Annotated in this window: 84 protein-coding genes and 1 pseudogene; 55 read left to right on the top strand and 30 right to left on the bottom strand. The window is 61.0% G+C overall.

Features of this window, described 5'->3' with window-relative positions; translation table 11 throughout:
* Positions 1-160: 160 nt before the first annotated feature.
* Complete coding sequence (locus tag JKL48_RS14350) at positions 161-742, bottom strand: redoxin domain-containing protein (protein ID WP_201983619.1); 582 nt, start codon at positions 740-742, stop codon at positions 161-163.
* A 37-nt stretch (positions 743-779) separates the two neighbouring features.
* Positions 780-1,469, bottom strand: a complete 690-nt coding sequence (locus JKL48_RS14345) for a 4'-phosphopantetheinyl transferase family protein (protein ID WP_201983617.1) — start codon at positions 1,467-1,469, stop codon at positions 780-782.
* A 185-nt stretch (positions 1,470-1,654) separates the two neighbouring features.
* Between JKL48_RS14345 and JKL48_RS14340 the strand changes: the two genes are divergently transcribed.
* From JKL48_RS14340 to JKL48_RS14315, 6 genes are all read left to right on the top strand, one after another.
* The gene (locus tag JKL48_RS14340; RefSeq protein ID WP_201983616.1) at positions 1,655-2,581 is read left to right on the top strand and encodes a WD40 repeat domain-containing protein; all 927 of its coding nucleotides are present in this window, start codon (positions 1,655-1,657) and stop codon (positions 2,579-2,581) included.
* Positions 2,582-2,674: 93 nt separating this feature from the next.
* Positions 2,675-3,742 (top strand): DivIVA domain-containing protein, encoded by a 1,068-nt coding sequence (locus JKL48_RS14335; RefSeq protein WP_201983615.1) that lies wholly within the window; start codon positions 2,675-2,677, stop codon positions 3,740-3,742.
* Positions 3,743-4,062: 320 nt separating this feature from the next.
* A complete protein-coding gene (gene folB / locus JKL48_RS14330) occupies positions 4,063-4,431 on the top strand; it encodes a dihydroneopterin aldolase (protein ID WP_201983614.1) in 369 nt (122 codons plus the stop codon).
* Positions 4,432-4,710: 279 nt separating this feature from the next.
* Complete coding sequence (locus tag JKL48_RS14325) at positions 4,711-5,136, top strand: BlaI/MecI/CopY family transcriptional regulator (protein ID WP_201983613.1); 426 nt, start codon at positions 4,711-4,713, stop codon at positions 5,134-5,136.
* A complete protein-coding gene (locus JKL48_RS14320) occupies positions 5,123-8,029 on the top strand; it encodes a M56 family metallopeptidase (protein ID WP_201983612.1) in 2,907 nt (968 codons plus the stop codon). The genes JKL48_RS14325 and JKL48_RS14320 overlap by 14 nt, the downstream gene beginning before the upstream one ends.
* Positions 8,030-8,276: 247 nt before the next feature.
* A complete protein-coding gene (locus JKL48_RS14315; protein ID WP_201983610.1) occupies positions 8,277-10,874 on the top strand; it encodes a DUF5916 domain-containing protein in 2,598 nt (865 codons plus the stop codon).
* 43 nt (positions 10,875-10,917) lie between these two features.
* On the opposite strand, the gene JKL48_RS14310 is transcribed toward JKL48_RS14315, so the two are convergent.
* Positions 10,918-11,463, bottom strand: coding sequence for a DKNYY domain-containing protein (locus tag JKL48_RS14310; RefSeq protein WP_201983607.1), 546 nt, complete (start codon positions 11,461-11,463; stop codon positions 10,918-10,920).
* 223 nt (positions 11,464-11,686) lie between these two features.
* The gene (locus tag JKL48_RS14305) at positions 11,687-13,324 is read right to left on the bottom strand and encodes a S8 family peptidase (protein ID WP_201983606.1); all 1,638 of its coding nucleotides are present in this window, start codon (positions 13,322-13,324) and stop codon (positions 11,687-11,689) included.
* A 392-nt stretch (positions 13,325-13,716) separates the two neighbouring features.
* Here JKL48_RS14305 and JKL48_RS14300 point away from each other — a divergent pair, with 392 nt between their 5' ends.
* Positions 13,717-14,136, top strand: coding sequence for a hypothetical protein (locus JKL48_RS14300; RefSeq protein WP_201983605.1), 420 nt, complete (start codon positions 13,717-13,719; stop codon positions 14,134-14,136).
* Here the strand turns inward: JKL48_RS14300 and meaB are convergent.
* Positions 14,120-15,136, bottom strand: a complete 1,017-nt coding sequence (gene meaB / locus JKL48_RS14295) for a methylmalonyl Co-A mutase-associated GTPase MeaB (RefSeq protein WP_201983604.1) — start codon at positions 15,134-15,136, stop codon at positions 14,120-14,122. The two genes, JKL48_RS14300 and meaB, sit on opposite strands and share 17 nt — an antisense overlap.
* Before the next feature lie 209 nt (positions 15,137-15,345).
* Between meaB and JKL48_RS14290 the strand changes: the two genes are divergently transcribed.
* A complete protein-coding gene (locus JKL48_RS14290) occupies positions 15,346-16,773 on the top strand; it encodes a DUF5723 family protein (protein ID WP_201983603.1) in 1,428 nt (475 codons plus the stop codon).
* 178 nt (positions 16,774-16,951) lie between these two features.
* Here the strand turns inward: JKL48_RS14290 and JKL48_RS14285 are convergent, their stop codons facing one another.
* The 4 genes from JKL48_RS14285 to JKL48_RS14270 all read right to left on the bottom strand — a co-directional run bounded on the left by JKL48_RS14285 (position 16,952) and on the right by JKL48_RS14270 (position 21,064).
* The gene (locus JKL48_RS14285; protein WP_201983602.1) at positions 16,952-18,040 is read right to left on the bottom strand and encodes a WD40 repeat domain-containing protein; all 1,089 of its coding nucleotides are present in this window, start codon (positions 18,038-18,040) and stop codon (positions 16,952-16,954) included.
* Positions 18,041-18,184: 144 nt separating this feature from the next.
* Positions 18,185-19,441 (bottom strand): glycosyltransferase family 87 protein, encoded by a 1,257-nt coding sequence (locus tag JKL48_RS14280; RefSeq protein WP_201983601.1) that lies wholly within the window; start codon positions 19,439-19,441, stop codon positions 18,185-18,187.
* Positions 19,442-19,480: 39 nt separating this feature from the next.
* A complete protein-coding gene (locus JKL48_RS14275; protein WP_201983598.1) occupies positions 19,481-20,239 on the bottom strand; it encodes a L,D-transpeptidase family protein in 759 nt (252 codons plus the stop codon).
* Positions 20,240-20,272: 33 nt separating this feature from the next.
* A complete protein-coding gene (locus JKL48_RS14270; RefSeq protein WP_201983597.1) occupies positions 20,273-21,064 on the bottom strand; it encodes a L,D-transpeptidase family protein in 792 nt (263 codons plus the stop codon).
* A 254-nt stretch (positions 21,065-21,318) separates the two neighbouring features.
* Here JKL48_RS14270 and JKL48_RS14265 point away from each other — a divergent pair, with 254 nt between their 5' ends.
* Both JKL48_RS14265 and JKL48_RS14260 read left to right on the top strand, forming a co-directional pair.
* On the top strand, positions 21,319-23,790 hold the full coding sequence (locus JKL48_RS14265; protein WP_201983596.1) for a bifunctional YncE family protein/alkaline phosphatase family protein: 2,472 nt from the start codon (positions 21,319-21,321) through the stop codon (positions 23,788-23,790).
* 154 nt (positions 23,791-23,944) lie between these two features.
* Positions 23,945-24,610 (top strand): DUF2461 domain-containing protein, encoded by a 666-nt coding sequence (locus JKL48_RS14260; RefSeq protein WP_201983595.1) that lies wholly within the window; start codon positions 23,945-23,947, stop codon positions 24,608-24,610.
* A gap of 64 nt (positions 24,611-24,674) precedes the next feature.
* Here the strand turns inward: JKL48_RS14260 and JKL48_RS14255 are convergent, their stop codons facing one another.
* From JKL48_RS14255 to JKL48_RS14235, 5 genes are all read right to left on the bottom strand, one after another.
* Positions 24,675-25,175: a DUF6702 family protein gene (locus tag JKL48_RS14255; RefSeq protein WP_201983588.1), complete on the bottom strand. Its 501-nt coding sequence runs from the start codon at positions 25,173-25,175 to the stop codon at positions 24,675-24,677.
* Between the two features lie 163 nt (positions 25,176-25,338).
* Positions 25,339-26,685: an RIP metalloprotease RseP gene (gene rseP / locus JKL48_RS14250; RefSeq protein ID WP_236668806.1), complete on the bottom strand. Its 1,347-nt coding sequence runs from the start codon at positions 26,683-26,685 to the stop codon at positions 25,339-25,341.
* A 151-nt stretch (positions 26,686-26,836) separates the two neighbouring features.
* Positions 26,837-28,006: a 1-deoxy-D-xylulose-5-phosphate reductoisomerase gene (locus JKL48_RS14245; protein ID WP_394368857.1), complete on the bottom strand. Its 1,170-nt coding sequence runs from the start codon at positions 28,004-28,006 to the stop codon at positions 26,837-26,839.
* Between the two features lie 44 nt (positions 28,007-28,050).
* On the bottom strand, positions 28,051-28,773 hold the full coding sequence (locus JKL48_RS14240; protein WP_201983586.1) for a GAF domain-containing protein: 723 nt from the start codon (positions 28,771-28,773) through the stop codon (positions 28,051-28,053).
* Between the two features lie 79 nt (positions 28,774-28,852).
* A complete protein-coding gene (locus tag JKL48_RS14235) occupies positions 28,853-29,560 on the bottom strand; it encodes a GAF domain-containing protein (protein ID WP_201983584.1) in 708 nt (235 codons plus the stop codon).
* A 206-nt stretch (positions 29,561-29,766) separates the two neighbouring features.
* Between JKL48_RS14235 and JKL48_RS14230 the strand changes: the two genes are divergently transcribed.
* From JKL48_RS14230 to JKL48_RS14200, 7 genes and pseudogenes are all read left to right on the top strand, one after another.
* Complete coding sequence (locus tag JKL48_RS14230) at positions 29,767-30,933, top strand: geranylgeranyl reductase family protein (RefSeq protein WP_201983583.1); 1,167 nt, start codon at positions 29,767-29,769, stop codon at positions 30,931-30,933.
* A 134-nt stretch (positions 30,934-31,067) separates the two neighbouring features.
* Positions 31,068-32,075 (top strand): SMP-30/gluconolactonase/LRE family protein, encoded by a 1,008-nt coding sequence (locus tag JKL48_RS14225; RefSeq protein WP_201983582.1) that lies wholly within the window; start codon positions 31,068-31,070, stop codon positions 32,073-32,075.
* A gap of 155 nt (positions 32,076-32,230) precedes the next feature.
* A pseudogene (locus tag JKL48_RS14220) lies at positions 32,231-32,602 on the top strand (hypothetical protein); the annotation flags it as partial.
* A 103-nt stretch (positions 32,603-32,705) separates the two neighbouring features.
* On the top strand, positions 32,706-32,918 hold the full coding sequence (locus tag JKL48_RS14215) for a hypothetical protein (RefSeq protein WP_201983579.1): 213 nt from the start codon (positions 32,706-32,708) through the stop codon (positions 32,916-32,918).
* 164 nt (positions 32,919-33,082) lie between these two features.
* Positions 33,083-33,262 carry a hypothetical protein gene (locus tag JKL48_RS14210; RefSeq protein ID WP_201983577.1) on the top strand — a complete coding sequence of 60 codons (180 nt, stop codon included), beginning with the start codon at positions 33,083-33,085 and terminating at the stop codon, positions 33,260-33,262.
* Positions 33,263-33,266: 4 nt separating this feature from the next.
* Positions 33,267-33,488, top strand: coding sequence for a hypothetical protein (locus tag JKL48_RS14205; RefSeq protein WP_201983575.1), 222 nt, complete (start codon positions 33,267-33,269; stop codon positions 33,486-33,488).
* 60 nt (positions 33,489-33,548) lie between these two features.
* A complete protein-coding gene (locus JKL48_RS14200) occupies positions 33,549-34,370 on the top strand; it encodes a hypothetical protein (protein WP_201983574.1) in 822 nt (273 codons plus the stop codon).
* 63 nt (positions 34,371-34,433) lie between these two features.
* Here the strand turns inward: JKL48_RS14200 and JKL48_RS14195 are convergent, their stop codons facing one another.
* From JKL48_RS14195 to JKL48_RS14185, 3 genes are all read right to left on the bottom strand, one after another.
* Positions 34,434-35,903, bottom strand: a complete 1,470-nt coding sequence (locus tag JKL48_RS14195; protein WP_201983573.1) for a glutamate synthase subunit beta — start codon at positions 35,901-35,903, stop codon at positions 34,434-34,436.
* A gap of 153 nt (positions 35,904-36,056) precedes the next feature.
* A complete protein-coding gene (gene gltB / locus JKL48_RS14190) occupies positions 36,057-40,598 on the bottom strand; it encodes a glutamate synthase large subunit (protein WP_201983572.1) in 4,542 nt (1,513 codons plus the stop codon).
* Between the two features lie 341 nt (positions 40,599-40,939).
* Positions 40,940-42,451 carry a hypothetical protein gene (locus tag JKL48_RS14185; protein WP_201983571.1) on the bottom strand — a complete coding sequence of 504 codons (1,512 nt, stop codon included), beginning with the start codon at positions 42,449-42,451 and terminating at the stop codon, positions 40,940-40,942.
* Between the two features lie 441 nt (positions 42,452-42,892).
* Between JKL48_RS14185 and JKL48_RS14180 the strand changes: the two genes are divergently transcribed.
* The 22 genes from JKL48_RS14180 (at position 42,893) to ureG (ending at position 63,564) form a co-directional block, all read left to right on the top strand.
* Entirely contained in the window at positions 42,893-43,783 is an 891-nt protein-coding gene (locus JKL48_RS14180) for a branched-chain amino acid transaminase (protein ID WP_201983570.1), read from the top strand.
* A gap of 179 nt (positions 43,784-43,962) precedes the next feature.
* Positions 43,963-45,636, top strand: a complete 1,674-nt coding sequence (ilvD, locus tag JKL48_RS14175) for a dihydroxy-acid dehydratase (protein WP_201983568.1) — start codon at positions 43,963-43,965, stop codon at positions 45,634-45,636.
* 200 nt (positions 45,637-45,836) lie between these two features.
* On the top strand, positions 45,837-47,573 hold the full coding sequence (gene ilvB / locus JKL48_RS14170; RefSeq protein WP_201983566.1) for a biosynthetic-type acetolactate synthase large subunit: 1,737 nt from the start codon (positions 45,837-45,839) through the stop codon (positions 47,571-47,573).
* A gap of 146 nt (positions 47,574-47,719) precedes the next feature.
* Complete coding sequence (gene ilvN, locus JKL48_RS14165) at positions 47,720-48,310, top strand: acetolactate synthase small subunit (protein WP_201983565.1); 591 nt, start codon at positions 47,720-47,722, stop codon at positions 48,308-48,310.
* A 192-nt stretch (positions 48,311-48,502) separates the two neighbouring features.
* Entirely contained in the window at positions 48,503-49,564 is a 1,062-nt protein-coding gene (ilvC, locus tag JKL48_RS14160) for a ketol-acid reductoisomerase (RefSeq protein WP_201983562.1), read from the top strand.
* A 279-nt stretch (positions 49,565-49,843) separates the two neighbouring features.
* A complete protein-coding gene (gene ilvA / locus JKL48_RS14155) occupies positions 49,844-51,109 on the top strand; it encodes a threonine ammonia-lyase IlvA (RefSeq protein WP_201983561.1) in 1,266 nt (421 codons plus the stop codon).
* A gap of 323 nt (positions 51,110-51,432) precedes the next feature.
* Entirely contained in the window at positions 51,433-52,599 is a 1,167-nt protein-coding gene (locus JKL48_RS14150; protein ID WP_201983560.1) for a 2-isopropylmalate synthase, read from the top strand.
* A 170-nt stretch (positions 52,600-52,769) separates the two neighbouring features.
* The gene (leuC, locus tag JKL48_RS14145) at positions 52,770-54,164 is read left to right on the top strand and encodes a 3-isopropylmalate dehydratase large subunit (RefSeq protein WP_201983559.1); all 1,395 of its coding nucleotides are present in this window, start codon (positions 52,770-52,772) and stop codon (positions 54,162-54,164) included.
* Between the two features lie 206 nt (positions 54,165-54,370).
* Entirely contained in the window at positions 54,371-54,583 is a 213-nt protein-coding gene (locus JKL48_RS14140) for a hypothetical protein (protein WP_201983558.1), read from the top strand.
* Entirely contained in the window at positions 54,525-55,121 is a 597-nt protein-coding gene (leuD, locus tag JKL48_RS14135) for a 3-isopropylmalate dehydratase small subunit (RefSeq protein ID WP_201983556.1), read from the top strand. The genes JKL48_RS14140 and leuD overlap by 59 nt, the downstream gene beginning before the upstream one ends.
* The gene (gene leuB, locus JKL48_RS14130; RefSeq protein ID WP_201983554.1) at positions 55,109-56,230 is read left to right on the top strand and encodes a 3-isopropylmalate dehydrogenase; all 1,122 of its coding nucleotides are present in this window, start codon (positions 55,109-55,111) and stop codon (positions 56,228-56,230) included. Before leuD ends, leuB begins: the two co-directional genes overlap by 13 nt.
* Before the next feature lie 330 nt (positions 56,231-56,560).
* Positions 56,561-57,127 (top strand): urease accessory protein, encoded by a 567-nt coding sequence (locus JKL48_RS14125; protein ID WP_201983548.1) that lies wholly within the window; start codon positions 56,561-56,563, stop codon positions 57,125-57,127.
* 200 nt (positions 57,128-57,327) lie between these two features.
* Positions 57,328-58,068: an urease subunit beta gene (locus JKL48_RS14120; protein WP_201983546.1), complete on the top strand. Its 741-nt coding sequence runs from the start codon at positions 57,328-57,330 to the stop codon at positions 58,066-58,068.
* A 12-nt stretch (positions 58,069-58,080) separates the two neighbouring features.
* Positions 58,081-58,482: a hypothetical protein gene (locus JKL48_RS14115; protein WP_201983543.1), complete on the top strand. Its 402-nt coding sequence runs from the start codon at positions 58,081-58,083 to the stop codon at positions 58,480-58,482.
* A gap of 9 nt (positions 58,483-58,491) precedes the next feature.
* A complete protein-coding gene (locus tag JKL48_RS23770; protein ID WP_394368858.1) occupies positions 58,492-58,605 on the top strand; it encodes a hypothetical protein in 114 nt (37 codons plus the stop codon).
* Between the two features lie 3 nt (positions 58,606-58,608).
* Positions 58,609-58,809, top strand: a complete 201-nt coding sequence (locus JKL48_RS14105) for a type II toxin-antitoxin system HicA family toxin (protein ID WP_201983542.1) — start codon at positions 58,609-58,611, stop codon at positions 58,807-58,809.
* 141 nt (positions 58,810-58,950) lie between these two features.
* The gene (locus JKL48_RS14100) at positions 58,951-59,331 is read left to right on the top strand and encodes a helix-turn-helix domain-containing protein (protein ID WP_201983541.1); all 381 of its coding nucleotides are present in this window, start codon (positions 58,951-58,953) and stop codon (positions 59,329-59,331) included.
* A gap of 12 nt (positions 59,332-59,343) precedes the next feature.
* Positions 59,344-59,553, top strand: a complete 210-nt coding sequence (locus JKL48_RS14095; RefSeq protein ID WP_201983540.1) for an urease subunit beta — start codon at positions 59,344-59,346, stop codon at positions 59,551-59,553.
* 16 nt (positions 59,554-59,569) lie between these two features.
* Complete coding sequence (locus JKL48_RS14090; RefSeq protein WP_201983539.1) at positions 59,570-60,121, top strand: hypothetical protein; 552 nt, start codon at positions 59,570-59,572, stop codon at positions 60,119-60,121.
* A 1-nt stretch (position 60,122) separates the two neighbouring features.
* Positions 60,123-61,838: an urease subunit alpha gene (gene ureC / locus JKL48_RS14085; protein ID WP_201983538.1), complete on the top strand. Its 1,716-nt coding sequence runs from the start codon at positions 60,123-60,125 to the stop codon at positions 61,836-61,838.
* Positions 61,839-61,992: 154 nt separating this feature from the next.
* Positions 61,993-62,664, top strand: coding sequence for an urease accessory protein UreF (locus JKL48_RS14080; RefSeq protein ID WP_201983536.1), 672 nt, complete (start codon positions 61,993-61,995; stop codon positions 62,662-62,664).
* A gap of 147 nt (positions 62,665-62,811) precedes the next feature.
* Positions 62,812-63,564, top strand: a complete 753-nt coding sequence (ureG, locus tag JKL48_RS14075; RefSeq protein WP_201983533.1) for an urease accessory protein UreG — start codon at positions 62,812-62,814, stop codon at positions 63,562-63,564.
* A gap of 86 nt (positions 63,565-63,650) precedes the next feature.
* Here the strand turns inward: ureG and JKL48_RS14070 are convergent, their stop codons facing one another.
* Positions 63,651-64,397, bottom strand: a complete 747-nt coding sequence (locus tag JKL48_RS14070; RefSeq protein ID WP_201983531.1) for a LytR/AlgR family response regulator transcription factor — start codon at positions 64,395-64,397, stop codon at positions 63,651-63,653.
* A gap of 146 nt (positions 64,398-64,543) precedes the next feature.
* Complete coding sequence (locus JKL48_RS14065) at positions 64,544-65,566, bottom strand: sensor histidine kinase (RefSeq protein ID WP_201983529.1); 1,023 nt, start codon at positions 65,564-65,566, stop codon at positions 64,544-64,546.
* A 358-nt stretch (positions 65,567-65,924) separates the two neighbouring features.
* Between JKL48_RS14065 and JKL48_RS14060 the strand changes: the two genes are divergently transcribed.
* A complete protein-coding gene (locus JKL48_RS14060; protein ID WP_201983527.1) occupies positions 65,925-68,339 on the top strand; it encodes a TonB-dependent receptor in 2,415 nt (804 codons plus the stop codon).
* A 161-nt stretch (positions 68,340-68,500) separates the two neighbouring features.
* Here JKL48_RS14060 and JKL48_RS14055 read toward each other — a convergent pair whose 3' ends face one another.
* Positions 68,501-69,412, bottom strand: a complete 912-nt coding sequence (locus JKL48_RS14055) for an urease accessory protein UreD (protein ID WP_201983524.1) — start codon at positions 69,410-69,412, stop codon at positions 68,501-68,503.
* 108 nt (positions 69,413-69,520) lie between these two features.
* Between JKL48_RS14055 and JKL48_RS14050 the strand changes: the two genes are divergently transcribed.
* Positions 69,521-70,267: a J domain-containing protein gene (locus tag JKL48_RS14050; RefSeq protein WP_201983522.1), complete on the top strand. Its 747-nt coding sequence runs from the start codon at positions 69,521-69,523 to the stop codon at positions 70,265-70,267.
* Between the two features lie 266 nt (positions 70,268-70,533).
* Positions 70,534-71,037, top strand: a complete 504-nt coding sequence (locus JKL48_RS14045; protein ID WP_201983520.1) for an ankyrin repeat domain-containing protein — start codon at positions 70,534-70,536, stop codon at positions 71,035-71,037.
* A 135-nt stretch (positions 71,038-71,172) separates the two neighbouring features.
* On the opposite strand, the gene ygiD is transcribed toward JKL48_RS14045, so the two are convergent.
* Complete coding sequence (gene ygiD / locus JKL48_RS14040; RefSeq protein ID WP_201983518.1) at positions 71,173-72,060, bottom strand: 4,5-DOPA-extradiol-dioxygenase; 888 nt, start codon at positions 72,058-72,060, stop codon at positions 71,173-71,175.
* Positions 72,061-72,170: 110 nt separating this feature from the next.
* On the opposite strand from ygiD, the gene JKL48_RS14035 reads away from it, so the two are divergent.
* Complete coding sequence (locus tag JKL48_RS14035; RefSeq protein ID WP_201983517.1) at positions 72,171-72,773, top strand: Crp/Fnr family transcriptional regulator; 603 nt, start codon at positions 72,171-72,173, stop codon at positions 72,771-72,773.
* A 17-nt stretch (positions 72,774-72,790) separates the two neighbouring features.
* Here the strand turns inward: JKL48_RS14035 and JKL48_RS14030 are convergent, their stop codons facing one another.
* Entirely contained in the window at positions 72,791-73,582 is a 792-nt protein-coding gene (locus JKL48_RS14030) for an SDR family NAD(P)-dependent oxidoreductase (RefSeq protein WP_201983516.1), read from the bottom strand.
* Positions 73,583-74,159: 577 nt separating this feature from the next.
* Here JKL48_RS14030 and JKL48_RS14025 point away from each other — a divergent pair.
* Entirely contained in the window at positions 74,160-74,867 is a 708-nt protein-coding gene (locus tag JKL48_RS14025) for a TonB family protein (protein WP_201983515.1), read from the top strand.
* Between the two features lie 54 nt (positions 74,868-74,921).
* Here the strand turns inward: JKL48_RS14025 and JKL48_RS14020 are convergent, their stop codons facing one another.
* Entirely contained in the window at positions 74,922-75,239 is a 318-nt protein-coding gene (locus JKL48_RS14020) for a DUF1304 domain-containing protein (RefSeq protein ID WP_201983514.1), read from the bottom strand.
* A 161-nt stretch (positions 75,240-75,400) separates the two neighbouring features.
* Between JKL48_RS14020 and JKL48_RS14015 the strand changes: the two genes are divergently transcribed.
* Positions 75,401-77,044 carry a hypothetical protein gene (locus JKL48_RS14015; protein WP_201983513.1) on the top strand — a complete coding sequence of 548 codons (1,644 nt, stop codon included), beginning with the start codon at positions 75,401-75,403 and terminating at the stop codon, positions 77,042-77,044.
* Positions 77,045-77,161: 117 nt separating this feature from the next.
* Here the strand turns inward: JKL48_RS14015 and JKL48_RS14010 are convergent, their stop codons facing one another.
* The 4 genes from JKL48_RS14010 to JKL48_RS13995 form a co-directional block, all read right to left on the bottom strand.
* Positions 77,162-77,587, bottom strand: coding sequence for a hypothetical protein (locus JKL48_RS14010; RefSeq protein WP_201983512.1), 426 nt, complete (start codon positions 77,585-77,587; stop codon positions 77,162-77,164).
* On the bottom strand, positions 77,584-78,825 hold the full coding sequence (locus JKL48_RS14005) for an AAA family ATPase (RefSeq protein ID WP_201983511.1): 1,242 nt from the start codon (positions 78,823-78,825) through the stop codon (positions 77,584-77,586). The genes JKL48_RS14010 and JKL48_RS14005 overlap by 4 nt, the downstream gene beginning before the upstream one ends.
* A 21-nt stretch (positions 78,826-78,846) precedes the next feature.
* Entirely contained in the window at positions 78,847-81,084 is a 2,238-nt protein-coding gene (gene scpA, locus JKL48_RS14000) for a methylmalonyl-CoA mutase (protein WP_201983628.1), read from the bottom strand.
* Between the two features lie 111 nt (positions 81,085-81,195).
* Positions 81,196-82,977, bottom strand: a complete 1,782-nt coding sequence (locus JKL48_RS13995; RefSeq protein ID WP_201983510.1) for a methylmalonyl-CoA mutase family protein — start codon at positions 82,975-82,977, stop codon at positions 81,196-81,198.
* A gap of 215 nt (positions 82,978-83,192) precedes the next feature.
* Between JKL48_RS13995 and JKL48_RS13990 the strand changes: the two genes are divergently transcribed.
* From JKL48_RS13990 to JKL48_RS13970, 5 genes are all read left to right on the top strand, one after another.
* Entirely contained in the window at positions 83,193-84,416 is a 1,224-nt protein-coding gene (locus JKL48_RS13990; protein WP_201983509.1) for a hypothetical protein, read from the top strand.
* A gap of 146 nt (positions 84,417-84,562) precedes the next feature.
* Positions 84,563-85,333, top strand: a complete 771-nt coding sequence (locus JKL48_RS13985; protein WP_201983508.1) for a 5'-nucleotidase C-terminal domain-containing protein — start codon at positions 84,563-84,565, stop codon at positions 85,331-85,333.
* 114 nt (positions 85,334-85,447) lie between these two features.
* A complete protein-coding gene (locus tag JKL48_RS13980; protein WP_201983506.1) occupies positions 85,448-86,383 on the top strand; it encodes a bifunctional metallophosphatase/5'-nucleotidase in 936 nt (311 codons plus the stop codon).
* Between the two features lie 152 nt (positions 86,384-86,535).
* Positions 86,536-88,107, top strand: a complete 1,572-nt coding sequence (gene dnaA / locus JKL48_RS13975; RefSeq protein ID WP_201983505.1) for a chromosomal replication initiator protein DnaA — start codon at positions 86,536-86,538, stop codon at positions 88,105-88,107.
* A gap of 50 nt (positions 88,108-88,157) precedes the next feature.
* A complete protein-coding gene (locus JKL48_RS13970) occupies positions 88,158-88,634 on the top strand; it encodes a Uma2 family endonuclease (RefSeq protein ID WP_201983504.1) in 477 nt (158 codons plus the stop codon).
* Here JKL48_RS13970 and JKL48_RS13965 read toward each other — a convergent pair.
* Both JKL48_RS13965 and JKL48_RS13960 read right to left on the bottom strand, forming a co-directional pair.
* Positions 88,631-89,125, bottom strand: coding sequence for a hypothetical protein (locus JKL48_RS13965; protein ID WP_201983503.1), 495 nt, complete (start codon positions 89,123-89,125; stop codon positions 88,631-88,633). The two genes, JKL48_RS13970 and JKL48_RS13965, sit on opposite strands and share 4 nt — an antisense overlap.
* Before the next feature lie 169 nt (positions 89,126-89,294).
* Positions 89,295-89,723 (bottom strand): OsmC family peroxiredoxin, encoded by a 429-nt coding sequence (locus JKL48_RS13960; RefSeq protein WP_236668805.1) that lies wholly within the window; start codon positions 89,721-89,723, stop codon positions 89,295-89,297.
* A gap of 126 nt (positions 89,724-89,849) precedes the next feature.
* On the opposite strand from JKL48_RS13960, the gene JKL48_RS13955 reads away from it, so the two are divergent.
* From JKL48_RS13955 to JKL48_RS13945, 3 genes are read left to right on the top strand one after another with little or no spacing between them, the layout of a single operon-like run.
* The gene (locus tag JKL48_RS13955; protein ID WP_201983502.1) at positions 89,850-91,349 is read left to right on the top strand and encodes a GH3 family domain-containing protein; all 1,500 of its coding nucleotides are present in this window, start codon (positions 89,850-89,852) and stop codon (positions 91,347-91,349) included.
* Positions 91,350-91,374: 25 nt separating this feature from the next.
* Positions 91,375-91,806 carry a hypothetical protein gene (locus tag JKL48_RS13950; RefSeq protein WP_201983501.1) on the top strand — a complete coding sequence of 144 codons (432 nt, stop codon included), beginning with the start codon at positions 91,375-91,377 and terminating at the stop codon, positions 91,804-91,806.
* Positions 91,803-92,246 (top strand): GreA/GreB family elongation factor, encoded by a 444-nt coding sequence (locus JKL48_RS13945; protein WP_236668804.1) that lies wholly within the window; start codon positions 91,803-91,805, stop codon positions 92,244-92,246. The genes JKL48_RS13950 and JKL48_RS13945 overlap by 4 nt, the downstream gene beginning before the upstream one ends.
* Before the next feature lie 9 nt (positions 92,247-92,255).
* Here the strand turns inward: JKL48_RS13945 and JKL48_RS13940 are convergent, their stop codons facing one another.
* Positions 92,256-94,415 carry an OmpA family protein gene (locus JKL48_RS13940; protein ID WP_236668803.1) on the bottom strand — a complete coding sequence of 720 codons (2,160 nt, stop codon included), beginning with the start codon at positions 94,413-94,415 and terminating at the stop codon, positions 92,256-92,258.
* A 224-nt stretch (positions 94,416-94,639) separates the two neighbouring features.
* Here JKL48_RS13940 and lon point away from each other — a divergent pair, with 224 nt between their 5' ends.
* Both lon and porQ read left to right on the top strand, forming a co-directional pair.
* Positions 94,640-97,144 (top strand): endopeptidase La, encoded by a 2,505-nt coding sequence (gene lon, locus JKL48_RS13935; protein ID WP_201983498.1) that lies wholly within the window; start codon positions 94,640-94,642, stop codon positions 97,142-97,144.
* Positions 97,145-97,285: 141 nt separating this feature from the next.
* A complete protein-coding gene (gene porQ / locus JKL48_RS13930) occupies positions 97,286-98,347 on the top strand; it encodes a type IX secretion system protein PorQ (protein WP_201983497.1) in 1,062 nt (353 codons plus the stop codon).
* Positions 98,348-98,431: the final 84 nt, after the last annotated feature.

The following is a 98,431-nucleotide window of genomic DNA, read 5'->3' as shown; positions in this document are numbered from 1 at the left end:
GGGGAAGGGACCAAGCCAAACCCGGACGCCCCCGAAGGGCGCCCCCGAGGTTTCTCTCCGAGAAGGATACCCTCGCTAATCCACGGAAGCGGTAGAGATGCTTCGACGGCGCTCAGCAGGACGTTCTTTCGTGAATTGACTGTATTGGCGAATCAGGTAATTACCGCTTAATCAGGCAGCCAGCGGCTCGCTTGTCCTCTACGCCGGCGGGGCGGCCGGCCAGCACGTTATCAAGTACTTGCTTGAGGTAGTATTGCTGCACACTGCCGGCCACCTGTGGGTTGTCGTCGATAGCGCCGCGGTAGCGGATGGCGAAACCGCCCGATACCGGCTGCAATACCACGGCTTCGGCGGTTTTGCTTACGCCGAGCAAGTTGGCTACCTGCTGGCTGGCGTCGGTGAGGGTGGGCAGTTCGACTTCGCCGGGGGCGGCGGTGCCGGGAGCGTCGAGGTTAATGGGCACATTGATGAAGAGGAACTGCACGCCCCGGCTGCGGTAGCTGCTGCTGAGCGAGGCCAGCCGCTCCTGGTAGAGGCGCGAGAAGGCACAGGCGGGGTTCAGGAACACCACCACCACGGCCTTGTCGTTGGCGTAGCTTTTCAGGCTCACGTCGGCGTTGGCAGCGGTTTTGAGGGTGAAATCGGGAATGGTGGGCCCGGACTGGGCCCGGGCCACGCCCACGGCCAGCGTCACGGCCAGAAGTGCAACGGCGGCAAGGATGGAAATTCGGCGGAAGGACATGGCGAGGGGTTGATTAATCAAATGTAAGTGCCGACAGCTATGCGGGTGATTCGTGACAATACGTAAGCACGTAGCCCGGCGACGGTTTAGAATAGCAAATGCAGTGCCGCGTCTGCACGCCACCCAGCACCAACGTAGCCGGGATTTCGCCGGATTCCCGCGGCTCAAATTCGCCAAGCAAAAGCTGGGTCTTGAAAATGATGCCGCGCTGGGCCGCCAACTTGTATAATGTCTCTTTGGCGCTCCACAGCAGGCTGTAGTGGGCGCTGGCGTCGGGGGTGTCGGCCTGGCTGGCGGCCTGGGCGGCAGCCCACTCATTAGCGGCCAAAAACTTGCTGGCCAGTCGGTAGGCTTTGTCGCGAATTTCCTCTACGTCTACGCCCACGCGGCTATTTTGTGCCAGAATGGCTGCCACCCAAGTGCCGGAGTGCGACAGCGAAACGGTTAAGTCCGGGCTGGCGCCGGCCAGCAAGGGGCGGCCGGTGGCGTCGTTGTGCACCAGTATTGCAGATGAAGGACTTGGCTGCGTTTCAACTAAAAGACGATGAATCAGCACCCGGCCGCCCAGCCATTGCGCCTGTCGCTTGGCATCGGCCTTGGCAGGCATTAGCTGCTGATAGGCCTTAGGGTGGGGCAGCAACGGCCACAATTCGGCGGGCGTTTCGGTGAGGCGCCAGAGGCCCAGCACGGCGGTAGGGGAGAGGTGCTGCAGGGAGTGGAGGGGCATAATTGGAGCAGTCGTCGCGAGCAAAGAACGTCATGCGGAGCATAGCCGAAGCATCGCTGCCGCTTCGTTGTGAGACCAACTAATTAGTTTCTCCGTGGAGATGCTTCGGCTACGCTCCGCATGACGTTCTTTAATCGTTGCACTCCTTGCCTCCAAAGCCGCGAAGCTACCTTTGCGGCAACTGTATGTCTGAAATCTTCCGCCCGCCCGTTACCCGAATCGCCACCCTGGCCGGCCACCGCGACGCGGTGTACGCCCTCACCGGCGGCACGGGCAGCACCGTTTATTCAGGCAGCGCCGACGGCATGGTGGTGGGCTGGGACACCGCCGAGCCCACCCGCGACGGCGAGCTGCTGGCCCGCGTTCAAAACTCCGTGTACGCCCTGCGCCATCTGCCGGAGCTGAACTTGCTGGTGCTGGGGCACAATTTTCAGGGAATTCAGGCCATTGACTTAGCGCAGCGAAAACTGGCTTTTGCCACGGCTCTGCCGCCGGTGGCCATCTTCGAAATGGTGTTTTCGGCAAGCCGGCAGCGGCTCTACGTGGCCATGGGCGACGGCACCCTGGCCGTACTGGTCCTGCCCGATTTCCGGCTGGAGAAACTCCTGCGCCTCGCCGATAAAAGCCTGCGCTGCCTGGCCCTGCACGAGGACCGCGGCGAGTTGGCCGTGGGCAGCTCCGATACGTTCACGCGCATCCTGGATTTGGACACTTTGGAAACCAGGTTCACGCTGGGAGAAAGCACGAATTCGGTGTTTTCGGTGGTGTATTCGCCCGATGGGGCGCGCCTGCTCACGGCCGGCCGCGATGCGCAGATTCGGACCTGGGACGTGGCGGCCGGTTATGCATTAAGCGGCACCGTGCCGGCCCACATGTACACCATCAACCACTTGGCCTTTAGCCCCAGCGGGCAATATGTGGCCTCCTGTAGCCTCGATAAAAGCATTAAACTGTGGGACGCGGCCACGCTCACGCTTCTGCGCGTGCTGGACAGGGCGCGGTCGGCCGGGCACGGCACGTCGGTGAACCGGCTGGTTTGGCCGGGCACCGAAAACCGGCTAGTTTCGTGTAGCGACGACCGCAGCCTGGCCGTTTGGCAAGTAGAGGTGTAGTTGTCAGTTGTTCGTTGTCAGTTGTTAGGAATGAAATTTTCCTGCTGACGCGAAAAGACTGACAACTGACAACAAACAACCGACAACTAGAAAATGAAAATCACCGCCCTCGATATCCGCCAGAAAACGTTTGAAAAATCCTTTCGTGGGGTTGATAAAGACGAAGTCCAGGCATTTCTCACCACTATTTCGCAGCAGTGGGAACGGATGGGCGACGAAAACCGCGAGCTGCGCCTCAAGCTCGAACATGCCCAGCAGGACGTGCAGAAGATGCGCGAGGTAGAAAGCAGCCTCTACCGCACCCTAAAAACGGCCGAAGACACCGGCAACAACATCACCGAGCAAGCCCAGCGCGACGCCGACCTGCGCATCCGCGAAGCCCAGTTTCAGGCCGAAAGCATTATCAGCGAAGCGCGGCAGCGCGCCCGCGAAGTGGTGGACGGCGCCTACCAACAGGCCGAAAAAATCGTGGCCGACATGCAGCGGGAGGTAACCGGCCTGGGCCAGGAGTGCCAGCGCCTCGAGCAGCAGCTCGACGGCTTGGTGCGCGACCTGCATCACTTGGCTTCCGATGCCCTCGACAAAGTAGAAAAAGCCCGCAACCGGCCCAAGGGCAGTACGGCGGCCATCCTTTCCCGCGCTGCCCGCGTACAGGTAGAGCGGCCGAAAGAACCGGCCGCCGAACCCACCCCCGAGCCCATGCCCGCTATGCAAGTCACGTCCACCTCTGCTGTTTCGTCTGCCGCTGCCGTGGCGGCCGCCACTCTGGTTTCTTTCCATCAATCGGCCCGCGCCCAGTCGGAAATGGAGTTGGAGCGCGCCGCCGAAACCACCAGTTACAACCCCAAGCCGGGCCAGCAGCCCGACCCCGGTGCCCCGGCTCAAAACCCGCACCCCGAGATTGAGCGCCCCGGTGCGCCGGCCGAAAACCCCGGCATCTCGCCCGCGCCGCACATCGACCCGCCCGCGCCTTCGCAGGTGCCTGAGCCCAACCCGCCCTACGTGCAGCCGCCCACGCCCGACATCCAGCCCGTGGCGCCCAGCCATCCCGAGATTAATCAGCCGTCGCCCGTGACGCATCCCGGCCAGCCCGGTATGGCCGCTCAGGCGCCCGAGCCGTCCGTAGCCGTGGCAGAAAAGTCGTTTTTTGACGAAATCTAGACCACGGATTTATCGGATTCGACGGATTAGTCGGATTTTGTAGTCGAGTTCAACTGGAAAGCCCGTCTGAGAAGACGGGCTTTCTTTTTTGTGGTTGACCTTTGCGTTGCGCGGCGACCAGTGCTGCTGTTGCTCCGGGCTGCCCTTTAGTGTGCTGGAACGTCCTGCAGAGCGCAGCGCAGCATCTCGCTTGCTGTAACTAATCCTTTACGTGGCGATTGGTTTGCTGCCCCAAGCGAGATGCTGCGCTGCGCTCTGCGTGACGGCCACATTTGCTTGCTATTCTTCAACTTACACTTCACCATTCACCACCTCACCTCATGGGCCAAATCGCACTCGAAGGCATGGAGTTTTTCGCCTTCCACGGCTACTATGACGAAGAGCAGAAAATCGGCAACAAATACGGCGTCGACCTCTACATCGGCACCAACCTGCTGGCCGCCGGCGCTTCCGATAAGCTCCAGCAAACGGTGAATTACGAGGTGCTATACCGCCTCGTGGCCGAAGAAATGCGAGCCCCCGCACGACTGCTGGAACACGTAGCTCACCGCGTGCTCGACCGCATCATGGCCGAACTGCCGCACGTGCGAAAGGTGAAAATCAACGTGAGTAAGTTCAACCCGCCGCTGGGCGGCATCTGCCACCGCGCCCGCGTGACGCTGGTAAAGCGCCGGAAGCAGCCTAAGTAAAATCCCAACAAGACCAAGACGCCCATTTGCGCCTTTGCTGAAGGATGGCAGGTAAAATCTTAGCGGGCTCAGCGCTTCAAAAGGCCCGTCCCGCCAAGGGAGCGTGTAGAAATATTCGCCTTTCTTAATAAAATTATCTGGCTTTTAATCAGCGGATTAAAATACCGTGGGCGTGAATTACGAAATAATTCGTAGGCGAATCTTGCAACTACGAATATGTTCGTACCATCTTTGCTTCATCCTACGAAATAATTCGTAGTAACCTCACGTTTCCACGGCATGAGCAAAGCACCGCTCCCCAAACCTACGGATTCCGAACTGGAAATCCTGCACGTGCTCTGGCAGCACGGGCCTGCCACCGTGCGGGCCATCAACGACCACCTGAGCCAGCGCCGCCAGGCAGAGGTGGGCTACACCACCACACTCAAGATTTTGCAGCTGATGCTGGAGAAGGGCCTGGTGCGGCGCGACGATGCCGACCGCAGCCACGTGTACCGCGCCGCCGTGCGCGAGCAGGAAACCCAGGGCCTGCTCCTCGACAAGTTCGTGGACGCCACGTTCGGCGGTTCGGCCCTGAAGCTGGTGATGCAGGCCCTAGGCAGCCGCCAGACCTCGGCCGACGAGCTGGCCCAAATCCGGCGCCTGCTGAATGACATTGAAATCCAGAATTCCACCCCTAACGCCGAAGACGATGACCGCGCTTGAGAATTTCGTTTCGCCCGCCCTGACGCGGGCCTTGGGTTGGACGCTGTTGCACTCACTGTGGCAGGGCGCCCTGGTGGCCGCTGTGTTGGCAGGCGCCTTGCTGCTGCTGCGCCGCCAGCGGGCCGAGGTGCGCTACGTGGCTTCGGCCGGGGCGTTGGGCATGGTGGTGGCGCTGGCCGGCATCACGTTTGGGCTGTATTTCAATTCGACCGCTGGTGCTGGCAAAGCGCCATTGCTGAGCCCCGGTGCGGTTAAAATGGAGCAGGCACCGTTGCTAAAGCAAGCGGAAGCGCCGACGGCTCACGCTTCAGTTGTTGCGAAAGCGGCATTGGCTGTGACGGTGCCTCCGATTTTGACGCAAAAAAACGGTGCCACTGCGGCGCAATACCGGCCTGCTCCGGCGGCGCAAGCCGCTACGCCGAACTGGCTGGCCGTTGGCCTGCGGTATTTCGATAACCACCTGCCGCTGCTGGTAGTGGCGTGGCTGCTGGGCTTGCTGGCCATGAGCCTGCGCATGCTAGGCGGCCTGCTGTATGTGCAGCGGCTGCGGCGCTACCGCGTGCGGCCCCTGCCGGCTGCGTGGCAGAAGCGGCTGGCGGTGCTGGCGGCCCGCAGCGGCGTGCGCCGGCCGGTGGCGCTGCTGGAGTCGGCGCTGGTGCAGGTGCCGCTGGTGGTGGGCCACTGGCGCCCCGTGATTCTGCTGCCGCTGGGCACGGTGGCGGGCCTGTCGCCGGCATACCTGGAAGCCATTCTGGCCCATGAGCTGGCCCACGTGCTGCGCCGCGACTACCTCGTGAACCTGCTGCAAACCGTGGCCGAAGTGCTGTTTTTCTATCATCCGGCCGTGTGGTTTATGGCCAACTGCGTGCGTACTGAGCGCGAAAACTGCTGCGACGACACCGCCACGGCCCTCGTGGGCGGCGACCCGCTCCGGCTGGCCCGCGCCCTCACCGCCCTGGCCGAGTGGAGCCACAGCGCCGTAGTGCCCACCACGCCCCACCTGGCGCTGGCTGCCATGAGTGGGCGCGGTGCCCTGCTAAACCGCGTCCGCCGCCTGGTAACGCGCCGCCCCGCCGCCCCCACGCTGGCCGAGGGCATCATGGCCGGGGCGCTGGTGCTGGGCGGGCTGGGCCTGCTGGGCGGCAGCGTGGCCCTGGCGGGGCCGTTGGCGCAGCCTACCAATCCGAGCAAGCCTGCAGGTGCTGCTGGGCAAGCCCTGTCAGCCGTTCAGGACACGACCAAAAAAGCCCGTGCCGCCGTTGCGGCGACGGACTCCAGCATGAGTGGCGCGACGCTGCTGCCGGACGGCCGGGCGCGGGCCACGGTCAATGGAGTCAAGGTCGAATTTGACACGCTGATGAACCCGGACATGATGGGCCGCATTCGGCAGCATACCAACCCGATGGTTGCTGAGGAGGACGCTAGCCCGGATGATACGGTGCCCAATCAGGACCGGCCCCGTCCGAAGCGGCGGGAGCGCCGCGTCATCGTCAATGGCCGCGACATGGGCACGCAGCCCTTCCCTGGCCAGCCCGGCACGGTGGTGATTACGAAGGATAAAAAAGGCCGCTTGACCGACTTGGTGGTGAACGGCCAGCACGTGGACGCGGCCACCGAAACCGGCAAAGGCAAGCTCAAAATCAAGGATAAATCGGGCCGCGACGGCCGTGACCAGCAAGTCCGGATTATCGAAGTAATGCCGCCGAATGCGCCCGAGGCGCGCGCTTTCGTATTCCGCCAGGATGGTGGCGACCAAGTGTGGCTGAAGCGCGATGCCGAGCGGAATTTTACCTACAACGTGCCGGCGCTGACGCAGCGGCAGCTAGAGAAAGTGTATGCGGAGAAAGCGTTTTCCGAGCGTTTCAGCAAGAATTTCAACAAGAGTTTCAACGGAAATTTCGACCAGAATTTCAACCGCGATTTGCAGGTGCTGACCTTCGGCAAAGGTCCCGATTTGGACGCCCTGCGCGCCGCCGAGCGCGCCCTGCGCGAAGCCAGCAGCGTGAAAAACCTGAGCACCGAGCAACGCAAGCGCATCAGCAAAGAGCTGGAGGACGTGCGAACCCGCCTCCACAAGTCCGAAAGCCAGGCCCAGACCTCGCACAAGCTGCTGCTGAGCAGCGGCCTGGACGACGAGATGCGCGACCGCCAGCAGGAATTGCAGGACCGGCAGCGCGAGCTTCAGGAGCGCCGCGAGGAGCTGCGGGAGCGCATTCGCGAATCGCAGCAGCAACTGCAGGATTTGGAAATGGAGCGCGCCGACCGCGACCGGGAACGGGCCGACCGCAAGCGCGAGCAGGCCGACCGCGAGCGGGAACGGGCCGATAGCCGCCGTGAGCAGGACGGCGCACTGGTGAGCCAGCTGCTGAAAGACGGCCTGATTAAGGACAAGGACAACTTTCAGCTGAAGCTTACGGCCCGCAGCCTGACGGTGAACGGCAAGGAGCAGCCGGAAAAAGTGTTCCAGCAGTACCGGAAGCTGTACGAAAGCACCCACCCCGGCCGCAAAATGGGCCCCACCGGCTCGATGGTGATAACCCGCAACGGCGACAGCGGCAACAGCAATTTTGACCAGTCGGAAGGGCCCCGGCCGCCGCGGGCCCCGCGTCCGCCCAGAGCGCCCATGGCTGCGCCCCCCTTGCCGCCAATGGCTCCCATGGCCCCCATGGCGCCGCCCGCCCCGCCGCGCATCGACACCGAAGTCCTGCGCAACGAGCTTCGCAAAGACGGCCTGATTGGCGCCGATGACAAGGGCTTTCAGCTGCAGCTCAGCAACTCGGGGCTGGTGGTGAACGGTAAAAAGCAGTCGGACGAGCTGACGGCCAAATACCGCAAGCTCACCGGCCACGAGGACGACAAAAAATTCAACATCAGCATCTCGACCCAGGAGTAAGCGAGGCTGCACCCGCAGGCAAAAGCCGGCTCTCGGGAGGGGAGGGCCGGCTTTTTTGTGCCCGGAATATTTTTCGAAATGCGGTAACGAAACGGACTTTGGGCAGTATCCACAGCCGGAATTGCCCCCGACGCCGGACGGCCGGCATCTTTATTATTCGGTGAAATCACGCTGCCTCACGCAACGCTTAGGCCGTTACCGGCATCTCTTGGCCCTTTTGCAAGCTATTTCTTTTCGAGTGAACCTTATGCTTCGTTTTCTGCTCATTTGCTGGCTGGGGCTTCTTGCTGGTGTGGCGTGGGCGCAAAGCCCGGCCCCAACCGATGCCGCCAGGCCCGCCCCCAAACGCCAGCTCCAGGCCCTGCGCATCAGCGCCGCGCCCAAGCTCGACGGCGTGCTGGACGAAGCCGTGTGGCAGACCGCGCCCATCGCCACCAATTTCTACGAGCGGGAGCCCACGCCGGGCCGCATCGAAAAACACCCCACCGAAGTGCGCGTGCTCTACGACGACAACGCCATTTACGTGGGCGCCATCATGCACGACGTGGCCCAGGATTCCATTTTGCGGGAGCTGAGTGCGCGGGACAACATTGGCAATTCGGACTGGTTCGGGGTGTTTCTTGATACCTACAACGACCACCTCAACGGCTACGAATTCATCCTCACCTCGGGCGGCGTGCAGTGGGACGCCCGCCAGTCGCCGGCCAACGGCGAGGACAGCAACTGGAACGCCGTGTGGGACTCGCGCACCGCCCTGCGCGGCACCGACTGGGTGGCCGAAATACGCATTCCGTACTCGGCCATTCGGTTCAGCAACGCCCCGGAGCAGGTGTGGGGACTAAACTTTTGCCGCCAGCGGCGCAGCTCGCGCCAGAAGTTTTTCTGGAATGAGGTAAAGCCCCAGGTTTCGGGCTTCGTGAACCAGTGGGGCGAACTCACGGGCCTGCGCAACCTCAAGCCGCCGCTGCGCCTCTCGCTCACGCCCTACGTGTCGAGCTACGTGAACCACTACCCCTACAACGTGCCGGGCCGCCAAAACGTGAGCACCAGCTTCAACGGCGGGGCCGACGTGAAGTGGGGCATCAACGAAAGCTTTACGCTGGATGCCACGCTGGTGCCGGATTTTGGGCAGGTGCAGAGCGACAACCAGGTGCTCAACCTCTCGCCCTTTGAAGTGCAGTACAACGAAAACCGGGGCTTTTTCACCGAAGGCACCGAGCTGTTCAACAAGGGTGGCTTGTTCTATTCGCGCCGCGTGGGGGCCCAGCCGCTGGGCTTTGGGAGCGTGAGGGGGCAGCTGCGCCCCGGTGGGCGCCAGGCCGATGGCCAACGAAAAGCGGGCGAGTTTGTGGCAGAAAATCCCGGCATCACGCGGCTGCTGAACGCCACCAAAGTATCGGGGCGCACCAGCAAGGGGCTGGGCGTGGGCGTGTTCAATGCCATCAGCAACGACGTGTACGCCACCGTGCAGGACAGCACCACCGGGGCCCGCCGCGCGGTGCTGACGCAGCCGCTGAGCAACTACAACATTGTGGTGCTCGACCAGAGCCTGAAGAATAATTCCTATGTGTCGCTCATCAACACCAACGTGACGCGGGCCGGCAGCACCTACGACGCCAACGTGACCGGCGGCCTCTTCCGCTTCGCCAACAAGGCCAACTCCTACGCCATCAACGGCCGGCTGATGTACTCCAACCGCCGCGGCAAGTCCTTTGGGTCGGAAGAAAACGTCTCGGACCAGGACGGCTACAAGTACTACCTGGCCTTCAACAAAATATCGGGCAACTTCACCTGGGGCCTCGACCACGGCATCGAGTCGCACAGCTACAATCCCAACGACCTGGGCCTGCTTTTCGCCAACAACAACATCTCGCAGTCGCTCTACGCCAACTACAACATCTACAAGCCTTTCTGGAAGGTCAACAAGCTCAGCACCTACGCCAGCCTCTCGTACTCGCTGCTGGAGCAGCCGCGCCTCTACCAGGACCTGGGCTTCTACACGGGTGGCAACACCACCTTCACCAAGCACTTCCTCACCGTCGGGTTCGACTACTCGCTCATTCCCGTCACCCGCGACTACTTCGACCCGCGCCGGGCGCCCCTCGGCAAGTACTACGTGCGCAAGCCGGCCAATACCGGCCTGAATGGCTTCATTTCGTCCGACTACCGCAAGAAATTCGCCTACGATATCAACGGCGGCGTCCGGCTATTCGCAGCCGACGGCGACCGCACCGGCCGCACCTCCGCCGCGCTCACGCTGAGCCCGCGCTACCGCGTCAGCAACCAGCTCAGCTTTGTGTATGCGCTGAGCGTGGAGCGCAACCAGAACCAGATTGGCTACGCCGGCGGCCTCGACGGCAGCCTGCCTTACGATGACGGCTTCCTCACCCGCTTCGGGGGCAACGACGGCGACGTGCTGCTCGGCCGCCGCAACGTGACCACCGTCACCAACACGGCCACCGCCACTTACACCTTCACCAACCGCATGTCGTTCAACATTCGCCTGCGGCACTACGTGAGCAACGTGCACTACCGCGACTTCTCGCGCCTGCACCCCGACGGCGTGGAAACGCCCGAAGCTACCTACCAGCGCAACCGCGACAATACCTTCAACGCCTTCAACATCGACGCCGTGTATTCATGGTGGTTTGCGCCCGGCTCGCAGGTCAGCATTGTCTGGAAAAACGCCAACAACCCCAGCCTCAACTACTATCAGGCCAACGCGGCCACGCCCCTTTACTTCGATAACCTGAGCAACACCATCAACACGCCGCACAATAACAACGTGTCCATCAAGGTGCTGTATTATCTGGATTATCTGTCGTTGCGGCCCCGGCGGGGGTAAGTATTCGGGTTACTGTGAATACCCACTGCTTGTAGGAATAGTGCTATTTTACGATTTTTCCGTATTTATAGGTAAAATTTTTGTCTTTCCCCTTTTCGTCATCAATTACTTCAAATGTTTTTACATCTGCACCACTTAAGACACGACCCTTAAAAAATATTTTATTGCTTGTTTGTCCCCAATTATTATCTAATATTTTAAATTCATTTATATCATTGATTTCAGAAATATTGTGTCCATATATTATGTGTTTGTCATCATATGCCCAAGGATATGTGTCCAGAAGCTTTAGAAATCTGGGGTTTGCTCCCTTTACTCTGCAATCATTTAAATCATTATAAGAACCAAAAAAATAAACTGATTTATCATCTATGTAATAATAACTACCAACATACTGAATTGTATTCGGATTAAGTCCCCTAATCTTTGTTGTTTCTATAAATACATTGTATTTGTCTTTTCCAATAATTAAATTATCGTTCGTTGTAATGGTCTGAAATGTTTTGCAATCCGCATCAATAACAAGTCTTTTGTAATTGCCACTGCCTTCATTCCATCCTTGAAGATAGACTTTGTTATTTGTTTTCACATATTTCTGTTTACACCCTATAAGAATTAACGGAATTAAAAATAATTTCAAAATCCACATCATGTTTTCTTGTGATTTATGACTTGGTTTTCTAAAGATAAATTCTTTTGTAGTAATAACATTTGGTTATCCAACTTTTAAAGCCTTGGGCTAGCAAAAAGGCGCAGGGTATAGCCCCGCGCCCTCATTAAATCCTGCAAAGACTAACTGCCGCCCCTATCTACTACTTCGCCGTTGTCTGCTGGGCGGCCAACTGCACCGCCGTGTACAGATTCACGATGCCGCCGGTGCGCGAGAGCGTGGCAAAATCCACCATTTCCTTGGTGCCGGGCTTGTAGACCTGCGTGTGGTAAGGCACAGCCGACTGCATGATAATCTGCTTGAGCTGGGTGGCCGTGAGCTGCGGGAAGTACGACTTGAGCACCGCCGCTACGCCCGCCACCACCGGTGTGGCCATGCTTGTGCCGCTGAGCGAGGCGTAGGTGTTGCGCGGCGTCGAGGAATAAATGGCCACGCCGGGCGCAAACACGTCCACCGTCTGCTTGCCGTAGTTGGAGAAGCTGGCGGCCAGGGCCGGGGTGTTGAGGCGGCTGCTGGCGCCCACCGTAATCAGGTTCGGGATTTCGTGCGCGTTGAGGTAGCGGGTGGAAGGGTAGTGCGTGATGTCGTCGGTGTTGTCGCCGCTGTTGCCGGCGGCGTGCACCAGCAGCACGTTTTTACTGGCCGCGTACTGCATGGCCGCGTCCACGGCTTCCTTTTCCGGCGAAAAGTCCTTGCCAAAGCTCATGCTGATGATTTGGGCCCCGTTGTCGACGGCGTAGCGAATGGCGCTGGCCACGTCTTTGTCGCGCTCGTCGCCGTCGGGCACGGCCCGCACGCTCATGATGCGCACGGCCCCGGCCACGCCGTCGGCCCCCAGCCCGTTGCCGCGCACCCCGCCAATGATGCCGGCGCAGTGCGTGCCGTGGCGGGCGTCGGGGCCCTGGCTGTCGGCGTTGCCGTAATGGGTTTCGGTGAGGTCGGCCGGGTGGTCGCCCACAATGGTGCGCGGGTTATAGTCCGGGTTGAGGCTTTTCTCGACGCTGCTGCGCGCCCGGTCGAGGGCCGTGTTGAGCGCTTTCATGCTTTCCTCGTCGTTTGCAAAATTGCCGCGGTGTAGGAAGCCGTAGGCCGGGCCGGCCTCCGCTAGCTCGGGGCGGGTGGTGGCCGTGCGGTGCAGCAGGGCCGAGTCGAGGGTGGTAACGCCGAGCTCCTTTTTCAGGTGCTCGAAGATAGGGGCGGTTTTGGTCACCGCATCGGTCAGGCGGGCGTAGCGCTCATCGGCGGCTTTTTTGTCCTTCTCATAGGCGGCCTTGGCCTTCTCGTACAGGTCGAATTTGTCGCGGTCGGTGGCCCGCACCTGCTTGCGCGTCTTGCCCTCAAACTGGCCCCGGTACTGCGCATAAATGCGGGTTTGCTCCAGAGCTTCCACGTCCACGTTCCGGCCATCGGGCCCGCCCAGGAAGTTCCAGCCGCGCACGTCGTCGGTGTAGCCGTTGTGGTCGTCGTCGATGCCGTTGCCGACCACTTCCGCCGTTTTGCGCCATAGGATGGGCTTCAAATCTTCCTGCGTCGAATCGATGCCCGAGTCGATGACGGCCACCAGTACCGGCTTGGCCGGGCGGCTGGCCAGCAGCTCGCGGTAGGCTTTGTCGGTGCTGATGCCGGGCACGCCATCGGCCTGCAAATCGAGGTGCTGCCAGCGGTGAATTTGCTCGGGCGACAGCGGGGCCGCTGCCTGGGCACGGGCACTGAGCGAAGCAAGGGAAAGCAGGCCCAGCAGGGCCAGGCGGCCAAAAGGCGAACGGATGGGCGTAGTCATTAGCAAGGGAAGGAAACGGAGGGTCAGAAATAATTCCGGAGCGGAAATAGTCAGCGAATCTATAAAAAAATACCGGCCGGCGGGCCCGCGCCACCCATGCCAACTCATTTGCCATTGTCTGCAATGCGCTAATAGCGACTGCCGCCATGAAGCTGCCCAGAACCGGACGCCACTGCCCGGCAACGAACAGGTTTCGGAACAAGAATGCAGAATTAAATTGACATAATACTCAGAAAAGCAATTATTTATGAAATTGGCACGCCAATGGAATTACGTTCTATGTCTCTGGGTGCTGAGTGCTCGAAACCGGACACGAGCCTCGCCACACGCCGGTTTTGCCAGGGCGCTTATTCCCCACTTTTCATTCCGTTCCACCTTTTTTCTGAATCACCATGAAAACCTTCCGCACTGCTTTGTTTAGCACGGGCTTCCTGTTCGGCGCTGCCGCTTTGGCCCAGCCCGCCCATGCCCAAGCGCCGATTCCCCAACCCGTGCAAATGACCCAGGTCGATGCCGTGAGCCTGCGCCTGCGCATCAACAATTCCGGCCAGCAGCCGGCCCACCTCCTGGTGCTGCACCTGGATAACCAAACCTGCCTGCTCAACGAAACCCACCGCGAACCGGCCTACGGCACCCTGCTGAAGTTCGACACGCTGCCCGCCGGGCGCTACGCCGTTATCCTGCGCGTGGGCGCCGACCGCTACCGCTACACGGTGCAGGTCGACAACCACAAAGCGGGCGGCCCCACCATTGCCGTGCGCGAAACCACCACGCACCGCGTCGAGAGCGGGCTGGCTACGGCGTCGCTGTAGCTGAAGCCTGATTATCCGTAAGGTCCAGCAATTCCGTGGCCGCTGCGAAGGGGGTAACCCGTCCGGCGGCCACGGCTTGTTGCAGCGCGGGCAGGCGCTCGCGCACTGCGGCCGTGGCATAAAACCGACTTTCCAGGGCCTGCACAATGCTTTGGTGCAGCCATTGGAGCTGCTGCTGCTGCCGGCGCTGCTGGAAATAGCCGCTGACCTGGGTGGCCGCCGCGTAGTTTTCAATCACTGCCCACACCTCGGCCAGGCCCGTGCCGGCCACGGCCGACGTGAGCAGCACCGGCGGCACCTGCCCCGACGGCGCCGCCGGAAACAGGTGCAAGGCGCTCTGGTAGTCGACGCGGGCGCGGCGGGCGGCCTGCTCGTTGCCGTGGTCGGCCTTGGTGATGCACAGGGCGTCGGCCATTTCCATGATGCCGCGCTTGAGGCCCTGAAGCTCGTCGCCAGCTCCGGCCAGCATCAGCAGCAGGAAGAAATCGACCATGCCGTGCACGGCGGTTTCGGACTGGCCCACGCCCACGGTTTCCACAAAAATGACGTCGTGGCCCGCTGCTTCGCACAATAACAAGGCCTCGCGGGTGGCGCGGGCCACGCCGCCCAGGCTGCTGCCGGCAGGGGAGGGGCGGATGAAAGCGGCCGGCTGCGCCGCCAGCCAAGGCATCCGGGTTTTATCGCCCAGAATGCTGCCGCCGCCGCGCTGGCTGCTGGGGTCAATGGCCAGCACGGCCAGCTTTTTGCCGTGGGTTTCTACTAAAAAACGTCCTAAGGCCTCAATAAAGGTGCTTTTGCCCACGCCGGGCACGCCCGTGATGCCCACGCGCAGGCTGCGGCCGGTGTGGGGCAGCACGGCCTGCACTACTGCCTGGGCCAGGGCCTGGTCGGCGGGCAAGGTGCTTTCGACCAGGGTGATGGCGCGGCCCAGCACCGTGCGCGAGCCGGCAAGAATGCCGGAAACGTATTCGGCCGCAGAAAGGCGTTTGGGAGGAGGCAATATAAAGATATTGGAGTGTGGGCTTTAGCTTGCGGATGCAAAGAACGGGCGTTTCGGTAATCAATGCCGCCAAACGGGAGTGGGCGACGCTAGTTGGGCGTTGGCCGACTGCAGTTGGCGGTGCTGCAGGCCCGCTGGTTCTTTCGCACCTCGTCCTGCCCCTTCCCACCCGCTCCACCTATCCCCTCACCCCTTTTTTTGCCTGCAACATGAGAGCACCTATTCCCCACCTACTGCTGGCCGCCGGGCTGGCGCTGCCCACGGCCGCGCTGGCCCAAAACGAGCTGAGCAACTTCTCGGCCACCGGCCGGGGCGGCGTTATCAACACGTTTGCCACCGATTATCAGACCATTGGCATCAACCCCGCCAACCTGGGCCGGGCCACTAACTTCAAGGTGGCATTCACCATTGCCGAAACCGGAGTTGGTGCGGGCTCGCAGTCGCTCACCAAAACCATGTTCAAGCACATCCTGTACGACGGCGGCCAAAGCCTGACGCCAGCTGACAAGACCCTGCTGACGCAGCAGCTCACCGGCGAAAACGTGCTGAATCTGAATGCTGACGTGACAACCCTGGGCTTGGCCGTGACCCTGCCCAATGGCTTGGGCGGCCTTGCCATAAGCAACCGCCAGCGCGTAGTGGGCCATCTGGCTCTGAACCAGAACGCGGCCGATGTTATCGTCAATGGTAAGTCGGCGGCCAGTCTACAGCCCTATTACGCTTATGCTTCGGGCACCGTCACGCCCACGGGCAAAACCATCGGGGTCGCGTCCTTTCTGGAGGGTACCGCCATTCAGGCAGCTTGGACCAGTGAGTTTAACATCTCCTATGGCAAGCAGATACTCGACAAGACCGGGTTCAAGCTCTCGGCTGGCGTGGGCTACCGCTACATTCAGGGCATCGGCATTGCCGACGTGCGGACGACCGGGGGCACGCTCTATGCCTACAACGCGCTGTCGCCGCTGTTTAAAATTGATTATAGCAAGGTAACTACCGGTAGTTTGAATTTGGAGTCGGGCACCGGGTTGCAGCCCGTGGGGCACGGCAACGGGTACGATTTCGGTTTGGCAGCTGAAATCGGTAAAATGGTGCGGGTCGGCGCTTCGGTGACCGACTTGGGCTCGATGACCTGGACGGGCAACGTGTTGCAGGCGCAAGACCAGAAATTGCAGCAGGTAAACAGCACCGGTCTGAGCACCTACGACGTTATTAACGAAATCAGCAAGCAGTTCAGCAACACCGAGTCGACGTTGTTTACATACGAAGCGGCCAAGGAGCGCAAAGCCGACCTGCCAGCTAAGATGCGCCTGGGCGGCGGCGTGCGCATCAGCCAGTTTTTCGAAGCGGGCGTCGATGTGACGCTGCCTCTCAACAAAGTGGCCGGCAACCTCACCTCGACCTTCGTGGGCGTGGGCGTCGACTATAAGCCCCTGCACTGGCTGAAATTGAGCAGCGGCTTCACCGATGGCGCGGGCTATGGCAAGAGCCTGCCGCTGGGCCTTACCTTCGTGACGCCCGTGTGGGAAGCCGGCATCAGCACCCGCGACCTGGTGGGCCTGCTGAGCGAAAACTCGCCGTACTCTTCGGTCGCCTTTGGCTTGCTGCGCTTCAAAATCGGCAGCACGGAGAGGGAATAGGCCGGTTGCTTAACCGGTTATCCGTCTGGAAAACCAGAACGTCATGCTGAGCGCAGCCGAAGCATCTCGCTCGGGGTAGTAACTCAATCGTTGAATCGAAAGGATTACTCTTGCACGCGAGATGCTTCGGCTGCGCTCAGCATGACGTTCTGTTTATCCCTGCTCCCTGTATGAAGCGTCAGGGCACTACTACGAAAGCGGGCAGGCCCAGCTTGCTGCGCCGGCCGCCCAGCTTCAGGCCTTCATCCACGTATTTGCAGTCCTTGCCTGATGCGTTGGGCTGCTCAATAACGCCGAGGTTGGGATTGTCCTCACGGGCCACGTAGATGCGGCCATCCGGCCCCAACTGCAGGGCGCCGATTTTGCGGTTGGCCGACTTGCCCACCAGCGCTTGGGCTTTGGTTTTGAGGTCGAACTGCCAGATTTGGGTTTCGCCGCCGCCCACGCCGTTGCAGGTGCCGTACACTTTCGAGCCATCCGACGAAAACTCCACGCCGTAGGCCTCGGCGTAAGGCCCGAAGCTGCGCGGGTTGCTCACCTTGCCGGTGCTGCGGTCAAAATCGTATATTTCAAACTTGTTGGTTTCGCGCCAGAGGGCGGCGGCCAGGTGCTTGCCATCGGGCGAGAACTTGAGGGCGCCGATGGCGTTGCGGCCGGGGCCGGCGTTCATGCTGCCCACGTTGCTCATCAGGGGCTTGCCCGATACGCCGTCGGCCGTGACGAGGTAGCTCACGAAGGCGTTGGAGTTCCAGCGGTGGGCCACCACCCACACGTCGCGGCCGTTGGCATGGCGCACGGCGGCCAGCTTTTCGGCCACCGGCTGAATGAGCAGCGCGTTCACGCGCGGTAGGTCGCCGAGGCCATCGGCGCGGGTCATGTCCACGGTGGAGTAGCGCAGGCCGTTGGGCGTGCCTTGTGGCGCCACCGTAAAAATGTAGAAAATGTTGCCCGAGCCGGGGTCGGGCACGATGAGGGCCGACTGGGTGCTGCTGCCGCTGCCCATCAGGTGGTTGCCGTTGGGCATGGGCTTGTGTTCGCGGTTCCATACGGTTTCGCCGTTGGTATAAAACAACAGCTCGCCGCGCGAAGTGGTGGCCACGGCGCAGCCCTCGTAGGTGCTCATCTTGCCGTCGTTCAGCGGTTTGGGGGTGCCATCGGCGAAGCTAAGCCCGGCCTGCTGGCCGAAATACCAGATATCGGTGGGGCGCTGGGCGCTAACCGTCAGGGAGAGTACAAGCGGCAGCAAGGCTAGAAAAAAGCGTTTCATAAAAAAGAAAAGCGGGTGATGATGCGGCTTAACGAAAAAACCGTGCCGGGTGGTGCGTTAATAGCACGTCCTGCTGAGCTTGTCGAAGCATCTCTACCGCAGCAGTAAATGAATTACTTCCGAGGTAGAGATGCTTCGACAAGCTCAGCAGGACGTGCTGTTCGTCACAACGTTTTCCACCGGCCGGGCCAGCAACACCAGCAGCATACCCAGCAGCGACAGCGGCATCAGGAAATACACAAAGTGCAAGCTCGCCGGATTGCCCAGCGCCAGCGCTATGCCGTTGAGTGGCAGTAGCATGGGCAACAGCAGAGCCAGCAACGCCCATTGCCACCGACGCGGCAAGCCAACTCCGAAGGCCAGCAGCGGCAGAAGCAGAATGGCGTCGTAATAGAGGTGATATGTGGTAAGCAGCGTGAGCGTACTCAGCACCAGAAACACGTACCAGTTGGCCAGCCGGAGGCCCTGCCGCCGCAGCCACGTCAGCCGGAGCAGAGCCACCAGCCACAGGGCCCCGTGCAGCAGCGGGTGCCACGGGCTGCTGCCGGGCCGCAGCCATTCCAGCACATTGCCCAGCTCCAGCCGCAAAGTCATGCCTTGAGTGAGGGGATAATCGGGGTCGGCGGGGTCGAAAGATTGGGCGCGCACCTGGGCCAGCAGGTGTTGGTAAGTAGGCAGCAACTCGTGCGGAAAAGCGGCCCAGTGCCACGCCAGCGCACTCAATATTCCAACCACGGCTGCCGCCACAGCCAACGCCAGCCACTGCCGCTGCCACAGAAACCACGCGGCAAACGGCAGCAGCAACGTCACCTTAAACGCCGCCAGGCCCAACAGAATACCCGCCAGCACCTGTGACCAGAAGCTATGCTTCCGCCGTTGCCCAACGGCTAGTGCGCCCACGCCCAGCGCCAGGGCCGCAAAAGTGGGCTGCCCGGTGAGCAAAGCCGGTACGGTGCCTTTTAAGGCCGCGGCCGCCAGCAACAAGTGCCACCACGGTACTGTTTGGCCAATTTCAGCAGGCAGTACTTTCGGCCATAGCCAAGCCAGCAGCCCCAGACTTAGCAGAGCCAGCCCGTACCACAGCGGCCATGCCACCGCATACGGCACCCGGCCAATAGTGAGCCCGAACAGCGCCGCCGCCCACGGCGGGTATAGAAATGGCAGGTTGGGCAGGCCCGGCTGAGTGCGGCTAAGGAGCTGCTCCTGCCGCGTGATGCGCTGCCAGCCGCGCTTGAGCGTCCGGTCGTCGTAAGGATTCTGGCCCTGGCGCAGCACGGCTTGGCCCACGTAGCAGGTACGGAAATCCATGGGCCGGTCGGCGTCGGGGCGAGGCTCCCGCACGAGGCGGCTCAGGTTGAAGAGGGCGACTAAGGTCAGAAAAAACAGCAGCAGGCGGGGCACGTCGCAAGTTAGGCAGCAGTGCAAGCCGAAAGCGGTGGGCTACTGCCGCGTTCTGGCCAACTGGGCGGGAGTAGGCAATTGTTGATGCAACGTGAAGTACTCGTATTGTGGGAATAACCCTTGCCAAAAGGCTTCATTGGGGCTTCCCTGTCGGATGGCCATTTCTTCCTGGGTCATGGGAAAGGGAAAAATATGCACCGGAATCACTAATTGCCCGGCGGTTCGTGCCAGCACCGCCAGCCAGTACACTTCCTCAATGCCCGCGTCGGTAATGGGTAGGCAGCCAGCCGTGAGCGTTCCGCCGTGAATGAAAATGTCGCCGCCAGGCTCGGGTTCGCCCAGGGCCCGGTCGGCCGCGTTGGGATAGTTGAGGCCGAGTGAGAGGTGACAGCAACTGGCCGGATTGAAGCGGTCAATTTCGTAGAAGCCTTCGGGCACCTGCTCATCACCGGCGTGGCGCTTCGGTCCCAAACTCCCCGAAAAAGTAGCGAGTGGATACGCCTGCAACAGCGAGAATGGCCCTTCGCCCGCATTGCGGGCCCACACCTCCAGCGCCCGGTTGGTCTTGATGAGACGCAGAAAGAGCTCAAGATGCTGCGAAGCAATGTGGTGGCGCCGTAGCTGCCCGGCTATTTTGTCGCCCGCTGTCGCCTGTGCGGCCCGCACCCGCCGGAACCGTAGCTGCTCATTCAAAAACGAGGTAGCGTCACTGCCTACTGGCAAAGAACGTGGCTGCGCCAGTACGTGCAGCGCGGGCAGCAGTAACAGCAGCAAGCAGAACAAGCGGCGCAGCATCATTTCCGGTGAAAAATTACGTAAAAATGCCCTCAATTACTGCCCGGTTTGCGCCAGCTGGGCCGGCTCGGGCAGCTGGTGTTTCTCCTCAAAATAGGAATAGCCGGCCACCAGCCCTTTCCAAAAGTCGTAGTGCGGGCTGTCGACGCGTTTGGCCAGCATTTCTTCCGTCAGCGGAAACGGGAAAATGTGCACCGGAATCACGGCCTGGCCCGCTGCCCGCGCCGCCACGGCCAGCAGGTACACTTCCTCGATACCGGCATCGGTGATGGGCATGCAGCCGATGGTGACCGCCCCGCCGTGAATGAAAATGTCGCCGCCGGGGTTGGGTTCGCCTAGGGCGCGGTCGGCGGCGTTGGGGTAGTTGAGGCCCAGCGAAAGGTGGAAATTACTGTTGGGGTTGAAGCGGTCGATTTCGTAGAAACCCTCCGGCACCTGGTAGTCGCCGGCCTGGCGCTTGGGGCCGAGCGTGCCCGAAGTGGCCGCCAGGGGGTAAGCGTGCAGCAGCTCAAACGGCCCCGCGCCTTGGTTGCGGGCCCACACCTCCACCTCCATGTTGGTTTTAATGAGGCGGAGCATGATTTCCAGGTGGTTGGGGTCGAGGGCATGCGTGCGGAGAAGGCTGGCCACTTTGGGGCCGGCAGTGGCCTTGGCGGCCCGCACCCGCGGAAACCGAAGCTGCTGCTGCCAGAACGCCGCGCCAGTAGTATCGCCAAGAGCGGCAGTAGCCGCATCAGAAGCAGAAGCCGGCGCAGCGGTACAGGATTGGACCAGCAACTGGCAAAGGGGCAGCAGCAACAGCCCGGAGCACAACAAACGACGCAGCATAAAAACAAACGGTTATGAGAATGAATGCACCTACAACGGCATTCAGGAGTTTCTATTTTAGATAGGTGGAAAATTACGCTCACGGGTCCAGCTTCCAAAGAAAAGGGCGAAGAATTAGCACTGACATTTTTTCAAATCGCATTGGTCGAGGGTTGCCCGTTCACAGCCGCCAGCCGATTTCGGTAGCCAGTTGCGGGCCCTGCCCGCTACCTTCGCAGCCCTGCGCGGCGATAGTTCTAGCCGTGTTTTTTACTATGCGCATAGCTTCAGGATTTTGCCTTGTGGCCACGGTGTTGCCTTTGCTGGTGCTGCTGAGCTGCTCCGGCAACCCCAGCACCAAGACCGCCCCTGACGCCCCCGGTGTACTGCCCGGCCCCATTGCCGGCACCGCCCAAACTTTGCTGCCCAACGGCTGGAAGCTGAGCCCCGCCGGCACGGCCACGCCCCTCGGCGACCTGCCCCTGAACCTGCAAATCAGCCCCGATGGCCGCCTGGCCGCCGTGGTGAATGCCGGCTGGGGCCAGAATTCGGTCCAGCTTCTGGATGCTGCCACCGGCCAGCTGCTCGATACCCGCGTGGTGCCGGCGGCCTGGGCAGGGCTGGCTTTCGGGCTCGATGGCCGCACGCTCTATGCCTCTGGCGGCCAGCATAATCGCATTCACTGCTTCAAAGTGGAAGGGCAGAAGCTACTGCCCGATAGCGCTCTGGTATTGGGTGAAAAGTGGCCCAAGCAGAAAATTGGCGTGGCCGGGCTGGCCGTTGATGGCCGCGGGCAGCGGCTGTATGCCGTGACGCGCGAGGATAATTCGCTGTATTCCTTCGACCTGAAAACGAAGAAAATTCTTAGCACCCTCAAGCTGCCCGCCGAAGCCTATGGTGTTGTGCTCAGCCCCGATGGAACTCGATTGTACATCACGCTGTGGGGCGGCCATGCGGTAGCGGTGTACGACGTGGAACGGCAGCAATTATTACCCAGTATGACCGTCGAGAGCCACCCCAACGACTTGGTCCTGAGCCGCGACGGTCGCCGCCTGTTCGTAGCCAACGCCAACAGCAATTCGGTTTCGGTCATCGATACCCGTCTTGGTCAGGTCATCGAAACGCTGAATACTGCCCTGTTTCCGGCCTCGCCCGCCGGCAGCACGCCCGATGGCCTGGCCCTGAGCGCCGATGACAGCCAGCTCTTCATCGCCAACGCCGATAATAACTGCCTGGCCGTGTTCGATGTGCGCGAGCCCCGCGCCAGCCGGCCGCTGGGCTTCATCCCCACCGGCTGGTACCCCACGGCGGTGCGGGTGGTGGGCCAGCAGCTGCTGGTTCTCAACGGAAAAGGCAGTACCTCGCTGCCCAACCCGCACGGCCCCAATCCCGTGCGCGACGTGGGCGAGAAAGGCGCCGGCTACATCGGTGGCCTGCTAAAAGGCTCACTCTCGCGCCTGCCTGTGCCCGACGCGGCGGCGCTGGCTACGTTCTCGGCCCAGGTGTATGCCAATACGCCCTTCACCAAAACCCGCGAAGCCGCGCCCGAGGTACCGGCCGGTAGCCCCGTGCCGCAGCGCGTGGGCGATGCCTCGCCCATCAAGCACGTTTTTTATATCATCAAGGAAAACCGGACCTACGACCAAGTGCTCGGCGACCTCCCGGCCGGTAACGGCGACGTCAGCCTCTGCCTCTTCCCCGAAAAGGTGACGCCCAACCACCACGCCCTCACGCGGGAGTTTGTGCTGCTCGATAATTTTTATGTGGATGCCGAGGTAAGCGCCGACGGCCACAACTGGAGCACGGCCGCTTACGCCACCGACTTTGTGGAAAAAAGCTGGCCCAGCTACTACAGCGCCCGTGGTGGCGAATACGATTTCGAGGGCAACCGGGGCGAAGTGGCCGAGCCCAAAGACGGCTTTCTGTGGGACTACTGCCTGCGCGCCGGCCGCACGTTCCGGTCCTACGGCGAGTTTGTGTTTCAGGGAAAACCCACTTCGCGGGTTATTGCGGCCAATTATTGCAAGAATTACGCGGGCTTCGATTTACGCGTAAAGGACGTGGACCGCGAGAAGGTGTGGGAGCAGGACTTCGACCAGCTGGTGGCCGCGAATAAGCTGCCCGACCTCAGCATCATCCGCCTGCCCAACGACCACACCTACGGCGCCCGCAAAGGCGAACTGCACCCGTGGTCCTACGCCGCCGACAACGACCTGGCCCTGGGCCGAATGATAGAGCACCTCTCGCACAGCCCGGTCTGGAAGGAATCGGTGGTGATGATAGTGGAGGACGACGCCCAGAACGGCCCCGACCACATCGACGCGCACCGCTCCACGGCCTACCTCATCGGGCCCTACATCCGCCGCCACGCGGTGGTGCACACCGCCTATACCACTTCCGGCATGCTGCGCACGCTGGAGCTCATCCTCGGCCTGCCGCCCATGAGCCAGTACGACGCCGCCGCCCTGCCGCTGTGGGCCTGCTTCACGGCTAAGGCCGATTTCAAGCCTTACGCGCTGCGCCCCGCCACCACTCCGCAGGACGTGCGCAATACCGCTTTCAACGCCCCCGCCCGGCGTTCCCTCAAATTCGACATGAGCCGCGAAGACGCCGCCCCGGATTTGGCCTTCAACGAAAATATCTGGCAGGCCATTCGGGGCGAGCACAGCCACATGCCCGCCCCGCGCCGCAGCGCCGCCGTGCGCGAGGCAAGGGCCCAGCGCGGCGAGGAAGGCGATGATGATTGAACAAAAGGAAAAGCACGTCATGCCGAGCGCAGCCGGGGCATCTTGCTCGGGGCAGTAATCCAAACAACAAGGTTCACTGTTGCACGCGAGATGCCTCGGCTGCGCTCGGCATGACGTTCAAAAAATGACGCAGATTCAAACTTCCTCACCGCTCATGCAGCTCAAACCTCTCTTTACCTTCCTCGCCGCCCTCACCAAAAACAACGACCGGGCCTGGTTTCAGGAGCGCAAGGCTACCTACGACCAGCTTCGCAAGCAGTTTGAGGAAGATGCCGAGTTCTGGTTTCAGGAGCTGGCGAAGCTCGACCCGGCCATCGCCGGGCCACAGGGCCGCAAAAGCATCTTCCGCATCTACCGCGACGTGCGCTTCAGCAACAACAAGGACCCGTACAAGACGCATTTCTCGGCCTACTTCACGGCCAGCGGCAAGGACATTGAAACCCCTGGCTACTACGTGCAAATCGGGCCAAATGGCAATACACTCATCGGTGGCGGCCTCTATATGCCCGACAAAACGCAGCTAGCGGCCATCCGCCAGGAAATCGACTACAACGCCGCCGACCTGAAAGGCATTCTGGCCGCACCCGATTTCCAGCGCTATTTCGGCGGAATGAGCGGTGACAAGCTCAAGAAGTCGCCCGCCGCTTACTCCGTCGACCATCCCGAAATTGAGCTGCTGAAGCACAAATCATTCATCGCCTCGCACACGATGACCGATGCGGAAGTGCTGGGCCACGAGGATTTCCGGACGCATGTGGTGAACGTATTCCGGGCCATGGTGCCGTTCAGCCAGTTTCTGCGCGGGGCGTTGGAAGCCTAGCGTGGACGCTGAGAGTCCGCGCATAGACCACAAAACGCGCGGACTCTCAAGAGTCCATGCTACATCACCACGTCAGCACTTCCTGCTCGTGGCCGGCCCGGAAAAGGGCGCTTTGCTTTTTGCCGCCCGCCTCGATGTTCACAATGTTCATCTCATCGCCGAAAACGTCCAGCAGCATGGCCTGGCGCAGCTTCACGCCGGCCATCGGCCCCGGCAGCGATACTTTGCAATAGAACCAGTACCCATCATTTTCGGCCTGCATTCCAAGTACTTGCAAGGGCAACGGGGCCCCGGCCGGCGTACTCACCTGGAGCGTGCGCACCAGATAGGCGGTGGCCAGAGCCAGTGGGCGCGGCCCGGCATCCGTGAGGTTTACGTGCGCCGGCTGGCCCTGCGAAAGCGCGCGTTCGAAGTCATCCGTAAACACTTTTACCGACAGCTCCAACTGCTTTTTGGCAGCATTGTAGCGCAACTCCGTGATGGTGGAGTGGTAGGCGTGCAACGGTGCAGCCCCGGCCAACGGAAACAGCAGCAACGCAGCAGCTAAAGCAGCAAGTAGACGCATGGAATGGCAGGGGAGAAATAGTTATAAAAAAGAACGTCATGCTGAGCGAAGCCGAAGCATCTCTACTGCTGCACTAAAATCAAATTAGTTGCGGGGTAGAGATGCTTCGGCTCCGCTCAGCATGACGTTCGGTTATCGTGCCAATTTGCTCGGGTATTCTAAATTAGTGAAACAGCTTCATCACCTGCTTGAACACGATGACGTAGGCCATCAGGGCCAGAATAAGCACCGTGCCCACGCGCTGGGCACCTTCCAGAAACTTATCTGACGGCTTGCGGCGCAGAATCATTTCGTAGAGCAGGAACACGACGTGACCGCCATCGAGCGCCGGAATAGGCAGCAGGTTCATGAAAGCCAGCACCATGCTCAGGCCGCCGGCCAGGCCCCAGAAGTGCTGCCAGTCCCAGGTGCCACCGAATTGCTGGGCAATTTCGACCGGCCCGCCCAGGCTCTCGGAAGCCGAAGCCTGCCCCTTGAAAATCTTGCTGAAAGCGCGGGCCTGCAAGCCAATCACCCCAAACGCCTTGCTCACGCCCTGCGGAATAGACTCGGCCAGCGAGTAGTGGCGGGTGCCGAGGTGCAGCGTCGACTTCCGCTCGAAGCCGATGCGGCCCGAGCTGGTAACTTCAATGGCGAGCGGCAAGGTTTGGCCGTTGCGCTCCACCACCACGGGCACCTTCTTGTCCTTGTTGGCCAGCAGCACGGCTTGCAGCTCGTCGAAGAACTGCACCGGCTGGCCGGCCACGCTCTTGATAACGTCGCCGGCCTGCAAGCCGGCTTTGGCGGCGTTGCCGCCGGGCGTCACGCGGTCTACGGCAAAGGTTTCACGGGGGCGCACCAGCAGGCTGTCGGCGCTCTGCTTGCCGAATTTGTCGAGGAAATTGTTCGGGATTTTGATGTCCGTCAACTGGCCTTCGCGCTCCACGGTGTAGTAGGAGTTGTCGCCCATGATGACCTCGGGACGGTACACATCATCAAACTCGGTGAACGGCCGGCCGTTGATTTTGACAATTTTGTCGCCGGTGCGGAAGCCGATTTCACGGCCCAGGCCGTTGGGCAGAATGCCGTAGCGGGCCTCCGAAGCCGGCAAAAACGTGTCGCCGTAATGGAACGTCATCGCCCCAAAAATGAGGATGCCGAGCACCACGTTCATGATGATGCCGCCCAGCATCACCAGCAGGCGCTGCCAGGCCGGCTTGCCCCGAAACTCGTCGGGCTGCGGCGGGCCGGCCAGGGCCGAGGCGTCCTGTGTCTCGTCAATCATGCCGTGAATCTGCACGTAGCCGCCCAATGGGAACCAGCCAATGCCGTATTCCGTCTCGCCCACCTTCTTTTTCAGCAGCGCGAAATTCATCACGCTCGGCATCGGAAACAGGAAGTCGAAGAAGATGTAGAACTTATCGACCCGAATTTTAAAGAGCTTGGCGAAGGCAAAATGGCCGAATTCGTGCAAGCCAACCAGTATGGAGAGGGCCAGCACCAGCTGGCCAATCATGGTGAGAATTTCCAAGGAGAATAACTAGTGTAGTGGGTTTAAAAGGCGGTTATGCTGAGCGGAGTCGAAGCATCTCTACCGCAATAGTAAATGAGTTACTCCTGCGGTAGAGATGCTTCGACTCCGCTCAGCATAACCGCCACAACAAGAGCGATGACAATTGTTTTTACAGAAGCGTTTCGGCCACGCGGCGCGTTTCCGCATCGGTTGCCACCAAGTCGGCCAATAACGGCTCCGCAAGGTACGACACCCGCGCCAGGCACCCCGCCACAAGGTCGGACATCTGCCGGAAGCCAACCTGCTCCCGCAAAAAGGCGGCCACGGCCACTTCGTTGGCTGCGTTGAGCACGCAGGGCGCGTTGCCGCCCCGCCGCATGGCCCCGAAGGCCAGCTCCAGATTGGGAAAAGCGGCCCGGTCGGGGGCCTCGAAGGTGAGCGTGGGGTAGTCGAGGAAGGAGAAGCGCGGAAAGGTATTGGCCAGCCGCTGCGGGTAGCCCAGGGCGTATTGGATGGGCAGCTTCATGTCGGGCAGGCCCAGTTGCGCCTTCAGCGAGCCGTCCTGAAACTGCACGAGCGAGTGCACAATGCTTTGCGGGTGCACCACCACGTCAATCTGCTCATTGGTCAGGCCGAACAGCCATTTGGCTTCGATAACTTCCAGGCCCTTGTTCATGAGCGAGGCTGAGTCGATGGTGATTTTGGCGCCCATGTCCCAGTTCGGGTGCCTGAGGGCCTGGGCCTTGGTCACGGACTCCATTTCGAGGGCCGAACGGCCGCGAAAGGGGCCACCGGAAGCCGTGAGAATGATTTTCTCGACCGGGTTCTGCGCCTCGCCTACCAAGCACTGGAAAATGGCGGAGTGTTCCGAATCGACGGGCAGCAGGCGCACGTTGTGCTTTTTGATGAGGCCCGTAATCAGCTCGCCGGCTACTACCAGGGTTTCCTTGTTGGCCAGGGCAATGTCCTTGCCGGCCCGGATGGCGGCCACGGTGGGCAGCAGGCCGGCGTAGCCCACCAGCGCGGTGAGCACAATATCGATTTCGGGCCGGGTCACCACCTCGGCCAGGGCAGCCGCGCCGGCTAGCACCTGGGTTTCGGGCTGGCCGGCCAGGGCGGCTTTCAGGGGCTGATAAAAAGCCTCGTCGCCAATGACCACCACGGCCGGCCGGAACTCCAGGGCCTGCCGGGCCAGCAATTCCCACTGCCGCTGCGCACTGAGCACGGCCACCTGGAAGCGGCCGGGCTGCTGGCGCACCACCTCCAGCGCCTGCGTGCCAATAGAGCCCGTAGCGCCCAGCAGAGCCAGCGTTTTTACCTCGTTTTGTTCAACCATCATACTGCAAACACGGAAACGCCGCAAAAGTACGTCGCTCCGGCGCGCTATATCCGATTGAGGGCCGTGGTGACAAACTGGTCGATAACGTCGACAATGATGCCGGCGTCGTGGGCCAGGGCGGGGGTGAGTTCCGCCGGTTTGCCGTCCGTGGTGTTTTGCTCCACCAGAGCAGTGAGGCCCGCCAATTGGGAGCCAATGACCTTGTACACGGTTTCCCAAAGCGCGGCGGTGGCTCCGGCGTGCGCCCCGAGCAGGCGCCGCAGCTCCAGCAGGTGCATGGCCAGGCCGGCCAGTTGGGCCAGCAGTTTCCGCTCCGCCGGGGCAAAATGCCGAGGCGGGCCATCGTACAGACACAGCGAGCCCAGGTTGAAACCGTCGGGGGTGCGCAGGTTGTGGCCGGCGTAGAAGTGCAGCCCCAGCTGCTGCAGCAGGGAAATGTCGATGTCGGTGGGGGCATTGCTCTCGCTCAGGTCCTCGTACACGGCCGTATCGTCCTGCAAAATAGTGGCCGAGCACATGCTCTGCTGGCGCAGTACGCGCTCAATGGGAATGGGCAGGTTGTACGGCGCCTTCAGCAGCACCTGGTCTTTCTCCACAATGGAGAGCATGGCGTTGGACACGCCAAACAGCTGCGCCGTGGCGGCCACCACGTCATCGAGCACTTTCTCGCTGCGCGCATCCACGAGCTGGTAGCGGGCCAGGGCTTGCAGGCGCGCGGCGTCGTTGGTTGGAATCAGGGAAGGCGGAACAGCGGTCGACTGGGACATGGCAAGGGAGGGGCCTAAAATCAAATATACTTCTACTAAAACGGGAGGCGGCCGCGCCGGGGCATTGGGCGCGGAAGCCTCATTTCTGCCGCAAGGTAGCAGTCACCAGGTCGTCGAGGCGGCGCACGATGCTGCCGGCTTCCTGGGCTTTGGCCGGCGTGAGGGGGCTGGCCCCGGCTGCAGTCGTCGTTTCGGCCAAGTTCCCGAGGCGATTCAGCTGCTCGCTCATGGCCCGGTAGATGGCGTCCCAGAAAATCGCCGTAATGCCGTGATGCGGCCCGAGTAGGCGGCGCAGCTCCAGCAGGTGCATCACCAGGCTGGCCAGCTGGCCCAGCAGGTGGCGCTCGATGAGGGCGAAATGACGCGGTGGCCCATCGAGCAGGCACAGGGTGCCGATGTTGTGGCCGTCGGGGGTGCGCAGGTTGTGGCCGGCGTAAAAATGCAGGCCCAGCTGCTTCACCAGCGACGTATCGACGCCGGGCGCGCTGCTTTGGTCTACGTCCTCAAATACCACCGTGTCGTTTTGCAAAATTGTGGCCGAGCACAGGCTTTGCGCCCGCGGCACCCGCTCCGTGTTGCCCGGCAAATTGAACGGCGCCTTCACCAGCACACTGGATTCTTCCACAATGGACAGCATGGCATTGGCTACCCGAAACAGGCGAGCCGTGGCCGCCACCACATCATCGAGCACTTTTTCGCGGCGGGCGTCGAGCAGTTGGTAGCGGTTGAGGGCGGCCAGCCGTGAGGCGTCGTTGGCCGGAATCAGGGAAGGCAGGGACGTTGTCATGGCGGCAGAAAACAACGATGGGCCAAGGCGGGCAATGGCTATTCTGTATACGATGCAGGGAAATTAACGACGGAAAAACGGACAATGAAACTGCTCTAGAGCTTGCGAATTAAAAATGCCAGACTGTCGAGCTGCCTTCTGCTGCGCCGGAGTTATCGGTAAAGCGTACGCACGGCCCTACAGCGCCGCCCGCTACCTTTGAAGCCGTGTCGACCTCCTCAGCAGCTATTTGTGACTACGACGTGGCCATCGTGGGCGCAGGCCCGGCGGGCACGGCCTGTGCGCTGGCTTTGCGCCAGAGCGGCCTGCGCGTGGCCCTGCTCGACAAAGCCCAGTTCCCCCGCGACAAAGTGTGCGGCGATGCCGTGCCCGGCCAGGCGTTCAAAGCCCTGCGCCGGCTCGACCCCGCGTTTGTGGAGCAGCTCTGGCAGCTGCAGCCGCGCGACGATGTGCGCGACTCGCGCCTCGTAGCCCCCAGCGGCGCCAGCCTCACGCTGCAATGGAAGCTGCCCAGCTTCAACAGCCCCCGCGAAACCTTTGATGCGGCCCTGCTGGAGCTGGTGCGCACGCACTCCGACACCACCATTCTGGAAAACACCATTCTCAAAGGCTTGCACATTGACGCGGAGTGCGTGCACCTGCACTTGGCGGAAGGGGCCGAACTCACTTGCCAGGTCGTCGTCGGCTGCGACGGGGCCAACTCCGTTGTGGGCCGCAAGCTGCTGCCCGCGCCGCTCGACCGCGCCCACCATTGCGCCGGCGTGCGGGCCTACTACGAAAACGTGGCCGGGGCCAGCAGCGGCACCACCGAGTTTTTTCTGAGCAGCGACTACCTGGCGGGCTACGTGTGGCTGTTTCCGGTGGGCGCGGGGCGCTACAACGTGGGCCTGGGTATGCTGTCGGAAATCGTGTCGGCGCACAAAGTCGACCTCAAGGAAACCCTGACGCGGGTGCTGGCCACCCACCCCGAGCTGGCCGGGCGCTTCGCCCAGGCGCGGCCGTTGGGCCCCATTGTAGGGTTTGGCCTGCCATTAGGTGGCGGGCGGGAGCGGCTTATCAGCGGTGGCCGGTTCATGCTCTGCGGCGACGCGGCTTCGCTGATTGACCCGCTGCAGGGCCACGGCATCGACACAGCAATTCAGAGCGGCATCTTGGCCGGGGCGCAGGCGGCGGCGTGTTTTAAGCAGCAGGATTTCAGCGCCGAGTTTATGCAGCAATACGATGCGCAGGTGGCCCACAAAATCGGCCGGAAGCTGGCCAAAAGCTACCGCCTCATGCGTTTTCTCAGCAACAAGGCGTGGCTGGTGAATGCCGCCGTGCGCCTGGCGCGGGTACCGGGGCTGAAGCCGTGGGTACAGCGGGCCATTGGGTAGGGGAGGAGGGCAGCGGCGGTTTTTAATGCGCTTTTAATTCGTTTTGACTGGAAATAAGCCGTTTCGAGCAGCCGCGCACGGTCAAAGGTTCGTACAAGCAGGCACTTCCTCCACTCGTTAAATTCCTGCTTGTTATGGTTAACCGTTTGCTCCCGGCTGCGGCCGGCTTTGCTCCGCTGCCCCGCTGGGCGCGCCTGACGGCCGCTGCCGTTGGATTCATGGGCCTGCTGCCGGGCTGCTCCAAAGACGACACGCCCGCCACGCCGGCCGTCACCAACCCCGCCCGCATCAGCGTGCCGCAGGCCGGCGTCTACCCCGAAGGCATTCAGTGGGATGACGCCAATAAGCGCTTCTACGTGAGCGCCCGCGCCAAAGGCACCGTGGGCACCGTGCGCGACGACAGCACCTACACGGAATTTGGCAAGGACTCTAAATTAATTTCCACCATCGGCCTCAACCTCGACGCCTCGCGCTCGCGCCTGCTGGCCGCCGTGTCCGACAACAACTTCAACCCCAGCGTGCAGAACCAGGCCACCTACCGCAAGCTGGCGGCCTTGGCCATCTTCAACACCAGCACCGGCGCGCTGAGCAGCTTCGTGGATTTGGGCGGCCTGCGCCCCACGCAGATGCACTTCGCCAACGACATTGCCGTGGATAAAGACGGCAACGCCTACATCACCGACAGCATGTCGCCCATCATCTACAAAGTTGATTTGCAGGGCACCGCCACGGTTTTCCTGGAAAATGCGCAGCTCAGCGGCGGCACCGGCTTCGGACTGAATGGCATCGTGTACCACCCCGATGGCTACCTGCTCACGGCCAAAACCAGCGACGGCACCTTGTTCAAAGTACCCATCAGCAACCCCGCCGGCTTCACCACCGTCACCAAAACACAAAGCCTCGTGGGAGCCGACGGCCTGCTGCTGTTCGATAATAATACGCTGCTGGTAGTGGCCGGCAGCCAGGGCACCGTATTCCGCATGGCCAGCACCGATGCCTGGGTTAGCACCACGGCCACGGGCAGCTTCGCCACGGGCGCCGTGAATGCCACCACCATCACCAAGCGCGGCGCTGATGCCTACGTGCTCTACCCATACAGTGCTACGGCCCCGCGGTTCCGGATTGTTAAAGCGGTGTTCTAGGGCCGTAGAGTTGTAGCGCGAACTTTGTAGTTCGCGTGCCCCGCGCCGTTCGCGCATCGTTCTGGCACGCGAACTACAAAGTTCGCGCTACTATGCACCGCACCATCACCCCGCTTCCTAATGGCTTTCAGCAACATTGAAACCGGGAATGCCAGCCGCCCCCGGCGCTGGCCGAGTTCGTGGATAGCTTCTGGATGCTTGTCAACCACGCTGATACGGCGCAGCCCATATTGCTCATCCCCGACGGCCGGATTGACGTGTTCTTTGCCCAACCGGCCACCGAACCTTACCAAGTAACGCTGCGGGGGCTCGATACCCAGCCCAGCGCGCAGGTCATTCCGCCGCACCGGTCCGGGTTTACTATCAGCTGGAAACTGCTGGCGGCGGAGTACCCGCCGCCCATCCGGCTAGCCGGTTTGCTGGAAAGCGGCTGCCCGCTGCCGCCCGACTACCTAGCAGCCAATTCCCGAACTTGCAAGCCGCCATCGGCCACTGCGAGCAGCAGATGCGCCGGCGCTCGGCTGTAGCGCAAGACACGTTGGAGCAGCCGGAGCGGCTGCACGCGCCGGGGGCGCTGGGGTATTTGGTGGGGCTGTTCGGAGCGGTGCAGATTTTCGGGGCGGTGCAGATTTGTGCTTCCGCGACAGCCGCGTGGCCGACATGTCCGCCATCGACGCCCTCCACAAGCTCACCGAGCGCTACCACCGCGCCGGCAAAACCCTGCATCTGCGCTACCTCAGCCCCGATTGCCGCCAGCTGCTGAGCAACGCCGGGGCGCTGATTGATGTGAACGTGGAGGAAGACCCGCTGTACACCGTGGCGGGGGAGGAGCGGGCGAAGTAGCGCGAACTTTGTAGTTCGCGTCACCGCGCCGCTAGCTCGTTCTGCACGTGAACTACAAAGTTCGCGTGACGGTGCAACGGCTCTGAAACGGCTGTAGGAACTGAAAGCGTATCTTCTATATTTGAGTAGCTTACGAAGCTACCCAAGCATCAACTCAGCGCCGAATGAACTACGTTATCAAATCAAATGCTGACAAGGTGCCCTTGGTCATCATTGACCCAGAATTGAACAAGCTGAAAGGCACCGTGCTTTTCCCGGAGAAAGTGGCGACGGCCAAGCAGGCAATAAACCGGCTTGGCTTGCCTGTGGACTCCTCGGCTGCTACCAATAACCCAAGCAACTGACGAAATGGAAGCCTCGCTCACCATCAACAATATCCTTTCCGAAGCCCGAAAACTTTCGAAAGATGAGCAACTTACGTTGCTGCAGCGACTCATGCTGTTGCTCAAAAAGCCTGAGCCGGCCGCAACAGATGCGGTACGGATTTCGGCGCTCTCCGGCGTGGGAAGCGAATTATGGGGTGATGCCAGCGCCATCGACGCCTATCTTGATGACGAGCGACAATGGTAATTCAGGAGTTTCACATCAATCGTGAAAAACAATAGATTTTGCTTTTTTTCTTTGAATATCATGAATAATATTCATCCTTACAGCTTCTTTTTTGAGCTTCCGCTTTATGCGAAAGTCGTTTTAGACGATTCTAATGAGAAGGACTTTTTATCCTTAATGAACTCCTCTTTTAATATAAATGCTTATAATCCTGTTATAAAAGAAAACACAACTTATAAAATGAGAATTATTTCTCATAATTATCAAAATGTTCAAAATGTTTCCTACTATGAAGGTATTACTCAGTTTGAACTAGAGTGCGTTAGAACAGGCTATAAGATACTATGCTTTGCAAATTTGGTCTGCATTGAACACGAAAATGGCGACGATGAATTTGTCTTTCAAAAAATCGGTCAGTTTCCTTCTATCGCAGACTTGCATATTGGTAGAATAAGAGACTACAATAAACTTTTGTCTAAAGAGAAGCTTAAAGAAATTACTCGAGCAGTTGGATTAGCTGCAAACGGAGTCGGAATAGGGTCATTTGTCTACTTGAGACGCATTTTTGAAGACCTAGTTGAGGAAGCGCACCAAGCTGCGCTAAAGGACAGCGCAGTAAACGAAGATGAATACTCGAGAAGCCGAATGGTTGAAAAGATAGATTTGCTTAGGGAATATCTTCCTGATTTTTTGGTTGCAAATAAAAACCTGTATGGCATTATGAGTAAGGGCATTCACGAATTGAGTGAACAAGAATGCTTATCTCATTTTGAAGTTGCGAAAGTTGGAATAGAAATGATATTAGACGAAAAGCTAGATAAGCTTAACAAGAAAATAAGGAAAGAGGACGCTCAGCGCAGAATTCAGGAGGCTAGTCAGAAAATTAGTCCAAAATACATGTAGTCCGAAAACTGGAAATAATAATTTCCAAGCGACTTATAAGGCGCGATAATCCAGTGCTTTAGCTCACGCAAACATTCCTACCGCATTCTTGCTTGGTAGCGCCGTCTTGCCAGTCAGCAGCAAATCGACTTGCCGGGCGGCTTCGCGGCCTTCCGAGATGGCCCAGACGACCAGCGACTGGCCGCGGCGCATGTCGCCGGCCACGAAGACGTTGGGCTGGTTCGTGACGAAGGTTTTGTCGTCGGCCAGCACATTGCCGCGCGGGTCGAGGTCGATTTCCAGCTCGTTCAGGAGGCCATCCACGCGGGGGCCGGTGAAGCCCAGGGCCAGCAGCACGCGCTGGCAGGGGATTTCGCGGTCGGAATCGGGCACCTCCTCGAAGCGGATGCGGCGGCCCATGACGTCGGTTTCCCAGGTCACGTCGCTCACGCGCAGGGCGCGAAGCCGGCCGGCCTCATCGGCCAGAAACGACTTGGTGTTGATGCCCCAGTAGCGCTGGCAGCCTTCTTCGTGCGAGGTGCTGCTGCGGAAAATGTGCGGCTCCAGCGGCCAGGGCGTGTGGGCGGGGCGCTCGGCGCCGGGCTGGTGCATGAGGGCAAACTGCGTGACGGAGCGGGCCCGCTGGCGGTTGGCCGTGCCCACGCAGTCGGAGCCCGTGTCGCCGCTGCCGATGACTACCACGTCCTCGCCTTCCACCCAGATGGGCGCGTCGGGCAGGTCCAGTTCGCTCACCCGGCGGTTGTGCTGGGTGAGGTAGTCCATGGCGAAGTGGATGCCGGGCAGCTCCCGGCCGGGAATGTTCAGGTCGCGCGGCACGCTGGCCCCACCGGCCAGCACCACGGCATGGAAGTCGCGGGTGAGCTGGGCAAACGACAGGTCGCGGCCGATTTCGGTGTTGCAGCGGAAGCTCACGCCGTCCTCCTTCAGCAAGTCGATGCGGCGGTCGATGACCCACTTATCCAGCTTGAAATCGGGGATACCGTAGCGGAGCAGGCCGCCGGGTCGGTCGTCGCGCTCGAACACGGTGGCGGTGTGGCCGGCCCGCGCCAGCTGCGCCGCCGCCGCTAGTCCCGCCGGGCCGGAGCCCACCACGGCCACCGTTTTGCCCGATTTCAGGACCGGCGCTGTGGGCTGCACGTAGCCTTTCGCAAAGGCGATTTCGATGATGTGCTTCTCGATTTCCTCAATGGCTACCGGGCTGCTGTGGATGCTGAGCACACACGCCGCCTCGCACGGCGCGGGGCAGATGCGGCCAGTGAACTCCGGGAAGTTGTTGGTGGCGCTGAGAATCTGGTAGGCATCTTCCCATTTTTCTTCGCGCACGGCGTCGTTGAATTCGGGAATGATGTTGCCCAGCGGGCAGCCCGAGTGGCAGAACGGGATGCCGCAGTCCATGCAGCGGGCCGCCTGCTGGGTGAGCTGCCCTTCGGAATAAGTGCCGACGAATTCGTGGTTGTGGGCCACGCGCTCCTGCGGCGCAGCTTTGGGCGGCAGCTCGCGGGCAAATTCTTTGAAACCGGTGGGGTTAGGCATAATTGTGTTGATTAATTGTTTTGGCGGCGCGGACATGGGGCCTCACCCCCTGACCCCCTCTCCGAAAAGAGAGGGGGCACCGGTTATGCGTGGACGTTTGGCTCCCCTCTCCTTTTCGGAGAGGGGCCGGGGGTGAGGCGCCTGTTAGGGACATTACCCCACCTCCGCATACCGCGCCTTCTGCAGCACCTTCTTGTACTCGCTCGGAAACACTTTCACGAACTTCCCGGCTTCCTCCTGCCAATTCCCCAGCAGAAACGCCGCCACCTGGCTGCCAGTCAGCTCCACATGCTTCCGCAGCAGCTCCTGAATCTGGTCTTCGTCGTCGGCATCGAGCGGGTCTAGTTCCACCATTTCGGGGTTGCAGTTCTGCGGGAACGTGCCATTGGGGTCGTAAATCCAGGCGATGCCGCCGCTCATGCCGGCGGCGAAGTTGCGGCCCGTCTGGCCCAGGATGAGGGCACGGCCGCCCGTCATGTACTCGCAGCCGTGGTCGCCCACACCTTCGACTACGGCGGTGGCGCCGGAGTTGCGCACGGCAAACCGCTCGCCGGCCTGCCCGCGCACGAACAGCGCGCCCGAGGTGGCCCCGTACAGCGCCACGTTGCCGATAATGATGTTTTGCTCGGGCACGAAATGGGCGGCGGGAGAAGGGAAGATGGCCAGTTGGGCCCCGCTCAAGCCCTTGCCCACGTAGTCGTTGGCCTCGCCTTCGAGCGCGAAGGACAACCCCTTCACACTGAACGCACCGAAGCTCTGGCCCGCCGAACCTCGGAAGCGGTAGTTGATGGTGTTATCGGGCAAGCCGGCGGCGTGGTAGCGCTTGGCAATCTCATTCGAGAGCAGCGTGCCGATGGTGCGGTCGATGTTCTGCACCTCGAACTCGGCAAATACCGGCGTGTGCTCATTGAGGGCCAGCTGGGCGTGTTCGAGCAATTGCCAGTCCAAGATGCCACGGATGCCGTGGTCCTGCGCCTCGCTGTTGTAGAGGGTGCCGCCGGAGATGTTCACGGCGGGGTGCAGCATGTCGGTCAGGTCGAGGTGGCGGGCTTTCCAGTGGGTGATGCCCTCGCGCACTTTCAGGAATTCGGGCCGGCCCACCATCTCGTTTATCGTGCGGAAGCCCAGCTCGGCCATGATTTCGCGCAGCTCCTCGGCCAGGAAACGGAAGAGGTTCACGACGTGCTCGGGCTGGCCGGTGAAGAGCTTGCGCAGCTCGGGGTCCTGGGTGGCTACGCCCACGGGGCAGGTGTTGAGGTGGCATTTGCGCATCATCACGCAGCCGCCGGCCACCAGCGCGGCCGTGGCTACGCCCCATTCTTCGGCCCCCAAAAGCGCGGCTACGGCCAGGTCGCGGCCGGTTTTTAGCTGGCCGTCGGCTTGGAGCACCACGCGGCTGCGGAGCTGGTTGCGCACTAAGGTTTGGTGGGCTTCGGCCAGGCCCAGCTCCCAGGGCAGGCCGGCGTGCTTGATGGAGCTAATGGGCGAGGCGCCCGTACCGCCGTCGTAGCCGGCAATCAAAATCACGTCGGCGTGAGCCTTCGCCACGCCGGCCGCGATGGTGCCCACGCCCGCCTTGCTCACCAGCTTCACGTTGATGCGGGCGGCGCGGTTGGCGTTTTTCAGGTCGAAGATGAGCTGGGCCAGGTCTTCGATGGAATAGATGTCGTGGTGAGGCGGGGGCGAAATCAGGCCGACGCCGGGGGTGGCGTGGCGCACCTTGGCAATCCACTCGTCGACCTTGTGACCGGGGAGCTGGCCGCCCTCGCCGGGCTTGGCCCCCTGCGCCATCTTGATTTGCAACTCGTCGGCATTGGTCAGATAATGCGCCGTGACGCCGAAGCGCGCCGAGGCCACTTGCTTGATGGCCGAGCGCATGGAGTCGCCGTTTTCCATGACCTCATAGCGCATCGGGTCTTCGCCGCCCTCGCCGGTGTTGCTCTTGCCGCCGATGCGGTTCATGGCAATGGCCAGGGTGCTGTGCGCCTCGTGCGAAATCGAGCCAAACGACATCGCGCCGGTCGCAAACCGCCGCATAATACCCTCGGCCGGCTCCACTTCGTCCAGCGAAATCGGGTCGCGGTGGTGGGCGAAATCCAGCAGGCCGCGCAACGTGAACATGCGCTCCGGCTGCTCGTTCACCAGCTTGGCGTAGCGCTGGTAGGTGGCGTAGTTGTTGGTGCGGGTGGCCAGCTGCAGCAGGTGCACGGTTTCGGGGTTGAACATGTGCGCCTCGCCGCGCCGCCGCCAGTGGTAGAGACCGCCGTCGGGCAGCAGCGTTTGCTCCTCGGGCGTGGTGCTTTTGAACCCTTGGAAGTGCTTGTAGAGCGTTTCGCGGGCAATTTCATCTAGCCCCAGCCCGCCGATGCGCGTGACCGCGCCGCAGAAATAGGCGTCCACCACGGCCTGGTTCAGGCCCAGAATCTCGAACACCTGCGCGCCGTGGTAGCTCTGCAACGTCGAAATTCCCATCTTCGAGAAAATCTTCAGCAAGCCATCGCACACGGCTTTGATGTAGTTGTAATTCAGCTGCGCATGGTCGAGCGTAGTGTTGAACTGGCCCGCCTCGTGCATGGTCCGGATGGTGGCCAGCGCCAGGTAGGGGTTGATGGCCGTGGCCCCAAACGACAGCAGACAGGCGAAATGGTGGACTTCCCACACGTCGCCGGCCTCCACCACCAGGCCTACCGTGCCCCGACAGCCGAGCTTGATGAGGTGGTGATGCACCGCCGAAACGGCCAGCAGCGATGGAATGGGCGCGTGCAGCGAATCCACCCCGCGGTCCGACAAAATCAGGACTTCGTAGCCGTCGTTCACCGCATCCTCGGCGTAGCGACAGAGGCGGGCGAGGCCGCGTTCCAGCGCGCCGGGCTGCTCGTCGGCCTTGAAGTAGGTCAGCAAGGTCTTGGCGTTGAACAGGCCCGTATCGATGCTGCGCAGCTTCTCCAGCTCCAGGTTTGAGAGGATGGGCTGGCGCAGCGCCACGCAGTGGCAATGGTGCTTGTCCTCGTCCAGAATGTTGCCGTTGTTGCCCAGAAAGGTGGCTAGGCTCATCACCAGCCGCTCCCGGATGGGGTCGATGGGCGGGTTGGTGACCTGCGCGAAAAACTGCTTGAAGTAGCTGCTCAGGTGCTGGGGCTGGTCGGAAAGCACGGCCAGCGGCACATCCACGCCCATCGAGCCGATGGGCTCCTTGCCCTCCAGCGCCATCGGCGTGATGAGCACGTCGATGTCCTCGCGGGTGTAGCCGAACACCTGGTGGTATTTGAACACCGAATCGGCGGCCAACTCCGTGAATACCTGGCGCGGCTCGGGCAATTCTTCCAGCCGAATCTGGTACTCATTCAACCACGCGCCGTAGGGCTGGCGGCCGGCGGCCTGGGCCTTCAATTCTTCATCGGTGATGATGCGGCCGGCCACAGTGTCGACTAACAGCATTTTGCCGGGCTGGAGGCGGCCTTTCTGCACCACGGTGGCGGGGTCGATGCCCAACACGCCGGCCTCGGAGGCCACCAGCACGCGGCCATCGGTGGTTTCGAGGTAGCGCAGGGGGCGCAGGCCGTTGCGGTCCAGCATGGCCCCGATGAGCTTGCCATCGGTGAAAAGCAGGGCGGCCGGGCCGTCCCACGGCTCCATAAACGTGGCGTGGAACTCGTAGAAGGCCTTTTTGAGCGGGTCCATCTGGGTGTTGCCGTCCCAGGCTTCGGGCACGAGCATCATCATCACGTGCGGCAGCGGGCGGCCCGAGTGTAGCAGGATTTCCACCACGTTATCCAGGCAGGCCGAATCCGACTGCCCGGCATCGACCACCGGCAGCAGCATGTCCATTTCCTCCGCCGAGAAGTACGGCGACACGTAGCTGCGCAAGCCCGCGTAAAACCAGTTCAGATTGCCCCGCAGCGTATTAATCTCGCCATTGTGCGCCAAAAACCGGAACGGCTGGGCCAGCTTCCAGCTCGGAAACGTGTTGGTCGAAAACCGCGAATGCACCAGCCCGAACGCCGACGTTACCCGCTCGTCGCTAAGGTCGGGGAAGTAGCCGCGCACCTGGTAAGTAGTCAGCTGGCCCTTGTAGACAATGGTTTTGCACGAGAGCGAGGCAAAGTAGAACACGTCCATCGCGGCCGTCACCGTCTCGCGCACCGTCTTGAAAATCAGGCGGCGCAACACGTAGAGCTTGCGCTCAAAATCATCCGGATTGGTAATGCCGGCCGGACGGCCGAAAAACACCTGCTCCATCACCGGCTCGGCCGCCAGCGCCGTGGGGCCGATGCCGGTCGGGTTCACCGGCACGGGCCGGTAGCCCAGCAGCGGAAATCCCAGCCGCGCCGCCGCGCCGTTGATGACCTCGCGGCAGGCTTCGCGCAACTTTTCGTCCTTCGGCAAAAAAGCAAACCCCACGCCGTAGCTGCCCGGCTCGGGCAAGCGGATATTCAGGGCTACGCACTCTTCCAGCAGAAACCAGTGCGGAATCTGGATGAGCAAGCCGGCCCCGTCGCCGGAGTCGGCATCGCAGCCACAGGCGCCGCGGTGCTCCATGTTTTCCAGCATCGTCAGCGCGTCGGTGATGGTCTGGTGCGTTTTGCGGCCGTTGAGGTAGGTGATGAAACCGGTCCCGCAGGCATCGTGCTCAAATTCGGGGCGGTACAGGCCCTGCGGAGCGTCGGTGGATGGTATCGGGGCGTTGAAAGTCATAGGGGAGGAGGGAACGTTGGCGAGCGGCGGGGTGAAATCAGCCAACTGCGCACAGTTATTTAAAGAACCGTCCATCCTGCGGCCAGCGAAAAAATATTTTTTGCGGACCTACTATTTCTAGTCTGCTTTAATAATTGATAAAGTGTTTATCTATAGATTTTTGTGGTGGCAAAGCGTACAATATCAAACCAAAGCTTTTGGAACGTCATGCCGAGCGCAGCCGAGGCATCTCGCGTGCAGTCACTAATGCTTTTTCAGGCAATTGAATTACTGTCCCACGCGAGATGCTTCGGCTGCGCTCGGCATGACGTTCTTATAACTTCCTCAACGTTGCAAATACCCTATTTCAACAGCCCAAACTTCCGCTGCATAATCTCCTGCACGGGCCGGTTTTCAATCTTGCTTTCCAGCCAGGAAACAATGTCCAAGTACATGAATGGCCGCCGTTCAAACGGATTTGCCGAGATGGCAATCAGCTGGTCTTTCAGCTGGATGAAGGCGTTTTTTAGCTCCCGCGGGTTGAGGTCGCCCACGGTGCGCAGGAACTGAAAAATGGCCACCTGCATCTGCTGCTGGTCGTTCATCTTGCCCAGGAAACGGTACACCGATTTCACCTGGTAATCGAGGCTTTCGTCGCGGCCGGCTTCGTAGTGTGCAATCAGGTTGAGGATACGCGCGAAGCACTGAATGTCTTCGCGCAAAGCACTGTCTTTGAATTGAATGACTTTAGTCAAGTATTCAATGGCCTTGTTAAAATCGCCGCTGCCGAAGTAGAGACTGGCAATTTTGTAGTAGAACACCATGAGCCGGTGCGGGTCGAGCTGCTGCTGAAACTGCTTCAGGTGCGTCAGCAGCGACGGGATGATGCTCAGGCCCTCCGTGAAGCGGCCCCGCATGAAGTAGGCGTTGATGCGGTTGGTGTAGATGTAGAGAAACAGCAGCATCTCGATGTTGGGGTTCGAGCGCCGGTCGGGGTTGTCGGCAAAGGCTTCGAGCCGGGCCAGCACCTCGCTGAATTTGCTGTAGTACAAAAGGTTGTAGGATGTCACCAGCAAATTGTGCAAGCCCTTGAGGTAGAGCATGGTTTGCTGCTCCCGGATGGTGGGGTTGTCCTCAAACAAATCGACCCATTTTTGCGCGTAGCGATAGCAGGCTAGGAAATTCTGGGTGATGGTGTAATACCAAACGTGGGCCTGGTGATAGTACAGCCGCTCGAAAAAGTCGGCGTTGCGCATGTCCACATTCGCCAGCGACGACCGGAAAAACGTAGTCAGCTTCTCAAAATCCGACTGGTTGCGGGCATGCCCGATTTGCAGGTAAAACCCGTACATGCGCAGCGCCAGGTTCGAGAGCACATGCTGCTGGCTGACGTGCTCCACCAGCGTCAGGGCTTCGGTCGAAATCTGCTGAGCCCGGCCGCGCAGGCTGCGTGTGATGTATTGGGCCTCAATCAGTTTTTCAAAGTCGAGGGCTTGCAGCGCAATGTGGCTCATGCCCACTTGCTGGGCCGCCTGCTTCACGCGCTCCAGCATGCGCAGGCTTTGCTGGTAGAGGCCACGGTTGTAGAGCACGCGAGCATAGTCGAGCTGCTCGCGGAGCTGAATGTCAAGGTTTTGACCGGCGTGGTACATGCGCAGGCTGGCCAGCAGCTGCCGGTAGAGGTTGGCCTTGAGGTTGGCCAGCTGCACCTTCTTGATGGCCGGCACCTGGGCCAGAATCCGCTCATCGTCGTAGTGCGCGGCGGCATCCAGTGCGTCGAACAGTTGCAGAAACTTTAGGCCTTCAGTCGAACCCTGGCGGTTGGCAAATAGCCGAAAATGACGCTTTTCGGAGCGCGTAAGCGACTTTATCAATTGAAAAACCGAGTCATTATTTTCGTTTGGCATTGTAAACCGCTATTGGGTTAGGCGTTAATTATCAAATTATTACGAAGATGATAAACCCGTTTAGAAATAGTAAGGCCCTCTGAAAGTGTTTTTTGCACGGTTCAGGGTGCCGCTAACATTGTACTCACTAGCCAACTGCATATCCGAGGCGCAGGCGCAGCAAAACCCCTGACGGGAGCAAAGCTGAGCGTTTCGCGCGGCGCAAGCTAAGCACGAACCCCCGGCACGGCGAAGGCCGGTCCGGTTTTTCCTTTCTCCATGACTCCTGTTTTTACCTCCGTCGTCCTGGTCATTATTAAACAGCCCTAGGGCTGAAAGTGCCTTCTTGCCCTGCAAAAAGCCTTTCTCAGCCCCGCGCTCGGAAAGGCTTTTTATTGCTTTCCACTTGATACCCAACTCGCTTTTTGCATGTATTTCGACAGTAACACCCTTGTTTTTCTGGACGGCGACTACATCTCCGCCGAGCAGGCCACCTGCGGCGCCTATGCCCAATCGTTGCACTACGGCTATGCCGTGTTTGAAGGCATCCGGGCCTACCACACGGCCCAGGGAACCCGCATTTTCAAGGCCCGCGAGCACTACGAGCGGCTGCATTATTCGTGTAGTGCCATCGGCCTGCCCCTGAATTATTCCATCGAGGAGCTGACCGAAATCAGCTACGACCTGCTGGCCAAAAACAACCTCACCGACGCCTACATCCGGCCGCTGGCCTTCGCCGCCACGCCGCACATGACACTCACTACGCCCACCACTGGCAACCTGCTCATGGCCGTGTGGAAGTGGGACAAGTACCTCGGCAACAAGAGTCTGCGTCTCACCGTGTCGCCCTACGAGCGGCCCAATCCCAAGGCCGTGCCCATCGAGGCCAAAGTGTCGGGCCACTACGCCAACTCCATCATTGCCAGCTCCGAAGCCAAGGGCCGCGGCTTCGATGAAGCCCTGCTGCTGGATATGAATGGCTACGTGGCCGAGGGCCCCGGCGCTAACTTCTTTTTCGAGCGCGACGGCGAACTGTTCACCGCACCCGGCGGCAGCATCCTGCGCGGCATCACCCGCAACACCATCATCGACCTGGCCCGCGAGGCCGGCATTAAGGTCACCGAAAAGTTCTTCCGCCCCGAAGAGCTGCAAGGCGCCACCGGCGCCTTCATGACCGGCACGGCCGCCGAAGTCATCGGCATCGCCTCCGTCGATGACGTGGTGTTTGAAAAGCCCTTTGAAGAAACGCTGGGCGCCCAGCTGGCCGAGCGCTACACCGCGCTGGTAATGGGCGAAACGGTGGCGGCGGAAGCGTCTTAGGACTTCATACGTCATGAAAACAGAACGTCATGCCGAGCGAAGCCGAGGCATCTCGCGTGCCACCACTAAATCTTTTTCAACCGAAGGTCGGCGTAGCTAGCGATTGAATTACTGCCCCACGCGAGATGCCTCGGCTTCGCTCGGCATGACGGGCTGAATGTCCCTTGCAAAAATCCCCCATGATTCTCAATAAATACAGCCGCATCTACACCCAGGACGACAGCCTGCCGGCCTCGCAGGCCATGCTCATCGGGGCAGGGCTGAGCGATGAGGACCTGCGCAAGCCCTTCGTAGGCGTGTGCTCCACCGGCTTTGAGGGCAACACCTGCAACATGCACCTCGACGGGCTGGCCGATGAGGTGAAGCGCGGGCTGGCGGCGCAGGGCCTGGTCGGGCTGCGATTCAATACGATTGGGGTGAGCGACGGCATCACCAACGGCACGCCGGGCATGCGCTTCTCCCTGGTGTCGCGGGAAATCATTGCCGATTCCATTGAGGCCATGGCCGGCGCGCACAACTACGACGCGCTGGCCTGCGTGGTGGGCTGCGACAAGAACATGCCCGGCGCCCTCATGGCCATGGCCCGCCTCAACCGCCCGTCCCTCATGGTGTACGGCGGCACCATTAAGGGCGGCCACTACAAGGGCAAGTCGCTGAACATCGTGTCCTGTTTTGAGGCCTACGGGCAGAAATTGCAGGGGCAGCTATCGGAAGAGGACTACAAAGGCATCATCCACAATGCCTGTCCGGGGCCGGGCGCCTGCGGCGGCATGTACACGGCCAACACCATGGCGGCGGCCATCGAGACGCTGGGCATGTCGGTGCCGTTTTCGTCGTCGTCCACGGCCGTGAGCGCCAACAAGCTGCAGGAATGCCTCGACACCGGCCACTACCTGCGCCTGCTGCTGGAGCGCGACATCAAGCCCCGCGACATCCTTACCCGCGAAGCTTTTGAGAATGCGATGGTGGTGACCACCGTGCTGGGCGGCTCCACCAACGCCGTTATCCACCTCATTGCCATTGCCGATGCGGCCGGCGTGAAGCTGACGCTGGCCGACTTCCAGGCCATCAGCGACCGGGTGCCGGTGCTTGCCGACCTCAAGCCCAGTGGCAAGTACCTCATGGAGGACCTCTCGAACCTGGGCGGCGTGCCCGCCGTGCTCAAAACCCTGCTCAACGCGGGCCTCATCACCGGCGACACCCTCACCGTGACCGGCAAAACGCTGGCCGAAAACCTGGCCGACATTCAGCCCCTGGGCGCCGAGCAGGACTTGCTGCGCCCGCAGTCAAACCCGTTCAAAGCCGATGGCCACATCCAGATTCTCTATGGGAACCTGGCGCCGGCCGGCGCCGTGGCCAAGATTTCGGGGCAGGAAGGCGAGCAGTTCGCCGGCCCCGCCATCGTGTTCAATTCCGAAGCAGAAATCAACGACGGGCTGGCCCGTGGATTGGTCGAAGCCGGCCACGTCGTGGTCATCCGCTACGTGGGGCCGAAGGGCGGGCCGGGCATGCCCGAAATGCTCAAGCCCACTTCCGCCATCATCGGCGCGGGCCTGGGCGATAAGGTGGCCCTGATTACCGACGGCCGCTTTTCGGGTGGCACCCACGGCTTTGTCATCGGCCACGTCAGCCCCGAAGCTTACGATGGCGGCCCCATTGCCCTGGTCGAAAACGGCGACTGGGTAGTGCTCGACGCCCGCGCCAATACCATCGACGTGCAAGTGGATGAGGCGGTACTGCAAGCCCGCCGCGCGCAGTGGCGGCCACCCGCGCCGAACGCGCCGCGGGGGGTGCTTCGCAAGTACGTGCGCACCGTGGGCACGGCCAGCGAGGGGTGTATAACAGATAGTTGAATCAAGAACAAGAACAAAAAGAACGTCATGCTGAGCGCAGCCGAAGCATCTCTACCGCGCCGCCTCGGCTCCCCTCTCCTTGGGAGAGGGGCCGGGGGTGAGGTTTGCTCGTCAGGCGAAGCAGTAGAGATGCTTCGACTCCGCTGCGCTCCGCTCAGCATGACGTTCTAAAACTCGCTACTCGAAATCCGAAACTCGCCATGAACTCCCAAACCCTCCCCGTCCTCGATACCCTCATCGCCGAAGCCCGCGAGGTTTCCGGGGCCGAAGCGCTGCTGCAGGGCCTGCTGGCCGAAGGCGTGGACACGATTTTCGGCTACCCCGGCGGGGCAATTCTGCCGATTTATGACGCGCTGTACGACTTCAAGGAGCAGCTGAACCATGTGCTGGTGCGGCACGAGCAGGGCGGCATCCACGCGGGGCAGGGGTATGCGCGGGCGTCGGGCAAGGTGGGGGTGGTGTTTGCCACCAGTGGGCCGGGCGCCACCAACCTGGTGACGGGCTTGGCCGATGCACAGATTGACAGCACGCCGCTGGTCTGCATCACGGGGCAAGTATTTGCGCATTTGCTGGGCTCCGATGCCTTTCAGGAAACCGACGTTATCAACATCACGGCGCCCGTCACGAAGTGGAACTACCAGGTGACCGAGGCCCGCGAAATCCCCGGCATTCTGGCCAAAGCCTTCTACATTGCCCGCAGTGGCCGGCCCGGCCCGGTGCTCATCGACATCACCAAAAACGCTCAGCTCGAAAAGCTGCCCTTTGCCGGCTACGCGCCCTGCACGCGCATTCGGAGCTACCGGCCGGCGCCGGTGGTGCGGCCCGCCGCCGTGGTGCAGGCCGCCGACCTCATCAACCAGGCCCAACGGCCGCTGGTGCTCTGGGGCCAGGGCGTGGTGCTGGGCGGGGCCGAGCGCGAGTTTCAGGCCTTCATCGAGAAAAGCGGCATTCCGGCGGCCTGGACCATCCTCGGGGCCGGCGCCCTGGCTTCCGACCACCCGCTGAACGTGGGCATGCTGGGCATGCACGGCAACTACGGCCCGAACGTGCTCACCAACGAGTGCGACGTGCTCATTGCCATCGGCATGCGCTTCGACGACCGGGTGACCGGCCGCCTCGACAAGTACGCCAAGCAGGCCCGGATTATTCACCTCGACATCGACCCCACCGAAATCGACAAGAACGTGGCCACCACCGTGGCCGTGTGGGGCGACTGCAAGCAAACCATCCCGTTGCTCACCCGGCTGGTGGCCGAGCGCCAGCACCCCGCCTGGCGCCAGCGCTTCGCCGACTGCCACGCCCAGGAAGTGGACGCCGTGATAAAGGACGCCCTGTTTCCGGCCACCGGCGAGCTGACGATGGGAGAGGTAATCCAGCAGCTCAACGAGCTGACCCACGGCGAGGCCATCCTGGTGAGCGACGTGGGCCAGCACCAGATGGTGACCTGCCGCTACGGCCGCCTCAACGGCTCGCGTCTACACATCACCAGCGGCGGGCTGGGCACGATGGGCTTTGCCCTGCCGGCCGCCATCGGGGCCAAGTTTGGGGTGCCCGAGCGCACGGTGGTGGCCATCATCGGCGACGGCGGCGTGCAGATGACCATCCAGGAGCTGGGCACGATTATGCAGACCGGCATCGATGTTAAAATCATCATCCTCAACAACCAGTTTCTGGGCATGGTGCGGCAGTGGCAGGAACTGTTCAGTGACCGTCGCTACTCCTTCGTCAACATTCAAAGTCCTGACTACGTGGCCGTGGCCAAAGGCTACCGCATCGAGGGCCAGCGAGTGGCGGAGCGGGCCGACTTGCGGCCGGCGCTGGAAGCTATGCTGGCGCACCCCGGCTCCTATATGCTGGAGGTGATGGTGGCGCAGGAGCAGAACATTTTTCCGATGGTGCCGCAAGGGTGCAGCGTGAGCGAAATCCGGCTGCGGTAGAACGATGGTAGCACGACCAAAAAGAACGTCATGCCGAGCGAAGCCGAGGCATCTCGCGTGCAGCAGTAATTCAATCGTTTAACGGTGCGAGCGAGATGCCTCGGCTTCGCTCGGCATGACGTTCTTCTAATTCTTGCATACAAAAAATGGAACGCCAGGAATACAACATCACGGCTTACACCGAAAACCACATTGGCCTGCTCAACCGCATTGCCATCATTTTCTCGCGCCGCAAAATCAACATCGAAAGCCTGAACACCTCGCCCTCCGAAATCGAAGGCATCCACCGCTTCAACATCGTCATCACCGAAACCGAAGACGTGGTGCGGAAAATCTGCCGGCAGATGGAGAAGCAGGTGGAGGTGCTGAAAGTGTACTTCAACTCGAACGACGAAGTGGTGTGGCAGGAAATGGCCCTCTACAAAGTGCCCACCGACGTGATTGCCGAAAAAGCCCTCGTGGAGCGCCTGCTGCGCGAAAACGGCGCCCGCGCCGTGGTCATTCGCAAAGACTACACGGTGTTCGAAACCACCGGCCACCGCCAGGAAACCGACAGCCTGCTCCGCGCGCTCCAGCCCTTCGGCCTCATCGAATTTGTGCGCAGCGCCCGCATCGCCATCATCAAAAGCAGCGACGGCTTCAACCGCCAGCTCCGCGAGTTCGAAGAAGCCAAGCCCGGTGCCGAAGTCGTGGAAAACGAGTATTTGAACGACCGCGAAGGCGTGTTTGCGATGTAGCGTGGAGTAAAAGAACAAAACCAGAACGTCATGCTGAGCGCAGCCGAAGCATCTCGCGTGTGGTAGTAACTCAATCGTTGAACGATGCGAGCGAGATGCTTCGGCTGCGCTCAGCATGACCGCCACACAGGCCCGAAAAATTAACTGACTAACTCAACATTCAACCCTCAAAACCCAACCCTTCATAATCTCATGGCACAAATCAATTTTGGCGGCGTCGACGAAAACGTTGTGACCCGCGAAGAATTCCCGCTGGAAAAAGCGCTGGCAGTCCTGAAAGACGACACCATTGCCGTGATTGGCTACGGCGTGCAGGGCCCCGGCCAGGCGCTGAACATGCGCGACAACGGCTTCAACGTGATTGTGGGCCAGCGGCAGGGCACGCCCTCCTGGGACCGCGCCATCCGCGACGGCTGGGTGGAGGGCGAAACCTTGTTCTCGCTGGAAGAAGCGGCCGAGCGCGGCACCATCGTGTGCAACCTGCTGAGCGACGCTGGCCAGATTGCCCTGTGGCCCATGCTCAAAAGCAAGCTCACGCCCGGCAAAACGCTGTACTTCTCGCACGGCTTCGGCATCACCTTCAACGACCAGACCAACATCATCCCGCCCGCCGACGTGGACGTGATTCTGGTGGCGCCCAAGGGCAGCGGCACCAGCCTGCGCCGCCTGTTCGTGGCCGGGGGCGGGTTGAACTCGTCGTTTGCCGTGTACCAGGATGCGACGGGGCACGCCTACGAAAAGGCGCTGGCCATGGGCATCGGCGTGGGCTCGGGCTACCTGTTCGAAACCGACTTCAAGAAGGAGGTGTACTCCGACCTCACCGGCGAGCGCGGCGTGCTGATGGGCGCCCTGGCCGGCATCATTGAGGCGCAGTACCAGGTGCTGCGCCAGCGCGGCCACTCGCCCTCCGAGGCCTTCAACGAAACCGTGGAAGAACTCACCCAGAGCCTGGTGCCGCTGGTGGGCGAAAACGGCATGGACTGGATGTTTGCCAACTGCTCCGTAACCGCCCAGCGCGGCGCCCTGGACTGGAAAGGCAAGTTCCGCGAAGCCACCCTGCCGGTCCTCAACGAGCTGTACGACAGCGTGGCCAGCGGCGAGGAAGCCCGCCGCACCATCGAGCGCGGCACTACCCCCAACTACCGCACCGAGCTGGAAGCCGAGCTGAAGGAAGTGCGCGACTCCGAGCTGTGGGCCACCGGCGCCACCGTGCGCCAGCTCCGCTCCAAAGCCGCTGAGAAGGTGGAGGCGTAGCGCCGCGTATTCGCGGCTCGTCGTTGAACGACACGCAGCGAACAACCTCTAGAACGTCATGCTGAGCGCAGCCGAAGTATCTCTCCCGCTTCGTACTCACGTCAACCTCACCCCCTGACCCCCTCTCCAAAAAAGAGGGGGCACCGGATTTGCTCCTGATGGAAGTCGTTAGGCTCCCCTCTCTTTTGGAGAGGGGCCGGGGGTGAGGTTGACGCCTGAACGAAGCGGTAGAGATGCTTCGACCAGCTCAGCATGACGTTCTTTTTTATCACATTTCCTATGCGAGATACCACTGCCCCGCCAGTCGTTTCGTTGAAAAACGTGGAGCGCGCCGCGCGCAACCTCAAGGGCGTTATTTACAAGACGCCGCTGCTGCAAAACCACGGGCTCTCGCGCCTCTACGGCGCCACGGTGCTGCTCAAGCGCGAGGACCTGCAGGTGGTGCGCTCCTATAAAATCCGGGGGGCCTACCACAAGATGTGCACGCTGCCGCCCGTGGCCGACGCCCGCGAAATTGTCTGCGCCAGCGCCGGCAACCACGCCCAGGGCGTGGCCTACGCCTGCCAGCTGCTGGGTTTGAAAGGCTACATTTTCATGCCCGCCCGCACCCCGGCCCAGAAAGTGGACAAAGTGCGCCTCTTCGGGAAAGATTTCGTGGAAGTGGTGCTCACCGGCGCCAGCTTCGACGACTGCTTTGCCGCTGCCCGCACCTTTTGCGACGAGCGTGGCAGCACCTTCGTGCATCCGTTCGACGACATGGCCATTGTGGAAGGGCAGGCCACCGTGGCGCTGGAGGTGCTGAAAGCCGCCACCGTGCCCATCGACTACTGCTTCATGGCCATTGGCGGAGGTGGGTTGGCCTCGGGCGTGGGCAGTGTGTTTCGGCAGCTTAGCCCGCACACCAAGCTGATTGGCGTGCAGCCGCTGGGGGCGCCATCCATGCAGCGCTCCCTGGCGGCCGGCGAGCGGCAGGCCCTCTCCGACATCGAAAGCTTCGTGGACGGCGCGGCTGTGAAATGCCCCGGCGAGCTCACCTTCGCCTTCTGCCAGGAATTGCTGGACGACGTGGTGCTGGTGCCTGAAGGCCAGGTCTGCCTCGATTTGCTGAAGATGTACAACGAGGAAGGCATCGTGCTGGAGCCGGCCGGCACGCTCAGTATTTCGGCGCTACACCAGTACGCCGCCGAAATCAAGGGCAAAACCGTGGTGTGCGTGGTCAGCGGCTCGAACAACGACATCACCCGCATGGAGGACATCAAGGAGCGCGCCACCCGCTACCAGGGCCTCAAGCACTACTTCATGGTGACGTTTGACCAGCGCCCCGGCGCCCTGCGCCGCTTCATCACCAGCGTGCTGAACCCCGACGACGACATCATCCATTTCCAGTACATCAAGAAAAACAACAAGGAAAAAGGCCCCGTTTTCGTGGGCGTGGAGTTCAAGGAGCCCGGCGAAATCACCGAAATCCAGGCCCGTATGCTGGCCGAAGGGTTTTCCTATGAGTACTTGAACGACAAGCCGGATTTTCTGAGTTTGCTGGTGTAGAATGGGTGGCTGATAAGACTAAGCACGTCATGCCGAGCGTAGCCGAGGCATCTCGCGTGCCACCACTAATCAAAATGAAACAACGATTGAGTTACTACCCCACGCGAGATGCCTCGACTCCGCTCGGCATGACGTGCTATTGAGTACTGCACTTTTATGCTTAGCCGTTGTAACTAAATCCGAATTAAAATTTTGTTAATCAGCAAACTACGGGGAAATATTTTGCTTTTAGAAATAGTAAGCCGCTGAAAAACAAATTTTCCCGCCGCCACATAAGCCGTGTACTTGCAGGATGCAATGAGCGCCTAAAACCGCTATTCCTTATGTCCAGCGAGCAAATTCAGATTTTTGATACCACCCTGCGCGACGGCGAGCAAGTGCCGGGCTGCAAACTCAACCGCGACGAGAAACTAGTGATTGCCCGGCAGCTGGAGCTGCTGGGCGTGAATGTGATAGAGGCGGGCTTCCCGGTATCGAGCCCCGGCGATTTTGAGGCCGTGCGCTCCATCTCGGCCCAGACCCGCGAGGCCACCGTCTGCGGGCTGACGCGGGCCGTGGAAAACGACATTCGCGTGGCCGCCGAGGCCCTGAAGCCGGCCCGCTACCCGCGCATTCACACCGGCATCGGCACGTCGGACATGCACATCCGCTACAAGCTGCTGACCACGCCCGAGGACGTGCTGGCCCGCGCCATCGCCGCCGTGAAGCTGGCCAAATCCTTCGTGGAAGACGTGGAATTTTACGCCGAAGACGCCGGCCGCACCGACAACGAATTCCTGGCCCGCGTGTGCGAGGCCGCCATTCGGGCCGGGGCCACGGTCCTGAATATTCCCGACACCACCGGCTACTGCCTGCCCGAAGAATACGGCGCCAAAATCCGTTTCCTGCGCGAAAACGTGACGGGTATTCACCACGTGACGCTCTCCACGCACTGCCACAACGACCTGGGCCTGGCCACCGCCAATTCCATCGCGGGCGTCATAAACGGCGCCCGCCAGATTGAGTGCACCATGAACGGGGTAGGGGAACGGGCCGGCAACACGGCGCTGGAAGAAGTGGTGATGATACTGCGCCAGCACCCCTACCTCAAGCTCGATACCCGCATCAACACGCCGCTGCTGGCCGAGACCTCGGCCATGGTGTCGCACCTGATGAGCATGCCCGTGCAGGCCAACAAGGCCGTGGTGGGCGCCAACGCCTTCTCGCACTCCAGCGGCATCCACCAGGACGGCGTCATCAAGCACCGCGAAACCTACGAAATCATGAACCCGCGCGATGTGGGTGTGGCCGATTCGTCCATCGTGCTTACTGCCCGCTCCGGCCGCGCCGCCCTGGCCTACCGCCTCCAGAAAATCGGCTACGATTTCGACCGTCACGCCCTGAACAAGGCCTATGCCTCGTTCCTGCAGCTGGCCGACAAGCAGAAAGAAGTAGTCGACCACGACCTGCACGCTTTGGTGGAGCAGGAGCAGCTGGTGAATGCCGGTTAGAACAATGTCATTGACCGTCATGCCGAGCGCAGCCGAGGCATCTCGCTTGCTCAACTAAATCAATCAATTGAATTACTAACCCACGCGAGATGCTTCGACTGCGGCTGCGCCTCCGCTCTGCATGACGTTCATCATTAACAACAATCCCCCCGCAAAATCCCACCCCACCAATGCCCAAGTCCTTATTTGATAAAATCTGGGAAGCGCACGTCGTGAAAGCCATTCCTGGCGGGCTGGAAGTCTTTTACATCGACCGACACCTCATTCACGAAGTCACCAGCCCGCAGGCGTTTGATGAGCTGCGCGAGCGGGGCCTGCCCCTGCTGCGCCCCGGCCAAATCGTGGCCACGGCCGACCACAACGTGCCCACCCGCAACCAGCACCTGCCCATTCAGGACCCCATTTCCCGCTCGCAGGTTGATAAATTGACGGAAAACTGCGCCAGTTTTGGCGTCGAGCTATTTGGCCTCGGCCACCAGAATCAGGGCATCGTCCACGTCATTGGGCCGGAGCTCGGCCTTACCCAGCCGGGCATGACCATTGTGTGCGGCGACAGCCACACCTCCACGCACGGCGCGTTCGGGGCCATTGCGTTCGGCATCGGCACCAGCCAGGTGACGCAGGTGATGGCCACGCAGTGCCTGCTGCTGAGCCGGCCCAAGCGCATGCGCATCACGATTGATGGCGAGCTGCGGGCCGGGGTGGGGGCCAAGGATTTGATTCTGCACGTCATTGCGCAGCTGGGCACGGGCGGCGCCACGGGCTATTTCGTGGAATACGCCGGCAGTGCCATTCGCGCCCTGAGTATGGAAGGCCGCATGACGGTCTGCAACATGAGCATCGAGATGGGCGCCCGTGGCGGCCTCATTGCGCCCGATGCCACCACCTTTGCCTACCTCGCCGGCCGGCCCTACGCGCCGCAGGGTGCGCGCTGGGACCAGGCCCTGGCCTACTGGCAAACGCTGTATTCGGACGAAAACGCCGAGTTTGAAGCTGAGCTGACCTTCGCCGCCGCCGACATCTTCCCGATGATAACCTACGGCACCAACCCCGGTATGGGCATCGCCCTCACCGGCCACATTCCGGCCGAAGTATCGGCGGGCGAAACGGCCAGCTTCGATAAGTCCTTGCAGTACATGGGCTTCCGGGCGGGCGAGTCGTTGCTGGGCAAGGAAATCAACTACGTCTTCATCGGCAGCTGCACCAACTCGCGCATCGAGGATTTGCGCGCCGTGGCGGCCTACGTGCAGGGCAAGCACAAGGCCGCGCACGTCGAGGCCATCATCGTGCCCGGCTCGAAATCGGTGGAAAAGCAAGCCATTGCCGAAGGCCTCGACAAGATTCTGGCCGAGGCCGGCTTCGAGCTGCGCGAGCCCGGCTGCAGCGCCTGCCTGGCCATGAACGACGACAAAATCCCCGCCGGCGCCTACTGCGTCTCCACCTCCAACCGCAACTTCGAGGGGCGGCAGGGGCCGGGGGCGCGCACGCTGCTGGCCTCCCCGCTGGTGGCCGCCATCACGGCCGTGGAGGGGCGCATTGTGGATATCACGCAGTATTTGAATTAGAACGTCATGCAGAGCGCAGCGCAGCGGAGTCGAAGCATCTCGCGTGCAGCAGTAATCCAATCGGTTGAGTTACTACCACAAGCGAGATGCTTCGACTCCGCTGCGCTGCGCTCTGCATGACGTTCCACCGACCCTCAAATTACCCACACTATCCAACTATCCCACCCAGCTAATAGCCTTTACCAACAACATGAAATCCTTACGCTATGCAGAGCTTGTCGAACTACAACTACCGCCAGGGCAGCGCCGCCGGCTGGATTAGCTACGCCGGCCAATTGCGCCAGCAACCCGCCGCCGCCGAGGATTTCCCCTCGGCCGACGCCGCTGCTTCTCATTCTTCCGAAAACCCCTCCGCCTCCAATGGACAAATTTCAGACCCTGCACTCGACGGCCGTGCCGCTGCCGCTGGAGAACATTGACACCGACCAGATTATCCCCGCCCGTTTCCTGAAAGCGACCACGCGGGAGGGCTTCGGGAAAAACCTGTTTGCCGACTGGCGCTACGCCGCCAACGGCCAGCCCAAGCACGGCTTCGTGCTGAACGACACCCGCTACCACGGCCAGATTCTGATGGCCGGCCAGAACTTTGGCTGCGGCTCCAGCCGCGAGCACGCCGCCTGGGCGCTGTACGACGCCGGGTTTAAGGTGATTATTTCCAGTTACTTCGCCGACATTTTTCGGGGCAATGCGTTGAACACCGGCCTGCTGCCGCTGCAAGTGAGCGAAGCGGTGCTGCAGCGCCTGCTGGCCCGCGTGACGCACTACCCCAACACCCAGCTGGTGGTCGATTTGCCCGCCCAGACGCTCACCGTGCCGGTGTGGGAGGAGAGCATTCCTTTCGACCTCGACCCCTACAAAAAGGAGTGCCTGATAAACGGCTATGACGATATTGACTACCTGCTGAGCCAGCGCGAGGCCATCACCACCTACGAACAACACCGCCCATGGACGTATTAACGAAACGAATTGTGGTGCTGGCCGGCGACGGCATCGGCCCGGAAGTATGCGGCGAGGCTGTGCGCGTGCTCAAAGCCGTGGCCCAGCGCTTCGGCCACCACTTCACCTTCGAGCACCAGCTGATGGGCGCCTGCGCCATCGACGCCACCGGCGTGCCGTTGCCCGATGCCACCCTCGACGCCTGCCACCGCGCCGATGCGGTGCTGCTCGGCGCCATCGGCGACCCCAAATACGACCACGACCCCACGGCCAAAGTGCGCCCCGAGCAGGGCCTGCTGGCCTTGCGCAAAAGCCTGGGCCTCTACGCCAACATTCGCCCCGTGACGGCCTACGAGCAGCTCATCGACGCCTCGCCGCTACGCCCCGACCGCATTGCGGGCACCGACATGCTCATCTTCCGCGAGCTGACCGGTGGCGTGTACTTCGGCGAGAAAGGCCGCTTGCCCGATGGCACGGCCTTCGACAACTGCACCTACAATCGCGAGGAAATTGCCCGCATCGCGCATCGCGCCTTCCAGGCCGCGCAGGGCCGCCGCCGTAAGCTGACGCTGGTGGACAAGGCCAACGTGCTGGAAACCTCCCGCCTCTGGCGCGAAGTCATCCAAAGCATCGCGCCGGAATACCCGGAGGTGGCCGTCGACTACCTGTTTGTGGACAACGCGGCCATGCAGCTCATCCTCAATCCCAAGCAGTTCGACGTGATACTGACCGAAAACATGTTCGGCGATATCCTGTCCGACGAAGCCTCGGTCATTGCGGGCTCGCTGGGCCTGCTGCCCTCCGCGTCCATCGGCGACGCGGCGGCGCTGTTCGAGCCCATTCACGGCTCCTACCCCCAGGCCAAAGGCAAAGGCATTGCCAATCCCATTGCCGCCATCCTTTCGGCCGCCATGCTGCTCGACCATTTCGGCCTGCCCGACGAGGCCTGCGCCGTGCGCGACGCCGTGGAAAACGCCCTCAACGAGCAGGTGCTGACGCCGGAGCTGAACCCCACTACGCGCTACACCACCGAGCAGGTGGGCAGCTTCATCGCCTACGGCGTGCTCGATTTGAAGGACTGTAAATTTCACCAAAGCAATATTCGGGTAGGTATGAGCACCATTATTTAGCGCCATTTAGCTAAATGATGTAGAGACGCAATATTTTGCGTCTCGGCGTTGCTGATGTTGTTCTGACTACACAGTTATGTGTTGCAGGCGGAGCGGCTCCGGTTGTTCAACGGCAAGACGCAAAGTATTGCGTCTCTACATCGTTCTAACAAGCTATAACAACCCAAGAAGCTGCTGCTACAGTAGCCTCTTGGGTTTTAGTGTTTTCAGATGCCTTTGCAGAATTGCCTTTTGTAATGCAGGGTTTGCAGAATCTTGTACCTATATTTCGTCATTAGACCCTAACAAATGCAAGGCCTGTTGCCCATTTTATTCGCTTCCGTAGCCGGAATGGGTCACGCATTCGAGCCCGACCACCTGCTGGCCGTGGGCAACCTCATTTCGCGCCGCGACACCCTCGCCGAAGCCCTGCGCGACGGCATCTACTGGGGCCTGGGCCACACCACCACGCTGGTGGTCGTGGGCAGCATCATTCTGCTGGGCCGCGTCACGTTCCTCACCTCCGGCTACTTCGAAGCGGCCGTGGGCCTGATGCTTGTCGTCATGGGCATCAGCCGCCTGCTCGACCAGCGCCGCGAAGCCGCCAAGGTGCGCCCCGGCGTGGCCCCCTCCCGCGCCGCCTACGCCGTGGGCCTGCTCCACGGCCTGGCCGGCAGCGGCGCGCTGGTGCTGCTGGTGATGAGCGAAATCCGTGACCCATGGCTGAGCGTGCTGTACTTCGCGGTGTTCGGCGCGGGCTCCATTCTGGGCATGTTTATCGTGGCCGGGCTGTGCAGCGTGCCGTTCACCAGGCGCATGCGGATTAGCCGGACGCTGAAATTCAGCACCGTTACCTTGTCGTCGCTGCTGTGCATTGGGTACGGCGGGTGGATGATTTATGGGAATGTGCGATGGTAAAACTGCGCGCCCGTCAACCTCACCCCCGGCCCCTCTCCCGCGGAGAGGGAGCACCGGTTTTGCGCAGTTGCACAATCGTCAGGCTCCCCTCTCCGCGGGAGAGGGGCCGGGGGTGAGGTGACCCGAATCAGGCGGCGCGAGCGAGATGCCTCGGCTGCACTCGGCATGACGTTCTTGCTATCCAGAATACCCTATTCACTATGCACCTCTCCCCCAAAGACCTCGACAAGCTCGTTCTCCACCAGGCCGGTTTCGTGGCGCAGAAGCGCTACGCCCGCGGCCTGCTCCTGAACTATCCCGAAGCCCTGGCCCTCATCGCCACGCAGCTGCTGGAGTTCATCCGCGATGGCGAGCGGGTGGCCGTGCTCATGGACAAGGGCAAGCAGCTGCTGGGCCTGGCAGACGTGCTGCCCGGCGTGGCCGACATGCTCCACGAAGTCCAAATCGAAGGCACCTTCCCCGACGGCACCAAGCTCGTGACCGTGCACCACCCCATCTGCCGCGAAACCGGCGATGCCGCCCTAGCCCTCTACGGCTCCGGCCTGAGCAAAGCCTCGGCCCCCGGCGCCGCGCCCGCCAACGCCAGCCACCCCCAGCCCGGCGAATACCAGCTGCACCCGACCGATATCATCCTCAACGAAAGCCGCGCCACGGTGGACGTGGACGTCGTGAACATGGGCGACCGGCCCGTGCAGGTCGGCTCGCACTATCCCTTCTTCGAAACCAACGCGGCGCTGCACTTCGACCGCGCCGCCGCCTACGGTTTCCGCCTCCACATCCCGGCCGGCACGGCGGTGCGCTTCGAGCCCGGCGAGCGCAAGCGCGTGCGCTTAGTAGCCCTGGCCGGCGAGCGCATCGTGTACGGCGGCAATGGGCTCATTGATGGGAAGCTGGATGAGGCTGGAAAGAAGCAGCAGGCGCTGGAGAAGCTGAAGCTCTAAATTCGTAAAATTATGAGACTCTTTGCCGCATTGCTTGTGCTCACGTTCGTTACAAATGCTCGTGTTTGCTTTGGGCAAAATGTCACTTACATCGGCCATTCCACCTTGAATGAACGGCCTAAAATTTATGTGCTTGTTGACAAAGCAACTGCTACAAAATATATCCTCGACTCAACACGAACTTATATCACAGCAATTGATAGCAACGGTAAGCAACTGTGGAAAACTGAAGCACATCAATCCAATTATCGGGTTAAAAATCCAGTGATTGTATACTTCGCTTTTGATAATGCTGCCTTTGACAACGGTTTGAATAAAAAGGGAGAAGAGGTTATCAGAATAGTTTATAGTAACACACAGTTCGGTACAATCGACAAAAAGACAGGGGCTTTCCTCTATCTAGGTCAAGACTAACCAGAAAAAATCAACCGAAATATAACCCTCCCCATCTCCCGCCGCGCGTATGCCGACATGTACGGCCCCACTACCGGCGACCGGGTGCGCCTCGGCGATACCGGCCTGCTGACCTTTAAATAGTTTATGAAAAGCTCGGAGCTCTACCGCATCCTGACCAGAGATGGCTGGTATAAAATTGCCCAGACGGGCAGCCACATTAAGTTGGCCCACGCCACCAAGAAAGCTCTCACCCGAAGCGGCTACCTGGAGTTCCCGCTGCACGGCAGCGCTGAAGTCGGAAAAGGATTGGCGGCGGTACTGCTGAAACAGGCGGGGCTCAAATAATTCCGCTGCCACCAAGTAAACCCCCTTGATAATTCCGCTGCCACCAAGTAAACCCCCTTGATAATTGCGCTACTGGTAGTAAATTTACTACCTTCAAAAATAGAATAAGTCGCCTATTCAATCTCAATAGCAAGCCAGACGATGAAAAAATATGAAATGATTGTCGAGCGCACCGCCACCGGCTACAGCGCCTACAACGAGGGCGAAGGGGCCTATACCGTGGGCACCAGCTTCGAGGAACTGAAAGCCAACATGGTGGAGGTGCTGAATCTGGCGCTGGAAGACACGGGCCGCACCTTGCGCATCGAAGACGTAAAAATTACTTATGACCTGAAATCATTCTTCGATGCCTACAAAGTCATCAACGCCGCCGCGCTGGCCAAGCGCCTGGGCATGACCCAGAGCCTGCTCAGCCAGTACGTGTCCGGCAACAAGAAGCCCAGCCCCACCCAGACGCGGCGGATTCTGGAGGGCGTACGCGCCGTGGGCCGCGAGCTGGCGGAAATGGACTTTGCTTTCTAAGTGCCAAGCCGCATGACCACGCTACCCCGCGCGGCCGCCTACGGTTTCCGCCTCCACATCCCGGCCGGCACGGCGGTGCGCTTCGAGCCCGGCGAGCGCAAGCGCGTGCGCCTGGTGGCCCTGGCCGGCGAGCGCATCGTGTACGGCGGCAATGGGCTCATTGATGGGCAGCTGGATGATGCTGGAAAGAAGCAGCAGGCGCTGGAGAAACTTGAGAAATAATGACTAATTAGCTCAAATGAAATCCTTATCAAGCAAGCTCAAATCAGCTGCAATAATTATTCTTTGTGTAGCAGCAGTTGCTGTAGGTGGCACTCATTTCATATTTGGTTTTATAAGAACTACCCTCATTGTCATTCTAGTCCTTTCTCTTCTGTTTGGGTTAGTTTATATCAAGGTTGTTTTTGATGAAAAACGGTTCAAAAAGAAGTATGAGGCCTTTTTGGAAAAGATGAATGGCGCAGGCTTTCTATTTTATAACAACCGTATTAACAGCATTGATTTTGTTGAAAAAATAATTGCGCCCGCTTTAAAATCTGATGTTAAAATGATTCCTGTGACGAGAAGCAAGATTGTAGGTGATAATTCAGACTGTTTCGGTAAGATGCTTGAGGATGTAGAAACCAGAAACGGTTTTCCTTATTTAGCAAAAGTTATAGATGGGAGTGTTTTGACAGAGTCTATTAATAACCAATTTTATAATGTGATGAGCGGTAATAAGCCGCTTGAGCCGCTTCTGGATAGAATAAACGCTTTCTACACTTCCATGCCGACCGTTTCTCGCGCCTAGTATGTCCCTCCCCATCTCCCGTCGCGCGTATGCCGACATGTACGGCCCCACCACCGGCGACCGGGTGCGCCTCGGCGATACCGGCCTGCTGATTGAAGTTGAACGCGACTACTGCGTGTACGGCGAGGAATGCAAGTTCGGCGGCGGCAAGGTGCTGCGCGACGGCATGGGCCAGGCCGCCGGAATCGGGCCGGCCGACGCGTTGGATTTGGTCATCACCAACGCGCTGGTGGTCGATTACACCGGCATTTTCAAGGCCGACATCGGCATCAAGGGCGGGCGCATCGTGGGCATCGGCAAGGCCGGCAACCCGCACCTCATGCCCGGCGTCACGCCCGGCATGGTGGTGGGCGTCACCACCGAAGTCATTGCCGGCGAAGGCCAGCTGCTCACCGCCGGCGGCATCGACTGCCACATCCATTTCATCAGCCCCCAGCAGATACCGGAGGCGCTGGCCTCGGGTGTCACGACCATGATTGGGGGCGGCACCGGGCCGGCCGCCGGCACCAACGCCACCACCTGCACGCCCGGCGCGTTCTACCTCGAAACCATGCTGAAGGCCACCGAGGCCTACCCGCTCAACTTCGGCTTCCTGGGCAAGGGCAACGCCTCCAAGCCCGAGGGGCTGCGCGAGCAGGCCGAGGCCGGGGCGCTGGGCTTCAAGCTGCACGAGGACTGGGGCACCACCCCGGCGGCCATCGACATGTGCCTCAGCATTGCCGAGGAATACGACGTGCAGGTTTGCATCCACACCGATACGCTGAACGAGAGCGGCTTCGTGGAAACCAGCACGGCGGCGTTTAAGGGCCGCACCATCCATTCCTACCACACCGAAGGCGCCGGCGGCGGCCATGCGCCCGATATCATCAAAATCTGCGGCGAGCCGAACGTCATTCCGTCGAGCACCAACCCCACGCGGCCCTTCACGGTGAACACCATCGACGAGCACCTCGACATGCTCATGGTCTGCCACCACCTCGACCGCAACATCCCCGAAGACGTGGCCTTCGCCGAAAGCCGCATCCGGGGCGAAACCATTGCCGCCGAAGACATCCTGCACGACCTGGGCGCGCTCAGCATCATCAGCTCCGATTCGCAGGCCATGGGCCGGGTGGGGGAGGTCATCACCCGCACTTGGCAAACGGCCCACAAAATGAAGCAGCAGCGCGGCCCCCTTCCCGAAGACGCCGCCAGCGCCGCCGACAACTTCCGCGTGCGCCGCTACGTGGCCAAGTACACCATCAACCCGGCCCGCGCCCACGGCATCTCGCACGAAGTCGGCTCCGTCGAAATCGGCAAGCTGGCCGATTTGGTGCTCTGGAAACCCGCCTTTTTCGGCGCCCGCCCCGAGATGATACTCAAGGGCGGCATCATCGCCCAATCCCAGATGGGCGACGCCAACGCCTCCATTCCCACGCCGCAGCCCTCGTTCTCACGCCCCATGTTCGGCGCGCTGGGCGGGGCCATCGGCAAGAGCTCAATGGTGTTCGTGTCGGGTGCTTCGGTTGAAAGAGTTCGGACCGATTACGGCCTGACCAAGCAGGTAGTGGCGGTAAAAAACTGCCGGAATATTGGCAAGAAGGACATGGCGCTGAACGACTATTTGCCCAATATTTCCGTCGACCCCGAAACTTATAGGGTGATGGTGGATGGGGTGCATCTGACCTGTGAGCCGGCCGAGGTGTTGCCGTTGGCGCAGTTGTATAATCTATTCTAACGGGCGCCTCACCCCCCGGCCCCCTCTCCGAAAAGGAGAGGGGGTGCCAGTCGTATTCGATTTTGCTTCTCGAAAATTGTCCGTGCCACCTCGGCACCCCCTCTCCTTTTCGGAGAGGGGGCCGGGGGGTGAGGCGCCCGTTAGAACGTCCCGCATGCAATTCGCCCGCCTCCTGCACCTCGTCGATTCGGCCATTCCCACCGGCTCGTTCGCCTATTCTTACGGGTTGGAAAGCAGCATCACCTTCGGCCTCATAAATACACCTTTTGCGCTGCGGAACTACCTGTATTCCTACCTGCAGCAAGCCGGCAGCACCGAGTTGCCCTTCGTCCATTCCACTTTCCACCTCACCGAGAAAAGCCTAGAATTCCAGACTGTTGCCGAAGAATACGACGCTCAATTGCTGGTGCCCGCGCTCCACAAAGCCAGCGCCGCGCAGGGCCGCAACTGGCTGAAACTGCTGGCTACGTTCTACCCCGAAACTGACTTGGAAACCATCACCCAGTGGTTCACCAGTCAAAATTTTCCGCCGCATTTCACGCTGGTTTTCACGCTGGCCTTGCAGCGGGTGGGCTTCGAGCTAAAAGAATTACAGGCCATGTACCTGCACATGCTGCTGCGCGACCAACTCAGCGCCGCCATTCGCCTCGGGTTTCTGGGGCCGCTGGAAGGGCACCAGTTGCAGCACGATTTCTACGCGGTGTTTGAGCATATTTTAGCGGCGCAGGTGGGGAAGGGGTATGGTGAGGCGGTACGCTCGGCGTTTTTACTCGATGCGGCGCAGGTGTTGCACGAAGACATTTACTCCAAGCTTTTCCAGAACTAGCAGAACGTCATGCCGAGCGTAGCCGAGGCATCTCGCTCGCATCGTTCAACGATTGGATTAGTGGCGGCACGCGAGATGCCTCGGCTACGCTCGGCATGACGTTGCGATTAATTCAAAACTCAACCCTCAAAACTCAACACTTCCTAGATGGCTTTTGTCGAAAAACTCGCCCTTCTCCTCCACGGCCACCAGCACGAAGCGTACGAGTCGCCCGGCGACTTCAACGAGCGCGAAACCCGGCGGCTGCCCAGCTACCGCAACTTCCGCAAGCGCGCCTTCACCGTGGGCATCGGCGGGCCGGTGGGCACGGGCAAGACGGCCTTGCTGAAAGCCCTGTGCGAGCGCATGCGGCATGAGTTCGAGCTGGGCGTGGTCACCAACGACATCTTCACCCGCGAAGACGCCGAGTTTCTCATTCGCAACAGCGCGCTGGATGAAAACCGCATTGTAGGCGTAGAAACCGGCGGCTGCCCGCACGCCGCCATCCGCGAGGATATTTCCCTGAACATGGATGCGCTCGAAGGCCTCATGCAGCGCTTCGATTACGGCCTCGATTACCTCTTCGTGGAGAGCGGTGGCGACAACTTGGCCGCCCACTTCAGCCGTGAGTTGGTCGACTATTCCATCTACGTCATCGACGTATCGGGCGGCGACAAAATTCCGCGAAAGGGCGGCCCTGGTATTACCCAATCTGACCTGCTCATCATCAACAAAATCGACCTCAAAGACATCATCAAAGCCGACCTGGGCGTGATGGAGCGTGACTCGAAAAAAATGCGCGGCGAAGGCCCGTTCCTATTTGCCCGCGCTATTGATGGGCACGGGCTGGATGATATTATCGGCCATATTAAAGCAGCGAAAGCCCGCGCGCTGGCCGCCGTGCGGGAGGATAGGCGGTAAGCACGTGTACCCCGAAGTTTCACTTCGGACCGTTAGAACAATCGTTGTTCAACGCGAGCCGAAGTAAAACTTCGGGGTACACGTGCTTACTGTTCCCGAATCAGCCGATAGAGCTGTTCGCGGTACGTGTCGCTCACCGGAATCTCCTTGTCCTGTATATAAATCGTGTTGCCGTCCACCATGCGAATCTTGTCGAGCGACACGATGAAGGACTTGTGCACCCGCAGAAACGGGGGCTGCGGCAGCGTCTCGGCCAGCTCTTTCAGGGTTTGGTAGGTAACCACGCGCTGCGTGGGCAGCTGAATGGACACGTAGTTGCTCAGCCCCTCGATGTAGAGAATGTCGGCGTAGTTGACGCGCAGGAACTTGTTCTTGCTCTCGCCCTTCACAAACATGTGGCCGGTGGGGGGCGGTGTAACTGCCGCCACGGACGTGGCTATGGGAGCCGGCGCCGCTACTGGCGCGGGGGCCGCCGGGCCGGGCATGAGTGCCAATGCCTTCTGCGCGGCTTTAAAGAAGCGCTCGAAGGAAATGGGCTTGAGCAGGTAGTCCACCACGTCGTTTTCGTAGCCTTCGAGGGCGTACTCGGGGTAGGCGGTGGTGAGGACGACCTTGCACTTGTTGCCGGCCAGCTTGAGGAATTGCAGGCCGGTGAGCTTGGGCATCTGGATGTCCAAAAACACCAAATCGACCTGGCCCTGCTGCACCATCGTCAGCGCCTCAATAGGGTTGGTGGTGGTGCCCACCAATTCCAGAAAGGGAAGCTGGCTGATGTAATCGGCCAGGATGAGCAGGGCAGGGGCTTCGTCATCGACGGCGAGGCAGCGAATCATGGGCGGAGCAGGGGAGAAGGAAATGTAAAATCAAAGAACGTCATGCCGAGCGCAGCCGAGGCATCTCGCGTGCGCAACGTAATTTTTTCAATTGGTTTACTCGTACACGCGAGATGTCTCGGCTGCGCTCGGCATGACGTTCTGGCTTATCCCACCAGCCGCAACGACGTGGTAAACTGTTCGCCCTCGGCCCCGGCGTGCAGCGCGTGCCGGCCGGGGTAGAGCAGCTCCAGCCGGCGGCGTAGGTTGGGCAGGCCGATGCCGGTGGTGGTGTCCTTGTTGCCGTCGTTGCGCTGGTTTTCGACTTTAAACTGCAATTGCTCGCCTTCAATGTTCAGGTGGATGTGCACCGGATGGGCAGGGTCGTCGAGGACGCCGTGCTTGATGGCGTTTTCCACGAAGGGAATGAGCACAAGCGGGGCCAAGCGGTGGCCGGCGGGCTCGCCATTCACCTGAAAGTCGACGTGGAAGCTGTCGGGGAAGCGCAGGCGGTAGAGGGCCAGGTAGTTGTGCAGGTACTCGATTTCCTTCTCTAAATCCACTTGGCCGTCGGGCGTGTCGTGCAGCATGTAGCGCATCAGCTCCGAGAGTTTCAGGATGGCGTTGGCCACCGGCTTGGCCACGGGGTAGGCCATGCTGAAGAGCATGTTGAGGGTGTTGTAGAGGAAGTGCGGGTTGATTTGGGTTTTGAGGAAGGCCACTTCGGCGGCGCGCTTCTCCTCGCGGAGCTGGCGATTTTCGCGCTCGCGGTGCAGGGCCGCTTGGGCGCCCCACACGGCCGCGCTCAGCACTATCATCGGGCTGCCAAAGAACACGTTGTCAAAGATGTAGTAAGTCGCCGTCGTGTCGGGCGTGTAGTTGTGAAATCCCAGCAGGGCCGGGTAAATGGCCTCCTCAATCAGGGCCCGCAGGCCGATGTAGAGCGCCAACACGCCCGCCAGTGCTGCCACCAGCTGCGGCCCCCGGCCCGAGCGCAGCAGCCGCGGATACACCACGAGGTAGCACAGGTAAAACTCAATAAACCGGATGAACAGGAGAGAAGCAGTGAGCCACAAGCTGATGCGTAGGTGCTTACTGTGCAAAAACACGCCCAGGAACTCGTAGCCGCCATACAGCAGCCAGCCCAGCACGTGCCAGCGGAGTGCGGATTTGGTGAGGAGGTTGGTCATGGCTATTTCTAAGAAAAATGTCCGGAGTCAGAAAATCATCAGGCCGTCATGCTGAGCGCAGCCGAAGCATCTCTACCGCGCTACTAACCCCTATCAATTGATTTACTCACGCGGTAGAGATGCTTCGACTCTGCTCAGCATGACGGCCTGACAACCGCAGGATGAATGCAGCTCCAAAACTACCGCCACCCTTCAGCGCCCGCACCTTTTTTATGTGAAAGCCCGGTTTTGGAATGTGAAACTGAAAAACGACCAGAACGGCCGGTAGCAGCGGGTTTTGGGGCATTGGGATAATGTTTTTTACCCCGGAAATGGGCCAGGCCACCTTTGAGCCATCAAACCGCCAACGCCCCTTCCCATGAATACCTTTACCTGCATCCGCCGCCTTTCCACCCTCGCCCTGCTGGCCCTGCCGATGCTCTCGCAGCGGGCCGCCGCCCAGGCCACCGCCACCGGCACCGTGCTCGACAAAGCCGGCCAGCCCCTGGGCTTCGCCACCGCCGTGCTGCTGGCCCTGCCCGATTCCAGCATCGCCAACTCCCAAACCACCACCGAGCAGGGCGCCTACACCTTCGGCGGCGTGAAACCCGGCCGCTACTGCGTGAAGGCCCTGCTGCTGAGCTACACCACCGCCCGCAGCGCCGCCTTCGTGGTAGGCAAGGACGCCGTGACGGTGCCGGCCCTGCGCCTCACGGCCGCCGCCACCACCCTCAAGGAAGTGACCGTGGTGGGCACCACGCCCATGCTGGAGCAGCACGCCGACCGCACCATCGTGAACGTGGACCGCCTGAACACGGCCGGCGAAACCGCCCTCGACATCCTCAAAAAAGCCCCCGGCGTGACCCTCGACAAGGACGACAACGTGGTGTACCGCGGCAGCACCGGCGTGAACGTGATGATTGACGGCAAGCTCACCTACATGAGCGGCGCGGCGCTGAGCGGCTACCTCAAGTCGCTGCCCGCCTCGGCCGTGAGCCAGATTGAGCTGATGCCCAACCCGCCTGCTTCCATGGACGCCGCTGGCACGGCTGGCGTGCTCAACATCAAGCTGAAGCGGAGCCAACTCCCCGGCCTGAGCGGCACTTACAACCTCGGCCTCGGCCAGGGCCGCTACGAGAAAAGCTGGGCCGGCACCAACCTGGCCTACAACGTGGGCAAAGTGCGCCTCTTCGCCCGCCTCGACGCCGGCCGCTACAACTCCTTCAACCGCCTCACGATGATTCGCAACATCCGCGACAGCATTTTCAACCAGGAAAACGTGTGGCGGCCCCTCGCCTACACCGCCAACTACACCACCGGCGCCGATGTGGCCCTCACCGCCAAGCAAAGCCTGGGCATTCAGCTGCGCGGCGGCTTCGACCAAACCGATGCCGTGAGCACCAGCAACTCCGTGACCACCGACCGGGCCGGCAACCCCGGCGGTCGTCGCCAGATGACCAACCCGCAAGCCAGCAACGGCAACAATCAGGCCCTCAACCTCTACTATAAGTTCGCCTTCGACAGCACCGGCCGCGAGCTGAGCGTCAACGCCGACTACGTGCACTACGCTAACGCCAAGGACCAGAGCTTCAACAACGTTATTTTCGCCCCCGGCGCCGAGCAGGGCCGTCCCGCCGAGCAGCTGCGCAGCAATGCTTCGTCGGAAACCACCATTCGGGCTGCCAAAATCGACTACGTACACCCCTTTGTCGGCACCAAATGGCGGGCCGAAACCGGCGCCAAAACCAGCTGGGTCACCTCGCGGAGCGCCATCCAGTTCGATAAACTGATGGATAGCGGCTGGCAGCTCGACGGCCTGCGTACCAACCAGTTTGCCTACGACGAGCACATCAGCGCCGGCTACCTGAGCGTGAACACCAGCTACGGCCGCCTGGAATTGAAAGCCGGCCTGCGCGGCGAGCTCACCCAGACCACCGGCCGCTCGGCCACCACCGGCGTGCAGGTGGAGCGGAGCTACTTCCAGCTGTTTCCCAGCGCCTTCGCCAGCTACAAAGTCGACGAAAGCAACCAAGTGAGCGCCTCCGTGAGCCGCCGCATCACCCGCCCCAACTACCAAAGCCTGAACCCCTTCCTCAACTACACCGACTTCTACACCGCCCAGCAGGGCAACCCGTTCCTGGCGCCTTCGCTCTCGCAATCCTTCGTGCTGAACTACCTGCACAAAGACTTCCAGGTGCTGAGCCTGAGCTACCTGCACGAAACCAACTCGGTGAACAACGTGATAACCCAGAACGACGACACCAAAGTGTCGACCAGCACTCCCCAAAACCTGGCCGAAACCAGCACCCTTACCCTGAGCTCGGGCGGCCACACCGACATCACCAAGTTCTGGGGCGTCGATAACCAGCTCAGCGGCAGCTACACCCAAGTGAGCACCACCGTGCAGGACCAGCCCGTGCGCCTGGCCAGCTACAGCTGGTCGGCCAGCTCGGAGCATACCTTCATCCTGCCCCGCAGCTACAAGCTCATGGTGGGTGGCAGCTACGACTCGCCCGCCGTGATGGGCCTCTACCACACCCTGGCCAGCGGCGCCATGAACCTGGGCCTGAAAAAGCAACTCTGGGCCGAGCGCGCCACCTTCAGCCTGCGCGTGGCCGACGTCTTCAACACCAGCCGCTTCCGCAGCACGCTCAACTACAACAACATCAACCAAACCTGGAACAACCAGTGGGAAAGCCGCCGCGTGACGCTCACCTTCACCTGCAAAATCGGCAGCGGCAAAACCCAGGCCCGCCGCGCCGCCGCCAGCGCCGATGAGGAAGGCCGCCTGTAGGGAATGAAGGTTGGACGGTTATAAGAACCGTCATGCCGAGCGTAGCCGAGGCATCTCGCTTGTGGTAGTAATCCCAATGATTGGATTTACTTCTGCACGCGAGATGCCTCGGCTACGCTCGGCATGACGTTCTTTTTTTAATGATTCACAACGAAGCAGCTTTAATACTTCCGCGCCAGCGGATTATACCCCAACAACTGCTCGTCCGCCAGCCCGGCCAGCAGCGCGTCACACAGCGGCTGCAGGTCCATCCGGCTGTGCGCGGCCGCCCGCAGCACCCACACGTTCTCCCGCGCCCGCGCTACCGACACCGCGTAGGGCTGACTGCTGATGCTGAAATGCGGCCCCGTACTACCTGGCATCTTCTGCTGAGCCAGTATTTCTCCTAACAACCGAAACCGCGCATCCTCGGGGCTGCCGACCAGAAAAACGGAGAAGAAGGTTTGATACCCGGCGAAGTTGGCCGGCGAAGTGGCAATGTTTTCGGCGGGATTGAAGGCAAACCTATCCAGCGCCACCAGCCGGCCCGCCACCCGCACGCGCAGTTCCGAATGCAGCGCGTGGAAGGCAAAACGCTCGCCCTGGTCCATGCGGCCGGAGTGAAACCAATCCACCAGCAACAGCAGCGACGACGGCTGCAAGTGCCACTCCTGCGCCTGCCGGTAGCGGCTTTCGGCCTGCAGCACCACCGGGTCGGGAAACACCACGGCCAGCGCATTTTCACCCAATTCTCCTGCCGTGTGTTGCTCCGCCACGGCCCCGTCAATCGACCGAAAAATCTTCGTGCTGGCCTGCGTGCTGAGGATGAGCCGCGCGCCAGCCTGAACCTTCGCGCGCAGCCGAATGGCGTCGCCGGCCACCATGCCGCCGCCGTAGCTGCTCAGCACCACGTGCACGGCGGGGCCGTGCGAGGCCGGCTGCAGCAGCTTCAGCGGCTGGATGTTTTTGCAGGCAATGAGCCGCGACTTGCCGCGCACCTCCGCCACTTCGAGTGCGCTCCAAGCCGCCGGAGGCGAAGCAGTCGACGCCAAAACGAGTGGAACAGGAGCAGAAACAACGGGCAGAGCACTCATGGTGCCGCGAAGTACGGTCCTGGCGCGTGCCGGGCAATAGCCGCCCGGCCGGTACGTTTTCTAAACAGCAACTACGCCGTATTTTAGGGCCTCGCCGCGTTTCGGATTATGCAGAATTATTACCGCGTTTTAGGCGTCAGCCCCACGGCCACGGCCCCGCAGATTGAGCAGGCTTACCTGCGCCAGCGCACCCGCCTGCGTCGCCTGGCGGCCGCCGACCCCGCCATGCGCAACCGGCTCGCCGAAATCGAAGACGGCTACGGCATCCTCGGCAACCCGCGCCGCCGCGTGGCCTACGACGTGCTGCTGGCCCAGGAGCCGGCCGAACCGTCGCGGCCGCCACGCTTTGCCGACGAGCGCATGCAGCTGCTTGCCCGGTGGGGGCGCCGCCTCAACCTGGCGCTGCTGGCGGTTTGCCTGCTGCTGGTGCTCGATTGGGCCCTGCCCCTGCGCCACTATGCCCACGAAACCGTGCAAACCCGCTTTCCGGTGGCCGTATCGGCTCCCTTGTCCAACCCGCAGATGGCCTACCGGGTGCATACCGAACACACAACGTTCCGCCTGCCCGGCGACATCAGCCACCGGGTTCGGCAGGGGGAGCGCATAGCCGTGTGGCAAACCCCGCTTTTGGGCGTGGTGCAGCGCGTCAGCTCGCCGGCTTCGCCCGATGGGTCGGCGCCGTTTCAACCGTACAGCGGCACCATTTATGGCACTTTTTTCCTGCTGCCGCTGCTGCTGCTGGCCGTGACGGCGGTGGGCGTCTGGCCCGGCCACACCCCCGAAACTTACATCAACACGGCCGCCGTTGGGGCCCTGCTTTCCGTGCTGATGCTGGTGGTGCTGCTTCGGTTTTGAGGAGAAACCGGTAGCAAGAAGCCCAAAAATAATCAGGCCGTCCTGCGGCGCTTGTCGAAGCATCTTTGCTGCAGTAAAAGCACCGCAGGACGGTCTTTTCGGGTACAGGCATTTCGGTATGGCTACTTAAAAATGGCTTTCCGCAAGGTTTTGAGGAACAACAGCCCGCGTTGCTCGGCCCAACATGGTGGGGCAGGCGGAAAACTTTTGCCAACCCTTGCCGGCTACTTACCGAATACTGCGCAAACTGTACCCCGCACCACCTCATGGATTTTTCTTCCGCCCGCCCCGAAGACCAGCTGTTTGACGCCGCCCGCCGCGGCAACGTAACCGACCTAAAAGAGCTGCTGGCCACCGGCCTCGACATCAATACGACCAATCCCAAGGGTTTCACGGCCCTCATTCTCACGGCTTACGACAACCACCTCGACGCCACCAATTTCCTGCTCGAAGCCGGCGCCGACCCCAACATTCAGGATGCCTCCGGCAACAGCGCCCTGATGGGCGTCAGCTTCAAGGGCTACCCCGAAATTGCGCGGCAGCTCATCCGGCACGGCGCCGGCCTCAACCTGCAAAACGGCAACGGCGGCACCGCCCTCATGTTTGCCACCCTGTTTGGCCGCAACGAGCTCGTGCACCTGCTGCTCGAAGCCGGCGCCGATACCACCATCCGGGACGCACGCGGCCTCACCGCCCTGCACCTGGCCGGCCAGCAAGGCAACGAAGAAGCCTGGGCCCTGCTGGGCGGAAACCCCGCTGACAAGGAGTAGAATCAGCTAGAAGCAAGAAACGTCCTGCGGCGCTTGTCGAAGTATCTCGCGTGCGTTAGCCATCCAATTGACAGGATATACTATTGCGGCAGAGATGCTTCGACCGCGCTCAGCAGGACGTTCGGTTTTTCCTTCTTATCCCACCATAAACGTGCGCATGCCCAGCCCGCCGAAGCTTACTTCTTCAAACAGCTGCTGCACGGGCTCGTTTTTTCCGGCCAGCCCTACGGTATAGAGCGTGGGCAGGTAGTGGTCGAGGGTGGGCACGGCCAGCGGGCCGCTGCTCCCGGCGGCTGTGTAGTTGGTGAGGGCGCGGTAGTTGCCGCTGAGCAGGTGGCCCTTGAACCACTCATCAAATTCGATGGCCCAATCGTAGGGCTGCGAGTCGCCGGCCATGAGCTTGGGCATGCTCTGGCGCAGGTTGTGCACCACGTTGCCACTGCCCACAAGGAGGACGCCCCGCTCCCGCAAAAACTGCAGTTGCTTCGCAAAGTCGAAGTGCCAGTCCAGCGGCTTGGTGGCGTCCATGCTGAGCTGGAACACGGGCACATCGGCCGCCGGAAACAGGTGGTGCAGCACCGTCCAGGTGCCGTGGTCGAGGCCCCACTCGTCGGTGCCGTGCACATCGGGCACCTGGGCCATGAGGTCGCGCACCAGTGCCGGCGCGCCGGGGGCCGGGTACTGCATGTCGAACAGCGCCTGCGGGAAGCCCCCAAAATCGTGAATGGTTTTGGGCCGCTCGTTCAGCGTGGCAAACGTGCCCCGCGTGAGCCAGTGCGCCGACACCACCACAATGGCTTGCGGCGGCCGGTTGCGGCGCAGGTCTTCGCCCACCTGCCGCAGCCGGCGCGTGAACGCATTGTCCTCCAGGGCATTCATGGGGGAGCCGTGGCCCACGAAGAGCACGGGCATGGGCGCCGTTCTGGCAAAAGTGGCAGCAGTGGCGTGGAGGGCCTGAAGATGCATGGCGGCGGTGGCGAGGGGCAGCGTGCCCAGGGCTTTGAGGAAAGGGCGGCGCTGCACAGTGGAGGAACTGATGGAATACAGCCACAAATTTCCGGCGCTTCTGGTGGCTCCGCCTTGAGGTAGGGTAAGAAATCAGGCTTCGCGCTTCACCGGCTTATCTTGGGGCTGTGAAAACCGACCCGTATGTTGCCCTGCGCGCTTATTTCGAGCAGCGCGCCCCGCTGCCCGATGCCGAGTTTGCCGTGTTGCGGCAGCTGTTTCGGCCGCGCACCCTGCGGCGGCACGAGGTGCTGCACGCGGCGGGCGAGGTGGCGCGGCACGGGGCTTTTGTGGCGCGGGGCTGCCTGCGGTCTTTCGTAGTCGACGCCCAGGGCAAGGAGCACATCCTCCAGTTTGCCCCCGAGCAGTGGTGGATAGCCGACCAGCACAGCCTCACGCACCACGCGCCGGCCCTTTTTGCCATCGACGCCGTGGAGGAATCCGAGGTGCTGCTCTACGATGCCTTGTTTTACCACCAGAAAGGCTTGCCCACCGTGCGCGATTCCGAACTGTCGCTCACCATGCTCACCAACCGGATTTATGCCATGCAGCAGCGGCTGGTGCTGCTGCTCAGCGCGCCGGCCAAGGTGCGCTACCTCGACTTCATCCAAACCTATCCCACGCTGGCGCAGCGCCTGCCCCTGCGCCTGATTGCCTCGTACCTGGGCATCACACCCGAGTCGCTGAGCCGGGTGCGGCACGAGTTGGCGCACGAGCGGCCGGGGGCCTGAGCAAGGCCCAAGCCGCCTCACCCAATGCTGCGGATGACCCCGCCATCGACCCGCACCGAGGCGCCGTTGGTGGCCGCCGCCAGCGGGCTGGCCAGGTAGGCCACCATGTTGGCCACCTCATCGGTCGTGATGAAGCGCTTGAGCAGGGAGGTGGGCCGGTCGTTCTGGAAGAAATCGTGCTCGGCTTCTTCTTTTGACTTGCCATCGGCGGCCATTTTCCGGATGAATTCGTCGACACCCTCGGACGATGTGGGGCCGGGCAGTACGGAATTGACCGTAACGCCGGTGCCAGCCGTGAGTTCGGCCAGCCCGCGGGCCACGCCGAGTTGGGCCGTTTTGGTGGTGCCGTAGTGTATCATCTCCTGCGGAATCTGAAGGGCCGATTCGCTGGAAATGAACAGAATGCGGCCCCAGTTTTTGGCCAGCATCAGCGGGAAATACTGGCGCGAGAGGCGCACCCCGCTCAGCACGTTCACTTCAAAGAAACGCAGCCAATCCTCGTCGGTGATTTCGGCGAAGGGCTTGGGCTCGAAAATGCCCACGTTATTGACCAGAATATCCACCGTGGGCACTGCGCGCAGCAGCTGAGTTACCTCTTCGGCCTTGCCGAAGTCGACCGCCACGCCCCGCACCACCGCCTGCGGGGTTTCGGCCAGAATAGCCCGCCGGGCCTCCTCGATGCGTCCTTCTGTGCGACCAGTGATAACGACTTCGGCCCCTTCGGCAGCAAGGCGGCGGGCAATGGCCAGCCCAATGCCGGCCGTGGAACCGGTAACGAGGGCAAGCTTGTGGGTGAGTTGCAAATCCATACGGAGGGGAAGTAAGGGAAAGAAGCTATTGTTCGGCTTAAACCAGCTCAGATGGAAATTGTATGTCAGCCACCCGTTGCCATCGCCGGAAGGCCGCATTCTTAGAGGCCGGCCACGAATTCCAGGATGTGCATTGCGACGACGCCAGCTGGCTGATAAGTGCTGATAAGTGTTGAAACAACCGGCAGTGGAAAAACGTAGATTATTTAAAAAGTGCATTTTTAATGAATATCGGCTAAGTTTGGATAGATATAGTCATTCATAGGAAAAAATAATTTGCATTTGAGAATAGATTCGCTTTATTTGTTCCGTAGATATCGTTTATGTAAGGTAATTAGCTTGTTATACATAATACCCAGGGCGGGTTTGCTATATATTATAAATGGATTTATTTGAGAATTTGTTATGCTAATAACCGGAATCCTCCGAAACGAAACTGCGGTATACCACAATTTCATTTCTGGCAATTCAGGTGGGGCGCCCTGGTTCCCTAGGCGTTCAAATTCGTTTGCTAACGCGTTCAACGGCGTGTTTTTCCGCATTTGCTCTTTCCATCCACTCCCAAATCCCACCTCCTATGTTACTTACTACTACGCTGCTGTTTGTTAGTCATTTGTTGGTTGCCGGCGCGCCCGGCGCGGCAGCCGTGCCCGCAGTTGGTATCGGAAACCCTATGGCGGCACCCGTGGTCGCCGGTCGCGTCGTCACGGAGCTGGAGAAGCCGTTGCCGGGGGTAGTGGTCACCATTCAGGGCACCCCGCAGGCCACCAGCACCAACGCCACCGGCGAATTCCTGCTGCCGCTGAGCGAAACGAAATCGGTGCTGGTGTTCAAGTGCCAGGGCTACCGCGACCAGCTGGTGCCCGTGGTCGGGGGCAATTCCCTCACCGTGAAAATGTATTCTGTGGCCGCCAATGCGCCGGCCGAATCTGCGGCAGCTGCCGCTAACGCTGGCCAAAGCAAGGTGTTGAATTTTGCCGAAGAGCTGCCCACGTTTCCCGGCGGCGAGTCGGCCTACCGTGCCTTTGTGCGGCAGACGGCGCATTACCCGCAGGAGGCCCTGGATAAAGGCTTCTCGGGCACGGTATTCGTCAGCTTTGTGGTGGACGAGCAGGGGCGCATTACCGACGCGGAAGTGGCCAAGGGCTGCGGCCACGGCCTCGACCAGGAAGCCCTGCGCGTCATTCGGCTCATGCCCTGGTGGAACCCCGGCCGCATGGCGGGCAAGCCCGTGCGGGTATCGCGCGTGCTGGCCGTGCCGTTTGTGTTCCGGCAGCCCGATTAAGGCACCCTACGCCCCAAGCCACAGCGCCGCCAGCGCCAGCCCGGCCGGCAGCGTCTAAACCAGCAGAATGCGCCCGCCGGCCGTGGCCGCGCCGTAGAGGCCCGCCACGGCCACGCAGCCCAGAAAAAAGCTGGCCACGTAGCGGTGCCAGGCGGGGTCCGAAATCAGCAGCGCCCACCCGAGGCCGGCGGCCAGAAAGCCGTTGTACAGCCCCGGGTTGGCGGCCAGCACTTTGGTGGACTCAAAGAGCTCCGGCCGCAACGAGCGGAAGGTTTTGGGGCCGCGGGTGGTCCAGGCAAACATTTCCAGCCAGAGAATATAGAGGTGAACGACGGCCACCAGGCCGACGAGGAAGTTGCTGAGCAGCGCCATAGTTTGCAGAGAAAAGAGCGATTGACGGGCCCAACCTACGCATAATCCGGCCGTTGGGGCCAGTGCAGGGCGCCGGGGCGGCCTTCGAAGTGGCCCATGCCGCGCGCGGGGTATCTTCGCGGAGATATTTTCTTTCCACTACTTGCTGAATCCCCCCGCTTATGGACTTCTTTACTTCGGTACGCGCCGTGCTGCCCCGCTGGGGCGTGTTGGCCACCCTATGCCTTGGCGCGGCCGCAGTGCCCAGCCAGGCCCAAACCGCCCCTACCTGGGCCGCTGTGCGGCGCCTGCCTGCCGCTGCCAGCACCGGCTTTAGCAGTGCCGAGAGCATTGCCGTTGCAGCCGATGGCAGCCAGTACGTATCGGGCCGGTTTGCGGGCTCGTTCACGCTGGGCTCCATCACCATGACCGGCAGCACGAATACCGGCCACCTGTACCTGGCCAAATACAGCGCCGCCGGCGCCGTGCTCTGGGCCACCAAGCTCGACGCGGGCACCCAGCAGGTGCACGCCAAAGTCGCCATCGATGCCACGGGCAATGCCTATCTGGCCGGCGATTTTTACAATTCCCTGACGCTGGGCAATACCACCCTCACCGCCACCGTCTCAAGTGCGGGCAATGCCTTGGATGCCTTTCTGGTAAAATACGACGCCCAGGGCGTGCAGCAGTGGGTGCGGCAGGCGGTGGCCGGCGGCGTGGGCAACACGGGTGTGGCCTTCCTCTACGGGGTGGCCACCGACGCCAGCGGCAACGTGACCATTGCCGGCGACTTCCTGAACAACGTCTCGTTTGGCGGCACGCCCCTGACGGGCGGCGGCGTGTACCTCTACCGCTTTTCGCCCACCGGAACCCTGCTGCTGAGCCGGCGCGTGAGCGACGACGGCTACCTCAACGACTTGGCCCTGGACGGTGCCGGCAATGCCTACCTCACCGGTGGGGCCTACTCCAATACCTCCTTCGGCGGCATCGTGCCGCCCAACGCAGGCAGCGGCGACGTGTTCCTCTGCAAGCTGAATGCGGCCGGAACCGTGCAATGGGTGCAAACCGCCGGCGGCCCCGACGACGACGCCGGAACCGCCCTGGCCCTCGACGGGGCCGGCAACGCCGTGGTGGGCGGCTTTTATGCCAGCGACCGGTACGTGGCCCGCTTCACGGCGCAGGGCGCGCCCGTCTGGACCCGCCGCATTGCCGGACCCGCCAACGGCTACTACCCCATCAACGGCGTGGTGTACGACGGACGCGGCGGCTTCCTGGTAACGGGCCGCTTGGTGGGCACGGCCCTCTTTGGTGCCACCACGCTTGCCTCGACCACCAGCGCCGCCTACGTGGTGCGCTACGACGGCCAGGGCACGGCCGTGTGGGCCGGCCAAACTGTGAACGTGGGCACCAATGACAGTTCCGGCGGCTACGCCCTGGCCGCCGACGCCGCCGGCAACACCTACTTCGCCGGCTATGCTGTGGGCAGCGTCCAGTTCGGCACCCTGCCGGTATCTACCGGCGGGTCCGATGCGGTGGTGGCCCGGCTCACGGCCGGCAGCGTGCTCGCCGCCCGCACGGCCACGGCCGAGCAGCCCCTGACGGCTTTTCCCAACCCCGCCGCCGGCAGCACCACTCTGCAATTGCCCGCCGGCGGCGGACGGCTGGTGTTCCTCGATGCGCTGGGCCGCCCCGTGCGCGAGCAGGCGCTGCCCACTGAGGCCGGGCCGTATGCGGTATCGCTCAGTGGCCTCGCCGCCGGCCTGTACCGGGTGCGCGCGCTGCTCAACAACGGCCAGGTGGCCAGCACCCCGCTCGACGTGCGGTAGGCACCAGTCGTACTCCCTCAAAAATCAACAGCGGCATCAGCGGCAATTGCTAGCCTTGGGGCTGTAGAGCGGGGCTTCGGGCACGCAAAAGGCCCGCCGGATGGGGCGGGCCTGGGGTTAGAGTATGTGTTCGTATTGGCGACTGCGTACAGTCAACTTGCAGGCGGTGCGTTTCTCGAACCGAATGCGCAGTTGTTGCACTTCCGGTGAGTTGCTGGGGCTGCGGTTCAGCACCACAAAGCACGATTTGAAGCGCAGCGGTAGGCTTAGCAGCGCCAGGGTGCTTTCCAATTGGGTGAGGGCATCGGTGAGCCGGTTGCCTTTCAACTCCACGTATAGCTCTTGCCCGATGGTGGCCACGCTATACACGTAATCGCACCGGTGCACTCCGGGGGCGGCGGGAATAAATTCTTCCGGCCGCAGCTCCTCCACCTCGTATAGTTTGGGGTTTTGCAGGATGAACTTGCTGGCTCCCCCTAAAGAATCGGTGGCTACAATGGTCCGGTCGGTACGCACCCGGCGGTACTGAGCAGGAATTTTCATGAATGAATGGCGGGGTCCAGAGCCATCAAATCACCGAATTGGTCGGCCGTTACGTCCGACACGCTATCGAGCGAATCAGCCCGCAGCAAGCCCGTTTCTTCGTCAATCATCAGCGTGGCCCTACCGTTTTCTAAGCCATAGACGCGGAAATCAGCCAGATTTAAGCGCAACTCTTTTGGTACTACCGCTTCTAGCTTAGCTAAGCCAGGGGCATCGTCTTGAAGTGTATCGGCGAGTTGGCCGGCATAAATCAAGTTGTTGAAGGCCGTGAGCAGATAGGGGGTGTGAGTGGTGAGGAAGAGTTGTAGGGGAGCCTTGCGAGTGTTGTACACGGCGGACATAAGTTGAGCCAATGCATTCTGAGCTGTAGGATGCAAATGAGCTTCAGGTTCTTCGATAATAGCAATTTCCGGCTCTATTCGGGCCGCTAGTGCTAGGTAGCGGAGCGTTAAGACCACAGGCAAAACTTCCTGTTGACCAGAAGAAGCGACTGAAAGCGGAACAGGTGTATCTGGTACCTGAATAATAAATTCGTCTTCCTTCAGTCTAAGGAATTCAGCTTGTAAAACTTCAGCCGTGAGCCGCTTGATTATTGAATTTCGCAGTTCAGCACGTGCCAATGATTCACTGCGTTTAAACGCTGCATAAAACGGGCGAAAGTTGTTTACGAATGGGTCGATAGAAAATTGGTCGTCCGAACGAGGTTCCCCAACCAAAGAGTACGCAGCCCTGCTCGCTGGAACGAACAGCAAGGTACTGGTGCCGAAGGTCCCTAGTGCTTGCGCTGCAGCTTGCTTGAATCTAACATAGATGGCAGTGTCTGAAAAAGCTTCTTCTTCTGGCGAAGAAGCAACACGAGAAGTGACAGCCTTGCGGGCCCGATTGAAGAGGTCCGCATAGAAATTGGAATAAGTTGCCTTTATCTGTCGTCCATTACTAACGATTTGGATAAAGTTCTCCCCATCACTGTAGCGTAATATTGAGTTACTCTGAAATGCTGTCTCGTCAAACATGACAGAAAATCCCGCCTCGAAAAGACTGTCCAAATTCTCTACTGGAAGGCGGGGCTGAATAGCCTGCCGAAGCAAACTGTTGATGCACCCTTTGAAATAATAGAGGCACTTGACGCAAATGCTTTTGCCACTTGCCTGTGCCCCAATAAAAATATTGATGCGCCCTAATTCAATATCGATTTCATCGATACCAGCGAAATTTCGAATAATCAGACGTTCAGCCATAGCAATAAAAGTAAATAATGTTTACTCCCCCAGCTTCGCCAGAATCTCCAGCGCGGCGGTGGCGATGACCGTGCCGGGGCCGTACACGCCGGCCACGCCGGCATCGTAGAGGTACTGGTAGTCCTGGGCGGGGATGACGCCGCCGGCGATGACTAGGATGTCTTCGCGGCCGAGCTGCTGCAGCTCCGCGAGAAGCTGGGGGAGCAGGGTTTTGTGGCCGGCGGCGAGGCTGCTCACGCCGACTACGTGCACGTCGTTGTCGGCGGCCTGGCGGGCTACTTCGGCGGGGGTTTGGAAGAGGGGGGCGAGGTCGACGTCGAAGCCCACATCGGCGAAGCTGGTGGCGATGATTTTCGCGCCCCGGTCGTGGCCGTCCTGGCCCATTTTGGCCACCAGCATGCGGGGGCGGCGGCCTTCGCGGGCGGCAAAATCATCGGCGGCGGTGCGGGCCTGTTCGAAGGCGGCGTTGTGGCTCATTTCCTGGGAATAGACGCCCGCCACGGTGCGCGTGGTGGCCTGGTGCCGGCCGTACTGGGCTTCGAGGGCATCGGAGATTTCGCCGAGGGTGGCGCGGGCGCGGGCGGCTTTTATCGCCAGAGCTAGTAAGTTCTGCGAACTTACTTCTCTGGCTTCGAATGAGGAATGAGGAATGTGGAATGAGGAATTTTCAGCAGAAGCCAATGGGTCATTCTTCATTCCTAATTCTTCATTCTTCATTTCACCGAGGCGGCCAGCAGCCGCCTCGGTGATAGCGGCCAGGGCCACTTTCACGGCGATGGGGTCGCGGTCGGCGCGCACTTGCTTGAGGCGGGCAATCTGGCTGGTGCGCACAGCGTCGTTGTCGATGTCGAGCACTTCGACCTCCGTCTTCTCGGTGGTCTGGTACTTGTTCACGCCCACGATGATTTCCTTGCCCGAGTCGATGCGGGCCTGCTTGCGGGCGGCGGCTTCCTCGATGCGCAGCTTGGGCAGGCCGGTTTCGATGGCCTTGGCCATGCCGCCGAGGGATTCCACTTCCTGAATGAGCGCCCAGGCCTTGTCGGCCAGCTCGTGGGTGAGGGTTTCGACGTAGTAGGAGCCGCCCCAGGGGTCCACGACTTTGGTGATGTCGGTTTCGTGCTGGAGGTAGAGCTGGGTGTTGCGGGCAATGCGGGCCGAGAAGTCGGTGGGCAGGGCAATGGCCTCATCCAGTGCGTTGGTGTGCAGGCTCTGGGTGCCGCCGAGGGCGGCGGCGAGGGCCTCAATGGCCGTGCGGGCCACGTTGTTGTACGGGTCCTGCTCGGTGAGGGAGTAGCCTGAGGTCTGGCAGTGCGTGCGCAGGGCCAGGCTCTTGGGGTTGGTGGGGTTGAACTGCTTAATGAGCTTGGCCCAGAGCAAGCGGCCGGCCCGCAGCTTGGCAATCTCCATGAAGTGGTTCATGCCGATGGCCCAGAAGAAGGACAGGCGCGGGGCAAATTCGTCAATCTTCATGCCCGCCGCCAGGCCGGCGCGGACGTATTCGAGGCCGTCGGCCAGGGTGTAGGCCAGCTCCAGGTCGGCGGTGGCGCCGGCTTCCTGCATGTGGTAGCCCGAGATGGAAATGGAGTTGAACTTGGGCATCTTCGCCGCCGTGTAGCTGAAAATGTCGGCGATGATGCGCATGCTCGGCGCAGGCGGGTAGATATAGGTGTTGCGCACCATGAACTCCTTCAGAATGTCGTTCTGAATGGTGCCGGTCAGCTTATCCGGGCTCACGCCCTGCTCCTCGGCCGCCACAATGTAGAAGGCCAGCACCGGCAGCACGGCCCCGTTCATAGTCATGCTCACCGACATCTGGTCGAGCGGAATCTGGTCGAAGAGAATTTTCATGTCCTCCACCGAGTCGATGGCCACGCCAGCCTTGCCCACGTCGCCCTGCACGCGAGGGTGGTCGGAATCGTAGCCCCGGTGGGTGGCCAGGTCGAAGGCCACGCTCAGCCCCTTTTGCCCGCCGGCCAGGTTGCGGCGGTAAAACGCATTCGATTCCTCGGCCGTCGAAAAGCCGGCGTACTGCCGGATGGTCCACGGGTTCTGCACGTACATGCTGGCGTAGGGCCCGCGCAGGTAGGGTGCCTGCCCCGCGCCAAAGCCCAGGTGGTCGAGGTGGGCCACATCGGCCGCCGTATACACGGGCTTGATGGCAATGCCTTCGGGCGTGAGGGTGGCGGCGGTTTCCGAGGCAGCGGGCGCGGTGGGGATAGCAGCGGCGTTGTAGGGAATCGAAGAGAAGTCGGGCTTCATCTGAAAATCAATGAGGAATGAAGAATGAGGAATGAGGAATGAGGAATTGTCGCCTGGGAATTCTTCATTCCTCATTCTTCATTCCTCATTAAGCCGCGCGTCAGCGCAGCGTTACCGCCCTTGCAAACGGGCCAGCACTTCCTCCGTGGTGTAGCCCTGCACCGTCATTTCCTTGAAGCCGAACACCCGCACGGCCTCGTGCAGGGTAGCCATGTCAGAGCTAAGCAGGGCGGGCGGAATGAAGTGCTGCTTCTCGGTCGGAATCTGGTAGATGAAGCGGGCGAATTTCTGAAATTGCTCGGGCGTGGCGTACATCAGGGTGGCTTCCTCGGGCGAAGAATAAAGTACCGACAGCGTGCCCAGCGGGTGGCTGGCCGCTATTTCGGGCCGTTCGTGCGGCTGAAGCATCTGCACGAAGGTTTCCAGAATAATCTGGTTGGTGTTGGAGCCCAGCAGCACCACGGCGGCGCGCTTGCTCTTTTTCTCGCGGCGCTCGAAGTGCATGGCCGTGGCCAGCCGCAGCACTTCGGTGGGGTAGGCGGCCCGCGTCACATCAAAATGAGCGGAGCGGAGCAGCTTTTTGGGGTGAAAGCTGAACTGCTCGTTTCGGTTCTGAAAGCGGTTGGTGCCCACCACCACTTGCTGGCCGGCAGCAATGCGGCGGAACGTTTCGGTAGCCACGGCCTTGATTTCGTCCAGCATCTGGCCGCGCACGCTGGGCAGCCCGCCCGCCACCTCCATGCGCTGAAACAGCGTCCAGGCTTCCTGGGCCAGTTGGTCGGTCAGGGTTTCGAGAAAGTAGGAGCCAGCGGCGGGGTCTTGCACCTTGCCCAGGCCGGCTTCTTCGCGCAGCAGCACCGAGAGGTTGCGCGCCAGCCGGGCCGAGAAGTCGTTAGCCTCGGCAAACAAGGCATCAAACGGCGCCACGCTCAGCGAATCGGCCCCGCCCAGCACGGCGCTCATGGCCTCGGTGGTGTGGCGGAGCAGGTTGGTGTGCGGGTCCAGGGTGGTTTGAGTCCACGACGACGTGGCGGCGTGAATGCGCAGGCCGGCGTTCAACGCCGCCGGCAGGCCGAACCCGTGCAGCAGCGTGGCCCAGAGTTGGCGCAGGGCGCGCAGCTTGGCTATTTCGGGAAAGTAGCTGGGGGCGATGGCCACGTGCAGGTGCAGCGTGGCAGCCACCTCGGCGGCGCTTACGTCTTCGTTGGGCAGCTCGGCCAGCAGGGCGGCGGCGGTGTTTAGGCTGAAGGCAATCTGCTGAGTGGCCGTGGCCCCCCGGTTGCCGAAAAAGGCACCGTTTACGGCCAGCGCGCGGAAGTCGGGCATGGCCGTGGTCAGGCGCACGCAACGGCGCAGGGCGGTGCGGTAGTCGGCCAGCTCAGCACCTTCGGGCACCGCGCCGGGGGCAAAGCGCAGGAAGCCGCGCAGCGCGGTGCCGGGCGCAGCATCCACTAGCTGGCTCAGCAGGACTTCGGGCTTATCGGTCACGGTGTACCCGATGAAGGTGTGGGCCAGCGGCAACTGCCCGGCCAGGTACGCCACATCGAAAGCCGAGGCATCGGTCAGGATGAAATGGATGCCGTCGGCCCCATTCGTCAGGGCTGCGGCGGCCTGGTCGATTTCGGCCCGGCCGTCGCCCGAGGGCACCGCCAGCGCCGGCACGTTCAGCCATGGGGCCAGCGGGTGGGGCAGGGGCACCGGCGGGCCACCCAGGGCCGTGAGCGCCTCCCGGTGGTAAAACGGCTCCACCGTAAAGCCATCGGGCAGGGGCCAGCGCAGCGTGGCCGGGTCCTGGCCCTTGAGGTCGCGGGCCAGCCGGGCTTGCCAGTCGGCCGTGGTTACGGCAGGAAATTCGGCAAAGGAAACGGGCGCGGCAGCTAGGGTGTCAGACATATTGGAATGCGGTTGAAAAGAAGCGGCAGAAACCAGAAGGGGCCGAAAGATACCGCTGCCTACGTTTCGCTGCCCGTATCGACCCTACGCGTTTTGCTGGGTTGTCGGTGTAGCTTTGGCCCTGCTTTCCATTATAGCTATTTTCTCTACACCGTATTGACTACGAATCCATGTACAAGCAATACGCCCTACGGTTCGCCTTTTTGCTATTAGCAATGGCCGCGGCCCACGCTGCATGGGCCCAGAAAAATTTTCTTCCCGGCTACATCGTGCGGCCCGCAGGCGATACCCTGCGGGGTGAAATCGATGCACGAGGGCAACAGCGCATGGGCTCGCTCTGCGTCTTTCGAGCCAATGGCAGGGCCGCCGCATCGCCATATACTCCTGCTGACCTGAAGGCATACGGCGTGCAGGGCGGGGGGCGCTATGAAACCTGCCAATTGCCAGGCGGCCTCACCACAGCTCCTGGGGCAACGGCCCTGTCGCCCTCGCCCAGCGCGTTGTTTATGCAGCAATTGGTGCAGGGCAAGGCCAAGCTCTACTCCTATGTAGACGAGGGAGGAAACGGGCGCTATTTCTTCCGAACCACTGACGGCCCGGTAACGGAGCTGGTGCAACTCGTCCAAGGCGTGATGGCGAACAACGTTTTGATGCAGCAGGTAAGCTACCCGTTCCGGCAGATTTTGAGTCAGGCCTTTATGGACTGCTTGGTGGTACAGCCCATGCTGGTAAAAGCCGAGCTGAAAGAATCACAGCTCGTCGCCATCTTCAACCGCTACAATTCCTGCGCCCCCGGACAGGCGTCGGTAGTGGGCACGGCCCGGAAATCTACGGTTCGTCTTGGTATCGTGGTGGGCGCGCAAAACGCCACCATCGTCCTCGGCGATGGCGGGGACGTTACCCTGCATTCGAGCTTGCGGCCGGTAGTGGGTCTGGGGGTGCTCCTCCACCCGGCTTCCTTCAACAGCACGCTGGCCCTGCGTATCGAAGCGCTTTACCAGAAACAGCTGCACGAAGGCGAGTATCAGCGCACCAGCGGCGTGGCCACCAGCCTTAGCAGCCACCGCCATGCGCTAATCGCGCTGCAAACAGGGCGAGTGCCCGTGATGCTCCGCTACACGATGCCCCACGGTTTGGTGCGCGCCTATCTACAACTCGGCTACGAAGCGTCAATATTGCTGGACGCGCATCAGGCGCTGGTTGTGGAAACCAACCAGAATCTGGGAGGTGTGGGCACTACGACGACTACCCGCGAAATAGAAATGCGCAGTCTCGGCTTTGGTGCCACGGGCGCTTTGGGGGCCCTGGTGCCGGCCGGCCCTGGCGAGTGGCAACTCGAAATTCGTTACAACCAATTGGATAACAGCTCCCAAGTGGTTGGCGTGTTGGCCGGTGCCCAGACGATTTCTTTCCTGATAGGTTACAATCTGGGCCGCTGACGGACGGATGCATCGGGCCACCGCCCCAGGAATACGGGCAGGTATTGGTCTGAGTAAGGTATTTTTGCAACCCGTGTGCGGCATCCCAAGACACGGCCGGCTTTACAGTAGTACGCCCGCTGGTTTCCACCATTTCCTCCAATAATTTGTCAACCCCACCCGCTCTGCGCCGAGTCGCTATCTGGCTTGCCGCCGCTCTGCTGACCGCGAGCGCCTGTCAGCGCGCCCCTTACGTGCCCACGGCGCACTTTGTGCCCGTCACGAGCCGGCCCGTGGGCAAAACCCAGGCCGAGGACCCCGCCGTTGCGGCCCTCATTGCGCCGTATCACGACAAGGTGACATCCCAGATGGCCGAAGTGCTGGGCAATGCGCCCGCCGGCCTCGTCAAGGGCCCCGGCGAAAACCCGCTGTCCAATTTCGTGGCCGACTTGCAGCGGGTGCGTGCCAGCCAGGCCCTGGGCCAGCCCATTCCGCTGGGCGTGATGACCAACGGCGGGCTGCGCGCCGGCTTCGCGCCGGGGGCCGTCACGCTGGGCTCGGTGTTTGAGCTGATGCCGTTTGAAAACGAGCTGGTGGTGCTCGATGCGCCCGGCCCGGTAGTGCAGCAGCTGTTCGACTACGCCGCGCACATCAAAATGGCCGTATCCGGCGCTACCTACACCGTCACCTTCGACGGCCTGCCCAAGGACATCCGCATCGGCGGCGTGCCATTTGACGTGAACGACAACCGCACCTGGCCCATTGCCATTTCCGATTACCTGGCCACCGGCGGCGACAACATGGGGTTTTTCAAAGGCCTCACGCCCCGCCATACCAATATCCTGCTCCGTACCGCCATTGCCGACTACATCCGCGACCTGACCAAGGCCGGCAAGCCCGTCACCGCTCAAGTAGAAGGCCGGGTGAAAGCCAATTAGCTATGAGCAGTTGGCAATGAACAATGAGCCACTAACTGCTTGTTGGGCATCGTCAGCCGTTTGTTGCCTTTCGATATACTTGCTCATTGTTCATTGCCAACTGCTCATTGTAATATGAAGCGCCGCGACTTTCTCCGCCATTCTTTCCTCGGCACCGCCGGCCTCACCGTGCTGGGCGGCTTGGCCCGCACCGCCGAAGCGGCTCCTGCCGCCAAAGTGCTGCCGAAGCTGACCATCCTGCATACCAACGACATGCACTCGCGCATCGAGCCTTTTCCCGATGGCGGGCAGTGGGGCGGGCTCGGGGGCATGGCCCGGCGCGCCGCCCTCATCAAGGACATTCGGGCTCAGGAGCCCAACGTGCTGCTGCTCGACTCGGGCGACATTTTCCAAGGCACGCCGTACTTCAACTTCTTCGGGGGCGAGCTGGAATACAAGCTCATGAGCCAGATGGGCTACGACGCCAGCACCCTTGGCAACCACGATTTCGACAACGGCCTCGAAGGCTTGCAGCGCCAGCTGCCCAACGCCACTTTCCCTTTCCTCATCGCCAACTACGACTTTTCCAAAACACCGCTGGCTGGCCGCTTTGCGCCGTACAAAGTATTCGAGAAGCAGGGCATCCGCGTCGGCGTATTCGGGCTGGGCATTGAGCTAAGCGGACTGGTGGCCGACAAAAATTTCGGCCAGACCGTGTACCTCGACCCCGTGGCCAAGGCCAAGGAAATGGTGGCCCAGTTGCGCGGCCCCGAGAGGTGCGACCTCGTCATCTGCCTCTCCCACTTGGGCTATAAGTACGAAAACGCCAAGCTCGACGACCGCAAGCTGGCAGCCCAGGTGTCGGGCATCGACCTCATACTAGGCGGCCACACCCACACGTTCATGGATGCGCCCGAGCCCATCACCAGCCCCGATGGCCACGCCACGCTCATCAATCAGGTGGGCTGGTCGGGTATCAATTTGGGGAGGCTGGACTATGAATTTTCGACGAAAAATAAACGGGCCGGCCTGGCAAGTGCCGCCGTGGTGCCGGTTCGAGCGGCCTGTTAAAAGCACGACATAAACAAGCACTTTTCGGCTTTTTTAAGTGCAGAGTTTTCCACAATTTTGTCCCCCCCTAACCAAATTGGGCCGCCGTGAGGCCGCCGCGCTCGTCACTTTTTTCGCCCCGGCCCGTAACGGGTATTTGTCTAATACGTCTCATGCTCAAGGATTTTCGCACGGTTTGGGCTGGCTGTTTGCGCAGTATCGCGGCGGAAATCGGGGAGCAGAGCTTTAAGACCTGGTTCCAGCCCATTGTGCCCGTCGAGCTGAAAGGCAACGTGCTGACCATCCAGGTGCCCAGCGCGTATTTCTACGACTGGCTGGAGGAACATTACGTGGACGAGCTGCGTCGCGCGCTCTACCGCGAGCTGGGCTCTGAGGGCCGCCTCGAATACAGTGTGGTGGTGGACCAGGGCAACGACCAGGCGCCGCCCCGTGCCCTGCACCTGCCGCCCACCCGCAAGCAGGCTGCCCCCGACCCGCGCGACGCGCCCCAGCCCATGCCCTCGGCCATTCCCGGCGGCAACCCGCTGGCGGGCAGCGCCCGTGCCGCTTCGGCCCGCTACGTTTCTTCGTCGGGTGGAGTGGTACGGTCTGCGCAGCGCAGCGGCTTTGGTAGTAATGCGCTGGCAGGCACCGAAACCTTGGCCGCGCCCCGCAACCCTTTCGACCAGGCCCGGCCGATGGATGGCAACCTGGTGCCGTCGCAGCTCAACGGTTCCTACACGTTCGACAACTACATCGAGGGCGACTGCAACCGCCTGGCCCGCTCGGCTGGCCTCGCGGTGGCCAACAAGCCCGGCACCACCAGCTTCAACCCGCTGATGGTGTACGGCGGCGTGGGCCTGGGCAAAACCCACTTGGTGCAGGCCATTGGCAATCACATCAAGGCCACTTCGCCGGAGCGGTTTGTGCTGTATGTGTCGGCCGAGAAGTTCACCAACCAGTTTATCGACAGCGTGCAGCGCGCGCAGGTGCAGGATTTTGCCAATTTCTACCTGCAAGTCGACGCCCTGATTCTGGATGACGTACAATTTCTGGCCAACAAAGGCAAGACGCAGGAGATGTTTTTCCACATCTTCAACCACTTGCATCAGTCCGGCAAGCAGATTGTGATGACTTCCGACCGGCCGCCTAAGGACCTGCAGGGCCTGGAAGACCGGCTGCTGAACCGCTTTAAGTGGGGCCTGACGGCCGATGTGCAAAGCCCCGACTTCGAGACGCGGGTGGCCATCATCCGCAACAAGATGGAGCAGGACGGCATCGACATTCCGCCGGACCATGTGGTCGATTATCTGGCCAATTCGGTGCACACCAACGTGCGCGAGCTGGAAGGCGTCATTGCCTCATTGGTGGCCCAGAGCAGCCTGAGCCGGCGCGACATCGACCTGGAAATGGTGAAGCAGGCCCTGCGCCACATCATCGAGGAGGTGGAAGCCGAAGTGAACCTCGACTTCATTCAGAAGACGGTGGCCGCCTATTTCAGCATTCCGGTGGAGCTGCTGAAGGACAAAACCCGCAAGAAGGAAGTGGTGACGGCGCGGCAGGTAGCTATGTATTTTGCAAAGCATCACACCTCGCACACGCTGAAAACCATTGGGTTCCATTTCGGGGGGCGCGACCATACCACGGTGATGCACTCCGTACAGACGGTGTCGGATTTGGTGGATTCGGATAAGAAATTCCGCGACCAGGTGGACGAGCTGCGGAAGAAGTTTGCCAAGAAATAGGGGCACCGTTTCCGAAGCGGCGTCGTTACATTTGGGAAAGCCTTTGCCCTATGGAGACCCTTGCCCCGGACATTTCCGACTACGAGCTCGAACGCGGAAAGCCCATGCCCAGCCTCAAACACGCGCTTATTCAACGCAACTTGTTGTTGCAACTCAGCGCCGTTTTGGGTGCTGATTATCTGGTTTTGCCTGAACTCAGTTTGATGCTTGATGCACAAAAGGTAGTTCCAGATGTGTCCGTTTTTCTGCGTTCAGCCCTTGATTTGACCGTCGAGCAAATTGCGGTGACTGCTCTGCCGCGCACGGCCATCGAAATCCTATCACCCACGCAGGTGATTGCCGAATTGCTGGAAAAGGCTGGGCGCTACTTTGCCGCTGGGGTGCAGTCGTACTGGCTAGTGGTGCCGGAGCTGCGCGCTGTGGCTGTGTTCTCGGAGCCCGGCAAATACAAGTATTTCTACAACGGCCAGACGCTGGCCGACCCGGTGACGGGAGCCGAAATCGTAGTGAGTCAGCTGTTTGATTAAACCGCTGGCGACGGGCTGATTTCCTGCAAGGGCAGGTTGTATTTGGCGGCGAATTCCCGCACCTGCTCCCGGAAGCTTTGTTTGCGCATTTTGCCTTTCACCTCGCGCAGGTTGAGGGCGTAGATTTCGCCGTCTTTCTGGCGCACCCGCAGGGCCATGGGTTTCAACTCAAGAGAGGCAATGTTTTCGGCGGCAAAAACTTGCTTGGGGCGGAACAGACCGTTTTTGTGCACAATGTAGCCGGGCGTGAATTCCAGGTAGCTCTGCGTGCCGAAAATGGGCGCGTTGTTTACCAGCACGTAGCCGATGTACACCAGCGTGAACACCAGAAATACCCAGTGCAGAAAATGGTAGTCCTGTGCCCCAACGTTGCTCCACATCCCGAATAGCACGTAGGCCAGCCAAAAGCCGCCAATGGCGAGCTGACCCCAGAATGGGACGCGGGAATTGTTGGCGGGGCGAAGGCGGATGCGGGTGGTACCAGTAGGCATGGGACAAATTTAGGACGAAGATTTTGAGTAGCGAAGATGGGATAACACAACGCGTCATGCCGGGTGGAAGCCGGCCGTTCTTCAGTGCTTACTATCCCTCGCCATTGGGAGGGCTACTAACACTGAAAAACGGCCGGCTTCCACCCGGCATGACGCGTTGTTGGCTGCCTTACCCAACCAACTTGGCTTCGAGGGTCATTTCTGGCACGGCGGCCAGCAGGCTGGAAATGGGGCAGTGGGTTTTGGCAAACTCGGCCTGCTTCTGAAACTCTTCGGCCGAAATGCCGCTCACCTTGCCTTGGGTGGTGAGGTGAATTTTGACCACTTTGGGTATTTCGCCGCTGGGGTCGAGGGTAACCTTCGATTCGGTGCTGATTTGCTCAATCTGATAGCCGGCCTTGGTGAGCACGCTGGTCAGGAACATGGTATAGCAGCCGGCATGGGCGGCGCCGATGAGCTCTTCGGGGTTGGTGCCTTTCTGGCCTTCGAAACGAGAGCCGGTGGAATACGGGGCTTCAACCGTGCCACTTTGCGTGGTGATGATGCCGCTGCCTTTGATGTCGCCGTTCCAGACGGCGTTGCCACGTTGGTTAATCATGAGGGTGTTGGTATTAGTAAGGTGATGAACTTGAAAACGTGGGCCCGCCCGTTTGGTTTGGTCGGTCGCCGTTTCGTTCGGCGAAGGTACCTTTATCGGCCGGTCAATAGCCTTTTTTTCTTGCTTATGGGAATCAAATCTGCTCTTAGTCGCCCCTTTGCGGCCTATGTGGCGCAGCGCCATCGGCAGTGGCAGCGCGAGCCCGAAGCCGTTCAACTGCGCCTGTTGCGGCAGCTCACGGCAGCCGCCGCCGGCACTGCCTTCGGCCGCGCCCACGACCTGGGCAGCGTGCACACCCCCGCCGACCTGGCCCGCCAAGTGCCCGTGCGCGACTACGAAGCCCTCAAGCCCTACTTCGACCGCACCCAGGCCGGCGAGGCCAATGTGCTCTGGCCCGGCCGCCCGTTGTACCTGGCCAAAACCAGCGGCACTACCAGCGGCACCAAATATATCCCGATTACGAAGGACAGCATCCCGAACCACATCGACGGCGCCCGCGATGCGCTGCTCTACTATATCTACCGCACCGGCCGCAGCCAGTTTCTCGATGGCAAGCTGATATTCCTGTCAGGCTCGCCGGAGCTGGAAATGCACCACGGCATTCGCACCGGCCGGCTTTCAGGCATTGCCAACCACCACGTGCCGGCCTACCTGCGCCGCAACCAACTGCCCAGCTATGAAACGAACATCATCGAAGACTGGGAAACCAAACTGGAGCGCATCGTGGATGAAACGCTGGACGAGAAGATGACCCTGATTTCCGGCATTCCGCCGTGGGTGCAGATGTATTTCGACCGCCTCACGGCCCGCACTGGCCGAACCATCAAGGACATTTTTCCTGATTTCAACCTCTTCGTTTACGGCGGCGTCAACTTCGAGCCCTACCGTGCCAAGCTCTTCGAAAGCATTGGCCGGCCCGTGGACAGCATCGAGCTATTTCCAGCCTCTGAAGGATTTCTCGCTTTCCAAGATGAGCCCGGCAACCCCGGCTTGCTGCTGCTGCTGAACAGTGGCATCTTCTACGAGTTCGTGCCCGCCGAGCGTTTCTTCGAGCCCGATGCGCCCCGCCTCACCATCGCTGATGTGGAGCTGGACAAGCAATATGCCGTGGTGCTGACATCCAACGCCGGCCTGTGGGGCTACAGCATCGGCGACACGGTACGCTTCGTGAGCTTGCGGCCGCACCGGGTGGTGGTGACGGGTCGCATCAAGCACTTCCTTTCAGCTTTTGGCGAGCACGTGATAGGGGAGGAGGTGGAGCAGGCACTGCGTGAAGTGATGGCGCGGTTTGCGGAGGTCGAGGTCATTGAATTCACTGTGGCCCCGCTTGTGAGCGACGACCCTGCCACACCCTCGCGGCACGAGTGGCTGGTGGAGTTTGCCAAGCCGCCGCAGGATGCCGCCGCCTTCGCCACCGCGCTAGATGTTGCCTTGCGCCGCCGCAATACCTACTACGACGATTTGCGCAAGGGTAATATTCTAGTGCCGTTACAGCTTACGCCGCTGCCGGCTGGAGCTTTTCAGCGCTACATGAAAGGCCTCGGCCGGCTGGGCGGGCAGAACAAAGTGCCGCGGCTGGGGAACGATAGGAAGGTGGCGGAGGGGTTGGCCAGTGCTGGCCGGTAACTATGTGCGGAATATCTTAACAGGAATGGAGAAAAGTAAAATCGTTTTTCAAGGCAGTGTGGATTTCGACGTTCACTGCACATTTGACCTGGAAATCAGCACCCCTCAAGTGAGAACGCACCTCAATTTCTACGGCCGTATAAATGAGTTTGCTGAGTTTGGACAGCAGTTAACGGCATTTCCAAAAAGGGTTTCGCACACTGTCAGTTTTGAAATCGGTTCAGCTGACAAAAATGTTACGATACCTTACCTCTTAATAAAGGCATACTGTACAGACGCTCAAGGACACACAGCCTTACGGATTGTCATCGATAATCGTGAACAAGGTGCAACTCATTATTGCTTCGATTTCTCCATTGCCTCAGAAGCCGCATCGATTAATAAACTGGGGGCGCTGCTAGCCACTTGGAATGTTAGTAACACGCCAGAACTTGTATGGAGAGCCGAAACGAGATGACTCCCAAACCCGCCCTCCACGCCCTCTGTCACGCCTTCATCGAGCAGCGCATTGTCGCTGCCCGCACCGCCATGCAGGCCGCGCAGGAATCGTCCTCCTCCGAAACCAAGAGCAGCGCCGGCGACAAGTATGAAACCGGCCGCGAAATGGCCAACGCCGAGCGCGACCGCAACGCCGCCCACATGCAGCAGGCCCAGCAGTTACAAGCCGAACTGGCCCGTATCAACCCCGAGATGCCCTGTGACACTGTGCGGCCCGGCGCTTTGGTGAGTACCAGCATGGGCCGGTTCTACATCAGCGTCAGCGCGGGCAAGTTGGACGGGACAGATGTGTTTGCGGTGTCGCCCGCCGCGCCGGTGGCCCTGGCACTCAAGGGGCTGCGGGTAGGGGAGGAGGCCGTTTTCAATGGGAAAACGGTGCAGGTGTTGGCGGTAGCGTAGGCGAGGAGACTACTTCCAGGCGCCACCTTCTGCCGGTTTGTCGCCTTCGGGCTTCATGAGCTTGAACTCGACCCGTCGGTTCACTTTCGCGTCGGCTTCGGTTAGTTCGTCCTTGAGTGGTTTGCTGGAGCCGTAGCCGAAGCTTTCGATGCGGTTGGGCGCCAGTTTGCCCTTGCGCTCGATGTAGCGGCGGATGGCCTCGGCGCGGTCCTGCGAGAGCTTCTCGTTCACTTCCGGGTCGCCGCTGGTGTCGGTGTGGCCCGCGATGCTGAGCCGGAACGAAGGGTGGTCGACCATAAACAGCGCAATGCGGTCGAGGGTGGGATGCATGGCCGGCAGCACGGCCGCCTTGCCTTGCTCAAACTCCAGGTTCTTGAAAATCAGCGGCAGCTTGTAGTCGATGCTGTTCGTGAGCAGCGTCATCACCGTGTCGCCCTTCAGCTCAAACTGCTTTTCGACCGAGAAAAAGTCGTTGCTTTGAATCAGCATGGCGTAATGCGAGCCCTCAATCAGCTCGAAGTCGAACGTGCCATCGGGCCGGATGAATTTGCTGGCCACCTCAATGCCGTTATCGGTATCGATAATGCTCACAATGCCCTTGAGGGGCTTGCTGCTCACCGAATCGATGAGCGTGCCTTCCACCTTGGTGGTGGCCAGCGGCTGAGCTTCCATGGGCAGCGGGAAGGAATAGAGGTCCAGGTTGTTGAGGTCCTGGGCCTCTGACCGCGCGTAGTACAGGTTACGGCTTTCGCGGTCGATGGTGAAGTAGTACTCCGAGCCCTTGCCGTTCACCAGCGGGCCAATGTTTTTGGGTTCCTGCCACCGGCCGCCCACGCGGTAAGTTTTGTAAATGTCAAAATCACCAAAATTCAGCAGCTGCCCCCGCGAGCTGAAATAGAGCACGTGGTAGAGCGGGTGATAAAACGGGCTCACCTCATTTTCGCGGGTGTTGATGACCGGACCCACGTTCTCGGCGGGGCTCCAGCGGCCGTCGCGCAGCTTGTGCGTGTAGTAGATATCCGACAGCCCAAAGCCGCCCAGCCGGTCCGACGCGAAATACAGCGTGTCCTCGTTTTGCGACAGCGTGGGCTGCGAGTCCCAGCCCAGCGAGTTCACCATCGGGCCCAGGCTTTTGGGGGCGGTCCATTTGCCGTCTTTGCCCCGGGTGGCGGTGTAGAGGTCGCAGTTGCCGTGGCAGGTGGCACACTCGCAGCGAGCAAAGTAGATGGTTTTGCCGTCCTTGCTCAGGCAGGCCGAACCCTCGTTGTTGGGCGAGTTGATGGGCTTGGGCAGCGGTTCGGCATCGGTCCAGCTGACGCCTTCGCGGCGCGAGGTGTACAGGTCCTCGTCTACCACGCCGGTCAGGCCGCGCCGCTTGCGCTTGCTGCTGAAAATCAGGAGCGAGTCGTTGCCGGCCAGGGCCGGGCCATAGTCGGGCGCCTTGCTGTTGATGGCGTCGCCCATGCTCGTGTACACGCCCTTGGGTGGGTGGAAGGTGTTGAGGTTTTTGCGGTACTCAACTAGGTCGTAGTACGTTTTCAGGGGCACGTACAGGTCCTTGTTTTTCTCCTCCAGCGAGTCGTAGTAGAGTTGCACCTTCGTGAGGTCGGACCGGCTATGCTTCAGCGCCAGGCGATAATAGGCTTTGGCCTTTACCGACTGGCTGTCGCGCTCCAGCAGCTGGCCCAAGCGCCACAGCATATTCGGGTTGCGTTCGAAATTGGCCGGGCCGAAGCGGGCTACATAAGCCTCCAACAGCGCCCGGGTCTGGCGGTAATTGTGGCGGCGCTCCGATTTGGCAATGGCGTGCAGCGCCTTTTTGTCCTCGTAAAAGTTGTACTTGTTGATGTCGACGAAGTCGGGGGTGCCGTCCGGATGCAGGTGCAGCTTGCGGCTCACGCGGCTGTTAAGGCCACGCACCCGGTAGGTGCCGGGGGCAATGGCCGGTTTGGGTGCCGTTGTGGCTTTCACCGCCGGCTTTTCGGCCGGTTTCGACCCCGCTTTGCGCGGCGTGGCTGATGCGCCGCCGCTGGTTGTATCGGCTGAAGGCGAGGCCGCCGGGGGCATGCGTTTGGTCGGACGGCGTTGGGCATGGGCAGCGGGCACATGGGCCAGCCCCAGCACCGCAAACAAGAAAAAGAACAAGCGCCGACGCAATAAAACGGGCATTGGTAGAGTACTAAAATAATAACTTGCGCAAGTTGCCAACAATTTAGCAATTAATGGAGCGGCACGGCGCCGGTCGGTGCGCCGCTTTGGCGGTTTGGCCAGCGTTGGCACGGGCCTTGACGACCAAACGGCACAGGAGCCCGTATCTTGTACCTCCTATTAATTGCCACGACGGGCTGTCAATCTGGCACCCGAGTCCGTTGCCCTCGGCTTTTCCTTCCTCCATGCTTTCAGCAGCTACTTTCACCTCTGCCGTGCCTTTGCGGGCGCTCAGCGATTCCAATTCCCAACCCGAAGCCATTGCCATTATGGCCGCCGACCCTGACCACCTCTTGCGCGGCGACGATGCCCCGCCCACCCTCCCGCTGCTGCCCGTTCGCAACACCGTGCTGTTTCCCGGCGTGGTGCTGCCTGTGACCGTGACGCGCAAAAAAAGCGTGAAGCTGGTGCGCAAAGCCTACGCCGCCGACAAGCTGCTCGGCGTGGTGGCCCAGCAAAACCCCGACGCCGACGAGCCCACCACCGACGAGCTGCACCCGGTGGGCACGCTGGCACGCATTCTGAAGCTGCTGGAGCAGCCCGATGGCCAGATTACGATTATCCTGCAAGGGCAGGTGCGCTTCCGCATCGAAGAGCAGCTGAGCTTTGCCCCGCTCACGGCCCGCGTCAGCTACTTCTCGGAGGTGGCGCTGAACCCCGATATTCCCGGCGAGTTTGGCCTTTTGCAGGCCTTGCGCGAGGCAGCCACCAAAGTGCTGGAGCTCACGCCCGAAATTCCGATGGAAGCCAGGGCCATGCTCGATGGCATTCAGTCGCCGGCCTTCCTCACGCACTTTTTGTCGTCGAATGTGCAGCTCGACCTGCCCGCCAAGCAGAAGCTGCTGGAACTGGTCGACCCCGAAGCGCAGGCCCGCCAGCTGCTCGAAGCCTTGCTGAGCCAGGCCGAACTGCTGGAAATCAAGCAGGACATCCGTTCCAAAACCCACACCGGCATCGACGCCCAGCAGCGTGAGTATTTCCTGCGTCAGCAGCTCAAAACCCTGCAAGATGAGCTGGGCCAGGACGGCTCCGAAGAAGACGTACACCGCCTGAAAGCCCGCGCCGAAACCAAGAAATGGCCCGAGGCCGTGGCGCTCCATTTCAAAAAAGAGATGGACAAGCTGACGCGTACCAACCCCATGGCGCCCGATTATTCGGTGAACATGAACTACGTGGAGTTCCTGCTCGATTTGCCCTGGGGCGAGTACACCAAGGACAAGTTCAACCTCAAGCAAACCAAAAAAATCCTTGATGCCGACCATTTTGGCCTCGAAAAAGTAAAGGAGCGCATTCTCGAATACCTGGCCGTGCTTAAGCTGAAGCAGGACCTCAAGGCGCCGATTCTGTGTCTCTACGGGCCGCCCGGTGTGGGCAAAACCTCGCTGGGACGCAGCATTGCCACGGCGCTGGGCCGCAAGTACGTGCGCATGAGCCTCGGCGGTGTGCGCGACGAAGCCGAGATTCGCGGGCACCGGAAAACCTACGTGGGGGCTATGCCCGGCCGCATCATTGCCCAAATCAAAAAGGCTGGAGCCTCCAATCCGGTCATCATCCTCGACGAGATTGACAAGGTGAGCAGCGACTTCCGCGGCGACCCCAGCTCGGCCCTGCTTGAAGTATTGGACCCTGAGCAAAACGCCACTTTTACCGATAATTACCTGGAAGTAGAATATGACCTCTCGAAGGTCTTGTTCATTGCCACGGCCAACTCGCTCGATACCATTCAGCCCGCCCTGCGTGACCGCATGGAAATCATCGACCTGACCGGCTATACCCAGGAAGAAAAAGTGCAGATTGCCCGCAAGCACCTCTGGCCCAAGCAGCTGAAAGAACATGGCTTGGGCGAAAACGAAGTAAAAATCACCGACGCCGCCCTGCACCGCGTGGCCGATGACTACACCCGCGAAAGCGGCGTGCGCGGCCTGGAGCGCAAGCTGGCGGCCGTGACGCGCAACCTGGCCCGCCGCAAGGCCGGCAAAGAGCCCCTGCCCGCCGTAATGGAGCCCGCCGAAATTCGTAAAATCCTCGGCGGCGCTATTTTCGACCGCGACCAGTACCAGGACAACGACACCGCCGGCGTGGTGACGGGCCTGGCCTGGACCTCGGTGGGCGGCGACATTCTGTTCGTGGAAAGCCTGCTGAGCCGGGGCCGGGGCAAGCTCACGCTTTCGGGCCAATTGGGCGACGTGATGAAGGAATCGGCCATTACGGCGCTGAGCTACCTGCGCTCGCGAGCCGACGAAATCGGCATCGACTACCGCCTGTTTGAGCAATACGACCTGCACATTCACTTTCCCGAAGGGGCCGTGCCCAAGGACGGGCCCAGCGCCGGCATCGCCATTTTCACCAGCATGGCCTCGGCCTTCACGCAGCGCCGGGTGCGCCCGCGCCTGGCCATGACCGGCGAAATTACCCTGCGCGGCAAGGTGCTGCCCGTGGGCGGCATCAAGGAGAAGCTGTTGGCCGCCCGCCGTGCCGGCATGAAGGACATCATTCTGTGCCCTAAAAACCGCAAGGACATTGAGGAAATCCAGGAAGACTACCTCAAAGGCCTGACCATTCACTACGCCGACCGGGTGGACGATGTGCTCCGCGTGGCGCTGCTGGAAGAATTGGTGCCGCATCCGCATAAGCTGCCCGTACGCGACGAGCCGATTCCAGTAGCCGGCCCCAGCGTGGAGGTGCAATAGGCCTGTAGAACATGCTTTAGCTGGTTCGGGCGGGAGCCGAACAAATACTTTGGCACCTGTCCCCACGTTATACGGACGCGTGTGGCAGCCGTTCCAGTAGAAACGAGCTAAAGCAAGTTCTACACCCGTTATCTTCGAACAATGAAGCAGCTCTCCGCCCGTCGGATTATTGGTTTTGGTGTTATCTGTGGTAGCCTTGCTGCTCGTTCGGGCGCAGCGCAGCAGTTGGGCGGGCGCACGGTTTTTCCATTCTTGGACTTGCCGCCGAGCGCCCAACTGGCGGCTCTGGGCGGCATGAGCGTATCGGCTCGCAACGACGACCCTACCATGCTGTTTGGCAGCCCGGCGCTGCTGAACCCGGAAATGGACGGTCGCCTGGCCCTGAGCTACGTGGCCTACGTGGCCGACATCAAGCAGAGCACCGCTGCTTATGTGTTTAACACGCAGAAGGCCGGTCGCTTCGGCATCGGCGTCACCTACCTCAACTACGGCAGCTTGCATAGCTACGACGCGGCCGGCAACAGCCTCGGCACTTTCAGCGTGAACGAGTACACGGTGGGCGTATCTGACTCTTATACGAAGGGCAAATTCACTTTCGGAGCCACCACCAAGCTGGCCGTGAGCAGCATTGCCGGCAGCCGCTCCCTGGCGGGCGTAGCCGATGCCGGGGTGGTGTATAAGCACCCCACTTCTGACTTCACCGCAGGCCTGGCCGTGAAAAACGCCGGCTACCAGTTCTCGCCCTATCCCGGCACCGACCGCGGCCCGCTGCCGCTCGATGTGCAGATTGGGGCTACCGTGAAGCCCGAGCACATGCCCATTCGCTTCTCCCTCACGGCGCACCACTTGCAGCAATGGGACATTCAGTACCTCGACCCCAACGCGCGTGGGGCCCTCGATGCCAGCGGGGTATCGAAAGCGCCGACCAAAAGCTTCGGCGACAACCTGGCCCGGCATTTCACGGCCAGTGCGGCGCTGGTGCTGGGCAAAGGGTTCAACGTGCGGGTGGGCTACAACCACCTGCAGCGCCGCGAGTTGCGCTTGGATAACACCAGCGGCAGTGCCGGCCTTAGCTTTGGCGTAATGCTGAAAATCAGTACTTTCCAGATTGACTACACCCACGCCACGTTGCAGGCCGCTGGCTCCAGCGAGTATTTCACCATTTCGCGCAACCTCAATTCCTTGTTTAAGAAAAAGGAGTAGCGCCATACCCTTTAGAACGTCATGCAGAGCGCAGCGAAGCATCTTGCCCGCAGTAAGTAGTCCAATCGGTCGAATTACTTACTG

It is taken from the genome of Hymenobacter rubidus, assembly GCF_016734815.1.
GTDB classification, from domain to species: Bacteria; Bacteroidota; Bacteroidia; order Cytophagales; family Hymenobacteraceae; genus Hymenobacter; species Hymenobacter rubidus.
This window is presented reverse-complemented; position numbering and strand designations above follow the sequence as displayed.

What these genes read in the sequence shown, in the direction of transcription:
- JKL48_RS14350 (WP_201983619.1), bottom strand. Translation starts at nt 742, where the DNA reads ATGTCCTTCCGCCGAATTTCCATCCTTGCCGCCGTTGCACTTCTGGCC.
- JKL48_RS14345 (WP_201983617.1), bottom strand. Translation starts at nt 1,469, where the DNA reads ATGCCCCTCCACTCCCTGCAGCACCTCTCCCCTACCGCCGTGCTGGGC.
- JKL48_RS14340 (WP_201983616.1), top strand. Translation starts at nt 1,655, where the DNA reads ATGTCTGAAATCTTCCGCCCGCCCGTTACCCGAATCGCCACCCTGGCC.
- JKL48_RS14335 (WP_201983615.1), top strand. Translation starts at nt 2,675, where the DNA reads ATGAAAATCACCGCCCTCGATATCCGCCAGAAAACGTTTGAAAAATCC.
- folB (WP_201983614.1), top strand. Translation starts at nt 4,063, where the DNA reads ATGGGCCAAATCGCACTCGAAGGCATGGAGTTTTTCGCCTTCCACGGC.
- JKL48_RS14325 (WP_201983613.1), top strand. Translation starts at nt 4,711, where the DNA reads ATGAGCAAAGCACCGCTCCCCAAACCTACGGATTCCGAACTGGAAATC.
- JKL48_RS14320 (WP_201983612.1), top strand. Translation starts at nt 5,123, where the DNA reads ATGACCGCGCTTGAGAATTTCGTTTCGCCCGCCCTGACGCGGGCCTTG.
- JKL48_RS14315 (WP_201983610.1), top strand. Translation starts at nt 8,277, where the DNA reads ATGCTTCGTTTTCTGCTCATTTGCTGGCTGGGGCTTCTTGCTGGTGTG.
- JKL48_RS14305 (WP_201983606.1), bottom strand. Translation starts at nt 13,324, where the DNA reads ATGACTACGCCCATCCGTTCGCCTTTTGGCCGCCTGGCCCTGCTGGGC.
- JKL48_RS14300 (WP_201983605.1), top strand. Translation starts at nt 13,717, where the DNA reads ATGAAAACCTTCCGCACTGCTTTGTTTAGCACGGGCTTCCTGTTCGGC.
- JKL48_RS14290 (WP_201983603.1), top strand. Translation starts at nt 15,346, where the DNA reads ATGAGAGCACCTATTCCCCACCTACTGCTGGCCGCCGGGCTGGCGCTG.
- JKL48_RS14285 (WP_201983602.1), bottom strand. Translation starts at nt 18,040, where the DNA reads ATGAAACGCTTTTTTCTAGCCTTGCTGCCGCTTGTACTCTCCCTGACG.
- JKL48_RS14275 (WP_201983598.1), bottom strand. Translation starts at nt 20,239, where the DNA reads ATGATGCTGCGCCGCTTGTTCTGCTTGCTGCTGTTACTGCTGCCCGCG.
- JKL48_RS14270 (WP_201983597.1), bottom strand. Translation starts at nt 21,064, where the DNA reads ATGCTGCGTCGTTTGTTGTGCTCCGGGCTGTTGCTGCTGCCCCTTTGC.
- JKL48_RS14265 (WP_201983596.1), top strand. Translation starts at nt 21,319, where the DNA reads ATGCGCATAGCTTCAGGATTTTGCCTTGTGGCCACGGTGTTGCCTTTG.
- JKL48_RS14260 (WP_201983595.1), top strand. Translation starts at nt 23,945, where the DNA reads ATGCAGCTCAAACCTCTCTTTACCTTCCTCGCCGCCCTCACCAAAAAC.
- JKL48_RS14255 (WP_201983588.1), bottom strand. Translation starts at nt 25,175, where the DNA reads ATGCGTCTACTTGCTGCTTTAGCTGCTGCGTTGCTGCTGTTTCCGTTG.
- JKL48_RS14245 (WP_394368857.1), bottom strand. Translation starts at nt 28,006, where the DNA reads ATGATGGTTGAACAAAACGAGGTAAAAACGCTGGCTCTGCTGGGCGCT.
- JKL48_RS14240 (WP_201983586.1), bottom strand. Translation starts at nt 28,773, where the DNA reads ATGTCCCAGTCGACCGCTGTTCCGCCTTCCCTGATTCCAACCAACGAC.
- JKL48_RS14235 (WP_201983584.1), bottom strand. Translation starts at nt 29,560, where the DNA reads ATGACAACGTCCCTGCCTTCCCTGATTCCGGCCAACGACGCCTCACGG.
- JKL48_RS14225 (WP_201983582.1), top strand. Translation starts at nt 31,068, where the DNA reads ATGGTTAACCGTTTGCTCCCGGCTGCGGCCGGCTTTGCTCCGCTGCCC.
- JKL48_RS14210 (WP_201983577.1), top strand. Translation starts at nt 33,083, where the DNA reads ATGAACTACGTTATCAAATCAAATGCTGACAAGGTGCCCTTGGTCATC.
- JKL48_RS14205 (WP_201983575.1), top strand. Translation starts at nt 33,267, where the DNA reads ATGGAAGCCTCGCTCACCATCAACAATATCCTTTCCGAAGCCCGAAAA.
- JKL48_RS14200 (WP_201983574.1), top strand. Translation starts at nt 33,549, where the DNA reads ATGAATAATATTCATCCTTACAGCTTCTTTTTTGAGCTTCCGCTTTAT.
- JKL48_RS14195 (WP_201983573.1), bottom strand. Translation starts at nt 35,903, where the DNA reads ATGCCTAACCCCACCGGTTTCAAAGAATTTGCCCGCGAGCTGCCGCCC.
- gltB (WP_201983572.1), bottom strand. Translation starts at nt 40,598, where the DNA reads ATGACTTTCAACGCCCCGATACCATCCACCGACGCTCCGCAGGGCCTG.
- JKL48_RS14180 (WP_201983570.1), top strand. Translation starts at nt 42,893, where the DNA reads ATGTATTTCGACAGTAACACCCTTGTTTTTCTGGACGGCGACTACATC.
- ilvD (WP_201983568.1), top strand. Translation starts at nt 43,963, where the DNA reads ATGATTCTCAATAAATACAGCCGCATCTACACCCAGGACGACAGCCTG.
- ilvB (WP_201983566.1), top strand. Translation starts at nt 45,837, where the DNA reads ATGAACTCCCAAACCCTCCCCGTCCTCGATACCCTCATCGCCGAAGCC.
- ilvN (WP_201983565.1), top strand. Translation starts at nt 47,720, where the DNA reads ATGGAACGCCAGGAATACAACATCACGGCTTACACCGAAAACCACATT.
- ilvC (WP_201983562.1), top strand. Translation starts at nt 48,503, where the DNA reads ATGGCACAAATCAATTTTGGCGGCGTCGACGAAAACGTTGTGACCCGC.
- ilvA (WP_201983561.1), top strand. Translation starts at nt 49,844, where the DNA reads ATGCGAGATACCACTGCCCCGCCAGTCGTTTCGTTGAAAAACGTGGAG.
- JKL48_RS14150 (WP_201983560.1), top strand. Translation starts at nt 51,433, where the DNA reads ATGTCCAGCGAGCAAATTCAGATTTTTGATACCACCCTGCGCGACGGC.
- leuC (WP_201983559.1), top strand. Translation starts at nt 52,770, where the DNA reads ATGCCCAAGTCCTTATTTGATAAAATCTGGGAAGCGCACGTCGTGAAA.
- JKL48_RS14140 (WP_201983558.1), top strand. Translation starts at nt 54,371, where the DNA reads ATGCAGAGCTTGTCGAACTACAACTACCGCCAGGGCAGCGCCGCCGGC.
- leuD (WP_201983556.1), top strand. Translation starts at nt 54,525, where the DNA reads ATGGACAAATTTCAGACCCTGCACTCGACGGCCGTGCCGCTGCCGCTG.
- leuB (WP_201983554.1), top strand. Translation starts at nt 55,109, where the DNA reads ATGGACGTATTAACGAAACGAATTGTGGTGCTGGCCGGCGACGGCATC.
- JKL48_RS14125 (WP_201983548.1), top strand. Translation starts at nt 56,561, where the DNA reads ATGGGTCACGCATTCGAGCCCGACCACCTGCTGGCCGTGGGCAACCTC.
- JKL48_RS14120 (WP_201983546.1), top strand. Translation starts at nt 57,328, where the DNA reads ATGCACCTCTCCCCCAAAGACCTCGACAAGCTCGTTCTCCACCAGGCC.
- JKL48_RS14115 (WP_201983543.1), top strand. Translation starts at nt 58,081, where the DNA reads ATGAGACTCTTTGCCGCATTGCTTGTGCTCACGTTCGTTACAAATGCT.
- JKL48_RS14105 (WP_201983542.1), top strand. Translation starts at nt 58,609, where the DNA reads ATGAAAAGCTCGGAGCTCTACCGCATCCTGACCAGAGATGGCTGGTAT.
- JKL48_RS14100 (WP_201983541.1), top strand. Translation starts at nt 58,951, where the DNA reads ATGAAAAAATATGAAATGATTGTCGAGCGCACCGCCACCGGCTACAGC.
- JKL48_RS14095 (WP_201983540.1), top strand. Translation starts at nt 59,344, where the DNA reads ATGACCACGCTACCCCGCGCGGCCGCCTACGGTTTCCGCCTCCACATC.
- JKL48_RS14090 (WP_201983539.1), top strand. Translation starts at nt 59,570, where the DNA reads ATGAAATCCTTATCAAGCAAGCTCAAATCAGCTGCAATAATTATTCTT.
- ureC (WP_201983538.1), top strand. Translation starts at nt 60,123, where the DNA reads ATGTCCCTCCCCATCTCCCGTCGCGCGTATGCCGACATGTACGGCCCC.
- JKL48_RS14080 (WP_201983536.1), top strand. Translation starts at nt 61,993, where the DNA reads ATGCAATTCGCCCGCCTCCTGCACCTCGTCGATTCGGCCATTCCCACC.
- ureG (WP_201983533.1), top strand. Translation starts at nt 62,812, where the DNA reads ATGGCTTTTGTCGAAAAACTCGCCCTTCTCCTCCACGGCCACCAGCAC.
- JKL48_RS14070 (WP_201983531.1), bottom strand. Translation starts at nt 64,397, where the DNA reads ATGATTCGCTGCCTCGCCGTCGATGACGAAGCCCCTGCCCTGCTCATC.
- JKL48_RS14065 (WP_201983529.1), bottom strand. Translation starts at nt 65,566, where the DNA reads ATGACCAACCTCCTCACCAAATCCGCACTCCGCTGGCACGTGCTGGGC.
- JKL48_RS14060 (WP_201983527.1), top strand. Translation starts at nt 65,925, where the DNA reads ATGAATACCTTTACCTGCATCCGCCGCCTTTCCACCCTCGCCCTGCTG.
- JKL48_RS14055 (WP_201983524.1), bottom strand. Translation starts at nt 69,412, where the DNA reads ATGAGTGCTCTGCCCGTTGTTTCTGCTCCTGTTCCACTCGTTTTGGCG.
- JKL48_RS14050 (WP_201983522.1), top strand. Translation starts at nt 69,521, where the DNA reads ATGCAGAATTATTACCGCGTTTTAGGCGTCAGCCCCACGGCCACGGCC.
- JKL48_RS14045 (WP_201983520.1), top strand. Translation starts at nt 70,534, where the DNA reads ATGGATTTTTCTTCCGCCCGCCCCGAAGACCAGCTGTTTGACGCCGCC.
- JKL48_RS14030 (WP_201983516.1), bottom strand. Translation starts at nt 73,582, where the DNA reads ATGGATTTGCAACTCACCCACAAGCTTGCCCTCGTTACCGGTTCCACG.
- JKL48_RS14025 (WP_201983515.1), top strand. Translation starts at nt 74,160, where the DNA reads ATGTTACTTACTACTACGCTGCTGTTTGTTAGTCATTTGTTGGTTGCC.
- JKL48_RS14020 (WP_201983514.1), bottom strand. Translation starts at nt 75,239, where the DNA reads ATGGCGCTGCTCAGCAACTTCCTCGTCGGCCTGGTGGCCGTCGTTCAC.
- JKL48_RS14015 (WP_201983513.1), top strand. Translation starts at nt 75,401, where the DNA reads ATGGACTTCTTTACTTCGGTACGCGCCGTGCTGCCCCGCTGGGGCGTG.
- JKL48_RS14010 (WP_201983512.1), bottom strand. Translation starts at nt 77,587, where the DNA reads ATGAAAATTCCTGCTCAGTACCGCCGGGTGCGTACCGACCGGACCATT.
- JKL48_RS14005 (WP_201983511.1), bottom strand. Translation starts at nt 78,825, where the DNA reads ATGGCTGAACGTCTGATTATTCGAAATTTCGCTGGTATCGATGAAATC.
- scpA (WP_201983628.1), bottom strand. Translation starts at nt 81,084, where the DNA reads ATGAAGCCCGACTTCTCTTCGATTCCCTACAACGCCGCTGCTATCCCC.
- JKL48_RS13995 (WP_201983510.1), bottom strand. Translation starts at nt 82,977, where the DNA reads ATGTCTGACACCCTAGCTGCCGCGCCCGTTTCCTTTGCCGAATTTCCT.
- JKL48_RS13990 (WP_201983509.1), top strand. Translation starts at nt 83,193, where the DNA reads ATGGCCGCGGCCCACGCTGCATGGGCCCAGAAAAATTTTCTTCCCGGC.
- JKL48_RS13980 (WP_201983506.1), top strand. Translation starts at nt 85,448, where the DNA reads ATGAAGCGCCGCGACTTTCTCCGCCATTCTTTCCTCGGCACCGCCGGC.
- dnaA (WP_201983505.1), top strand. Translation starts at nt 86,536, where the DNA reads ATGCTCAAGGATTTTCGCACGGTTTGGGCTGGCTGTTTGCGCAGTATC.
- JKL48_RS13970 (WP_201983504.1), top strand. Translation starts at nt 88,158, where the DNA reads ATGGAGACCCTTGCCCCGGACATTTCCGACTACGAGCTCGAACGCGGA.
- JKL48_RS13965 (WP_201983503.1), bottom strand. Translation starts at nt 89,125, where the DNA reads ATGCCTACTGGTACCACCCGCATCCGCCTTCGCCCCGCCAACAATTCC.
- JKL48_RS13960 (WP_236668805.1), bottom strand. Translation starts at nt 89,723, where the DNA reads ATGATTAACCAACGTGGCAACGCCGTCTGGAACGGCGACATCAAAGGC.
- JKL48_RS13955 (WP_201983502.1), top strand. Translation starts at nt 89,850, where the DNA reads ATGGGAATCAAATCTGCTCTTAGTCGCCCCTTTGCGGCCTATGTGGCG.
- JKL48_RS13950 (WP_201983501.1), top strand. Translation starts at nt 91,375, where the DNA reads ATGGAGAAAAGTAAAATCGTTTTTCAAGGCAGTGTGGATTTCGACGTT.
- JKL48_RS13945 (WP_236668804.1), top strand. Translation starts at nt 91,803, where the DNA reads ATGACTCCCAAACCCGCCCTCCACGCCCTCTGTCACGCCTTCATCGAG.
- JKL48_RS13940 (WP_236668803.1), bottom strand. Translation starts at nt 94,415, where the DNA reads ATGCCCGTTTTATTGCGTCGGCGCTTGTTCTTTTTCTTGTTTGCGGTG.
- lon (WP_201983498.1), top strand. Translation starts at nt 94,640, where the DNA reads ATGCTTTCAGCAGCTACTTTCACCTCTGCCGTGCCTTTGCGGGCGCTC.
- porQ (WP_201983497.1), top strand. Translation starts at nt 97,286, where the DNA reads ATGAAGCAGCTCTCCGCCCGTCGGATTATTGGTTTTGGTGTTATCTGT.